At 71.0% G+C, this 115,343-nt stretch carries 87 protein-coding genes, 2 tRNA genes and 2 pseudogenes (2 of these 91 only partly in view); 46 read left to right on the top strand and 45 right to left on the bottom strand.

Annotated elements, in window-relative coordinates:
• On the bottom strand, positions 1 to 1,329 hold the 5' portion of the coding sequence (locus tag AC0VY3_RS07255) for a polymorphic toxin-type HINT domain-containing protein (RefSeq protein WP_475549237.1). Its footprint begins 2,601 nt before the window's first position; only the first 1,329 of its 3,930 coding nucleotides appear in the window; it begins with the start codon at positions 1,327 to 1,329; its stop codon lies beyond the left edge, outside the window.
• 538 nt (positions 1,330 to 1,867) lie between these two features.
• Between AC0VY3_RS07255 and AC0VY3_RS07250 the strand changes: the two genes are divergently transcribed.
• The 6 genes from AC0VY3_RS07250 to AC0VY3_RS07225 all read left to right on the top strand — a co-directional run bounded on the left by AC0VY3_RS07250 (position 1,868) and on the right by AC0VY3_RS07225 (position 10,803).
• Positions 1,868 to 4,114: an FG-GAP-like repeat-containing protein gene (locus AC0VY3_RS07250; RefSeq protein ID WP_475549236.1), complete on the top strand. Its 2,247-nt coding sequence runs from the start codon at positions 1,868 to 1,870 to the stop codon at positions 4,112 to 4,114.
• A gap of 79 nt (positions 4,115 to 4,193) precedes the next feature.
• Entirely contained in the window at positions 4,194 to 4,796 is a 603-nt protein-coding gene (locus AC0VY3_RS07245) for an acyltransferase (protein WP_475549235.1), read from the top strand.
• A gap of 90 nt (positions 4,797 to 4,886) precedes the next feature.
• A complete protein-coding gene (locus AC0VY3_RS07240) occupies positions 4,887 to 6,098 on the top strand; it encodes an acyltransferase family protein (protein ID WP_475549234.1) in 1,212 nt (403 codons plus the stop codon).
• Entirely contained in the window at positions 6,095 to 7,198 is a 1,104-nt protein-coding gene (gene wecB / locus AC0VY3_RS07235; RefSeq protein ID WP_475549233.1) for a non-hydrolyzing UDP-N-acetylglucosamine 2-epimerase, read from the top strand. The genes AC0VY3_RS07240 and wecB overlap by 4 nt, the downstream gene beginning before the upstream one ends.
• A 165-nt stretch (positions 7,199 to 7,363) precedes the next feature.
• Positions 7,364 to 8,686 (top strand): glycosyltransferase, encoded by a 1,323-nt coding sequence (locus tag AC0VY3_RS07230; protein WP_475549232.1) that lies wholly within the window; start codon positions 7,364 to 7,366, stop codon positions 8,684 to 8,686.
• Positions 8,683 to 10,803 (top strand): glycosyltransferase, encoded by a 2,121-nt coding sequence (locus AC0VY3_RS07225; protein WP_475549231.1) that lies wholly within the window; start codon positions 8,683 to 8,685, stop codon positions 10,801 to 10,803. Before AC0VY3_RS07230 ends, AC0VY3_RS07225 begins: the two co-directional genes overlap by 4 nt.
• 72 nt (positions 10,804 to 10,875) lie before the next feature.
• Here the strand turns inward: AC0VY3_RS07225 and galE are convergent, their stop codons facing one another.
• From galE to AC0VY3_RS07130, 19 genes are all read right to left on the bottom strand, one after another.
• Positions 10,876 to 11,853 (bottom strand): UDP-glucose 4-epimerase GalE, encoded by a 978-nt coding sequence (galE, locus tag AC0VY3_RS07220; protein WP_475549230.1) that lies wholly within the window; start codon positions 11,851 to 11,853, stop codon positions 10,876 to 10,878.
• Between the two features lie 2 nt (positions 11,854 to 11,855).
• Entirely contained in the window at positions 11,856 to 13,142 is a 1,287-nt protein-coding gene (locus AC0VY3_RS07215) for a nucleotide sugar dehydrogenase (protein ID WP_475549229.1), read from the bottom strand.
• A 4-nt stretch (positions 13,143 to 13,146) separates the two neighbouring features.
• A complete protein-coding gene (locus AC0VY3_RS07210; protein WP_103512734.1) occupies positions 13,147 to 14,760 on the bottom strand; it encodes a glycosyltransferase family 2 protein in 1,614 nt (537 codons plus the stop codon).
• Positions 14,757 to 15,788 carry a Gfo/Idh/MocA family protein gene (locus tag AC0VY3_RS07205; RefSeq protein WP_103512735.1) on the bottom strand — a complete coding sequence of 344 codons (1,032 nt, stop codon included), beginning with the start codon at positions 15,786 to 15,788 and terminating at the stop codon, positions 14,757 to 14,759. The genes AC0VY3_RS07210 and AC0VY3_RS07205 overlap by 4 nt, the downstream gene beginning before the upstream one ends.
• The gene (locus AC0VY3_RS07200) at positions 15,785 to 16,903 is read right to left on the bottom strand and encodes a DegT/DnrJ/EryC1/StrS family aminotransferase (protein WP_103512736.1); all 1,119 of its coding nucleotides are present in this window, start codon (positions 16,901 to 16,903) and stop codon (positions 15,785 to 15,787) included. Before AC0VY3_RS07200 ends, AC0VY3_RS07205 begins: the two co-directional genes overlap by 4 nt.
• Before the next feature lie 335 nt (positions 16,904 to 17,238).
• Complete coding sequence (locus tag AC0VY3_RS07195) at positions 17,239 to 21,480, bottom strand: Rne/Rng family ribonuclease (RefSeq protein ID WP_475549228.1); 4,242 nt, start codon at positions 21,478 to 21,480, stop codon at positions 17,239 to 17,241.
• A gap of 228 nt (positions 21,481 to 21,708) precedes the next feature.
• A complete protein-coding gene (locus tag AC0VY3_RS07190) occupies positions 21,709 to 22,491 on the bottom strand; it encodes a TIGR03936 family radical SAM-associated protein (RefSeq protein ID WP_475549227.1) in 783 nt (260 codons plus the stop codon).
• 123 nt (positions 22,492 to 22,614) lie between these two features.
• Positions 22,615 to 23,775, bottom strand: coding sequence for a hypothetical protein (locus tag AC0VY3_RS07185; RefSeq protein ID WP_475549226.1), 1,161 nt, complete (start codon positions 23,773 to 23,775; stop codon positions 22,615 to 22,617).
• Between the two features lie 75 nt (positions 23,776 to 23,850).
• Positions 23,851 to 25,779, bottom strand: a complete 1,929-nt coding sequence (locus AC0VY3_RS07180; RefSeq protein ID WP_103513153.1) for a TIGR03960 family B12-binding radical SAM protein — start codon at positions 25,777 to 25,779, stop codon at positions 23,851 to 23,853.
• A 52-nt stretch (positions 25,780 to 25,831) separates the two neighbouring features.
• A complete protein-coding gene (locus AC0VY3_RS07175) occupies positions 25,832 to 27,358 on the bottom strand; it encodes a CYTH and CHAD domain-containing protein (RefSeq protein WP_103513154.1) in 1,527 nt (508 codons plus the stop codon).
• Between the two features lie 30 nt (positions 27,359 to 27,388).
• Positions 27,389 to 28,582 (bottom strand): rod shape-determining protein RodA, encoded by a 1,194-nt coding sequence (gene rodA, locus AC0VY3_RS07170; protein ID WP_103513155.1) that lies wholly within the window; start codon positions 28,580 to 28,582, stop codon positions 27,389 to 27,391.
• On the bottom strand, positions 28,582 to 30,804 hold the full coding sequence (mrdA, locus tag AC0VY3_RS07165; protein WP_103513156.1) for a penicillin-binding protein 2: 2,223 nt from the start codon (positions 30,802 to 30,804) through the stop codon (positions 28,582 to 28,584). Before mrdA ends, rodA begins: the two co-directional genes overlap by 1 nt.
• Before the next feature lie 99 nt (positions 30,805 to 30,903).
• On the bottom strand, positions 30,904 to 31,569 hold the full coding sequence (gene mreD / locus AC0VY3_RS07160; protein ID WP_103513157.1) for a rod shape-determining protein MreD: 666 nt from the start codon (positions 31,567 to 31,569) through the stop codon (positions 30,904 to 30,906).
• Positions 31,570 to 31,580: 11 nt separating this feature from the next.
• Complete coding sequence (gene mreC / locus AC0VY3_RS07155; protein ID WP_218527533.1) at positions 31,581 to 32,630, bottom strand: rod shape-determining protein MreC; 1,050 nt, start codon at positions 32,628 to 32,630, stop codon at positions 31,581 to 31,583.
• Between the two features lie 345 nt (positions 32,631 to 32,975).
• Positions 32,976 to 33,995 carry a rod shape-determining protein gene (locus tag AC0VY3_RS07150; protein WP_007448937.1) on the bottom strand — a complete coding sequence of 340 codons (1,020 nt, stop codon included), beginning with the start codon at positions 33,993 to 33,995 and terminating at the stop codon, positions 32,976 to 32,978.
• 288 nt (positions 33,996 to 34,283) lie between these two features.
• Positions 34,284 to 34,697 carry a nucleoside-diphosphate kinase gene (gene ndk / locus AC0VY3_RS07145; RefSeq protein ID WP_030077767.1) on the bottom strand — a complete coding sequence of 138 codons (414 nt, stop codon included), beginning with the start codon at positions 34,695 to 34,697 and terminating at the stop codon, positions 34,284 to 34,286.
• A gap of 181 nt (positions 34,698 to 34,878) precedes the next feature.
• A complete protein-coding gene (locus AC0VY3_RS07140) occupies positions 34,879 to 35,232 on the bottom strand; it encodes a DUF4233 domain-containing protein (protein WP_475549225.1) in 354 nt (117 codons plus the stop codon).
• Between the two features lie 3 nt (positions 35,233 to 35,235).
• Positions 35,236 to 36,759 (bottom strand): bifunctional tetrahydrofolate synthase/dihydrofolate synthase, encoded by a 1,524-nt coding sequence (gene folC / locus AC0VY3_RS07135; protein ID WP_164612802.1) that lies wholly within the window; start codon positions 36,757 to 36,759, stop codon positions 35,236 to 35,238.
• Between the two features lie 136 nt (positions 36,760 to 36,895).
• Positions 36,896 to 39,517: a valine--tRNA ligase gene (locus AC0VY3_RS07130; RefSeq protein WP_103513161.1), complete on the bottom strand. Its 2,622-nt coding sequence runs from the start codon at positions 39,515 to 39,517 to the stop codon at positions 36,896 to 36,898.
• Positions 39,518 to 39,655: 138 nt separating this feature from the next.
• Between AC0VY3_RS07130 and AC0VY3_RS07125 the strand changes: the two genes are divergently transcribed.
• Positions 39,656 to 40,666, top strand: coding sequence for a hypothetical protein (locus AC0VY3_RS07125; RefSeq protein WP_475549224.1), 1,011 nt, complete (start codon positions 39,656 to 39,658; stop codon positions 40,664 to 40,666).
• A gap of 72 nt (positions 40,667 to 40,738) precedes the next feature.
• Here AC0VY3_RS07125 and clpX read toward each other — a convergent pair whose 3' ends face one another.
• The 5 genes from clpX to AC0VY3_RS07100 all read right to left on the bottom strand — a co-directional run bounded on the left by clpX (position 40,739) and on the right by AC0VY3_RS07100 (position 45,456).
• Positions 40,739 to 42,037 carry an ATP-dependent Clp protease ATP-binding subunit ClpX gene (gene clpX / locus AC0VY3_RS07120; protein ID WP_103513163.1) on the bottom strand — a complete coding sequence of 433 codons (1,299 nt, stop codon included), beginning with the start codon at positions 42,035 to 42,037 and terminating at the stop codon, positions 40,739 to 40,741.
• Positions 42,038 to 42,193: 156 nt separating this feature from the next.
• Complete coding sequence (locus AC0VY3_RS07115) at positions 42,194 to 42,877, bottom strand: ATP-dependent Clp protease proteolytic subunit (protein ID WP_030077756.1); 684 nt, start codon at positions 42,875 to 42,877, stop codon at positions 42,194 to 42,196.
• A gap of 82 nt (positions 42,878 to 42,959) precedes the next feature.
• Complete coding sequence (locus AC0VY3_RS07110; protein ID WP_030077754.1) at positions 42,960 to 43,565, bottom strand: ATP-dependent Clp protease proteolytic subunit; 606 nt, start codon at positions 43,563 to 43,565, stop codon at positions 42,960 to 42,962.
• A gap of 266 nt (positions 43,566 to 43,831) precedes the next feature.
• On the bottom strand, positions 43,832 to 45,229 hold the full coding sequence (gene tig, locus AC0VY3_RS07105) for a trigger factor (RefSeq protein ID WP_242743071.1): 1,398 nt from the start codon (positions 45,227 to 45,229) through the stop codon (positions 43,832 to 43,834).
• Positions 45,230 to 45,379: 150 nt separating this feature from the next.
• Positions 45,380 to 45,456 (bottom strand) — tRNA-Pro (locus AC0VY3_RS07100).
• A gap of 189 nt (positions 45,457 to 45,645) precedes the next feature.
• Between AC0VY3_RS07100 and AC0VY3_RS07095 the strand changes: the two genes are divergently transcribed.
• A tRNA-Gly gene (locus AC0VY3_RS07095) sits at positions 45,646 to 45,719 on the top strand.
• An 82-nt stretch (positions 45,720 to 45,801) separates the two neighbouring features.
• Here the strand turns inward: AC0VY3_RS07095 and AC0VY3_RS07090 are convergent.
• The gene (locus AC0VY3_RS07090; RefSeq protein ID WP_018959195.1) at positions 45,802 to 45,978 is read right to left on the bottom strand and encodes a hypothetical protein; all 177 of its coding nucleotides are present in this window, start codon (positions 45,976 to 45,978) and stop codon (positions 45,802 to 45,804) included.
• 531 nt (positions 45,979 to 46,509) lie between these two features.
• Between AC0VY3_RS07090 and AC0VY3_RS07085 the strand changes: the two genes are divergently transcribed.
• Complete coding sequence (locus AC0VY3_RS07085; RefSeq protein ID WP_475549223.1) at positions 46,510 to 47,688, top strand: acyltransferase family protein; 1,179 nt, start codon at positions 46,510 to 46,512, stop codon at positions 47,686 to 47,688.
• 98 nt (positions 47,689 to 47,786) lie between these two features.
• On the opposite strand, the gene AC0VY3_RS07080 is transcribed toward AC0VY3_RS07085, so the two are convergent.
• Complete coding sequence (locus AC0VY3_RS07080) at positions 47,787 to 48,287, bottom strand: HD domain-containing protein (RefSeq protein WP_475549222.1); 501 nt, start codon at positions 48,285 to 48,287, stop codon at positions 47,787 to 47,789.
• Between the two features lie 282 nt (positions 48,288 to 48,569).
• Between AC0VY3_RS07080 and AC0VY3_RS07075 the strand changes: the two genes are divergently transcribed.
• The gene (locus AC0VY3_RS07075) at positions 48,570 to 49,754 is read left to right on the top strand and encodes a cation:proton antiporter (protein WP_103513167.1); all 1,185 of its coding nucleotides are present in this window, start codon (positions 48,570 to 48,572) and stop codon (positions 49,752 to 49,754) included.
• Positions 49,755 to 49,966: 212 nt separating this feature from the next.
• Positions 49,967 to 51,391 carry an eCIS core domain-containing protein gene (locus AC0VY3_RS07070; protein ID WP_103513168.1) on the top strand — a complete coding sequence of 475 codons (1,425 nt, stop codon included), beginning with the start codon at positions 49,967 to 49,969 and terminating at the stop codon, positions 51,389 to 51,391.
• 24 nt (positions 51,392 to 51,415) lie between these two features.
• Here the strand turns inward: AC0VY3_RS07070 and AC0VY3_RS07065 are convergent, their stop codons facing one another.
• From AC0VY3_RS07065 to AC0VY3_RS07055, 3 genes are all read right to left on the bottom strand, one after another.
• A complete protein-coding gene (locus AC0VY3_RS07065) occupies positions 51,416 to 52,510 on the bottom strand; it encodes a PP2C family protein-serine/threonine phosphatase (RefSeq protein WP_374935544.1) in 1,095 nt (364 codons plus the stop codon).
• A gap of 203 nt (positions 52,511 to 52,713) precedes the next feature.
• On the bottom strand, positions 52,714 to 53,538 hold the full coding sequence (locus AC0VY3_RS07060) for an Fpg/Nei family DNA glycosylase (RefSeq protein WP_103513170.1): 825 nt from the start codon (positions 53,536 to 53,538) through the stop codon (positions 52,714 to 52,716).
• A gap of 93 nt (positions 53,539 to 53,631) precedes the next feature.
• Entirely contained in the window at positions 53,632 to 54,120 is a 489-nt protein-coding gene (locus AC0VY3_RS07055; RefSeq protein WP_030077742.1) for a ribose-5-phosphate isomerase, read from the bottom strand.
• A gap of 275 nt (positions 54,121 to 54,395) precedes the next feature.
• Here AC0VY3_RS07055 and AC0VY3_RS07050 point away from each other — a divergent pair, with 275 nt between their 5' ends.
• Positions 54,396 to 55,829 carry an amino acid permease gene (locus AC0VY3_RS07050; protein WP_103513171.1) on the top strand — a complete coding sequence of 478 codons (1,434 nt, stop codon included), beginning with the start codon at positions 54,396 to 54,398 and terminating at the stop codon, positions 55,827 to 55,829.
• 85 nt (positions 55,830 to 55,914) lie between these two features.
• The gene (locus AC0VY3_RS07045) at positions 55,915 to 56,088 is read left to right on the top strand and encodes a hypothetical protein (protein WP_181011151.1); all 174 of its coding nucleotides are present in this window, start codon (positions 55,915 to 55,917) and stop codon (positions 56,086 to 56,088) included.
• A 7-nt stretch (positions 56,089 to 56,095) separates the two neighbouring features.
• Here the strand turns inward: AC0VY3_RS07045 and AC0VY3_RS07040 are convergent, their stop codons facing one another.
• Positions 56,096 to 56,689, bottom strand: a complete 594-nt coding sequence (locus AC0VY3_RS07040) for a biotin transporter BioY (protein ID WP_103513172.1) — start codon at positions 56,687 to 56,689, stop codon at positions 56,096 to 56,098.
• Between the two features lie 284 nt (positions 56,690 to 56,973).
• Here AC0VY3_RS07040 and AC0VY3_RS07035 point away from each other — a divergent pair, with 284 nt between their 5' ends.
• The 3 genes from AC0VY3_RS07035 (at position 56,974) to AC0VY3_RS07025 (ending at position 61,311) form a co-directional block, all read left to right on the top strand.
• Positions 56,974 to 58,419, top strand: a complete 1,446-nt coding sequence (locus AC0VY3_RS07035) for an amino acid permease (RefSeq protein ID WP_103513173.1) — start codon at positions 56,974 to 56,976, stop codon at positions 58,417 to 58,419.
• 121 nt (positions 58,420 to 58,540) lie between these two features.
• Positions 58,541 to 59,986 (top strand): amino acid permease, encoded by a 1,446-nt coding sequence (locus AC0VY3_RS07030; RefSeq protein ID WP_103513174.1) that lies wholly within the window; start codon positions 58,541 to 58,543, stop codon positions 59,984 to 59,986.
• Positions 59,987 to 60,231: 245 nt separating this feature from the next.
• Positions 60,232 to 61,311 carry a glycerophosphodiester phosphodiesterase family protein gene (locus AC0VY3_RS07025; protein WP_103513175.1) on the top strand — a complete coding sequence of 360 codons (1,080 nt, stop codon included), beginning with the start codon at positions 60,232 to 60,234 and terminating at the stop codon, positions 61,309 to 61,311.
• 124 nt (positions 61,312 to 61,435) lie between these two features.
• On the opposite strand, the gene tkt is transcribed toward AC0VY3_RS07025, so the two are convergent.
• Positions 61,436 to 63,694 (bottom strand): transketolase, encoded by a 2,259-nt coding sequence (gene tkt, locus AC0VY3_RS07020; RefSeq protein WP_475549221.1) that lies wholly within the window; start codon positions 63,692 to 63,694, stop codon positions 61,436 to 61,438.
• 249 nt (positions 63,695 to 63,943) lie between these two features.
• Between tkt and AC0VY3_RS07015 the strand changes: the two genes are divergently transcribed.
• The 8 genes and pseudogenes from AC0VY3_RS07015 to AC0VY3_RS06980 all read left to right on the top strand — a co-directional run.
• Entirely contained in the window at positions 63,944 to 64,585 is a 642-nt protein-coding gene (locus AC0VY3_RS07015) for a superoxide dismutase (protein WP_006124434.1), read from the top strand.
• A gap of 169 nt (positions 64,586 to 64,754) precedes the next feature.
• Positions 64,755 to 65,099, top strand: coding sequence for a metalloregulator ArsR/SmtB family transcription factor (locus tag AC0VY3_RS07010; RefSeq protein ID WP_103513177.1), 345 nt, complete (start codon positions 64,755 to 64,757; stop codon positions 65,097 to 65,099).
• The gene (locus AC0VY3_RS07005; RefSeq protein ID WP_475549220.1) at positions 65,096 to 65,896 is read left to right on the top strand and encodes a DUF2071 domain-containing protein; all 801 of its coding nucleotides are present in this window, start codon (positions 65,096 to 65,098) and stop codon (positions 65,894 to 65,896) included. The genes AC0VY3_RS07010 and AC0VY3_RS07005 overlap by 4 nt, the downstream gene beginning before the upstream one ends.
• A 4-nt stretch (positions 65,897 to 65,900) precedes the next feature.
• Entirely contained in the window at positions 65,901 to 66,566 is a 666-nt protein-coding gene (locus AC0VY3_RS07000; protein ID WP_103513178.1) for a CatB-related O-acetyltransferase, read from the top strand.
• Positions 66,567 to 66,593: 27 nt separating this feature from the next.
• Entirely contained in the window at positions 66,594 to 67,115 is a 522-nt protein-coding gene (locus AC0VY3_RS06995; RefSeq protein ID WP_103513179.1) for a hypothetical protein, read from the top strand.
• Positions 67,116 to 67,208: 93 nt separating this feature from the next.
• A pseudogene (locus tag AC0VY3_RS06990) lies at positions 67,209 to 67,312 on the top strand (GNAT family N-acetyltransferase); the annotation flags it as partial.
• A gap of 114 nt (positions 67,313 to 67,426) precedes the next feature.
• Positions 67,427 to 68,332: a MerR family transcriptional regulator gene (locus tag AC0VY3_RS06985; protein WP_103513193.1), complete on the top strand. Its 906-nt coding sequence runs from the start codon at positions 67,427 to 67,429 to the stop codon at positions 68,330 to 68,332.
• Between the two features lie 145 nt (positions 68,333 to 68,477).
• Positions 68,478 to 68,678, top strand: a pseudogene (locus AC0VY3_RS06980) (SDR family NAD(P)-dependent oxidoreductase); the annotation flags it as partial.
• Positions 68,679 to 68,704: 26 nt separating this feature from the next.
• On the opposite strand, the gene AC0VY3_RS06975 reads toward AC0VY3_RS06980, so the two are convergent.
• Positions 68,705 to 69,325, bottom strand: a complete 621-nt coding sequence (locus tag AC0VY3_RS06975; RefSeq protein WP_103513180.1) for a helix-turn-helix domain-containing protein — start codon at positions 69,323 to 69,325, stop codon at positions 68,705 to 68,707.
• Positions 69,326 to 69,663: 338 nt separating this feature from the next.
• Here AC0VY3_RS06975 and AC0VY3_RS06970 point away from each other — a divergent pair, with 338 nt between their 5' ends.
• Complete coding sequence (locus AC0VY3_RS06970; RefSeq protein WP_103513181.1) at positions 69,664 to 71,112, top strand: NCS2 family permease; 1,449 nt, start codon at positions 69,664 to 69,666, stop codon at positions 71,110 to 71,112.
• 106 nt (positions 71,113 to 71,218) lie between these two features.
• On the opposite strand, the gene AC0VY3_RS06965 is transcribed toward AC0VY3_RS06970, so the two are convergent.
• The 3 genes from AC0VY3_RS06965 to AC0VY3_RS06955 form a co-directional block, all read right to left on the bottom strand.
• The gene (locus tag AC0VY3_RS06965) at positions 71,219 to 71,566 is read right to left on the bottom strand and encodes a VOC family protein (protein ID WP_103513182.1); all 348 of its coding nucleotides are present in this window, start codon (positions 71,564 to 71,566) and stop codon (positions 71,219 to 71,221) included.
• 66 nt (positions 71,567 to 71,632) lie between these two features.
• The gene (locus AC0VY3_RS06960; RefSeq protein WP_103513183.1) at positions 71,633 to 72,085 is read right to left on the bottom strand and encodes a GNAT family N-acetyltransferase; all 453 of its coding nucleotides are present in this window, start codon (positions 72,083 to 72,085) and stop codon (positions 71,633 to 71,635) included.
• Between the two features lie 89 nt (positions 72,086 to 72,174).
• A complete protein-coding gene (locus tag AC0VY3_RS06955; RefSeq protein WP_030077705.1) occupies positions 72,175 to 72,825 on the bottom strand; it encodes a mycothiol-dependent nitroreductase Rv2466c family protein in 651 nt (216 codons plus the stop codon).
• Between the two features lie 161 nt (positions 72,826 to 72,986).
• Here AC0VY3_RS06955 and pepN (AC0VY3_RS06950) point away from each other — a divergent pair, with 161 nt between their 5' ends.
• The 4 genes from pepN (AC0VY3_RS06950) to AC0VY3_RS06935 all read left to right on the top strand — a co-directional run bounded on the left by pepN (AC0VY3_RS06950) (position 72,987) and on the right by AC0VY3_RS06935 (position 81,758).
• Positions 72,987 to 75,593, top strand: a complete 2,607-nt coding sequence (gene pepN / locus AC0VY3_RS06950) for an aminopeptidase N (RefSeq protein WP_103513184.1) — start codon at positions 72,987 to 72,989, stop codon at positions 75,591 to 75,593.
• Between the two features lie 212 nt (positions 75,594 to 75,805).
• Positions 75,806 to 76,891 carry a hypothetical protein gene (locus AC0VY3_RS06945; protein ID WP_475549219.1) on the top strand — a complete coding sequence of 362 codons (1,086 nt, stop codon included), beginning with the start codon at positions 75,806 to 75,808 and terminating at the stop codon, positions 76,889 to 76,891.
• Between the two features lie 274 nt (positions 76,892 to 77,165).
• Complete coding sequence (locus tag AC0VY3_RS06940) at positions 77,166 to 80,474, top strand: S8 family serine peptidase (RefSeq protein WP_475549218.1); 3,309 nt, start codon at positions 77,166 to 77,168, stop codon at positions 80,472 to 80,474.
• A 255-nt stretch (positions 80,475 to 80,729) separates the two neighbouring features.
• Positions 80,730 to 81,758: an aspartate-semialdehyde dehydrogenase gene (locus AC0VY3_RS06935; protein ID WP_103513186.1), complete on the top strand. Its 1,029-nt coding sequence runs from the start codon at positions 80,730 to 80,732 to the stop codon at positions 81,756 to 81,758.
• 78 nt (positions 81,759 to 81,836) lie between these two features.
• Here the strand turns inward: AC0VY3_RS06935 and AC0VY3_RS06930 are convergent, their stop codons facing one another.
• Positions 81,837 to 82,184: a type II toxin-antitoxin system PemK/MazF family toxin gene (locus AC0VY3_RS06930; protein WP_103513187.1), complete on the bottom strand. Its 348-nt coding sequence runs from the start codon at positions 82,182 to 82,184 to the stop codon at positions 81,837 to 81,839.
• Positions 82,177 to 82,401: a ribbon-helix-helix domain-containing protein gene (locus tag AC0VY3_RS06925; protein ID WP_103513188.1), complete on the bottom strand. Its 225-nt coding sequence runs from the start codon at positions 82,399 to 82,401 to the stop codon at positions 82,177 to 82,179. The genes AC0VY3_RS06930 and AC0VY3_RS06925 overlap by 8 nt, the downstream gene beginning before the upstream one ends.
• Before the next feature lie 104 nt (positions 82,402 to 82,505).
• Here AC0VY3_RS06925 and pepN (AC0VY3_RS06920) point away from each other — a divergent pair, with 104 nt between their 5' ends.
• Both pepN (AC0VY3_RS06920) and AC0VY3_RS06915 read left to right on the top strand, forming a co-directional pair.
• A complete protein-coding gene (gene pepN / locus AC0VY3_RS06920; RefSeq protein ID WP_475549217.1) occupies positions 82,506 to 85,082 on the top strand; it encodes an aminopeptidase N in 2,577 nt (858 codons plus the stop codon).
• A 207-nt stretch (positions 85,083 to 85,289) separates the two neighbouring features.
• Positions 85,290 to 85,823: a hypothetical protein gene (locus AC0VY3_RS06915; RefSeq protein WP_103513190.1), complete on the top strand. Its 534-nt coding sequence runs from the start codon at positions 85,290 to 85,292 to the stop codon at positions 85,821 to 85,823.
• 106 nt (positions 85,824 to 85,929) lie between these two features.
• Here the strand turns inward: AC0VY3_RS06915 and alc are convergent, their stop codons facing one another.
• The 5 genes from alc to AC0VY3_RS06890 form a co-directional block, all read right to left on the bottom strand.
• On the bottom strand, positions 85,930 to 87,084 hold the full coding sequence (gene alc / locus AC0VY3_RS06910) for an allantoicase (protein ID WP_475549216.1): 1,155 nt from the start codon (positions 87,082 to 87,084) through the stop codon (positions 85,930 to 85,932).
• Between the two features lie 65 nt (positions 87,085 to 87,149).
• Positions 87,150 to 88,058: a LysR substrate-binding domain-containing protein gene (locus AC0VY3_RS06905; protein WP_103513192.1), complete on the bottom strand. Its 909-nt coding sequence runs from the start codon at positions 88,056 to 88,058 to the stop codon at positions 87,150 to 87,152.
• Between the two features lie 116 nt (positions 88,059 to 88,174).
• Positions 88,175 to 88,405 (bottom strand): hypothetical protein, encoded by a 231-nt coding sequence (locus tag AC0VY3_RS06900; protein ID WP_432023646.1) that lies wholly within the window; start codon positions 88,403 to 88,405, stop codon positions 88,175 to 88,177.
• A gap of 20 nt (positions 88,406 to 88,425) precedes the next feature.
• Positions 88,426 to 90,699 (bottom strand): 4-alpha-glucanotransferase, encoded by a 2,274-nt coding sequence (malQ, locus tag AC0VY3_RS06895; protein WP_475549215.1) that lies wholly within the window; start codon positions 90,697 to 90,699, stop codon positions 88,426 to 88,428.
• On the bottom strand, positions 90,700 to 91,011 hold the full coding sequence (locus AC0VY3_RS06890; RefSeq protein WP_103507002.1) for a hypothetical protein: 312 nt from the start codon (positions 91,009 to 91,011) through the stop codon (positions 90,700 to 90,702). It abuts the gene before it with no gap.
• A 356-nt stretch (positions 91,012 to 91,367) separates the two neighbouring features.
• On the opposite strand from AC0VY3_RS06890, the gene AC0VY3_RS06885 reads away from it, so the two are divergent.
• The gene (locus tag AC0VY3_RS06885; protein WP_242743047.1) at positions 91,368 to 94,358 is read left to right on the top strand and encodes a beta-N-acetylglucosaminidase domain-containing protein; all 2,991 of its coding nucleotides are present in this window, start codon (positions 91,368 to 91,370) and stop codon (positions 94,356 to 94,358) included.
• 47 nt (positions 94,359 to 94,405) lie between these two features.
• On the opposite strand, the gene AC0VY3_RS06880 is transcribed toward AC0VY3_RS06885, so the two are convergent.
• Positions 94,406 to 94,942, bottom strand: a complete 537-nt coding sequence (locus AC0VY3_RS06880) for an HNH endonuclease (RefSeq protein WP_003969129.1) — start codon at positions 94,940 to 94,942, stop codon at positions 94,406 to 94,408.
• Positions 94,943 to 95,256: 314 nt separating this feature from the next.
• On the opposite strand from AC0VY3_RS06880, the gene AC0VY3_RS06875 reads away from it, so the two are divergent.
• The 14 genes from AC0VY3_RS06875 to AC0VY3_RS06810 all read left to right on the top strand — a co-directional run bounded on the left by AC0VY3_RS06875 (position 95,257) and on the right by AC0VY3_RS06810 (position 114,693).
• On the top strand, positions 95,257 to 96,324 hold the full coding sequence (locus AC0VY3_RS06875; protein WP_475549214.1) for a mechanosensitive ion channel family protein: 1,068 nt from the start codon (positions 95,257 to 95,259) through the stop codon (positions 96,322 to 96,324).
• 223 nt (positions 96,325 to 96,547) lie between these two features.
• Positions 96,548 to 97,771: an ROK family transcriptional regulator gene (locus AC0VY3_RS06870; protein ID WP_103507262.1), complete on the top strand. Its 1,224-nt coding sequence runs from the start codon at positions 96,548 to 96,550 to the stop codon at positions 97,769 to 97,771.
• Positions 97,772 to 97,829: 58 nt separating this feature from the next.
• A complete protein-coding gene (locus AC0VY3_RS06865) occupies positions 97,830 to 99,161 on the top strand; it encodes an ABC transporter substrate-binding protein (RefSeq protein ID WP_475549213.1) in 1,332 nt (443 codons plus the stop codon).
• A 6-nt stretch (positions 99,162 to 99,167) separates the two neighbouring features.
• Complete coding sequence (locus AC0VY3_RS06860) at positions 99,168 to 100,109, top strand: carbohydrate ABC transporter permease (RefSeq protein ID WP_103507260.1); 942 nt, start codon at positions 99,168 to 99,170, stop codon at positions 100,107 to 100,109.
• Between the two features lie 3 nt (positions 100,110 to 100,112).
• Positions 100,113 to 101,024 (top strand): carbohydrate ABC transporter permease, encoded by a 912-nt coding sequence (locus AC0VY3_RS06855; RefSeq protein ID WP_103507259.1) that lies wholly within the window; start codon positions 100,113 to 100,115, stop codon positions 101,022 to 101,024.
• 1 nt (position 101,025) lies between these two features.
• The gene (locus AC0VY3_RS06850) at positions 101,026 to 102,291 is read left to right on the top strand and encodes a 6-phospho-beta-glucosidase (protein WP_475549212.1); all 1,266 of its coding nucleotides are present in this window, start codon (positions 101,026 to 101,028) and stop codon (positions 102,289 to 102,291) included.
• Positions 102,282 to 103,256: an N-acetylglucosamine kinase gene (locus AC0VY3_RS06845; protein ID WP_103507257.1), complete on the top strand. Its 975-nt coding sequence runs from the start codon at positions 102,282 to 102,284 to the stop codon at positions 103,254 to 103,256. Before AC0VY3_RS06850 ends, AC0VY3_RS06845 begins: the two co-directional genes overlap by 10 nt.
• Positions 103,257 to 103,546: 290 nt before the next feature.
• The gene (locus tag AC0VY3_RS06840; RefSeq protein ID WP_103507256.1) at positions 103,547 to 104,935 is read left to right on the top strand and encodes a hypothetical protein; all 1,389 of its coding nucleotides are present in this window, start codon (positions 103,547 to 103,549) and stop codon (positions 104,933 to 104,935) included.
• A gap of 11 nt (positions 104,936 to 104,946) precedes the next feature.
• Complete coding sequence (locus AC0VY3_RS06835) at positions 104,947 to 105,984, top strand: glutamate ABC transporter substrate-binding protein (RefSeq protein WP_103507255.1); 1,038 nt, start codon at positions 104,947 to 104,949, stop codon at positions 105,982 to 105,984.
• A gap of 105 nt (positions 105,985 to 106,089) precedes the next feature.
• The gene (locus tag AC0VY3_RS06830) at positions 106,090 to 107,451 is read left to right on the top strand and encodes a hypothetical protein (RefSeq protein ID WP_103507254.1); all 1,362 of its coding nucleotides are present in this window, start codon (positions 106,090 to 106,092) and stop codon (positions 107,449 to 107,451) included.
• Positions 107,448 to 110,348: a serine/threonine-protein kinase gene (locus AC0VY3_RS06825; protein WP_475549211.1), complete on the top strand. Its 2,901-nt coding sequence runs from the start codon at positions 107,448 to 107,450 to the stop codon at positions 110,346 to 110,348. The genes AC0VY3_RS06830 and AC0VY3_RS06825 overlap by 4 nt, the downstream gene beginning before the upstream one ends.
• A 2-nt stretch (positions 110,349 to 110,350) precedes the next feature.
• Positions 110,351 to 111,814 carry a protein phosphatase 2C domain-containing protein gene (locus tag AC0VY3_RS06820; protein ID WP_475549210.1) on the top strand — a complete coding sequence of 488 codons (1,464 nt, stop codon included), beginning with the start codon at positions 110,351 to 110,353 and terminating at the stop codon, positions 111,812 to 111,814.
• Positions 111,815 to 111,833: 19 nt separating this feature from the next.
• Positions 111,834 to 113,195: a vWA domain-containing protein gene (locus tag AC0VY3_RS06815; RefSeq protein WP_103508804.1), complete on the top strand. Its 1,362-nt coding sequence runs from the start codon at positions 111,834 to 111,836 to the stop codon at positions 113,193 to 113,195.
• A gap of 97 nt (positions 113,196 to 113,292) precedes the next feature.
• Entirely contained in the window at positions 113,293 to 114,693 is a 1,401-nt protein-coding gene (locus AC0VY3_RS06810) for an FHA domain-containing protein (protein ID WP_475549209.1), read from the top strand.
• A 37-nt stretch (positions 114,694 to 114,730) separates the two neighbouring features.
• On the opposite strand, the gene AC0VY3_RS06805 is transcribed toward AC0VY3_RS06810, so the two are convergent.
• Positions 114,731 to 115,343: the 3' portion of a methyltransferase domain-containing protein gene (locus tag AC0VY3_RS06805; RefSeq protein ID WP_475549208.1), read on the bottom strand. The gene runs 455 nt beyond the window's last position; only the last 613 of its 1,068 coding nucleotides appear in the window; the start codon falls outside the window, past its right edge; the stop codon is at positions 114,731 to 114,733.

The following is a 115,343-nucleotide window of genomic DNA, read 5'->3' as shown; positions in this document are numbered from 1 at the left end:
GGAGCGTGCGAAGTCGCGGGCCTCGGTGGCGGCGTCAATGGCATCGTTCGCGTGTTTCTGCGCTGCGACGGAGGCCCGTCTGGCTTCAGCGGCGTGGCGTTCGGCCGCGGCGGCTGCGGCCTTGGCCTGGTCGGCGCTGGCTCCGGCCTCGGCCGCATGGCCTGCTGCGGCTCTCGAACTCGCTGCGGCCGCGTTCATGTCGTCGATGGCCCCGAGTGACGCGTTCAGCGCGTCCCGGGCCGCCCTTGCCGTCTGGAGCATCGAGTCGAGGGTGTCGGCGATCTTCTCGGCGTCACCGGCGGCCTTCAGCGCGTTGGCGGCCGCTTCCTCGTTGACCTTGCCCGATGCCGCGTGGGCCCACGCCGTGCTGGCGGCCTGGGAGGCGCGCTGAGCGGCGGCGGAGGCGTTGGCCGCTGCGGAGATCGCGGTCTGTGCGGCAGCGTTGGCCGCGCGGGCCGCCGAGATGGCGGCCTTCGCCGCGTCCGCGGCACGGCGGGACGCCTCCGCCGCCCTGCGAGCGGCGTCCTCGGCCTTGTCCGCGTCATCCTTCGCGGCCTCGGTCGCCTCCGCCGCCTTCTCGGCTTCCTTCTTCGCCAACCGGGCTGCGTTCTTGGCCTTCTTGACCTGTGCTTCCGCGCTGGTCTTGGCCTTGGCGGCAGCTGCCGCGGCGTCGTTGATCTGGCTTGCCAGGTCGCTGACGCTGGCGTGTTCCTGGTCCTGGGCGCGAGTGATGTACTGCCCGTAGGCGAGGAAGTCTCGCACCTCGCTGATGCCCGCGTTCAGCGCGGCGGAGGCGGCCCGCTTGGTGGCAGGGCCCCCCGCCATCTCGATCTGCGCCACACGGACACGGGCGTCGTCGTCGCGGCGCTTGTACTGACCTTCGTTCAGGAAGGCGCGGACGTCATCGATGGTTCCGTTCAGCGCCGCGTCGCCGGCTTCGCGTACGCCTGTTCCGCCGGCTTCGGTGGCCCGGGCAGCGGCCACCCGCTGATCGTCCTCCAGCGGCCGCTTCCAGCCGTCCTTCATGAACGCGGCCAGCTGCTCCGGAGTCCCTTCGAGGGCGGCGGTCGCGGCCTCGCTCACCCCCGGTCCGGCTTCGGTGACGAGCGTGAGTGCGGCCTCCCGCAAATCAAGCTCCTCCGCCACCTTCTGGCCGGCCTCCAGAAAGCCGCGGACCTTCGTATCACTGCCCGTCAAGGCCTCTTCCGCGGCGGCCTTGACTGCCGGGCCGGAAGACTTCCACGCCTCCAGCACCTGGGCCCGCTCGGAGAGCGGGGGTATAGGCAGCTCATCGGCGCCGGCGGGCGCCGCCGAGATGAGAGTGGCCACAAGAGCGAGGGGCAGGAGCCCACGGGCCGGCCTGCCAAGCAACCGGAATCCCCTCCCTGTGCTCCGCTCAGGGCCTGAAAAATGACGCACTGATTCGAACCTTCTCCCCATAGGGACCGAATCGCCCACAGTCGCAACTCCCAGCTGTGGCGCTTTTCGGTCAAGCGCACCAAAAAGGGTCTGTCACCTTCTAATTTCGGCCTCCCCAGGCTGAAATGCGACAGACCCACCCAAGCCCGCAAACTTGGCACGACTTAGTTGTGAACTTCTTGTGCAAGATATGCTCAAACAGCACACAGATGCGCCCGTATCGTGGAACGTAATCCAACCGTGACAGCGGTCGTATCGCCTGTCCGTAGAACTTCCGGGCGGTGCCGCCGGGCCCAGGACCTGCGGCTATATTGATCCGGCGGCCTCCCCAGGCGAACGCGACCGCCTTCCCTCTCGGGCACGGTCACCCGATTCGGTTGAACCCTCTAGCGCTCACAGAGCGGGGTTCGTCTTGGAAAGCGAAACATCAGTGCGCATACGCAGATCGATGGCGCTGACAGCCATGGCTATAGCTGTCTCCGCAGGAACATCCACCCCCCAGGCCGCAGCAGCCGATGAGACACCGGTAGCTGCCGTCCTTCCCTATGCCGTCGAGGACGGCGCATACCCCTATCGCGCCGACATGCTCGAACTGACCGGCGCAGACCTGATCGCCGGCGACGGCAATATCATCTACACCCCGTGCTCGGAGCCCCACCAGATCAAGGTGTGGGCGCGGAACTTGAAATCCAGCGAGTCCAGGATCTGCTTCGTGTCCGCCGGCACCGGCTACCTGAGCGTCAACATCCCCCGTGCCTACCGCATCGAGACAATCGATCGAGACATCAAAGCAAGCGTCTCGATCGAGGGCACCACCGAAAACCTGACTGTTCCTCGTGACACGGCCAAGGGCTTCGGCGAGGCCGACATGACCGATCCCAAGCAGGCTGTCCTGCTGGAGATGCGCGTCACCGGAACGGGCACACTGGCGACCCCACCGCCCTCCGGAGACACCACGCACGCGTTCGCCGGCAAGCTCCGCATCGGGGAAACCCGCTCGTGCACCGCGGTCCTCGTCGACTCGCGCTGGGCGATAACCGCCAAGAGTTGCTTCGCCGACAACCCCGCCGAAAGCATCAACATCGTCGCGGGTGCTCCGAAGGACAAGACGACCATCACGCTTGGCCAGGCCGACCTGAACTCCGCCGGGACCCACACCAGCAGCATCTCTCACGTGATTCCCCGGCCGGACCGGGACCTCGCACTGGTGCAACTGGACCAGCCCGCCGGCAACGTTACGCCCGTCACGATCTCCAGCACGGCATCGGCTCCCGGCGAGGAACTCACCGTCGCCGGCTACGGCCGCACCATCGACGCATGGGCACCGACCAATCTGCACACCGCTGCCGTCGTCGCCGGCGCGACTTCGGCGACCAATGTCGAACTCACGGCGAAGTCCCCGGCAGAATCGACGGTATGCAAGGGCGACGCAGGCGCACCCGCACTCCGTACCGAGAACGGCGAGCCGGTCCTCGTGGCCATCGGAAGTCAGTCCCACCAGGGCGGATGCCTCGGCGAGACCGACTCCGAGGCCCGGACCGACGCGGTGGGCGTACGTGCTGACGACCTCACCGGCTGGGTGTCCCAGATCCGCAAGCTGCCTCAGGGCCCGCAGGTGGCGTCCGGGGACTTCAATGGGGACGGGAAGGTGGACATCGCCGCCTTCTACGACAACGGCACCGGCGCGGACGGGAAGAAGTTGTCTTCGCTCTTCGCGTTCTACAGCAACGGCACCGGCTTCGCCGAGCCCAAGAAGGTCTGGGCCAGCACCGGATCCTTCAACGGCGCCGCGAGCAAGCTGACCTCCGGGGACTACAACGGGGACGGCAAGGACGACCTCGCCGTCCTCTACAACTCCGGCCAGGCAGCAGACGGCAAGTACGTCACCACCGTGTTCACGTACACCAGCAACGGGACCGGCTTCGCCGCACCCAAGCAGACCTGGGCCAGCTCGGGTTCCTTCGACTGGAGCAAGAGCAAGCCCGTCTCCGGCGACTACAACGGAGACGGCAAGGACGACCTCGCCGTCTTCTACAACGGCGGCCAGGCCAACGACGGCAAGTACGTCTCCCTAGCCTTCACCTTCACCAGCACCGGCACTGACTTCAACAACCCCATCACCTCCTGGACCAGCACCGGATCCTTCAACTGGGACAAGAGCAAGCCCGTCTCAGGTGATTACAACGGAGACGGCAAGGACGACCTCGCCGTCTTCTACAACGGCGGCCAGGCCAACGACGGCAAACACGTCTCGCTCGCTTTCAGGTTCACGAGCAACGGTTCTGCCTTCAACAACCCCACCACCTCCTGGACCAGCACCGGATCCTTCAACTGGGACAAGAGCAAGCCCGTCTCAGGTGATTACAACGGAGACGGCAAGGACGACCTCGCCGTCCTCTACAACTCCGGCCAGGCAGCAGACGGCAAGCACGTCTCCACCCTCTTCACCTTCACCAGCAATGGCACCGGCTTCGCCGCACCCAAGCAGACCTGGGCCAGCACCGGCTCGTTCAACTGGAACGTGAGCCTGCCGACCTCGGGTGACTACAACAAGGACGGCAAGGACGATCTCGGCGTCCTCTACGAAGGCAGGACAACCGTCGACGCCAAACGCCTCGACTCCCTGTTCACCTTCACCAGCACCGCCACCGGCACCAAGGCGCCCGTGCTCCACTGGACCGGCAGCAACGACTGACCGACCGGTCCCGCACGCAGGGCGGTGGGCAGGACACCCTTATGCTTTCCGGGCGCATCAGCTCTCCGAAAGGCATGCCGTGAACTACAGGGTCCAGCCCACCGCCCAGGTCGACGAGACCGCCGAGATCGGGGCCGGTTCCAGCGTCTGGGAGCTGGCGCAGATCCGTGAGGGAGCCAGGCTCGGCGAGGGCTGTGTCGTCGGCCGTGGGGCGTACGTCGGTACCGGTGTGCGCATCGGCGACAACGTGAAGCTGCAGAACTACGCCCTCGTGTACGAGCCCGCCGAGCTCGGCGACGGCGTCTTCGTCGGCCCCGCCGTCGTCCTCACCAACGACCACAACCCCCGCTCGGTCGACCCGGACGGCAAGCAGAAGCGCGGCGGCGACTGGGAGGCCGTCGGCGTCAAGGTCGCCGAGGGCGCCTCGCTCGGCGCCCGCTCGGTCTGCGTCGCGCCGGTCCGTGTCGGCCGGTGGGCGATGGTCGCGGCCGGCGCCGTGGTCACCAAGGACGTCCCGGATTTCGCCCTGGTCGTCGGTGTGCCGGCCCGGCAGATCGGCTGGGTCGGCCGCAGCGGCGTCCGGCTGGTCGAGCGCGCGGGCGAGCCGGGGGTGTGGGAGTGCCCGCAGAGCGGTTCCCTGTACGAGGAGAAGGACACGCTCCTCACCGAGCGGACCGTCTGACGCCATGTCCGACCATCGATACTCCACCGTCGCGGACGTGACGGCCCTGCCCGAGTGGTTCATATGTCCGCGCAGAAGAGGATGACACTCATGGCGGGGGCCCCCGCGCCGAAGGCCGCCGAGCACTCGCGGCTGGACTCTCTCACCGGGCTGCGCTTCTGGGCGGCGCTGGCCGTGGTCCTGTATCACCTGTCCCGGCAGGCCGGCCAGCTTCCGTGGATCAGTGACGTGACCTGGTACGGAAGGAGCGGGGTCACCTTCTTCTTCGTCCTGTCGGGCTTCGTGCTGGCGTGGACGTACGACGGCAAGACCGTGCCCGCGGTCGTCTTCCTCTGGCGTCGGTTCGCCCGGATCTGGCCGCTGCTGGCCGCTTCGGTCCTGGCCTCCGTGGCCGTCTGGCATGCGCTGGGCACCGACTTCTCGCTCCGCGGGACCGCCGCGACGCTGGGCCTCGTGAATGCCTGGGTGCCGGATCACTCCTATCTCTCGGGCGGAAACCCCGCCGCCTGGTCGCTGAGCGACGAGGCCTGGTTCTATCTGCTCTTTCCGCTCCTGTTGGCATGGCCCCTGATGCGGAGCTCCCGGGGGCGGATCATCGTCGCCGTCACCGTGTGCGCGGCCTCGCTGGGTGCCTGGCTGGGCGGCGCCCTGATCACGGATTCGCTGATGCGGGTGTGGGCGCTCGACTACTTCCCGCCGACCCGGACGCTTCAGTTCGTCCTCGGGGTCGCCGCCGGGCTCGCGGTGAAACGGGGCTGGCGCCCGGCGGGCGGCCTGCCCGTAGCCGTCCTGGCGGTCCTGGCCTGGCACCTGGTGCTGATCCCTTGGTCCCACGCCGTGCCGGACAGCCTGTGGTACAGCCCGTACAGCGCGTCCCAGCTGCTGTCCGCGCCGATCTTCGCGCTGCTGGTCGCGGCTGCTGCGGCGGCGGACCTGGAAGGCCGCCGGACCACTCTCGCCGGACCCGCCATGGTCAGGCTCGGGCAGTGGTCCTTCGCCTGGTACCTCTTCCACGAGATCGTGCTGAGAGCCCTGGCCGGCGTGTACGGCAAGCCGGTGGGCCGGCTCGAGACGGCCGGCTTCTGGGCCGCCACGCTGCTGCTGAGCCTGGCGGTGGCCGCCATTGCTTACCATTGCGTGGAACATCCGCTCGAACGCCTGCTTCGCCGTCGAGGCCCGGGCGGATCCGCCCGCTCCCGAGCGGTACACGCCGTGACGCAGGAGCCCGGTACGTACCCGCCGGGCGCGCACACCCATTCCTCACCTCAACGTCAAGCGATTCAGAAGAAGAGCGTGCAATGAAAGTCATCAGCATCGTCGGTGCTCGCCCCCAGTTGGTGAAACTGGCTGCTGTCGCCGCGGCATTCGCCGGGACCGATCACCAGCACGTCATCGTCCACACCGGACAGCACTACGACGCGGACCTTTCGGACGTCTTCTTCGAAGGTCTCGGCATCCCTGACCCCGACGTGCACCTCGGCGTCGGTTCCGGAAGCCACGGTGTGCAGACCGGATCGGTGCTCTCCGCGCTCGACCCGGTCCTGGAAGCGGAGAAGCCCGACTGGGTCCTGGTCTACGGCGACACGAACTCGACGATCGCCGGAGCCCTTTCAGCGGTCAAGCAGCACCTTCCGGTGGCTCACCTCGAAGCGGGTCTGCGATCGTTCAACCGCCGCATGCCCGAAGAGCACAACCGGGTCCTGACCGACCACTGCGCCGATCTGCTGCTCGCGCCGACGGAGGAGGCCGTACGTCACCTCGCGGCCGAGGGGCTGTCCGAGCGCACGGAGTTGGCGGGCGACGTCATGGTCGACATCTGCCTCCGCATCCGGGACGCCGTGCGCGCCGGCGAGCACGCGGCTCCGGCCCTGCCCGAGGGCATCGACCCCTCGCAGCCGTTCCTGCTGGCCACGCTGCACCGCCCGGACAACACGGACGACCCGGCCCGGCTGTCCGCGATCATCGACGCCCTCGCGGGCCTGCCCGTGCCCGTCGCGCTGCTCGCCCACCCGCGCCTCGTGGCGCGCGCCGAGGCCCATGGCATCGAGCTGGCCAGGGGCGCCATCCACGTCGGGCGGCCGCTGCCCTACGCGGGCCTCATCGCCGCCGTCCTCGCCTCGTCGGGCGTGGTCACCGACTCGGGAGGCCTCCAGAAGGAAGCCTTCCTCCTGGAGCGGATCACCACGACCATCCGTCCCGAGACCGAGTGGGTGGAAACCGTCCACACCGGTTGGAACGTCTTGGTACCCGACCCGCACGAGATGGACCCGGCGCAGTGGGCCGCCACCGTCTCCCGCCCTGTGCCCACGAGTGACTCCGGCACGCCGTACGGCGACGGACACGCCGCGGAAAACGTCGTCCGGATCATGGAAGAGTGGAAAGGGGGCAGCCGGTCCGCGTGACATGCGCAGCGCCACGTTTGGCGCTAATAGGCATATGTCACCGTGCTAGCGTCACCATTTATGTCAGTTTCTCCCAGGTCTGGGCTGCCCGCGAAAGGCACGCGACCTCATGTGATCTATTTCGCCATCGGTTTTCCACCAGCAGCGAAAAGCTGTGCCTACCGCATGCGCGAAACCGCGAACCAGTTCATCAACGTGGGCTGGGACGTCACCGTCGTCACCATCGCCCAGGATTCGTGGGAACTGGACTCCGGCATCGACCTCACCCTGCTGGAGCAGGTCGACCCGCGCGTAAAAGTCGTCGAGCTGCCGCTCTCGCGCGAAGACCTGGAGACGGACATCCGTCTCTTCGACGAGGCGCGGGCTCTCAGCCCTGCAAAGTGGGTCACGGAACTGCGCAAGCGCCAGGCCAAGACCTTCCCCGAGGCCAGCTTCGGTGAGTGGCGCGAGACCCTGGAACAGGCGGCGCTGGACATCCACCAGGAGCATCCCGCGAACCTCCTGGTCGCCAGCTGTGTGCCGTACGTGAACCTGGCCGCAGCCTGGAAGCTGTGGGAAGAGGAGCGCGTTCCGTACGCCGTCGACTTCCGCGACGGCTGGTCCATCGACGTCATCGACGGCACGGAGGCCTTCTCCCGCGACTCGGAACTGGGTCGCTGGGAGCAGAAGATCCTGGACCACGCGGTTTCGCTGTGGGTGGTCAACGACCCGATCGCGGAGCACTACCGCACCCGCTACCCGGACTTCGCCGACCGCGTGCGTGTCGTGCGTAACGGCTACGACGCGGACAGTTCGCCGGGCCACTCCCACAAGCCGGACCTCGATGCCGGTCTCACCTTCGGCTACCTCGGCACGGTGAACTTCACCGCGACGCACCTCGAAACGGTGCTGGACGCCTGGCGCGCGGCGCGCGAGCAGGAACCGTTGCTCGCCAACGCCCGTTTCGAGGTCCGCGGCCACATCGGCAACGGCGCGGGCCGCGGAGCAACACGCCACGCCGAGATACTGAAGGAGGCGGAGGCGGATGGAGTCCACTTCGGCGGACCCGCTTCCAAGGCCGAGGTCGCCGAGATCTATGCGCGCTGGGACGCCATGGTTCTCATCCTCATCGGAGGCCGCTTCGTGACCTCCGGCAAGGTCTACGAGTACATGGCCACGGGACTGCCGATCGTCTCCGCCCATGTCGTGGAGCACGACGCGTCGAACGTGCTGCGGGGCCACCCGCTGTGGACGGGAGCGGTGGGACTCGACGTCGAGGCCATGACCGACGCGTTCATCCGCGCCGCCCACCTGGCGGTCGACACGAGCGATGAGGCCCATGCCGAGGCGATGGCCCACGCCGACCAGTACACACGGGAGTCGCTGATGACCGTGGCGGTGCGCGAGTTGGTGGACCGTCTGGCCGCCGACACGTCCGAGCCCGTCGGCGTCAAGGGCACGACCGCCCTCCCCGAGAAGTCGATCGTCACCGGAGGACCCGCGTCGTGACCGACGTCCTGTTCATTGCCAGCAAGAGACCCGCGCTGGGCCTCTTCACCGACTCCCTGGTGAAGTTCCGGGAACGCGGCGCCAAGGTGTACCTCGCCGGCACCTTCAAGGTGACCTCGGCCGCCGAAGAGCTCACCGGCGCCGGGCTGGACGGGCTCCACCAGCTGCCGCGCAACCTCAACACGCGCAGCTCCGCCATGCGCCGCAAGGCCAGGAAGTCCCCGGCGGGCATGCGTGTGTGGCTGCAGTCGCAGCGGGATCGCTGGCTGCGTCAGCAGGCCCGCACGGCCCATGTGATCGTGGCCCTGGACCCGGGCGCCGTCTACACCGTCTGGCGGCTCGCCCAGTACAACACCACGGCCGAGGCGCACTTCGGTCTCGCTCCGGCGCTCAGGGCCGTCGACCGGATCTCGTCCGAGCCACCCCGTCCCACAACGCTGCCCCCGGTCGGCGCCGTGGCCCGCGACGTACGGCGCTCCATCAGCGGCCTTCCCGCCGCGGCGATGCGGACCGCCACCGCGCGCCCCGTCATGCGCTCCACCGTGGGAGCCCGGCTCTGGCGTTCGGCCGTGACCGTCCCCGGTATGCCGGGGACCGTCCGGGCCTCGGCCTCGCGCTACGTGGCCGAGGGCATGGAGGAAGCGGGGCGGATCAGCGGTGCGGCCATAGCGCTCAGTGCCGCGGCCGAGAAGATCCCCGACCCCGCGCTCAAGGCCCAGCTGCTCCACGAGAGCGCCATGACCGAGGTCTCCAAGGGCATCAGCCCGCGTGATCTCGGCAAGGCGGTCGACGGACACCTCGCCCACGCCGACGACCAGTTCGCCAAGGGCGATTACGCGTCGGCGTCGGTGGCCCTGTACCGGGCGCTCTCCCTCGACTTCCACCGCGTCCTGCACATCGACCAGCTCAGCTCACCGCTGGCCAAGGACGCGGAGGGCTTTGTCGCGCCGCTCCAGAAGTCCCCGGCCTACCGTGCTGTCGCACGGCCCCGCGGCAGGAAGACGCCGCCGAAGAGCCCGCCGTCCGACCGGCCGATGCGGCTGCTGGTGACCACCAGCACCAATGCCAACTTCCTCCAGCACATCCTCACCCGGTACGAGGACCATCCCGGTGTCGAACTGCGGTTCCTGGACCTCGCCGCACACAAGCCGTTCAAGAAGATCTCCTGGGCCGCGCCCCAGATGCTGGAGGACCGGCTGTCCGGCGGCACATCGGAGTACCAGGACGACGTGGAACGGCTGATGCGGCCGCACCTCGACTGGGCGGACACGGTGTTCGTCGACTGGTCGGTGGGCCCGGCCGCCATGCTGACCACGATCGATCCCGGTGACACCAGGATCGTCGTGCGGCTGCACAGCTACGAGGCGTTCACCCGCTGGCCGCACATGACCGACTTCTCGCGGGTGGACGATCTCGTCTTCGTGGCCCCGCATGTGAAGGATCTGGTGACGTCGCTGGTGCCTCAGCTGCGCGAGGCGTCAGCACCTCGGATGCACGTCCTGGACAACGCGATGGAGCTCAAGGGCTTCCTCCGTCCCAAGTCGGCCGACGCGCGCTTCAACCTCGGTCTGATCGGGATCAGCCAGGTCGCCAAGGACCCGCGGTGGGCCGTGGACGTGCTCAACCGGGTGCGCGAGCACGACGATCGCTACCGGCTTCTCCTCGTCGGCAACGAGATGAATCCGAAGACGAGCAAGGCCACCGCCGACTACCTGACGCAGCTGCGGCGCGAGCTGAAGCCGCTGGAGGAGTCCGGCGCCGTCGTACGCCTCGGCGCCATCGACGACGTACCGGCCGCGCTCACCGACGTCGGGGTCATCCTCAGCTCGTCGGTGCGTGAGGGATGCCATGTGGGTCTGATGGAAGGGGCTGCCAGCGCGGCGGTGCCGGTCGTCCGCGACTGGCCGTTCTACGCCGGAAAGCCGCACAGCGCCCGCACGCTCTACCCACAGGGCTGGGTCGTGGACTCGCCGGAGAAGGCCGCGAAGCGCATCCTCGAGGTCACGGCGACCGAGGAGTCCTGGCGTGAGGCCTGCGAGCAGGCTTCCGCGCACGCGGTGGGGACCTGGGACTGGTCCGTCGTCCAGAAGCGCTTCGACGACCTGTTCCTGGGCTGACCCCGGCTCGATACGGCGGAGGGCCCGCACCCTGGTGGGTGCGGGCCCTCCGCCGTATCGGTGCGACGCCGGTCAGACGAGCGCTCCGGGGTGCCGCAGCCGCCACCCCGCCCAGGCCGACTCGACCATGGTCCGAATGCCGTACCGGGCCGACCAGTCCAGCTCCGCGGCGATGGCGTCCACGGAGGCGACCACCCGGGCCGGGTCACCGGGGCGGCGGGCCCCGGCGACCGGGGGCAGGCCGGTGCGGCCGGTGACGTCGAGGATGATGTCGATCATCTCGGCGACGGAGGAGCCCTCGCCCCGGCCGATGTTCAGGACCAGTTCGGCGGACGGGTCCCGGGCCAGCCGGCGGGCCGCGGCGACGTGGGCGGAGGCGATGTCCTCCACATGGACGTAATCGCGGACGCAGGTGCCGTCCGGGGTCGGGTAGTCGTCGCCGAAGATCCGGGGGGCCTCGTCGGCCTCCAGGCGTTCGAAGACCATCGGGACCAGGTTGAAGACGCCTTCGTCGGCCAGCTCCGCCGAAGCGGCTCCGGCGACGTTGAAGTAGCGCAGCGATGCGGTGGCCATGCCGTGCGCCCGGCCGGCCGCGGTCACCAGCCATTCGCCCGCCAGCTTGGTCTCGCCGTACGGGCTGAGCGGCAGGCAGGGGGTCTCCTCGGTGACCAGGCCGACGTCGGGCATGCCGTAGACCGCCGCCGATGAGGAGAACAGGAAGCGCCGGACACCGGCCCCGGCGGCGGCCTCCAGCAGGGTGCGCAGGCCGTCGACGTTCTCTCGGTAGTAGTAGAGCGGTCGTTCGACGGACTCCGCGACCTGCTTCTTGCCCGCGATGTGCACGATGCCGGTCACCGCGTGCTCGGCCAGCACCCGGTCGAGGAGCTCCCGGTCCAGGACCGAGCCCACGACGAGCGGGACGCCCTCGGGAAGGCGTTCCGCCCGTCCGGTGCTGAGGTCGTCGAGGACGACGAGGCGCTCCTCGCCCGCCATCTCCGCGACCACGTGGGACCCGATGTAGCCGGCCCCACCGGTGATCAGCCAGGTCATCGTCAGCCGCCGATGACGACGCGACGTACGCCCGCCCAGTTGGCCGGGTCCGTGGTGCGGCGGCCGTCGACCAGGACGCGGACGTCCGGGAGGTCGGCGGCGGACAGCTCGCGGTACTCGGCGTGGTCGGCCTGGAGGATCGCCGCGGTGACGGCCTGGTGGCCGTCGTGCGGGACGAGGCCGAGGGCGGTCAGTTCCTCGGGGGTGTACATCGGGTCCGAGACGAACGGCACCGCGCCGCGCGCCTTCAGGGCCTCGACGACACCGAAGACTCCGGAGAACGCGGTCTCCTTGACACCGCCCCGGTAGGCCGCGCCCAGCACCAGGACCCCGGCGCCGTCCAGGTCGCCGTAGGCGGCGGCCAGCAGGTCGACCGCGTACGAGGGCATCGCGGCGTTGGCCTCGCGGGCCGAGCGCACGACGGTGGCCTCCGGGTCGTTCCACAGGTACATCCGGGGGTAGATCGGGATGCAGTGGCCGCCGACGGCGATGCCGGGCTGGTGGATGTGGCTGTAGGGCTGGCTGTTGCAGGCCTCGATGACCTTCTTGACGTCGATGTCGTGTCGGTCGGCGAACCGGGCGAACTGGTTGGCCAGACCGATGTTGACGTCGCGGTAGGTGGTCTCGGCGAGCTTCGCCAGCTCGGAGGCCTCCGCCGTGCCGAGGTTCCAGACGCTGTTGGGGCGGGGCAGGTCCTCGCGCTCGTCGAAGTCGAGGACGGCCTCGTAGAAGGCGACGCCGCGCTCGGCGGACGCCTCGTCGATGCCGCCGACGAGCTTGGGGTAGCGGCGCAGGTCGGCGAAGACCCGGCCGGTGAGGACCCGCTCCGGGGAGAAGACCAGGTGGAAGTCCTCGCCGGGGGTCAGGCCCGAGCCCTCGGCGAGCATCGGCGCCCAGCGGGTACGGGTGGTGCCGACGGGCAGCGTGGTCTCGTAGCTGACCAGGGTGCCGGGCTTGAGGCCTGCCGCGATGGCCTTGGTGGCGGCGTCCATCCAGCCGAAGTCGGGGGTGCCCTCGGCGTCCACGAAGAGCGGGACGACGACCACGACGGCGTCGGACGCGGCGACCGCGGCCGTGGTGTCCGTGGTGGCGGAGAGCAGGCCGGCGCCGACGGTCTCCTTGAGCAGACGGTCGAGGTCGTGCTCACCGGGGAACGGCTCGGTGGCCGCGTTGACGAGTTCGACGACCTTCTCGTTGACGTCCGCGCCGATGACCTTGTGGCCCTTGGCGGCGAACTGCACGGCGAGCGGAAGTCCGATCTTGCCGAGCGCGACTACACAGATATTCATCGGGTTACTTCCTCTTCGACCTGGACAGCGTGCGGCGCAGCCGTGCGCCCACGCCGGACTTCGGTTCCCGCAGCGGGGCCGTCGTGATCACGAGCCGGCCCTTGGTGTTGGTGTTCGCCGCCACCCGGTGGGGGTCGGTGGTCCCCCAGCGGCGTGCCAGCGGCATCGGCTGCCCTTCGGTGCGGACCGGGATCTCGTACGTGGAGCCCGCCACGTCCACGTAGAGGCGGACGCCCCTCTTGGCGCGGGCGGGGGCGAGCGGGATACGGGCGGTCAGCAGGGTGCCGCCGTCCCCGGCCGGCTCGGTGGTGAGCGTGCCGACGCGCTGCGGGCGTACGGCGTCCTTCGGGAGCTTGCGCGCGCCGGCCTTGTCCGCGCTCTGCGGCATGGCGCCCTGGGCCAGGGCGACGACGGCCGTCGAGGTGTCGCCGGTGATGCCGACGCGCAGGTTCACGACGCCGGTCAGGTCCGTGCCGTGCTGCTCCCAGCCGGCCGACTCCAGTCGCGTACCGGTGGAGAGGCGGCCCGCGACCGTCTCGCCGAGCACCTCGTAGTACCGGTCGCCGAGGCCGACGGCCGGGTCCCGGAATCCGGGGTAGGCGGCGAAGGCGCGGTCGCCCTCCAGCAGGAAGGGCGGCGCTCCGTGCTCGGTCTCGTCCGCGATGGCGCGGGTGAGCTCCTGGACGGCGCCGCTGCGGGCGAGGCCGAAGCGCACCCGGCGCTTGACCCCGGTGCCGTCGCGCAGGCCGTCGGTGAAGTAGGCGTCCACCAGTTCGCCGACGCCTTCGCACACCTGGCGGCGGGTGTCGAGGTCGAGCGCGGGGAAGTCCTTCTGCAGGAGCTTGGTCAGCTCCCAGTCGAAGTGGCGCTTGAACACGGCGTCGCGCCGCGGGCCCGCCGGGATCAGGGCCGCCGTGTGCTCCATGATCCGCTGGACGCAGCGGAGCCGGGCCAGGTGGTTCGCCCGGTAGGTGATGTTGCTCGCGTCGCCGCGCTTGACCGCGTAGTAGCAGGTGTAGTCGGAGAGCACGGAGATCTTCCGGGCCCGGACGCACGCCTCGATGGTGAACGGCTGGTCGCTGCCGACCGGCATGTCCTCGGGGAAGCGGAGCCCGTGCTTCTCGACCAGTTCCCGGCGGAAGAGCTTGGTGTTGGCCAGGGTGAAGGGCAACTCGGAGTCGTCGAGGGTGACGTCGCGGTTGCCGGTGTACAGCTTCTGATGGACGTAACGCCCGTTCGTGCCGACCATCTTGCCGACGACCACGTCGGACTCGTGGGCGTCGGCGTGGCCGACCATCCGCTCCAGCGCCTCTTCGCCCAGGTGGTCGTCCGAGCCGATGAAGTAGACGTAACGGCCGGTCGCCAGGTCGAGGGCGCGGTTGCTCGGAGCGGCCGGGCCGCCCGAGTTGGGCTGGTGGACGACGGTGAAGACGTCGGGGTACAGCTGGGCGAAGCGGTCGAGTTCCTTGCCGCTGTCGTCGGTCGAACCGTCGTCGACCGCCACGACCTGGAGCCGCTCGTGGCCGATGCTCTGGCCGACGAGCGAGTCGAGACACTCGGTGAGGTACGGCATCGTGTTGTAGACGGCCACGACCACCGTGACGTCGGGTGTGGTCACCTTCTCGGCTCCTGCTCCTGCTCCTGGCCCCGGTCCGCCGGGATCAGGACCGTGGTGCCGCTGGTGGCGGACTCCAGCACGGAGGCGGCCACCTCGACCGTACGCAGCCCCTGGCGCAGCGTGCAGATGTCGGCGGGCTTGCCCTGCACCGCGTCGCGGAACAGTTCGTGTTCGACGAGGAGCGGCTCGCGCTTGGGGATGGCGTAGCGGATCATGTCGCCCTCGGAGACCCCGCGGAAGGCGCGCAGCGCCTCCCACTCGGTGGTGACCGCGGCGTTGGAGTGGAAGGTGAGGTCGGCGGTGAGGGTGTCGGCGATGAAGCAGCCGCGTTCGCCGGTGACCGAGGTGAACCGCTCCTTGAGCGGGCTCAGCCAGTTGACCAGGTGGTTGACCATCGTGCCGTCGGACAGCTGGCCCACGGCGGAGACCATGTCCTCGTGCGGACGGCCCGACTTGGAGACGGTGTGGGCGGCGATCGAGGTGTACGTCCGGCCCGTGACCCAGCCCGTCAGGTCGATGTCGTGGGTGGCCAGGTCCTTGACCACGCCGACGTCGGCGATCCGGTGCGGGAAGGGGCCCTGGCGGCGGGTGACGACCTGGTAGACGTCGCCCAGCTCGCCGGCCTCCAGGCGGGCGCGGAGCGAGAGCAGGGCCGGGTTGCAGCGCTCGATGTGACCGACGCCGGCCACCAGGCCGCGCGACTCGAAGGCGTCGACGAGGCGGCGGGCGCCCTCGACGGTGTCGGCGAGCGGCTTCTCGACCAGGGCGCTGATCCCGGCGTCGGCGAGCTGGAGGCCGACCTCCTCGTGCAGCGCGGTCGGGCAGGCCACGACGGCGTAGTCGATGCCGAGGGCGATGAGCTCCTCGACGGTGGCGAGGACGGGGGCGCCCTGAGCCCAGCCGTTCTTGTCGCCCATCGGGTCGACGACGCCGACCAGTTCGACGCCCTCCAGGCCCGCGAGAACGCGGGCGTGGTGGCGGCCCATGGAGCCGAGGCCGATGAGCCCGGCCTTGAGCGCGGCGCTCACAGGTTCTCCCCCAGCGCGTTCACGGCGGCGGCGATCCGCGCCAGGTCGCCCTCGGTGAGCGAGGGGTGGACGGGCAGCGAGACGACCTCGGCGGCGGCCCGCTCGGTCTCGGGCAGGTCCCAGGTGCGGCCGGCCTTCTGGTCCGGCTCCCAGTAGGGCTTGAGCCGGTGGATCGGCGTCGGGTAGTAGACCGCGTTGCCGATGCCCGCCTCGGTGAGCTTCGCCATCGCGGCGTCCCGGTCGCCGCTGATCCGCACGGTGTACTGGTGGTAGACGTGCCGGGCGCCCTCGGCCACCGGCGGCGTGGTGACGGCCGGGGCGGTGATGTGGGCGTCGAGGTACGCGGCGTTGGCGCGGCGCTGCTCGGTCCAGCCCTCGACCTTGCCGAGCTGTACGCGGCCGACGGCGGCGGACACGTCGGTCATCCGCATGTTGGCGCCGACGATCTCGTTGGCGTACCGCTGCTCCATGCCCTGGTTGCGCAGCAGGCGCAGGGTGCGGGCCAGTTCGGCGTCGGCCGTGGTGACCATGCCGCCTTCGAGCGAGTGCATGTTCTTGGTCGGGTAGAAGCTGAAGGTGCCGCCCGCGCCGAACGCGCCGACGGGGGTGCCGTTCAGGGCCGCGGCGTGGGCCTGGCAGGCGTCCTCGACCACGGCGAGCCCGTGCTTCTCGGCGATGGGCATGAGCTTGTCCATCGCGGCGGGGTGGCCGTAGAGGTGCACCGGCATGATCGCGGCGGTGCGCGGGGTGATGGCGGCTTCGACCGCCGCCGGGTCGAGGCCGAAGCTGCCCGGCTCGATGTCGGCGAACACGACGTCGGCGCCGACGAGGCGGACCGCGTTCGCGGAGGCGGCGAAGGAGAAGGACGGGACGATCACCTCGTCGCCGGGGCCGATGCCGAGCGCGAGCAGCAGCAGGTGAAGGGCCGAGGTGCCCGAGTTGACGGCGACACAGTGCCGGTCGTCGACCAGGCGCGAGAAGCCTTCCTCGAAAGCGGCGACTTCCGGGCCCTGCACGACGCGACCGCTGCGCAGCACGCGTACGGCGGCCTCGATCTCATCTTCCCCGATGACCGGGCGGGCAGCGGGAATCGGCTGCTCGTTGATGCTCGTCATGAACGTCCTCCTTGAACACCGCAAGAGCTCGTACCAGGCAGAGCTCCGAGGTGCGGGACGTCTTACCGAGGTCGCGCGTAAACCCCACCGGCGCGATGCCGACGCCCTGCCGAGGAATCCGGCCCGGTCGGTATCGCCGCCGGGCCTTGTCACCAACCGTAGTTTTCGTCAAGAACGCTCACACGCATGGCAACCGCCGTCACATTATCAGGGATTTCTCGGTCCATTTCGGGCTCGTTAACCAGCCCTTGCATCAGTTCTGAAACAAAGCAGGTGTCCCGCCCCGATGTGCTCGGAGCGGGACACCTGAAGATGAACAACCGGTTACGGATTCATCAGTTCGCCGGCGAATCGCTCTCCGCGGAGGGCGCGGAAGCCGTTACGGACGGCGACGACTGCTCGGCGGCGACGGTCTTCTTCGTCGTCTTCTTCGCGGCCGTCTTCGCCGTCGTCTTCTTGGCGGCGGTCTTCTTCGCGACGGTCTTCTTGGCGGCCGCCTTCTTTACTGGGGCCTTCTTGGCGGCGGCCTTGCGGGCCGTCTTCTTCGCGGGGGCCGGCTCGGCGGATTCGGAGTCCGGCGTACCGGATTCCGGCGCCTTGGTTTCGGGCTCCTCGGCCTTGGCCTCGGGCGCCGAGGCGACCACGACGATCTCCGCCTCGTCCGACCCGGTGGGCGAGCCCGCCGGAGCGGTGACCTTACGGGTCACCCGGCGCCGGGCACGCGGCGGGGCGGCCACCGGGGCCTCGGCCTCGGGTGCCTTCTCCGCCGGGGCCTCGGGGGCCGGGGTCTCGGCGGCGGGCGCCTCGACGACCGGGTCCTCGGCCGCGACCGGGTCCGTGGTGGGCTCGGCCGGCCGGGCCGGCTCCGCGGCCTCGGCCTGCTTCGGCGAACCCGCCGGGGCGGTCGCCTTACGGGTGGCCCGGCGGCGCGTGCGGCCCTGGGGCGCGGCCTCGGCCGGAGCCTCGGGTGCCTCGGGGGTCTCCGTGACCTCCACGACCTCGGTGACCTCCACGGCCTCCGCGGCCGGGGCCTCGGCGGGCGTGTCGACGACCGGCTCGGGCCGGGTCTCGACGACGGGTGCCTCGGCCTTCGGGGCCCCGGCCGGGGCCGACGCCTTGCGGGAGGCCCGACGGCGGCCACGGCGCGTGGCTGCCGCCTCCGCCTCGGCGGGGCTGCCGTAGAACTCCTCGTCGGCGGTGACCTCGGGCTCCACGGCCACCGGGGCGGCGACCTCGGCGGCCAGCTCGGCCTCGGTCTCGGCGGGCTCGGCAGCGTGCTCGTCGTGACCGTGCTCGTGGCCGTGCTCGTGGTCCTGGCCAGCGCCGCCGCGGCCGCGCTTCTTGGACTTCTTGCCACCGCCGCCACCGCCGCCGACGGACGTCGGCTGCTCCATGTGGACGATGACGCCGCGGCCGTTGCAGTGGACGCAGGTCTCGGAGAAGGACTCCAGCAGACCCTGGCCCACCCGCTTGCGGGTCATCTGGACCAGGCCCAGCGAGGTGACCTCGGCAACCTGGTGCTTGGTGCGGTCGCGGCCCAGGCACTCCAGGAGCCGCCGCAGCACCAGGTCCCGGTTGGACTCCAGCACCATGTCGATGAAGTCGACGACGACGATGCCGCCGAGGTCGCGCAGCCGCAGCTGGCGCACGATCTCCTCGGCCGCCTCCAGGTTGTTCCTGGTGACGGTCTCCTCCAGGTTGCCGCCCTGGCCGGTGAACTTGCCGGTGTTGACGTCGACGACGACCATCGCCTCGGTCTTGTCGATCACCAGCGAACCGCCGCTGGGCAGGTAGACCTTGCGGTCCAGCGCCTTCATCAGCTGCTCGTCGATGCGGTACGTCGCGAAGACGTCGACCTCGGAGGTCCAGCGCGAGAGCCGCTCGGTGAGGTCGGGCGCGACGTGCGAGACATAGCCGTGGATGGTCTCCCACGCCTCGTCGCCGCTGACGATGACCTTGGAGAAGTCCTCGTTGAAGATGTCGCGGACGACCCGGACGGTCATGTCCGGCTCGCCGTAGAGCAGCGTCGGCGCGTTGGAGCCGCTGGTGCCCTTCGCCTTCTTCTGGATCTCCTCCCACTGGCCCTGGAGCCGCTCGACGTCACGGCGCAGCTCGTCCTCGCTCGCGCCCTCGGCTGCGGTGCGCACGATGACGCCCGCGTCCTCGGGGACGATCTTCTTGAGGATCGTCTTCAGGCGGGAGCGCTCGGTGTCGGGCAGCTTGCGGCTGATCCCGGTCATCGAGCCCTCGGGCACGTAGACGAGGTAGCGGCCGGGCAGCGAGACCTGGCTGGTGAGGCGGGCGCCCTTGTGTCCGATCGGGTCCTTGGTCACCTGGACCAGGACCGACTGGCCGGACTTGAGCGCGGTCTCGATGCGGCGCGGCCCGTGGGCCATGCCGAGCGCTTCGAAGTTGACCTCACCGGCGTACAGGACGGCGTTGCGGCCCTTGCCGATGTCGACGAACGCAGCCTCCATGGAGGGCAGGACGTTCTGCACCTTGCCCAGGTAGACGTTGCCGACGTAGCTGGTGGCCTGCTCCTTGTTGACGTAGTGCTCGACGAGCACGTTGTCCTCGAGGACGCCGATCTGGGTGCGCTCGCCGCTCTGGCGGACGACCATCACGCGCTCGACGGCCTCGCGGCGCGCCAGGAACTCCGCCTCGGTGATGATCGGGACGCGGCGGCGGCCCTGCTCGCGGCCCTCGCGGCGGCGCTGCTTCTTCGCCTCCATACGGGTCGAGCCCTTGATGGACTGGACCTCGTCGAATCCGGTGCCCGGCTCGCGCTCCTCCTTCTTGCGGGGCTCGCGCACCTTGACGACCGTACGCTCCGGGTCGTCGGCGGTACCGTGCTCGGCCTCGGCGGCGGCGTCACCGCTGCGGCGGCGACGACGGCGACGGCGACGGCTGCTGCTCGAACCGGAGGACGCGGAGTCGTCGTCCTCGTCGCTCTCCTCGGCGGCGTCCTGGGTCCGGCCACGGTCCGGCTCGTCCTCGGAGCGGGGCTCCTCGGCGCGGGACGGCGCGGGCGCGTCCTCGGTGTTCTGCTCGTCGTCCGTGTCGCCGGCCTCACCACGGCGGCGGCGACGGCCACCACGACGGCGACGGCGCGAGGGGCGGTCGCCGTACTCGTCGGTGTCCTCGCCCTCGTGCTCGTCCGCCTCGGCCTCGGGGGCCTCGTCGGCGGGCGTCTCCACCGGGGCGGCGGCGACGGCCTGCTCGGCCGCCTCGGCCTCACCACGGCGGCGGCGACGGCGGCGCGAGCCGCCCTGCGGCGCGGCCTCGGCGGGCGCGGGGGCCTGCTCGACCTCGGCGGTCTGCTGCTCCTCGGCCTCGTCGACCTCGTCGTACGCGGCGGAGGAACCGGCTGCCGCAGCGGCGGCAGCCGCCGTCTCGGGGGTCTGGAACATCGGCTCGGCGAAGACCGGGGCCTGGAAGACGGCGACGGCGGGGCGCGTCGCGCGCCGGCCCTTGCGGGTCGGCTCCTCGGTCTTCGCGGTGAACTCGGGGCGGCCTGCGGCGGTGGCGCGGCGGCGCTGACGTCCGCGCGGGGCGGCCTCCTCGACCTCGTCCGCCTCGGCGGCGAGCTCCTCGGCGACGGCGGCGGGCAGGCTCTCGCCGGCCCCGGCGGCCTCGACGGCGGTCTCCACGGGCTCGGCCGCCTGCGGCGTACCGGCGGGCGCGGACGCCTTGCGGGAGGCGCGGCGGCGGGTGCGCGGCGCGGGGGTCTCCTCCGCCGCCTCCGCCTCGGCGGCGGGCGCCTCGGCGACCGGCGCCGGCTCGGTCACCGGCTCGGCGACGGGCGCGGCGGCCTGCGGCGCGCCGGCCGGGGCCGAAGCGCGGCGGCGGGTACGGCCGCGCGGGGCCTCGGCGGGCTCCGGCTCGACGACGGCGGCGGGCTCGGCGGCCTGGACGGGCTCGGCCGCCACGGCGGGCTCGGCCACGACGGCCTCGGCGGCGGCCGGGGCGCCCGCGGGCGCGGTGGCCTTGCGGGAGGCGCGACGGCGGCGGGGCGCGGGGGTCTCGTCGGGGGTCTCCACGGCGACCACGGTCTCCTCCTCGTCCTCGACGGCCTCGGGGGCGACGTCGGCGACGGACTCGGCCGGGGTCTCGACGACCGGGGCGGGGGTCTCGGCGGCCTCCGGCGCACCGGCCGGGGCGGTCGCCTTGCGGACCGCGCGGCGGCGGGTGCGCGGCGCGGGTGCGGCGGGCTCCTCCTCGGCGGCGGCCGGCTCGGGGGCCTCGGCGGCCGGGGTGGGCTCGACGACCACCGGGGCGGGCTCGGCGGCCGGCTCCGGCGCGCCGGCGGGCGCGGTGGCCTTACGCACGGCGCGGCGGCGCGTACGGGCGGGCGGGGCGGTCTCGGCGACCGTCTCGCCGGGCGTGTCGTCCGCGGCCGGAGCGGCGGACCCGTCGGCCGGTATGGCCGGCGTGATGTCCTCGGTGGCGGCCACGGCGCCGCCGGGCGGGCCCGCCGGGCGGGAAGCGGCGCGGCGCCTGCGGCGCGGCGGCAGCTTGTCGCCGGGGGTGTTCTCGTCGTTGTTCCCGGTCGTGCCGGGTTCGTTCGGCTGAGGCATGCGGGCGGTTCTCCCGTCGTGCTCCCGGGCGCCGCGTCTGATTCCGGTCCGGCTCGGTCCGCAGTGGTGCGATACCGCCGTCCGGGGCGCGGGCGCCGCACGGGAACTGATGTCTGGCTCGCCGGTTCCGTATGCGGTGTGCGTACGGCCTGGCGAAAGTCTTGTGGGTCAGTGCGCGGCCCGACCCAGGTGGCTCCCGGGTCGGAGGGCTGCGCTACAACGACCGCCTTACGCGGAACCTGCACCTTCCGGCGCCGTCGCGACGGCTGCCCCGGCGACCGCGGTATGTGCGGTCGGGGCGGCCTCGCGGTCGGGCGCGAGCGGGTCGGTCACCGTGCCGGACTCCTCGTCGAAGAGCCCCTGCGCCAGCCTCGTCACCGCGGCGGGGACGGGCGGCGCCAGGTCGGCCACAGCTCGGAGACCGGACAGGACGTCGTCGGGTCGCACGGCAGGTGTCACGTGCCGAACAACCAGGCGCAGTATCGCACAGGGCCGCTCGCCCGGCCTATCGGCCGGATCGTCGACGACCCGCAGGTCGGCGACGGCGGCACGGGCGTCGAACGTCCGGATGCCGTTCTTGGCCTTGCGCTGGACCTCCACGGTCTCGGCGTCGTCGAAGACGGCCACGGCCGCGCGGAGCTCCTCGGGGTCGACGCCGTCCAGCCGCAGCTCCCAGACGGAGGCGGTGAGCCGTTCGGCGAGGCCCGAGGTGCGGGCCTCCACCGCGTCGACGATGTCGAGGCCGGCCGGCATCGACGCGTCGAGCAGTCCGCGCAGGACCTCGGGGTCCCGCGTCTCGGTGAGGGCGATCTCCAGGAACTCCGCCTCGCTGCCCGTGCCGGTGGGTGCGGCATTGGCGTAGGAGACCTTGGGGTGGGGCGTGAAGCCCGCCGAATACGCCATCGGCACCTCGGAGCGGCGCAGTGCCCGCTCGAAGGCACGCTGGAAGTCTCGGTGGCTGGTGAACCGGAGGCGGCCGCGCTTGGTGTAGCGCAGACGGATGCGCTGCACTGCCGGTGCGGGCGGCGGGCCTTCGGGCTGTCGCTTGCCCAGTGGTTCTTCTCCTCGGTGCGGGGCGGGCGCGGTGGCGCGCCGCCCACGAAATACGGGTGGCCCCCGGGGTGCCGCTCCGGCTCACACCCGCTTGACGAATTTCTCGTCGAGCGGGGCGCTCTCGGTTGCCTGCGCCGCGCTGGGGACTGTCGTTGTACTACCCAGAGTACGCGCAGGGATCCCCCGCGGTTCCCGGGACCGTGCGCCGTCCGTGGAGCCGACCAGCGCCCGCCAGGCGTCGCGGCTGGCCTGGCGCACGGTTTCCCGGGCGGTCGCGAGGGCCGCGCGGGCGGCCCGGCCGGCCTCGGCGGCGGCGCGCCGGGCCGGGGCCCACACGGAGTCGCGCACGAAGTGGCCGACGGGGGTGCACACGGTGCGGTACACCCAGGAGACCGGTGCGCCGATCAGCTGCCACGCGAGCCAGGCGAGGGCCCGTCCGACGGCCCGGGAGATGAACCCGGCGATCCGCCAGGCGACCTCGAACGCGGCGGCGATCTCGCGGCCGACCGGGGTGAGGATCCGGCGGTACGTCCAGGCGAGGGGCGCGACGAGCAGCGTCATCACCAGCCAGGCGACCGCGAGGCCGAGACCACGTCCGGTGGCCGCGATCCCCCGCCAGACCTGTGCCAGGACCCAGGCGATGCCCTGCCACAGCGTGCCCAGAACCCAGGCCGTGCCCTGCCACAGCGTGCTCAGGGCCCAGGCCGTGCCGAGGCCGATCGGTGTGAGGACGGCTCCGTACAGCCACGTCACCGGGGCGACCAGGCCGTAGCGCACCACGGGAACGATCACGTAGCGCCACAGCCCTGCGACCGGCAGGACGAGGAGCGTGGTGAGCAGCCAGGTCAGGCCGGTTCCGAGACCCCGTGCCGCCGGGGCCAGCAGGGCGGTGCCGAGCCATCGCAGGCCGTGGCCCAGCGGGGTGAGAACCGAGGTGTACAGCCACTTCAGCGGAAGCAGCACCAGAACGCCGATCAGCGTCCCCACCAACCAGCCGATGCCACCGAACAGCATCTCCAGGCCTCGCCCCAGCGCCGCGATCAGCGCCGTGAGCGCCCGTCCGAGCGGGGGCAGCACGACCCGGTCCACGGTGTGCCAGGTGGCGGCCAGGACGTCCCAGGCCATGCGGACGGGCAGCACCACCACCAGGACCACGATCCGTACCGGGATCCTGATCACCCTGGTCAGAACGCCTTCGCCGTGCTCGTAACCCTGGGGCGCCTGGTGCTTGCCGTAGTCCATGTCTTCGAGGACGCGTCAGGCCCGGTCCGGGGTTGCCGGACCGGGCCTGACGATCGTGCGGAGACGCGCTGCCTGCTACTTTTTCACGACGCTGAGCGGCAGGAGCTTCTTGCCGGTCGGGCCGATCTGGATGTCCAGGTCGAGCTGCGGGCAGACGCCGCAGTCGAAGCAGGGGGTCCAGCGGCAGTCCTCGACCTCGGTCTCGTCGAGCGCGTCCTGCCAGTCCTCCCAGAGCCAGTCCTTGTCCAGGCCGGAGTCGAGGTGGTCCCAGGGCAGGACCTCTTCGTACGTGCGCTCGCGGGTGGTGTACCAGTCGACGTCGACGCCGAAATCGGGCAGCGTCTTCTCGGCGCAGTTCATCCAGAGGTCGTAGCTGAAGTGCTCGCGCCAGCCGTCGAAGCGGCCGCCCGACTCGTAGACCGCGCGGATGACGGAGCCGACACGGCGGTCGCCGCGCGAGAGCAGGCCCTCGACGATGCCGGGCTTGCCGTCGTGGTAGCGGAAACCGATGGAGCGGCCGTACTTCTTGTCACCGCGGATCTTGTCCCGGAGCTTCTTCAGCCGGGCGTCGGTGTCCTCGGCGCTGAGCTGCGGGGCCCACTGGAAGGGGGTGTGCGGCTTGGGGACGAACCCGCCGATGGAAACGGTGCAGCGGATGTCGTTCTGGCCGGAGACCTCGCGGCCCTTGGCGATGACGTTGACCGCCATGTCGCCGATCTGCAGGACGTCCTCGTCGGTCTCGGTGGGCAGGCCGCACATGAAGTACAGCTTCACCTGACGCCAGCCGTTGCCGTAGGCGGTGGCGACCGTGCGGATCAGGTCCTCCTCCGAGACCATCTTGTTGATGACCTTGCGCATGCGCTCGGAGCCGCCCTCGGGGGCGAAGGTGAGACCGGAGCGGCGCCCGTTGCGGGTCAGCTCGTTGGCCAGGTCCACGTTGAACGCGTCGACGCGGGTGGAGGGCAGCGAGAGGCCGATCTTGTCGTCGGTGTAGCGGTCGGCGAGGCCCTTGGCGATGTCGCCGATCTCGCTGTGGTCGGCGGAGGAGAGCGAGAGCAGGCCGACCTCCTCGAAGCCGGTGGCCTTGAGACCCTTCTCGACCATCTCGCCGATGCCGGTGATGCTTCGCTCCCGCACGGGGCGCGTGATCATGCCGGCCTGGCAGAAACGGCAGCCGCGGGTGCAGCCGCGGAAGATCTCCACCGACATCCGCTCGTGCACGGTCTCCGCGAGCGGGACGAGGGGCTGCTTGGGGTAGGGCCACTCGTCGAGGTCCATCACTGTGTGCTTGGAGACCCGCCACGGCACGCCGGACCGGTTGGGCACGACACGGCCGATGCGGCCGTCGGGGAGGTACTCGACGTCGTAGAAGCGCGGGACGTAGACGCCGCCGGTCTTCGAGAGCCGGAAGAGCACCTCGTCGCGGCCGCCGGGGCGGCCCTCGGCCTTCCAGGCGCGGATGATCTCGGTGATCTCCAGGACGGCCTGCTCGCCGTCGCCGACGACCGCGCAGTCGATGAAGTCCGCGATCGGCTCGGGGTTGAACGCGGCGTGGCCGCCCGCGAGGACGATCGGGTGGTCCACCGTGCGGTCCTTGGACTCCAGCGGGATGCCCGCGAGGTCCAGGGCGGTGAGCATGTTGGTGTAGCCGAGCTCGGTGGAGAAGCTCAGCCCGAAGACGTCGAACGCGCCGACGGGGCGGTGGCTGTCCACGGTGAACTGGGGCACGTTGTGCTCGCGCATCAGCTCTTCGAGGTCCGGCCAGACGCTGTACGTGCGCTCGGCGAGGACGCCCTCGCGCTCGTTCAGTACCTCGTAGAGGATCATGACGCCCTGGTTGGGGAGCCCGACCTCGTAGGCGTCGGGGTACATCAGGGTCCAGCGGACGTCACAGCTGTCCCAGTCCTTGACGGTGGAGTTCAGCTCACCGCCGACGTACTGGATGGGCTTCTGCACATGCGGGAGCAGAGCTTCGAGCTGTGGGAAGACCGATGCGGCAGACATCTCGCGAACCTTCGTGAGCCGGCAGGGGTGACCATCCAGCGTACCCCGCGTCTCAGTGCTTCAGATCCGCCCGCAGCCCGGGGTCCGACGCGCGGGCCCAGACCTCGGGCAGCTCGCGCTCCCGGGCCTCGGCGGTGGCCTCCTCCTGCCCGTACAGAAGTCCCCAGGTGAACGCGGTCTCGCCCGCCGCGTGCGACTGGATCGCGAGGGTGCGCAGGGCCTCGCGGGCGACGACGCTGTCCTGATGGTCGCCGAGGACGGTCTGCACGGCCTTCACCCTCTTGGCGAACCGCTTGGCGGGCTTGCCGAGCGCGGGCCGGGCCGACTCGCCCGCGTACCGGGCGCGCTTGGCGGCCTTGCGGGCCTCGTGCATCGCGGTGTCGCGCTCGGGTCCCGGCGGGTGCTCCAGGGCATGGTCCATGCGGCGCGCGAGCTTCTCGTAGTCCTTGAGCACCGCCCGGGGCAGGGCCTTCTCCGGTGCCCGGCGCGCGGCGGGGCGCAGCGGCGGGTCGGCGCTCAGCGCGTCGAGGGCGTCCAGGAGGTCCAGATACCGCTTCCCGTCGAGTACGTCGATGATCCTGCGGCGCGAACCGGTGCGGCGGGCGGCCGACCAGGCGCGGAGGCGGCCGCGCACCGGGCCGAGGGTCAGGGTGGCGGGCAGTGCCTCGACACGGGCGCCGAGGCGTTCGTCCAGGACCTCCTGGTCACGGTCGAGGCCCAGTTCGGCGGCGAGCCACTTGAGCTCGGCGCCGAGCGGGTCGGTGACCGCGCGGTCGAGGAGCTTGCGGTGGGTCTTGAAGGTGCTGCGCAGCCGGCGGGTGGCGACGCGCATCTTGTGCACGGAGTCGGGAAGGCCGCGGCGGACGGCGGGGTCGAGGTCGACGATCGTGCGGATCTGCTTGCGTACGTAGGCGAGGACGTGGTCGCCCGCGGTGTGCGGCGCGTTCCTCTTCCGCTTGCTCCCGTCCCGTACGGGTGTCGTCTCCGCCAGCGCCCGGGCGAGCTTGGACGCGGAGTGCGCGGGGAGGATCCCGGCCTTGCGCAGCCGCTTCCCGACGGCGTCCAGGACGGCGGGGTCGCCGTCGTCGGCCAGCTCGACCTCGATCTCGGTCCAGGCCGCCGTGGTGCCGCTCCCCTCCCCCGCGAGCCGCTCGGCGCGCACCCGGTCGACGCTGACCTCGGCGAGGAGGGTGCCGTCGGCGGCGGTGAGGTGGTGGACGTCGCGGGCGGAGCGCAGCCGGACGACGGGGGCGAGCTCGGCGTGGCGGACGCGGGAGCGGAGCAGGGCGGCCAGCGGGCGCGGCAGGGTGTCGGCGAGGGGTTCGTGGAGCTCGTCCCGGATGCCGGTGGCGACGGGGAACTTCAGGTGCCAGCCCTCGTCGGCCCCGCCGGTCCTGCGGCGGAGCGTGAGGGCGTCGGCGGCGAGGCGGAGGTCCGCGGTGTCGTAGTAGACGGCGTCCAGCTCGGTCAGGCCGCGGTGGACGCTCCGGTCGACCCCTGCCGCCCGGGTCAGGTCGGGCAGCCGGGTGTCGTCGGTGGCTTCGTACTTCCGCTCGATCTCGCGTTTGGTGTCCGCCATGTACGGACACCTACCCGCGAGCGCCCGGGTTCAGGCAGACAGGGGCCGTTGCACCCGGATCGACTGGAGCAGTCCGATCGCCACCCAGACGGCGAACATCGAGGATCCTCCGTAGGAGACGAAGGGCAGCGGCAGCCCGGCGACCGGCATGATGCCGAGCGTCATGCCGATGTTCTCGAAGGACTGGAAGGCGAACCAGGCGATGATCCCGGCGGCGACGACCGTGCCGTACAGCTCGGTGGTCTCGCGGGCGATCCGGCAGGCGCGCCACAGGACGACGCCCAGGAGCAGGATGATCAGGCCCGCGCCGAGGAAGCCCAGCTCCTCACCGGCGACGGTGAAGACGAAGTCGGTCTGCTGCTCGGGCACGAACTGACCGGTGGTCTGGGTGCCTTCGAAGAGTCCGGTGCCGGTGAGCCCGCCGGAGCCGATCGCGATACGGGCCTGGTTGGTGTTGTAGCCGACGCCCGCCGGGTCGAGTGCGGGGTTGGCGAAGGCGGCGAAGCGGGCGATCTGGTAGTCGTCGAGCAGACCGAGCTGCCAGATGGCGACGGCCCCGCCCGCGCCCGCGCCGATGAGGCCGAAGACCCAGCGGTTGGAGGCGCCGGAGGCCAGCAGGACGCCGAGGACGATGACGGCCATGACCATCACCGAGCCGAGGTCGGGCATGAGCATGACGATGGCCATCGGGATCGCCGCGAGGCCCAGGGCCTTGGCGACGGTGCGGTGGTCCGGGTGGGCCTGGTCGCCCGCGTCGACGCGGGCCGCCAGCAGCATCGCCATCACCAGAATGATGGTGATCTTGGTGAACTCGGAGGGCTGGATCGAGAAGCCGGCCGGGAGCTTGATCCAGGCGTGGGCGCCGTTGACGGTGGTGCCGAGCGGGGTGAGGACCGCGAGGACCAGCAGCACCGAGATGCCGTACAGGACCGGGACGGCCCCGCGCAGGGTGCGGTGGCCGAGCCAGATCGTGCCGATCATCAGGGCGAGGCCGATGCCGGTGTTGAGGGCGTGCCGCAGCAGGAAGAAGTACGGGTCGCCCTGGGTGAGATGGTCGCGGTTGCGGGTCGCGGACCACACGAGCAGCGAGCCGAGGAACGAGAGCGCGAGCGCGGCCCCGAGCAGCGGCCAGTCCAGCCGCCGGGCGAGGGAGTCACGCGCCGTCAGCTTGGCCCAGGGGCCCTCGTCGGGGCCGTACCGGGAGACGGAGAATCCACCTGCCATTACGGCTGCCTCCCCGTCGACGCCGGTGACCCGGTGAGTCCGGGCTGGCCTCCGGGCGGCAGGGGCAACTGGGGTTCCTGTCCTCCCGGCTGCTCCTCGGGCGTGACCGGAGTGGGGTCGTAGGGCTTGACCTTCGGCGCGTAGATCGAGCCGTCGGGCTGGATCTTCGGCAGCGCCTTCTGGGGCTTCGGCAGCAAGGCCCTCTCTTTGTCCTGGTTGCCCTCGGCGTCGAGGCCGTAGAGCGCGTCGTAGATCTTGCGGACGGCGGGCCCGGAGGAGCCGGAGCCGGTGCCGCCCTGGGAGATCGTCATGACGATCGTGTAGTCGTCGGTGTAGGTCGCGAACCAGCCGGTGGTCTGCTTGCCGTACACCTGGGCGGTGCCGGTCTTGGCGCGCATCGGGATCTTGTCCTGCGGCCAGCCGCCGAACCGCCAGGCGGCGGTGCCGCCCGGCTCGACCACCGAGCGGAGCCCCTTGTCGAGGTCCTTGATGGTCTGGGCGTTGACCGGGAGCTTCCCGCTGACCTTGGGCTTGATCTCCTGGACGGTCTTGCCGTCGGGGCTGATCACGGCCTTGCCGACGGTGGGCTCGTGGAGGGTGCCGCCGTTGCTGATGGCGGCGTAGGCGGTGGCCATCTGGATCGGCGTGACGAGTACGTCGCCCTGGCCGATCGAGTAGTTGATGCTGTCGTAGGCCTTGAGCTGGTTGCCTTCGAGGCAGCTCTCGTACGCGATCTGCTGGACGTAGGTGCCGCCCTTCTTGCCCTCCTTGCACCAGGCGTCCTTGTTCGCCTCCCAGAAGTCCTGCTTCCACTTGCGGTCCGGGATGCGGCCCTTGACCTCGTTGGGCAGGTCGATACCGGTCTCGGCGCCGAGCCCGAAGTCACGGGCGGTCGTGTAGAACCAGTTCTTGGCGTCCTTCTTGGGCTTTATGCCGCCGTCCTTCACCCACTCCTCGTGGCCGAGGCGGTAGAAGACGGTGTTGCAGGAGTACTTGAGCGCGTCGCCGAGGGTGATGGGGCCGTGGCCCTGGGACTCGAAGTTGGCGAAGGTCTGGTTGCCCAGGCTGTAGCTGCTGCTGCACTGGTAGAGGTCGTCGAAGGCGTGGCCGGCGCGCACGGCGGCGCTGGCGGAGACCACCTTGAAGATCGAGCCGGCGGGGGCCTGGCCCTGGATGCCCCGGTTGAGCAGCGGGTAGTTGGACTTCTTGCTGGTGAGCTTGGCGTACTGCTTGCCGGAGATGCCGCCGACCCAGGCGTTGGGGTCGTAGTCGGGCTGGGAGGCCATCGCCACGACCCGGCCGGTCTTCGACTCCATGACGACGACGGCCCCGGAGTCGGCCTCGTACTTCCGGCCGGTGATCTTGTCGGTCTCGCCCCGGACCCGCTTCATCGCGGCGGCGAGCTCGTATTCGGCGACCGCCTGGACGCGGGCGTCGAGGCTGGTGACGAGGGTGGAGCCGGACACCGCCGGGTCGTTCTCCGCCTCGCCCATGACGCGGCCGAGGTTGTCGACCTCGTATCGGGTGACGCCCGCCTTGCCGCGCAGCTCCTTGTCGTACGTGCGCTCAAGACCCGAGCGGCCGACCTGGTCGGAGCGCAGATAGGGCGACGGGCCGTCCTGCGCCTGCTGGATCTCGTCGTCGGTGACGGGCGAGAGGTAGCCGAGGACCTGTGCGGTCTTCGCCTTGCCGGGCGCGGTGTAGCGGCGTACGGCGGTGGGTTCGGCGGTGATGCCGGGGAAGTCCTCGGCGCGCTCGCGGATCTGGAGGGCCTGCTGGGTGGTGGCCTCGTCGGTGACCGGGATCGGCTGGTAGGGCGATCCGTTCCAGCAGGGCTGGGGGGTCTTGGAGTCGCAGAGGCGGACCTTGTCGCGGACGTCCTGGACCTTCATGTCCAGCACGTCGGCGAGCCGGGTGAGGACGCCGACGCCGTCGTCCTTCATCTTCAGCAGCTCGGTGCGGCTGGCGGAGACGACGAGGCGGGTCTCGTTGTCGGCGAGCGGTACGCCGCGGGCGTCGAGGATCGAGCCGCGCACGGCGGGCTGGACGACCTGCTGCACCCCGTTGCCCGCGGCCTCGGCGGTGTACTCGTCGCCGTTGCGGATCTGGAGGTACCAGAGGCGGCCGCCGAGGGTGAGCAGCAGCGAGAAGACGAGAACCTGGATGACGATGAGCCGGATCTGGACCCGCTGGGTCCGCCCGGTCTCGGGAATGTTGCTCACTGGGTGCCCCCGGTGGTGGTCCGGCTGGGGGTACGGGGGCCGCCCCCCGGGAGATACCGCCTCACTGGGTGCCCCCGGCGTCCTCGGTCGCGTACGGCTTCACAGTCGCTTGACCCCCTTGATCCTGCCCGCGCGGGCGGCCCGGTTGCGGGCGGCCTTGACGCGCAGGCCGCCGCGCTGGTTGCCGATCCGCAGCCCGGTGCCCGAGGAGAGCCAGCCGGCGGCGACGTCGCTGCCACCGGAGGAGGCCTCGGCGATCGGGTCGTTCTCGGTACGTCTGGCCAGGGCCATGATGAGCGGCACGGTGAACGGCGCCAGCAGCAGGTCGTAGATCGCGGCCGTGAACAGCAGGCTGCCCAGGCCGACATGGCGGGCGGCGGTGTCGCCGACGAGCGCGCCGACGCCCGCGTACAGCAGGGTCGAGCCGATCGCGGCGGCGACGACCACGGCCATCGGGGCGAAGGCCGACTTCAGCTGCCCGTTCTCCGGCCGGGCCAGACCCGCGAGGTAGCCGATGACGCAGAGCACCAGGGCGTAGCGCCCGGCGGCGTGGTCGGCGGGCGGGGCGAGGTCCGCGAGGAGGCCGGCGCCGAAGCCGATGAGGGAGCCGCTGACGGGCCCGTACACGAAGGCGAGTCCGAGGACGGTGAGGAGCAGCAGGTCCGGGACGGCGCCGGGGAGCTGGAGGCGGGCGAGGACGGAGACCTGGATGACCAGGGCGACGACGACCAGGGCGGTGGAGAGCAGAGTCCGGTTGATGCGCATGGGGATCAGCTCTACTCCTGGTCGTTGGCCGCGTTGTCGGGTTGGGCGTTGCCCTGCTGGTCGCCTGCCGCGTCACCGGCGGCGTCGCCGCCCGGTTGTTCGTTGATGTTGCCGACGACCTTGCCGGAGCCGTCCACCAGATCGCCGTTGGGCTGGACGGTGACGGTGACCGTGGGGGTCGGCTTCGGCTTCGCCTTGGCGGGCCGCTTGGGCAGGACCGTGTCGCGCGGGTCCTCGCGGGGGGCCTGGACGACGACGCCGACGATGTCGAGCTTGGTGAACCCGACGTACGGCTTCACGTAGACGGTCCGGGTCAGTTCGCCGCCGGAGGGGTCGACGCGGACGACCTCGCCGACCGGGACGCCGGGCACGAAGGGCTTGTCCTTGCTGGAGCCGAAGGTGACGAGCCGGTCGCCGGCCTTCACCTTCGCCTTGCCGTTGAGGAACTGCACCGACAGCGGGCGCGAGCCCTGGCCGGTGGCGAAGCCGAGCTCGTCGGTCTTCTCCATCCGGGTGCCGACGGTGAAGTCGGGGTCGTTGGCGAGCAGGACCGTCGCGGTGCTGGGCCCGACGGTGGTGACCCGCCCGACCAGCCCCTCCCCGTTGAGGACGGTCATGTCGCGGCGGATGCCGTCGTCGGCACCGGCGTCGATGGTGACCGTCCAGGAGAAGCCCTGGGCCGCTCCTATGGCGATGACCTCGGCGCCCTTGATGCCGTACTGTCCGGCGCCCGCGTTCTTCAGCATGGCGTCGAGCTGACGGACCCGGCTGTTGGTGCGGTCGTCGCTGCCGAGCTTGGCCTTCAGCGCGGCGTTCTCCTGCTCCAGGGTGGAGATCCGGTCATGCCGGTTGCCGGAGTCCCGGACGGCCCCTATGGCGTTGCCCACCGGGTCGACCGCTGCCGCTACGCCGTTCTCGACCGGCCCGAAGACGGTGGCCGCGGCCTGCCGCGCGCCGTCGACCGGTGACTCCTCGCCGCCTCGGATATCGACCGTGATCAGGGCGAATGCGATGGCGATCAAGAGCACCAGGAGCAGCCGGCTCTCTCGTGTGTCCCTCACGTGCGGCGGCCGTGCCTTCCTCGTCGGAATGTTCGTGCCTGTGTAGGTGTCGCTGTCCGTACACCGATACGTCTGTCGCCAGGTATCGATACGTGTACAGCCACGATCTATATCAACGATCCGGCGGGCGGAGCCGCAGCGTCCGCGGTCCGCGCGCCGGATCGGGTGATGCTCTGCGCGGTCCAGGGCGTGTCCGGCGGATCAGGACCGGATAGGCCGCGGCGTCTGGTGCGGTGCATCGCAAGGCGCTGGAACGTCCTCATCGCGGAGCGATTCGGGCGTTTCGAACGCCGCGAGGTGCCGTGCCAGGCGTTGCGGACCCGGTCAAGATCCGCCGGACACACCCTAGCGCCGGGGCTGGGCGTCCAGCACCTGCTGGAGCGCCTCGAACTCCTCGACGCACTTGCCGGAGCCGAGCGCCACCGAGTCCAGCGGGTCCTCGGCGATGTGGATCGGCATGCCCGTCTCGTGGCGCAGCCGCTCGTCCAGACCGCGCAGCAGCGCGCCGCCGCCGGTGAGGACGATGCCGCGGTCCATGACGTCGCCGGACAGCTCGGGCGGGCACTTGTCGAGCGTCGTCTTCACGGCGTCGACGATCGCGTTGACCGGTTCCTCGATGGCCTTGCGGACCTCGGCGGCCGAGATGACGACCGTCTTGGGCAGCCCGGAGACCAGGTCGCGGCCACGGATCTCGGTGTGCTCGTCCTTCTCCAGGTCGAACGCCGAACCGATGGTGATCTTGATCTGTTCGGCGGTCCGCTCACCGAGAAGGAGCGAGTACTCCTTCTTGATGTGCTGGATGATCGCGTTGTCCAGCTCGTCACCGGCGGTGCGGATCGACTGGGCGGTGACGATTCCGCCGAGCGAGATCACCGCGACCTCGGTGGTGCCGCCGCCGATGTCGACGACCATGTTCCCGGTGGCTTCGTGGACCGGGAGGCCGGAGCCGATGGCGGCGGCCATGGGCTCCTCGATGATGTGCACCTGGCGCGCGCCGGCCTGCGTGGACGCCTCGATGACGGCGCGGCGCTCGACCCCGGTGATACCGGAGGGCACGCACACGACGACCCGGGGGCGGGCGAGATAGCGACGCTTGTGGATCTTGAGGATGAAGTAGCGGAGCATCCGCTCGGTGATCTCGAAGTCGGCGATCACGCCGTCCTTCAGCGGTCGCACGGCAACGATGTTGCCCGGCGTGCGCCCGATCATCTTCTTGGCCTCGGAGCCGACCGCCAGAATTCCGCCGGTGTTGGTGTTGATGGCCACGACGGACGGCTCGTTCAGGACGATGCCGCGCCCCCTGACGTACACCAGCGTGTTGGCAGTCCCGAGGTCGATAGCCATGTCACGGCCGATGAACGACATTGAGTTCCCCTTGTTCCCCATGAGGATGCGTCGGGCCTTCCCAGGTAGCGAAGATGGCTTGTTCTGGTAGGCGAGGTTGGCGCTGCGGGCGTGGAAGCTTCCATCGTAGTGCCGTATGCACGGACACAGCGCGAGGGTCCTGCGCCATTGTGAGCGGAACGGGTGGCCGTCCTACCCATGGTGACGTTACGTCGGAGGGATGCGTTCCCGCGATCCCAAACCCTATGCCGAGGGGCGACCGAATTACTTCGGTCGCCCCAGGCATACAGCGCTGTTTGGCCGATCGGGTCAGGAAAGTCCCGGAAAGAAAAGCTTCAGTTCTCGCTCCGCGGACTCCTCGGAGTCCGAGGCGTGGATGAGGTTCTCACGGGTGATCGTGCCGAAGTCACCACGGATCGACCCGGGCGCGGCGGCGATCGGGTCGGTGGGGCCGGCCAGGGTGCGGATGCCCTCGATGACCCGCTCACCTTCGGCCACCAGGGCGACGACGGGACCGGAGGCCATGAACTCCATGAGCGGCTCGTAGAACGGGCGGCCCTTGTGCTCGCCGTAGTGCTGCTCAAGCGTCTCGTGGTCCAGGGTGCGCAGCTCCAGCGCGGTGATCCGCCAGTCGGCCTTGCGCTCGATGCGGCCGACGATCTCGCCGATCAGGCCACGGCGGACGGCGTCGGGCTTGAGCAGGACGAGAGTGCGCTGAGTCATGTACGGCTCCTTGCAAGGCCAGGCATACGGGTGCGGTGAGGGCGAGATTACAGGGGTACGGAGACGGGTCTGCGCCCGGGTTCACCCAGGGTCACCTTCGGGCCCAGGATTTCCGGGGTCCGAAGCCGGGCCGCGCGTGTCGGGCGGGCCCCGGCGTGATCGGGCCGGGAGGCTCCGGGCCTCAGGCCGCGGCCCCGCCGGCTTCCTGCCGGGCTGCCCAGTCGGCCTTGGCCTCGTCGATCTTGCGGCCGTAGTGGATCGAGGCCCACCACAGTCCGCCGAAGGCGAGGCCCAGGATGAACATCATCGGGACCACGAACCCGCTGAGGACCAGCGCGACCTGGAGCGCCCAGCCCAGCTGGACGCCGCCGGGCCGGGTGATCATTCCGCACAGCAGCACGGACAGGGCCATGCCGACGCCGCACACCGTCCAGACCAGAGCCATGGAGGCGTCGTCCAGCTTCATCGCGACGAGACCGGCGAAGCCGATCACGAAGAACTCGCCGATCAGCGTCGAGGCGCAGAGCGTCCGCATGTCTCAGCCCCTCCCCAGCAGCAGCCGGGCTTCGCCGACCGTGATCACGGAGCCGGTCACCAGCACCCCGGCGCCCGCGTACTCGTCGTCCTCCTCGGCCAGCGTGATCGCCGCCTCCAGCGCGTCGTCGAGCCGCGGCTCGACCTGCACCCGGTCGTCGCCGAAGACCTCGACGGCGATGGCGGCCAGCTCGTCCGCGTCCATCGCGCGCGGGGTGGAGTTCTGCGTGACGACGATCTCGGCGAAGATCGGCTCGAAGGCTTCCAGGAGCCCGCGCACGTCCTTGTCGCCGCTGGTGCCGACCACGCCGATCAGCCGGGAGAAGCTGAACGCCTCGGAGATGCCGTCGGAGGCCGCCTTGGCGCCGGCCGGGTTGTGCGCGGCGTCCAGCACGACGGTCGGGCTGGAGCGCACGACCTCCAGCCGGCCCGGCGAGAGCACCGAGGCGAACGCCTTGCGGATCGCGTCGATGTCGAGGGAGCGGGCCTGCTCGGCGCCGATGCCGAAGAACGCCTCGACGGCGGAGAGCGCGACGGCGGCGTTGTGCGCCTGGTGGGCCCCGTACAGCGGAAGGAAGATGTCCTCGTATTCGCCGCCGAGTCCGCGCAGCGTCAGCAGCTGTCCGCCGACCGCGATCTCGCGCGAGGTGACGCCGAACTCCATGCCCTCGCGGGCCACGGTGGCGTCCACCTCGACGGCCTTCTTCAGCATCACCTGTGCGGCGTCCACCGGCTGCTGCGCCAGGATGACCGTGGCGCCCGGCTTGATGACGCCGGCCTTCTCCCCGGCGATCTCGGCCGGCGTGGTGCCGAGGCGGTCGGTGTGGTCCAGCGAGATCGGGGTGACGACCGCGACCGTGGAGTCGATGACGTTCGTGGCGTCCCAGGTGCCGCCCATGCCGACCTCGACGACCGCCACATCGACGGGCGCGTCGGCGAAGGCCGCGTACGCCATGCCGGTGAGGACCTCGAAGAAGGAGAGCCGGTAGGGCTGCTGGGCGTCGACCATCTCGACGTACGGCTTGATGTCCTCGTACGTCTCGATGAACCGCTCGGCCTCGATCGGCGAGCCGTCGAGGCTGATCCGCTCGGTGATCGACTGGACGTGCGGGGAGGTGTAGCGGCCGGTGCGCAGCTCGAAGGCGTTGAGCAGGGCCTCGATCATGCGGGCCGTGCTGGTCTTGCCGTTGGTGCCGGTGATGTGGATGGAGGGGTAGGCGCGCTGCGGCTCGCCGAGGACGTCCATCAGCGCGGCGATCCGGGTGACGGACGGCTCCAGCTTGGTCTCGCCCCAGCGTCCGGCGAGCTCCTGCTCCACCGCGCGCAGCGCCTTGTCGGTCTCGGGATCGGCCGGGCGGGCCGGGACCGCTTCGCCCTGCGGGTGGCCCGAGTGGGTGCGCAGTGTGCGGCTCCCGGCCTCGATCACCGCCAGGTCGGGGTCGCGCTGGGTCGCCTCGTCGACGATCTCCTCGAAGGTGTCGTCGGGATCGGACGCGTCGTGCCGGTCTGAAGGGCGGGGCTCACTCACGGGCCCCAGTCTACGGATGGGCACCGACAACGCACGCAGCGCCCGGCACACCGCCGGCGGGCGGGGCCCGGAGGGAGTACGGCGAAGCCCCCGCGGCCCCGGTCGGTCGGGGTGCGGGGGCTTCGTGCTCAGCTGATCAGGCCTGCGGGAGGCCCGCCAGCTGGGCGCCGATCCGCTCGATGTCGGCCTCGGCCTTGGCGAGCCGGCCGCGGATCTTGTCGACCACGTTGTCCGGGGCCTTGGCCAGGAAGGCCTCGTTGCCGAGCTTCCCGGTGGCCTGGGCCTTCTCCTTCTGCGCGGCCTCCAGGTCCTTCGTGAGGCGCTTGCGCTCGGCCGCCACGTCGATCGTGCCGGAGAGGTCCAGGGCGACGGTGGCCCCGGCGACCGGGAGGGACGCGGTGGCCTGGAAGCCGTCCCCGGCGGGCTGGAGCCGCAGGAGCTGGCGGATGGCCGCCTCGTGCGGGGCGAGCTCCGTGCCGGTCAGGGTCAGCTCGGCCGGGACCTTCTGGCCGGGCTGGAGACCCTGGTCGTTGCGGAAGCGTCGGACCTCGGTGACGACCTGCTGGACCAGCTCGATCTCCTTCTCGGCCGCGTCGTCGCGGAAGCCGGAGTCGCCCGGCCACTCGGCGATGACGATCGACTCACGCCCGGTGAGCGCGGTCCACAGCGCCTCCGTGACGAACGGAACGATCGGGTGCAGCAGCCGGAGCATCACGTCCAGGACCTCGCCGAGGACCCGGCCCGAGACCTCGGCCGGGCGGCCGCCCGCGAAGAACGTGGTCTTGGACAGCTCGACGTACCAGTCGAAGACCTCGTCCCACGCGAAGTGGCGCAGCGACTCACTGATCTTGGCGAACTGGAAGTCGTCGTAGAAAGCGTCGACGTCGGCGACCGTCTTGTTCAGACGGGACAGGATCCAGCGGTCGGTGACCGACATCTCCTCGACCGGGGGCAGTTCGCCCTCGATCGTCGCGCCGTTCATCAGGGCGAAGCGGGTGGCGTTCCAGATCTTGTTGGAGAACTTCGCCGAACCCTGGACCCACTCCTCGCCGATGGGCACGTCGGTGCCGGGGTTGGCGCCGCGCGCGAGGGTGAAGCGCAGGGCGTCGGAGCCGTACTTGTCCATCCAGTCCAGCGGGTTGACGACGTTGCCGAAGGACTTCGACATCTTCTTGCCGTGCTCGTCGCGGACCATGCCGTGCAGGACGATGGTGGAGAACGGCGGGACGCCGTCGTTGACGTACAGGCCGAACATCATCATCCGGGCGACCCAGAAGAAGAGGATGTCGTAGCCGGTGACCAGGACGGAGTTCGGATAGAACTTCGCGAGGCTGTCGGTCCGTTCGGGCCAGCCGAGGGTGGAGAACGGCCACAGGCCGGAGGAGAACCAGGTGTCCAGGACATCGCTGTCCTGAGTCCAGCCCTCGCCGGTGGGCGCCGTCTCGTCGGGTCCGACGCAGACGACCTCGCCGTTCGGGCCGTACCAGACGGGGATGCGGTGGCCCCACCAGAGCTGGCGCGAGATCGTCCAGTCGTGGAGGTTGTCGACCCAGTCGAAGTAGCGCTTCTCCATCTCCTGCGGGTGGATCTTGACGCTGCCGTCGCGGACCGCGTCACCGGCGGCCTTGGCGAGCGGGGCGACCTTGACCCACCACTGGAGGGAGAGGCGCGGCTCGATGGTGGTCTTGCAGCGCGAGCAGTGCCCGACGGAGTGGACGTAGGGCCGCTTCTCGGCGACGATCCGGCCCTCGGCACGGAGGGCGGCGACGATGGCGGAACGGGCCTCCAGCCGGTCCAGGCCCTGGAAGGGGCCGGGGACGGTGATGACGGCGCGCTCGTCCAGGACCGTGAGGAACGGCAGGTCGTGGCGCTTGCCGATCTCGAAGTCGTTCGGGTCGTGGGCCGGGGTCACCTTGACCGCGCCGGTGCCGAACTCCGGGTCGACGTGGTGGTCGGCGACGACGGGGATGGTGCGGTCGGTGAGCGGCAGGCTGATCTGCTTGCCGACCAGGTGCTTGTAGCGCTCGTCGTCGGGGTGGACGGCGACGGCCGTGTCACCGAGCATCGTCTCGGCACGGGTGGTGGCGACGACGATGGTCTCGTCCCCGTCCCCGTACGTCATGGAGACGAGCTCGCCGTCGTCCTCCTGGTACTCGACCTCGATGTCGGAGATCGCGGTGAGACAGCGGGGGCACCAGTTGATGATGCGCTCGGCGCGGTAGATGAGCCCGTCGTCGTACATCTGCTTGAAGACGGTCTGGACGGCCTTGGACAGGCCCTCGTCCATGGTGAAGCGCTCACGGGACCAGGCGACGCCCTCGCCGAGGCGGCGCATCTGGCCGGAGATCTGGCCGCCGGACTCGTTCTTCCACTGCCAGACGCGCTCGACGAAGGCCTCGCGGCCCAGGTCGTGGCGGGACTTGCCCTCCTTGCCGAGCTCGCGCTCGACGACGTTCTGGGTGGCGATGCCGGCGTGGTCCATGCCCGGCTGGTAGAGCGCCTCGTAGCCCTGCATCCGCTTCCGGCGGACGAGGGCGTCGATCAGGGTGTGCTCGAAGGCATGGCCGAGGTGGAGGGATCCGGTGACGTTCGGCGGCGGGATGACGATGCTGTACGGCGGCTTCTCGCTGTGCTCGTCGGCCTCGAAGTAACCGCGCTCCACCCAGCGCTCGTACAGCTTCCCCTCTACATCGGCCGGCGCGTACTGGGTCGGCAGTTCGGGGTTGCTGGCTGGCTGCTGCGATGAGTTCTCGGTCACGGGAGACAGTTTAGGGCCGTCACAGCTCTGCACTGAAACGGATTGGTTCAGTAACGGTGTCGGGCCCGATCCCCCATGTCAGGACGGCTTCCGTCAGGATGTCCGCAACGCATAAGGAAATCTGGAGGGGACACCGCAATGAGCTACAACCAGCCGGGCCCGTACGGTGGGCAGCCGCCGCAGGGCCAGCCCGGACCGTACGGACAGCAGCCCGGGCCGTACGGCGGCCAGCCGCCGCAGGGCCCCCCGCAGGGCCAGCCCGGTTACGGTTACCCGCAGCAGGCCCCCCAGGGCGTCCCGCCGCAGCAGCCGAACCCGTACGGCCAGCCCCAGCAGCCGCAGCAGGGCTACGGCTACCCGCAGGCCCAGCAGCCGGGCCCGTACGGCCAGCAGCCGCCCGCACCGCCGTACGGCGGCCAGCCTCCGTACGGAGCCCAGCCGCAGCAGCCGAAGAAGAAGACCGGGCTGATCATCGGTGTCTCCGTGGTGGCGCTGGCGGTCATCGCGGGCGGGGTGTACCTCCTGACCTCCGGCGGCAGCAGCGATGTGGCGGACTCCACCAAGGGGTACAAGCTGACGCCCCCGGCCTCCGTGGAGGACTACACGAAGGACGCTTCCAAGCCCGCGGCATCCGGCCCGGTCACCGGCGAGGACAAGACCGAGGCCGAGGCCATGGGGGTCAAGGACGCCAACAAGGCGGGCGCCCAGTACAAGGCCGGCACCAAGGACAACCCCCTCGCCCAGAAGCTCCTCATCTTCGAGGGCGTCTGGGGTGAGGTCTCGGACCCGGCGAAGACGCTCGACAACGCCTTCTCCAAGGCCGAGAAGAACATGACGAAGGACACCAACAACAGTGGCGCCAAGGCCACTCTGGTGGGCAGCCCCAAGGAGTTCAAGCCGGACGGGTTCGACGGCGCCCTGATGAAGTGCCAGGACCTCAAGATGGACACCAGCCAGGGCAGTTCCGGCAGCGCCGCCAAGGGGCCGAAGGAGTTCACCATGCCGGTCTGCATCTGGGCCGACTACAGCACGGTCGGCATCGTCGCCGGTCTCGACGTCGCCTCGGCGCTGACGGAGAAGTCCGTGCCGCAGGAGGACGTGGCCGACCTCGCCGCCAAGCTCTACAACACCTCCCGCACCAAGATCTGACCGATCGACGCCGAAGGGGCGCCCGCCGGTCATCCGGTGGGCGCCCCTTCGGCGTACGCAAGTCGTCTGCGGCTACGCGGACTTCTCGTGCCGGCCGCCGTCGTTCTTGCCGATCGTGCGCGGCTCGCGCGGGACCAGCGTCGGGTTGACGTTGTCGCGGACGACGTCCGCGGTGATGACGACGCGGGCGACGTCCTTGCGGGACGGGACCTCGTACATCACGGACTGGAGGACTTCCTCCATGATCGCCCGCAGACCGCGCGCGCCGGTCTGGCGCAGGATCGCCTGGTCGGCGATGGCCTCCAGCGCCTCCCGCTCGAAGTCCAGCTCCACACCGTCCAGTTCGAAGAGGCGCTGGTACTGCTTGACCAGGGCGTTGCGCGGCTCGATGAGGATCTGGAGCAGGGCCTCGCGGTCCAGGTTGTGGACCGAGGTCAGCACGGGGAGACGGCCGATGAACTCGGGGATCATCCCGAACTTCACCAGGTCCTCCGGCATGACCTCCTGGAACTGGTCGCTCGCCTGGATCTCCAGCTTGGAGCGGATCGTGGCGCCGAAGCCGATGCCCTTGGCGCCGGCCCGGGACTCGATGATCTTCTCCAGGCCGGAGAACGCGCCGCCCACGATGAACAGCACGTTCGTCGTGTCGATCTGGATGAACTCCTGGTGGGGGTGCTTGCGTCCGCCCTGCGGCGGGACGGAGGCGGTGGTGCCCTCCAGGATCTTCAGCAGGGCCTGCTGCACGCCCTCGCCGGAGACATCGCGGGTGATCGACGGGTTCTCGCTCTTACGGGCGACCTTGTCGATCTCGTCGATGTAGATGATCCCGGTCTCGGCCTTCTTGACGTCGTAGTCCGCCGCCTGGATCAGCTTGAGCAGGATGTTCTCGACGTCCTCACCGACATAGCCGGCCTCCGTCAGCGCCGTCGCGTCCGCGATGGCGAACGGGACGTTGAGCATGCGGGCCAGCGTCTGCGCGAGGAGCGTCTTGCCGGAACCCGTGGGGCCCAGCAGGAGGATGTTCGACTTGGCGAGCTCGATCGCGTCCTCACGACCCGCGCCGCCGCCGTTCTCCCCGGCCTGGACCCGCTTGTAGTGGTTGTACACCGCGACCGAGAGGGCCTTCTTCGCGGGCTCCTGCCCGACGACGTACCCCTCCAGGAACTCGTAGATCTCGCGAGGCTTGGGAAGCTCTTCCCAGCGCACCTCGCTCGTCTCCGCGAGCTCCTCCTCGATGATCTCGTTGCAGAGATCGATGCACTCGTCGCAGATGTACACACCGGGTCCCGCGATGAGCTTCTTCACCTGCTTCTGGCTCTTTCCGCAGAACGAGCACTTGAGCAGGTCGCCGCCATCACCGATGCGTGCCACGAGGTGCTTCCCCTTCGCCTGGGAGACGCCTGGTTCAGCGGCTCCTGGTGCCTCTATCCGACGGTACCTTGCCTGGGCCCCCGTTCGGGCCCCCCTTGGCACTGTTCACACGGCCGTGGTCGCGCAAACGGAATGTGCCAAGGGGAAAGACCGACGTCAGAGCGATGCGCCCGCGGTGGTCTTGCGGGTGCTAACGATCTGGTCGACCAGACCGTACGCCAGAGCGTCCTCGGCCGTGAGGATCTTGTCGCGCTCGATGTCCTCGCTGATCTTCTCCAGCGGGGTCGTCGAGTGCCGGGCCAGCATCTCCTCCAGCTGGGTCCGCATACGGAGGATCTCGTTGGCCGCGATCTCCAGGTCGGAGAGCTGCTCACGGCCCGTCTGCGAGGACGGCTGGTGGATGAGCACCCGGGCGTGCGGGAGCGCCATGCGCTTGCCCGGGGTGCCCGCGGCGAGCAGGACGGCGGCGGCGGAGGCCGCCTGGCCCATGCAGACCGTCTGGATGTCCGGCTTCACGAACTGCATCGTGTCGTAGATCGCGGTGAGCGCGGTGAACGAGCCGCCGGGGCTGTTGATGTAGATCGAGATGTCGCGGTCGGGGTCCATCGACTCCAGGCACAGCAGCTGCGCCATGACGTCGTTCGCCGAGGCGTCGTCGATCTGGACGCCCAGGAAGATCACGCGCTCCTCGAAGAGCTTCGCGTACGGGTCGTACTCGCGCACCCCCTGCGAGGTGCGCTCCACGAAGCGCGGGACGACGTAGCGGTTGTCCACCTGCGGGCCGGTGTAGAGGCCGCTCGCGGAGGCGCCGGTGTAGTTGTTCATGTGGGTCTTCACCATCCTGGTGGCGTTCTGGGGCTGGAGGTCTCGGCGTACGAGAGGGGCGTGCGGGAGTGGTGCCGACGGTCCGGTGCGGACCGGATCAGGCACCGGTGCCGCCGCCGCCCGGGATGCCCGACGCGAACGTGATGATCTCGTCGATGAGGCCGTACTCCTTGGCCTCCTCCGCCGTGTACCAGCGGTCGCGGTCGCCGTCACGGATGATCGTCTCGACGGTCTGGCCGGAGTGACGGGCGGTGATCTCCGCCATCCGCGTCTTGGTGCGGAGCAGGTACTCGGCCTGGATCTTGATGTCCGAGGCCGTGCCGCCGATGCCGGCCGAACCCTGGTGCATGAGGATGTCGGTGTTCGGGAGCGCGAAGCGCTTGCCCGCGGCGCCACCGGTGAGCAGGAACTGGCCCATGGAGGCGGCCATGCCCATGCCGATGGTGACGACGTCGTTGGGGATGTACTGCATGGTGTCGTAGACCGCCATGCCGGCCGTCACCGAACCACCGGGGCTGTTGATGTAGAGGTAGATGTCCTTGTCCGGATCAGCGGCAAGGAGGAGAAGCTGTGCGGTGATCTTGTTGGCGATGTCATCGTCGACCTGCTGACCGAGGAAGATGATGCGCTCGCCGAGCAGTCGGCTGTAGACCTGGTCACCGAGGCCTCCACCGAGGGACGGCTCTCCGGCGGCGTAGGGCATCAGATTCGTCACGTATCCACCTGCTCGTCTCTGACGGCTCCGGCCGTCTCAGCGTCTTCGTACCGGGCGGGTGAAGTCACTGCCCCACCCTTCCTCTTCATGGACCCTAACGCGCAGGTGGGACAACGCCATCCCGCTTCCGCAACTGTTCGCTGGGAGCGCAAGGTCCGCAGTGGGCACAAGGGTTCCGGGGCCGTACGGCCCTACGACGACGGGCCCCGAACACAGGAAGCGTTCGGGGCCCGTCGACCGGATCAGGGCGAGGCTCAGGCCTCGTTCTTCTCCTCGGCCTTGTCGTCCGCCTTGTCCTCGGTGGCGGCCTCGGCCGTCTCCGTGGTCTCGGCGGTGTCCTCGTCGTCCTCCAGGTCGACGACCTCACCGTTGGTGTCGACGACCTTGGCGGCCTCGACGACGACGGCGAGCGCCTTGCCGCGGGCGACCTCGCCGACGAGCATCGGCACCTGGCCACCCTCGACGACGGCCTGGGCGAACTGGTCGGGGCTCATGCCGGAGGAGGCAGCACGCCGCATGAGGTGCTCGGTGAGCTCCTCCTGGTTGACGTTCAGCTTCTCCTTGTTGACGAGCTCGTCCAGGATGAACTGGGTCTTGATGCCCTTGACGGCCTGCTCGGAGGTCTCGTTCTCGAACTCCTCCAGGGTCTTGCCCTGGATCTCGAGGTACTTCTCGAGGTCGAGACCCATCTGGCCGAGCTGGTGGTGCTCCAGGTTGTGCTTGCGGGTCTGGACCTCGTCCGCGAGCAGCTTCTCCGGGATCGGGACCTCGGCGAGCTTCAGCAGCTCCTCCAGGACCCGCTCCTGGGCCTGGGTGGCCTGGTCGTACTGCTTGGTGGTCTCCAGGCGCTTGCGGCTGTCGGCCTTCAGCTCCTCCAGCGTGTCGAACTCGCTGGCCATCTGGGCGAAGTCGTCGTCCAGCTCGGGGAGCTCACGGGCGGCGACGGCGGTGACCTTGACGGTGACCTCCGCGTCCTTGCCCTCGGCGGAGCCGCCCTTCAGCTGCGAGGCGAAGGTGGCCTCGCCACCGGCCTCCAGGCCGGTCACGGCCTCGTCGATGCCGTCGAGGAGCTCGCCGGAACCGATGGTGTACGAGACACCGTCGGCCACGCCGTCCTCCAGGACCTCGCCGTCGACCTTGGCCTGCAGGTCGATGGTGACGACGTCGCCGTCGGCGGCGGCGCGCTCGACCGGGTTGGTGGCGGCGAAGCGCTCACGGAGCTGCTCCACGGCCTTCTCGACCTCTTCGTCGGTGACCTCGAGGGCGTCGACGGTGACCTCGATGCCGGAGTAGTCCGGGATCTCGATCTCGGGGCGTACGTCAACCTCGGCGGTGAAGGCCAGCAGCTCGCCGTCCTTCAGCTCGGTGATGTCGACCTCGGGCTGGCCGAGGACGTTCAGCTCACCCTCGTTGACCGCCTCGGTGTAGAACTTCGGGAGGGCGTCGTTGACGGCCTCCTCCAGCACCGCACCGCGGCCGAACCGCTGGTCGATGACCCGGGCGGGGATCTTGCCCTTGCGGAAGCCCTTCACCGTGACCTGCTGGTTGATCTTCTTGTACGCCGCGTCGAGGCTGTCCTTGAGCTCCTCGAAGGGCACCTCGATGCTGAGCCGAACCCGAGTCGGGTTCAGGGTCTCCACGGCGCTCTTCACGGTTCGGTCTCCTTGGTGGCTGACTTCTTGGGGTTCTGCTGGGCCGCCGAGTGGCGGCTTCGCGGACCGAGCCCGGTACATCAGACACACGGGCACGCATTTTGCATAGTAACGGCAAGGGGGAGGACTCCCACAATGCGATCTTGCTGGTGGTCGGGGTGGCCGGATTCGAACCGACGACCTTCCGCTCCCAAAGCGGACGCGCTACCAAGCTGCGCCACACCCCGTCGGTGCGACACGTAGGGTACATGCACGGGAGCAGCGGGTCCGCCGCTTTACGAAGCGGCGTCAGGGGTCGGGTCCGGGTCCGGTCCCGCGTCGGATCCGGCGGCCGGCACAACGGGTGTGCGGGCACCGCCGCCGACCCGCTACGATGCTCTTCGTGCCGCGGTCCACGGACCTGCGGTGCGACGCTTGCGGGCGTAGCTCAATGGTAGAGCCCTAGTCTTCCAAACTAGCTACGCGGGTTCGATTCCCGTCGCCCGCTCCACGCAGTCGAGGGCCGGGCCGGAGGATGATCCTCCGGCCCGGCCCTCGTGCGTTGCGGGCCCCGGACGCCGTGGCGGCGGGCCTCAGAAGCTGATCTGGTTGATGGTGTCGGCTATCGAGTTCATGAACCTGTTGATCGACGGGGCCATGCCGGTCGATGCCAGGAAGAAGCCGAAGAGCACGGCGACGATCGCGGGACCGGCCTTGATGGAGCCGCCACGGATCATTACCACCAGGATGACCGCGAACAGCAGCACCATAGACAGTGAAATAGCCACGTCTGATCACACCCTCGGTCGGTCCGCCTTGCCGGCCCGGAAGCGTGCACCACCGCGCGCCCCGTCGGGTCCATCGTGCCACCAACTCCCCCGTGGTTGCTGCCGGGTGACGGAACGGACTGACGGGATCCCGCCATCCTTCACGGGTCGGCGCCGTCGCGAGGACGACCACCGGACGGCGCTCGCACCGCACCCCGTGCGCGGGTGGCGCGCGGGGTGCGCCCGGCGCTCGCGCCGTCCTCGCGCCCCCTGTGCGTCGGCTGTGAAATCCCCGCGGCCGAATATCCACCGCAGCGATCTTTTCCGCATCCCCACACTTAATTCACAGTCAATTGACAGCGTGGATGTGACGTAATTCACTCCGGTCAACAGCCCGGCGATATGCCCCATTTAAGCCGGACCAAGCGTGTCATAGCGGGCGGTGTTCGACGGTTTCACATTCGAATAGAGGGGAACACGCGATATCTTCCCGCAGTTTTACGCGAGGCAATCGACCGGTCTAAGGTGCCTGAGATGTTCCAAGCTCCGAGCGTATTTCAGAGGGCCCCGCTGCCCCCGGCGACCCGGGAGTCGACCCGGGAGTCGGAGCCCAGACACGAGCAGACGCTCACCGCCACGGCACCCCGGCCCAGCACCGGGCCCGGTGCGCCGGAGGCCGCCGCTCCGGCGTCCGCGGCGGCACGGAAGCGCGACCCCTACTTCGACAATGTGAAGTATCTGGCCATTGTTCTCGTCGCGGTGGCGCACGCCTGGGAACCCGTGATGGACGGCAGTCGCGCCACCCGGGCGCTGTACATGATCGTGTACACGTTCCACATGCCGGCCTTCATCCTCATCTCCGGCTATTTCTCGCGGTCGTTCGACATGACGCCGTCCAAGGTGAAGCGGCTGATCACCGGCGTCGCGGTGCCGTACGTGCTGTTCGAGACGGCCTATTCGCTCTTCAAGCGGTACGCGGACGATTCGCCCGACATGGCGATCAGCCTTCTCGACCCGTTCTTCCTGACCTGGTTCCTGATCGCCCTGTTCATCTGGCGGGTGACCACGCCGATCTGGCGCACGCTGCGCCATCCGCTGCCGGTGGCGCTCGCCATCGCCATGCTCGCCTCCGTCTCCCCCGACATCGGCGACGACCTCGATCTCCAGCGGGTCCTGCAGTTCCTGCCGTTCTTCGTGCTCGGTCTGCTGCTGAAGCCCGAGCACTTCCAGCTGGTCAGGCGGCGTGAGATGCGGCTGCTGTCGGTGCCGCTGTTCGCGGGCGCGCTGCTCTTCGCGTACTGGATCGCCCCGCACATGCAGCTCGGCTGGCTCTACCGGGCCAACAGCGCGCAGGAGATGGGCGCCCCGTGGTGGTCGGGCGCGGTGATGACGCTCGCGATGTTCGGCTGCGCCCTGGCCCTGACGATCGCTTTCCTGGCCTGGGTGCCCGGCCGGGCCAGGTGGTTCACGGTGCTCGGCGCCGGAACGATCTGCGGCTACCTGCTGCACGGATTCCTGATCAAGGGGGCCGAGTACGCGGGGCTGTTCGACCGCTACACCTGGCTCTCCGACCCGGTCGGGCTGGTCGTCGTCTCGCTCGCGGCGGCGGCGGCGGTGACCTTGATGTGCACCCCGCTGGTGGGCCGCGCCCTGAAGTGGGCCACCGAGCCGGACCTGGCGTGGGCGTTCCGCAAGGACCCCGCGAAGCGCTGAGCCCCGGCGGGCCGGCCGTTCACGGACCCGGCCGCCGCTCCTCGTCCCGCCCTTTCCGCCCTTCCCCCTGATCCACCCGTGGCCGCGCCGCGGGTGGATCAGCGCGTTCCCGGGTTGGCCTGATTCTTTCGGTCCGAGGGTGATTCATCGCCGCCCAGCCCCAACAGGCCGCGCACCTGCGCATACTTCGCCGCCAGCCGGGTACGCGTCGCCTCGTCCAGGACCGCGAGGCGGGCGGGATCCGCGTTGTGCGCGAGGTCGGCCTCCTTGATGAGCAGCGCGCCCGGGGTGGCCAGGATCCGCGCGGTGTACGAGGACAGCTCCTCGCCCGGCCGCTTGGTCACCGCCAGGACCATGTCCTTCACCTCCTGCGGCAGCGCAGCCTCGGCCAGCCACCGGGCGGAGAGCGCGTCGTCCTCGACCGCGTCGTGCAGCCAGGCCGCCGCGATCTGCCCGTCGTCGCCGCCCCGTACCCGTACACCTTCGGCCACCGCCGCCAGGTGTTCCCCGTACGGGCGGCCCGCCTTGTCGGTCTGGAGCGCGTGGGCCTCGCGGGCGATGGCCTCCACCTCGGCGAGGCTCAGATCGTGTTCCGTCATGGGCCGACTTTACGACCGCGCCCGGGACGACGTTCGAGGCCGCGTCCGGGGCCTTTCGTGAACTCACTTCATGCGTACGGCTGCTGGCGCGGCGCCCGACAGGACACCCGCACGGCACCCATACGGGACTAACGGACAAAAATTGACAATACGACGGGTTCACAGTTGCAGTGTCAATCGTTCGGTAAACTAATTACTGATGGATTCTTGATGCCCCCTTGACTCGCTCTTGACCGACCCCGAAGGATCAGGCTCATCGGACACGCAGACACCCTCCTTGCCATGGGCGGCGCCTTCCTGGCCGCTGCCTTCCTCGCCCGCCTCGGCGGCCGTATCGGGCTGCCGACGATCCCCCTGTTCATCCTGGCCGGAATCCTCCTCGGCCCGCACACCCCCGGATACACGCTCCTCTCCAACCCGCACGATCTGGAGATGCTCTCCGCGCTGGGACTCGTCCTCCTGCTCTTCTACTTGGGGCTCGAGTTCCACATGGACGACCTCAAGACGGGTGGCCGGAAGATGGCCATCGCGGGCGGGACGTATCTGGTCCTGAATGTGGGCGCCGGGCTCGGCTTCGGCTTCGCGCTGGGCTGGGGCACCTCGGAGGCGCTGGTCCTCGCCGGTGTCCTCGGTATCTCCTCGTCCGCGATCGTCACCAAGATCCTGGTGGACCTCGGGCGCATCGGTAATCCGGAGACCCGGCCGATCCTCGGCATCATCGTCGTCGAGGACATCTTCCTCGCCCTTTACCTCGCCGCGCTCCAGCCGATCCTGTCCGGTGCGGACAGCCTCTCGTCCGCGCTGATCGACGGCGGCAAGGCCTTCGGCTTCCTGCTGCTGCTCGCGCTGGCGGCCCGGTTCGGCACGAGGCTCATCGGCAAGCTCATGAACACCAAGGACGACGAGCTGCTGGTCATCTCGTTCCTCGGCATGGCCGTCTTCGTCGCCGGTGTCTCCGAGATGTTCGGCGTCGCCGACGCGATCGGCGCGTTCATGGTCGGTCTGATGCTCGGCTCCACCTCGTCGGGCGACCGCATCCTCAAACTGGTCCACCCGCTGCGGGACGCGTTCGGCGCCATCTTCTTCTTCGCCTTCGGTCTCTCCATCGACCCCGGCGACCTGCCGAGCGTGCTGTGGCCGGTGCTGGCGGCCGTGGCGCTGACGCTCGCCATGAACGTCGCGGCCGGTCTGGCCGCGGCGAAGGTGTACTCCTTCGGCGCGCAGGCCACGTCCAACATCGCCACGACGCTCGTCGCCCGCGGTGAGTTCGCGCTCATCCTGGCCACGATGGCGGCGGCCGCCGGACTGGACGAGCGACTCTCGCCGTTCATCGCCGGTTACGTCCTCCTGCTCGCCGTCCTCGCACCCCTGGCCGCCGGACGCTCGCACTGGCTGGCCCGCATCCTGCCGGGCGGCCGCAAGAAGAACGACCACCAGGACCAGGAGCAGATACCGGTCTCGGTCTGAACGACGGCGGAACGGAGAGGCGCCCGATACCCGGATTCCGGGTGGCGGGCGCCTCTCCGCCGTCCGGCGCACAGACGTCCGGCGCACAGACGTCCGGAGTACAGACCGCCCTGTCCGCCCGGCCGGTCAACTGTGCCCTCGGGTACCTGGAACCCCGGCCGTGCCTCGGCTATGCAGGAAAGGTTCAGCTTCTCGGCAGCGAAGAGGTTTCCATGCACCGTCAGGATGGTCCCGCGAAGACCGGCGCGGAGAGCAGGTCCGCCCCGGTCGTCCGCAAATCCGAGGCCGCGGGCGGAGTCCCGCCGACCGGGCTCCTCGCCCTCCAGGGCAGTGTCGGGAACGCGGCCGTCGTGCAGATGATGCGGAGCGCGGACCGCCCGCCCCTCCACGACCAGGACCACGAGCACGGCGACGGCTGCGGCCAAGGCCGGGCGGACCAGGCCCCCGTGCAGCGCTCGGCGGTCCACGAGGTGCTGCGCGGCGCCGGCCGGCCCCTGGACTCCGCCACCCGTACCGACATGGAATCCCGGCTCGGCGCCGACTTCTCCGACGTACGCGTCCACAACAACGCCGCCGCCAAGGCCTCCGCCGCCGAGATCGGCGCCCGCGCCTACACCTCCGGCAGCCATGTCGTCATCGGCAACGGCGGCGCGGACAAGCACACCCTCGCCCATGAACTCACCCACGTCATCCAGCAGCGCCAGGGCCGGGTCGCGGGCACCGACAACGGCCAGGGCCTGCGGGTCTCCGACCCGTCCGACCGATTCGAGCGCGAGGCCGAGGCCAACGCCCGCCGGGTGATGTCGGGCCCGGTCGCCGCCGGGCCCGATGTGCAACGGGCGGTCTCCACCCGGAACCCCGGGTCCGCCGCACCGGCCGTGCAGCGGACCGTGCAGGACCGGCTCACCGATGCCTACTGGGCCGAGCAGGCGAGCGGCAAGAAGGCCGTGAAGGCGCCGGCCAAGGCGTCCGGCGGCCGCAAGGGCGACGAGATCCTCCAGGTGGTGGGACCCGGTCTGATCGAGGAGCTGGCCGCGTTGTGCGCCGGCAAGTCCGAGGAGGAACTGAACGCGATGGGGCGGCTCGAACTGTTCCGGACGATGGACGAGAGCGAAGCCGCGGACATCGAGGCCTGGTGGGCAGGGCACGGCGATTCGACCGCGAAGCTGAACGACATGAACCAGTGGATTCTCGACCACAAGGACGAGCCGAAGGCTTCGGCCGCATTCAACAAGCAGTTCGGCGAGACGAAGAAGACGGCGGCCCCGGGCACCGAGCCGAAGGACGGCACCCTGCCGATCGGCTACCACCTCGGCGACGAGGAGCAGGCCCGCTCCTACCTCGACCCCAAGCGTCCCGGGGAGCAGGCGCTGATGAAGTTCGTCCTCCGGCCCGGCGCGCACGAGCTGCTGTTCTCGCCCCAGTACATGGCGGTGGACGGAAACGCCCCGAAGCGCACGCCCCAGTCCCTCCGGAACATCCACGGAGGCATGCCGCAGGCCAAGAAGGGCGAAGGGCTGCTCGACGGCTACGTCGGGATCAAGCAGGAGAACCGGGGGGACTTCAGCGTGGCGGTGAGCAGCAAGTGGTCGAAGCTGCTGTTCCAGATATTCGTGGAGCGCATCGAGCGGGCCTGATCCGACGGCTTGCCCTGGGCAACCCTATGCACGGCGGGAGAGCAGCAGCAGGGCACGGTCGTCGTTGACGTCCTTGGCGCAGGCCTCGATCAGATGCCAGGCCGCGCCCTCGAAGCCGGTGGAGACATAGCGGTCGGCCTCGCCCGTCAGCCGGTCGATGCCCTCGGCGATGTCCCGGTCGGAGGCCTCGACCAGTCCGTCGGTGAACAGCATGAGGACGTCGCCGGGTGCGAGTGAGCCCTTCACCGCGTCGAACTCGGCCCCGTCGTAGACGCCGAGCAGCGGGCCCTCGCCGGACTTCTCCTCCCACTGCCCGCTGCCGGCGTGCAGTTGGAGGGCGGGCGGGTGGCCCGCGGAGAAGATCTCGTAGTCGCCCGATTCCAGGTCCAGCACCAGATGGATCGAGGTGGCGAAGCCCTCGTCCCAGTCCTGGCGCAGCAGATAGCCGTTGGCGGCCGGCAGGAAGGCGTGCGAGGGCAGCGAGCCGAGCAGCCCGCCGAAGGCGCCGGACAGCAGCAGGGCCCGGGAGCCGGCGTCCATGCCCTTGCCGGACACATCGGTGAGGACGGCCTCCAGGGTGCGGCCCCCGTGGGTGCGGGCCGCGACGACGAAGTCGCCGGAGAACGACTGGCCGCCGGCCGGGCGCAGGGCCATCTCGCGGTGCCAGCCCTGGGGCAGCCGGGGCAGGGAGCTCTGGACCCGGATGCGTTCGCGCAGGTCGAAGAGCATGGTGCCGCCGCGCCGCCAGGGCACGCCGACCCGGGCCCGGAACTGAGCGAGGATCAGCCCGAAGAACCCGCAGGCGGCGACCACCAGCACGGTGCCCGGGGTGACCCGGGCGGGGCCGTCGAGATACGGGCCGAGGGTGAGCGCCTCCACGATCAGCGCGCCGGCGGCCGTCGCGTACAGGCCCAGCAGGCTGGCCGGGCGCAGCAGGAGGCCGCCCGCCACGATGGGCAGGGCGAGGGCGGCCGGATCGATCCAGACCGGGCTGACGACGGTGGCGAAGGTGATGGCCGGAATCGTCAGCAGCAGACCGGCCAGGGCGATCCAGTCGGAGCCGTCGCCGCGGAAGTAGTCGACCCCGGATTTACGCAGGCCGATGCGGACCCGGTGCATCTTTCTGCGCCACCGGGCCCAGAAGTCGTCTACTCCTCCGCTACGGGCCACTGCCGGGACTTTATCCACCCGGACGTGTCCGGTGCAGGGGGACCCCGGTGACAATGCGCTCGAAATGGGGTCGTCCGTGCACCGGAGCCCTGTTCCGCGTGGCATATGACACGGTTCCGGCGGGGCTCGGCCGCCGGAGGCCGCCACCGGGCTCAGCCGCCGGACGGGCCCGGGGGCTGGCAGCGGGGGCACCAGAAGAGGTTGCGGGCGACCAGGTCCGCGGTGCGGATCTCCGTACCGCAGATGTGGCAGGGCAGGTTCGCGCGGCGGTAGACGTAGACCTCGCCGCCGTGGTCGTCCTTGCGGGGCGGGCGGCCCATGACCTCGGGGAGGTGCTCGGGGCGGACGGTGTCGATGCGGTTGTTGCGGACGCCCTCGCGCATCAGTTCGGCCAGGTCCGCCCAGATCGTGTCCCACTGGGCGCGGCTGAGGTCCCGGCCGGCGCGGTACGGGTCGATGCCGTGGCGGAAGAGGACCTCGGCGCGGTAGACGTTGCCGACGCCCGCGATGACCTTCTGGTCCATCAGCAGGGCGGCGATGGTGGTGCGGCTGCGGGAGATCCGCCGCCAGGCGCGCTCCCCGTCCTCGTCGCCGCGCAGCGGGTCGGGGCCCAGGCGCTCGTGTATCGCGCGCTTCTCGGGCTCGGTGATCAGGGCGCAGGCGGTGGGGCCGCGCAGATCGGCGTGGTGGGCCGCGTTGACCAGCCGGAGGCGGACGGTGTCGGTGGGCGGCGGGGGCGGGGCGGCGCCGAAGCCGAGCTTGCCGAAGAGGCCGAGGTGGATGTGGACCCAGCCGGTGTCGCCGAAGCCGAGGAAGAGGTGCTTGCCGTGGGCGTCGGTGGCGGTGAGGGTGTGCCCGTCGAGGAGGGCCGCGCTGTCGGAGAACTTGCCCTGCGGACTGCTCACCCGTACCGGGGTGCCCGCGAACCGTTCGGTGTGGTCGTCGGCGAGGCGGCGGATGGTGTGTCCCTCGGGCACGGCGGGGCTCCTGTGGAAGGGCGGGCGGTGACACGGCCGTGCCGCCGGGTCCGGGACCCGGCGGCACGGGAAGGCGTGGTGCGGGAGGGCCGGTCAGCCCTGCTGCGGGTGGTGGGCGGGGATCGGGGGGAGCTCGCCGGTGTTCTCGTACGCCGAGAGCATCTCGATGCGGCGCGTGTGGCGCTCCTCGTTCGAGTACGGCGTGGAGAGGAAGATCTCGACGAACTTCGTGGACTCCTCGACCGTGTGCATCCGGCCGCCGATCGCGACGACGTTGGCGTCGTTGTGCTCGCGGCCGAGGGCGGCGGTCTGCTCGCTCCAGGCCAGTGCGGCGCGGACGCCCTTGACCTTGTTGGCGGCGATCTGCTCGCCGTTGCCGGAGCCGCCGATCACGATGCCGAGGCTGTCCGGGTCGGCGGCCGTCTTCTCGGCGGCCCGCAGGCAGAACGGCGGGTAGTCGTCCTGGGCGTCGTAGATGTGGGGGCCGCAGTCGACGGCCTCATGGCCGTGGGCGCCGAGCCACTCGACGAGGTGGTTCTTGAGTTCGTAGCCGGCATGGTCGGATCCGAGGTACACGCGCATGGTGCGAAGTGTGGCACGAACTCGGCGGGGCAACCGTCACGGGGCGGTCGCCGGCGGACGGAAGGCCCGATTCGATGATTCGCAGGTCTGGGCCCGGTTTTGTGTGGCGAACGCCACTCGGGCAATGATCTGGCAAACGATCCGAATGAGGGGGTTCCCCTTCCGCCTTGTATCGAGCTTGAATGCGTGGCCTTGTCTTCGCGTTCACCCCACGGGCACCACCCACGGCGGAGCAGGGCACACCCTCATGCTCGAAAACGTAAGGAATCCCCCCAATGACGTCGCAGACGACGCTGGCGAAGCCGGGCCAGGATCCCGGTGAGCCGGACCGGCCGGACTCGTCGGGCGGGCTTCAGGCCGGCCTGAAGAACCGCCACCTTTCGATGATCGCGATCGGCGGTGTGATCGGCGCCGGACTCTTCGTGGGTTCCAGCGCGGGCATCGCGGCCGCGGGCCCGGCGATTCTGCTGTCGTACGCGATGGTCGGCCTGATGGTCGTCCTCGTCATGCGGATGCTCGGCGAGATGGCCGCCGCCCGGCCCAGCTCCGGTTCCTTCTCCGCCTACGCCGACCAGGCGCTGGGCCGTTGGGCCGGTTTCTCCATCGGCTGGCTCTACTGGTTCTTCTGGGTCGTGGTGCTCGCCGTCGAGGCCACGGCCGGCGCGAAGATCCTGGAGAGCTGGATCCCGGGTGTCCCGCAGTGGGCCTGGGCACTGATCGTGATGGTCGTGCTGACCGCCACCAACCTGGTGTCGGTGGGCAGTTACGGCGAGTTCGAGTTCTGGTTCGCCGGGATCAAGGTCGTGGCGATCGGCGCGTTCGTGGTCGTCGGCTTCCTCGCGGTCTTCGGGCTGCTGCCCGGTTCGGACAACCCCGGGTCGGGTCTGGCCCATCTGACGGACACCGGCGGGTTCTTCCCCGAAGGGCCGGGCGCGATCCTGACCGGTGTGCTGATGGTCGTCTTCTCGTTCATGGGCAGCGAGATCGTGACGCTGGCCGCCGGTGAGTCGTCGGACCCGCAGCGGGCCGTCTCGAAGGCCACCAACAGCGTGATCTGGCGTATCGCCGTCTTCTACCTCGGCTCGATCTTCGTGGTGCTGACCCTGCTGCCGTGGAACGACCCGTCGATCCTGGAGAAGGGCAGCTATGTCGCCGCCCTCGACTCGATCGGGATCCCGCAGGCCGGCAACGTCATGGACTTCATCGTGCTGACGGCCGTGCTGTCCTGCCTCAACTCCGGTCTGTACACGGCCTCCCGGATGGCGTTCTCGCTCGGCGAGCGGGGTGACGCGCCGAAGTCCTTCGCCAAGGTCAACCGGCGCGGTGTGCCGCAGGCGGCGATCCTGTCCTCGGTCGTCTTCGGCTTCGTGGCGGTGTTCTTCAACTACCAGTGGCCCGACACGGTGTTCCAGTTCCTGCTGAACTCCTCCGGCGCGGTCGCGCTCTTCGTGTGGCTGGTCATCTGTTTCACCCAGCTGCGGATGCGCGGGATCATCCTGCGCGAGACCCCCGGCAAGCTGGTCGTACGGATGTGGCTCTTCCCCTACCTCACCTGGGCGACGATCGCGATGATCTCCTTCGTCCTGGTCTACATGCTGACCGACGACGCCGCGCGCGAGCAGGTCGTGCTGTCGTTGCTGGTCGCGGCGCTGGTGGTGGGCATCTCGCTGTTCCGGGAGATGCGCGGCCGCAAGGCGGTCGCCAAGTGATCCATACCTGACGGAGGCTGTCAGGTGTCCCGGGGAGGCTCCTCTGCGCACCGCCCACCACGCGAGCGAAGGAGAGCCTCCCCGCATGGTTTCCGCATCCTCCGGCCCCGCCACCTTCCGGACCGGCTTCCCGGTCCGGCCCGACCGGCTGATCGAGGCCCGTACCGCCGACGGCGTACGGGAAACGGCGAAGAGGCTCGCCGGTCTGGTCTCCCAGTACGATCCGGCGGGCCTCTTCGGAGGGCCCTACGAGGGCTGAGGGCTGGTCAGCCGCGGTGGCCCAGCAGCTTCCAGGTGGTCGGCAGGACACCCATGGCCAGTGCCGCCTTGAGGGCGTCGCCGATCAGGAACGGGGTCAGGCCGGCCGCGACGGCCGCGCTCAGCGACATCCCGGTGGACAGCGCGAGGTAGGGCACGCCGATGGCGTAGATGATCGCGGAGCCGAGCACCATCGTGCCGGCGGTGCGCAGCATCGAGCGGTCGCCGCCGCGCCGGGCGAGGGCGCCGACGACGGTGGCGGCCAGCAGCATGCCGAAGACATAGCCGAGCGACGGCATGCTCCAGCCCGAGCTGGCCTCGGCGAACCACGGCATGCCGGCCATGCCGACGAGCGCGTACAGCGCGAGCGAGAGGAAGCCGCGGCGGGCGCCCAGCGCGGTGCCGATGAGGAGCGCGGCGAAGGTCTGGCCGGTGACCGGGACCGGGGAGCCGGGGACCGGGACGGCGATCTGGGCCGCGATGCCGGTCAGGGCGGCGCCGCCGAGGACGAGGGCCGCGTCCACGGCGTAGCGGTGCCGGGCGGCGGGCAGCAGGTCGGCGAGGACCGCTCCGGAGCGGACGGGGGCGGCAGCAGTGCTCATCGGGACTCCGCGGGTGAGGGCAGGTGGGCCGGGCGGCCCCCGGCGGTCGGGGTGGGGTCGGGCTCCGCCGACGTTAGCCCACGAGTGAACGCTCGATCACCATCAGCCGCCCACAAAGCGGCGGTTGAAGGGTTGGTGGGATTCACACAAAGCCTGCGGCGCAATCACGTTCCCGCGTGACGCTCGTCACGGAGGTGGGGAGGGTGGGGTCCGTTTTGGCGGGAGAGGGACAGCGGCCTCAGACTGTAGGTTCCCCATAAATGATCCGAGAGTGAACCGCACCCATGCACGAGGCTCCCCCCACCCCTGTCGCGCCCCCCGCGCCTCCCGCCGAGCCGCTGGCGCACGGGCTCAAGCAGCGCCATCTGACGATGCTGGGGCTCGGCGGGGTGATCGGGGCCGGGCTGTTCGTCGGCTCGGGCGCCGGGATCGCGGTGGCGGGTCCCGCGATCGTCGTCTCGTATCTGATCGCGGGGGCGCTCGCGATGCTGGTGATGCGGATGCTGGGCGAGATGTCGTCCGCGATGCCCGCCTCCGGTTCGTTCTCCGTGCACGCCGAGCGGGCGCTCGGACGGTGGGCGGGGTTCAGCGTCGGCTGGCTGTACTGGTTCCTGCTGGTGGTGGTGCTCGCCGTGGAGGCGACGGCGGCCGCGCAGATCGCCCATGGCTGGGTGCCGGGTGTCGAACCGTGGGCGTGGGTGCTGCTGTTCATGGTGGTCTTCACCGCGGCGAACCTGACGGCGGTGAAGAACTTCGGCGAGTTCGAGTTCTGGTTCGCCTCCTTGAAGGTCGGCGCGATCGTCGTCTTCCTGGTGCTCGGACTGCTGGCGGTCGTCGGATGGCTCCCGGACACGGACCCGGTGGGCATGACGAACCTGACCGGCCAGGGCGGCTTCCTGCCGAACGGCTGGAGCGGGGTCGTCTCCGGGGTGCTGACCGTGGTGTTCGCCTTCGGCGGTCTGGAGGTCGTCACCATCGCCGCCGCCGAGACGGACGACCCGGCGCGCGCGGTGGGGCGGGCGGTGCGCAGCGCGGTGGTGCGCATCCTCTTCTTCTACGTCGGCTCGATGCTGGTGATCGTGACCGTGCTGCCGTGGACCGCGCAGCAGGCCGGGCTGAGCCCGTATGTGAAGGTGCTGGACGCGATCGGGGTGCCGTCGGCCGGGCAGATCATGAACATCGTGGTGTTCGTGGCGCTGCTCTCCGCGCTCAACGCCAATCTGTACGGCTCCTCCCGCATGATCTTCTCGCTGGCGGAGCGCGGGGAGGCCCCGCGCGGACTGCTGAAGGTGTCGTCCCCCGGAGCGGGGGCGGAGGGCGGGGTGCCGCGGCGGGCGGTGCTGGCGTCGGTGGCCTTCGGCTTCGTCTCCGTCCTGCTCAATCTGCTGTGGCCGGACACCGTGTTCCTCTACCTGCTCAACTCGGTCGGCGCGGTGCTGCTGTTCGTGTGGGCGCTGATCGCCGCCTCCCAACTGCGGCTGCGCGCCCGGCTGGAGCGGGAGGCCCCCGAGGCGCTCACGCTGCGGATGTGGTGGTTCCCGTATCTGACGTGGGTGACGCTGGCCGGGCTGCTCGGGGTGCTGCTGCTGATGCTGACCGACGAGGCGGCGCGGCCGCAGGTGCTGTGGTCGGCCGGGGCGACGGCGCTGGTGCTGCTGGTGGCGGTGGGGCGTCAGCGCCGGGAGCGGCGGACGGGACCGTCGGGGAGTACCGACGCCACCCTCCGGTAGGCGGGTGTGCACCTTGTGTGAGCCTGGTGACCGTATAGCGGACACCCGTTCCGTGTGAGCGGTGCTGATGCTCAGACTGTGGGCTCGTCCCCTTGTCTCGGCTACCGAACAGAGCTCGTCCATGCCCCGGACCTCCGCGTCTCCCCCCACCGCAGACTCCGCGGCCCCCGCAGGGCCCTCGGCGGACTCCGCGCTCACCCACGGCCTCAAGCAGCGCCACCTCTCGATGATCGCCCTCGGCGGGGTGATCGGCGCCGGTCTCTTCGTCGGCTCGGGCGCCGGGATCGCCGCCGCCGGACCCTCGATCATCGTCGCGTACGCGATCTCCGGGCTGCTCGTCATGATGGTGATGCGCATGCTCGGCGAGATGTCGGCCGCCAATCCGGCGTCCGGCTCCTTCTCCGTGCACGCCGAGCGGGCGATCGGCCCGTGGGCCGGGTTCACGGCGGGCTGGTCCTTCTGGTTCCTGCTCTGCGTCGCCGTGGGCCTGGAGGGCATCGGGGCCGCGCAGATCGTCAGCGGCTGGCTGCCGGGGACACCGGAGTGGGCCTGGGTCGCGCTGTTCATGGTGATCTTCCTGGGCACCAACCTGGCCGCCGTGAAGAACTTCGGTGAGTTCGAGTTCTGGTTCGCCGCGCTCAAGGTCATCGCGATCACGCTGTTCCTGGTGCTCGGCCTGCTGGCGATCCTCGGCGTGCTGCCGGACACGGACGCGCCCGGCCTGTCCAACCTCACGGGCGACGGAGGCTTCCTGCCCCAGGGCACGGACGGCTTCATCATCGGACTCCTCGCCTCCGTCTTCGCGTACGGCGGTCTGGAGACCGTCACCATCGCGGCGGCCGAGTCCGAGAACCCGGTGCAGGGCGTCGCGAAGGCGGTCCGTACGGCGATGTGGCGCATCGCGGTCTTCTACATCGGCTCGATGGCGGTCATCGTCACGCTGGTGCCCTGGGACGACCCGAAGGTCGCCGAGGTCGGCCCCTTCTACGCCATGCTCGACCACCTGGGCATCGGCAGCGCCGCGCAGATCATGAACGTGGTCATCCTCATCGCGCTGCTCTCCGCGATGAACGCCAACATCTACGGCGCTTCCCGCATGGCCCGGTCGCTGGTCGCCCGGGGCCAGGGCCCGGCCGTGCTCGGCCGGATCTCGTCCGGGGTGCCGCGCAACGCCGTGCTGTTCTCCTCGGTGTTCGGGTTCCTGTGCGTGCTGCTCAGCTACTGGCGGCCGGACGACGTCTTCCCCTGGCTGCTGAACATGATCGGCGCGGTGATCCTGGTGGTGTGGATCTTCATCGCCGCCTCCCAGCTGATCCTGCGCGGCCGCACGGAGCGCGAGGCTCCGGAGAGGCTGGTCGTGCGGATGTGGTTCTTCCCCGTCGGCACGATCGTCGCCCTGGCGGCCATGGTGGGCATCTTCCTGCTGATGCTGCGCCAGCCGGACACCCGTGACCAGCTGCTGGCCACCGGAGCGCTGACGGTGGTGCTGATCGCTATCGGCCTCGTACGGCAGCGGCGGCGGGCCGACGACGCCGGTACGGCCGGGATCCCGGCCCAGCGGAAGTAGCTCCCGCACAGCCGTACGGCAGCGCACGGCCATCCGGCAGCGGTTCCCGCACGGCCTCTACGAACGCCGGGCTCCTCCTCGTACGATCGGGGCGGAGCCCGGCGTTTCGGCGTTCGGCGTTCCGGTGTGTGGTTCCGGCGCTGCGTGCACCCGTGGCCAACAGGACATCGCGGGGCCGGGCACCGTACGCCGGGCCGTCATCCGCCCTCGCTTCCGTGGTGGCTCCATCCACACGAGGAGCCGTCATGTCCGTTGCCCCCAGGCGTCGTTCGATCCTCCTGGCCACCGCCGCCGTCACCGCGGCGGCCACCGCCCCGGCCGTCGCCTCCTCCTCCACCGCCGCCGCCGAGCGTCGCCCGCAGCGGCCCACCTGGCCCCTGGTCATCGGGCATCGCGGGGCGGCGGGCTGGCGGCCCGAGCACACCGCCGACGCGTACACCTATGCCGTGCGGGCCGGGGCCGACTGGATCGAGCCGGACCTCGTACCGACGAAGGACCATGTGCTGGTCGTGCGGCACGAGAACGAGATCGGCGGGACGACGGACGTGGCCGGCCGCCCGGAGTTCGCGGACCGCCGCACCACGAAGACGGTCGACGGCAAGGCGGTGACCGGCTGGTTCACCGAGGACTTCACGCTGCGCGAGCTGCGGACGCTGCGGACGGTGGAGCGGCTTCCGCTGGTCCGCGACCGCAACACGGTCTTCGACGGGCGGGGCCGGGTGATGACGTTCCAGGAGGTCGTGGACCTGGCCCGGCGGCTGTCGCGGGAGTCGGGCCGGCGGATCGCGGTGTTCCCGGAGACGAAGCACCCGACGTACTTCCGCTCGATCGGGCTGCCGCTGGAGGAGGAGTTGATCCGGGTGATCCGCCGCAACCGGCTGACCGCCCGGGACTGCGTCGTCCAGTCCTTCGAGCCCACGAGCCTGCGCCGGGTGGCCGCCGCGCGCCTCGGGCTCCCGCTGTGGCAGGCGCTGGGCACCAGCGGCGGCCCGTACGGGCACGAGCTCACCTACCGGGACATGATGACCCCGGCCGGCCTGCGCGAGATCGCCTCGTACGCGGAGTGGATCGGCCCGGACAAGTCCTCGGTCGTCCCGCCGAACACCCTGCTGGCGGACGCCCACGCGGCGGGCCTGAAGGTCGGCGCGTACACCTTCCGGGCGGAGAACCGGTACCTCCCGGCCACGTACCGCCGGGGCACCGACGCCAACGCCTTCGGTGACGCGTTCGCGGAGTACGCCTTCCACTACGGGCAGGGCGTGGACGCGGTGGTGACGGACTTCCCGGACATCGCGGTGCAGGCCAGGGACGATCTGCGGGGGTAGCAGGGGTGGCTCGTCGCCGGGCGGGCCCGGCCGACGTCGCCGGCGCCACTCCCGGTCGGGGGCCTGGGAGGACCTGTCGTCGAACTGCCGTCTGCCGGGCGACGACGGCAGTTCGACGACAGTCCTAGCCCACGTCCCCGGTGCCGCCCTCGGCCGGCGCCGCGCCGGGCCGTTCCCCGCCGGGCCGGACGGGACCGGCCGCGGCGCGGATGCTCTCCCGCGCGGCCTCCGCGACCGCCCGGGGCGTGATGCCGAACTCCTCGTACAGGCGCTCGTAGGCGGCGGACGCGCCGAAGTGCTCCAGGCCGACCATGCGCCCCGCGTCCCCCACCACATCCCGCCAGCCCTGGGTGACGGCCGCCTCGACGCTCACCCGGGCCCGGACGGCGGGCGGCAGGACCTCGTCCTGGTAGGCGTACGGCTGCTCGGCGAACCACTCGCGGCAGGGCAGCGAGACCACCCGCGCGTCGACCCCGTCGGCGGCCAGCAACGCCCGTGCCTCCAGGGCGATATGGACCTCGGAGCCGGTGCCGATGAGGATGACGTCGGGCGTCCCGCCGCGACGGTCGGCGAGCACGTAGCCGCCCCGGGCGGCCCCTTCGGCGGAGGCGTACGCACCGTCGCCCCCGCCGCGCTCCAGGACGGGCAACGGCTGCCGGGTCAGGGCGAGGCCGGCGGGCCGGTCGTGGTGTTCCAGGACGGTGCGCCAGCAGACGGAGGTCTCGTTCGCGTCGGCGGGCCTTACGACGTCGAGGCCGGGAATCGCGCGGAGTGCGGCCAGTTGCTCGACGGGCTGGTGGGTGGGGCCGTCCTCGCCGAGTCCGATGGAGTCATGGGTCCAGACGTAGGTGACCGGCAGCTTCATCAGGGCGGCGAGGCGGACGGCCGGGCGCATGTAGTCGCTGAAGATCAGGAACGTACCGCCGTAGGGCCGGGTGAGGCTCTGGAGCGCGATGCCGTTGAGGATCGCGCCCATGGCGTGCTCGCGGATGCCGAAGTGGAGCGTGCGGCCGTAGGGGTCGCCGGGAAACTCGCCGGTCTGCTTGCGCTCCGGTACGAAGGACGGCTCGCCCTCCATGGTGGTGTTGTTGCTCCCCGCGAGGTCGGCCGAGCCGCCCCACAGTTCGGGCAGCACGGGGGCCAGCGCGGTGAGCACATCGCCGGAGGCCTTGCGGGTGGCGATGCCCTTGGGGTCGGCGCCGAAGACGGGCAGGCTCTCGGCCCAGCCCTCCGGAAGCCGCTGTTCCCGCAGCCGGTCGAGGAGTGCGGCGCGCTCGGGGTGGGCGGCGCGCCACACCTGGTAGCGGGGCTCCCAGGCGCGGTGGGCCGCGGCCCCGCGCTCGACGACCGCACGGGCGTGCTCCAGTACGTCGTCCTCGACGGTGAAGTCGGCGTCCGGGTCGAAGCCGAGCAGCTTCTTGGTGGCGGCGACCTCGTCGTCGCCGAGCGCGGAGCCGTGGGCCTTGCCGGTGTTCTGCTTGGTGGGCGCGGGCCAGCCGATGATCGTGCGCAGGACGATCAGTGAGGGCCGGCCGCGCTCGCTCTTCGCGGCCTCGACGGCGGCGAGCAGGGCGTCGACGTCCTCGACGTAGTCGCCGGTCCGGGTGAAGTCGACCGTCTGGACGTGCCAGTCGTACGCGGCGTAGCGGGCGGCGACGTCCTCGCTGAAGGAGATGTCGGTGTCGTCCTCGATGGAGATGTGGTTGGAGTCGTAGAAGACGATCAGGTTTCCGAGCTCCTGATGCCCCGCCAGCGAACTGGCCTCGGACGTCACGCCCTCCATCAGGTCGCCGTCGGAGGCGACGACGTACACATGGTGATCGAAGGGGCTGGTGCCGGCGGGCGCGTCGGGGTCGAGGAGGCCGCGCTCGCGCCGGGCCGCCATGGCCATGCCGACGGCGGAGGCGAGCCCCTGCCCGAGCGGCCCGGTGGTGATCTCGACGCCCCGGGTGTGGCGGTACTCGGGGTGGCCGGGGGTGGTGGAGCCCCAGGTGCGCAGCGCCTTCAGGTCGTCCAGCTCCATCCCGTACCCGCTCAGGTAGAGCTGGATGTAGAGGGTGAGGCTGGAGTGGCCGCAGGAGAGCACGAAGCGGTCCCGGCCGAGCCACCGGTCGTCGGCCGGGTCGTGCCGCATCACCTGTTGGAACAGCAGATACGCCAGCGGGGCCAGGCTCATCGCGGTGCCCGGGTGGCCGTGGCCCGCCTTCTGCACGGCGTCGGCCGCCAGCGCACGCACGGTGTCGACGGCGCGGACGTCGAGCGGCCCCCAGCCGGCCGCGTCCGCGAGGGGCGGGGCGAGTCGCGGATCGCGGCCACGGGCATCGCGACCGCCTTCGGCATCGGTCGGGCCGTTCGGGCCGTTCGGCGCTTCGGTGGGTGCCATCGAGTCCTCCTGATCGGTGGGGCCGTCGAAGGAGCAAATCACTTCTTCGGGGCAAAACGGAGGAGGAACGGCGGCACAGGTCCAGGACCTGTCGTCAAGCTGCCGTCGTCGCCCGGCAGGCGGCAGCTTGACGACAGGTCCTAGGCCGAAGGGCTGATCACTTCGGAACACTCCTGCTGTTAGCCTGCTTCTGCACATAGATTGCAATAACAACTGGACGGCATTCCCAGCAGTCGGAGGGCTCGCATCATGGCCACGTACACGCTCCCGGAACTCCCGTACGACTACGCGGCGCTCGAACCGGTCATCAATCCGCAGATCATCGAGCTGCACCACGACAAGCACCACGCCGCATACGTCAAGGGCGCGAACGACACCCTGGAGCAGCTGGAAGAGGCCCGCGACAAGGAGGCCTGGGGCGCGATCAACGGCCTTCAGAAGAACCTCGCGTTCCACCTCTCCGGCCACATCCTGCACTCGATCTACTGGCACAACATGACCGGCGACGGCGGCGGCGAGCCCCTCGCGGCGGACGGCGTGGGCGACCTCGCCGACGCGATCACCGAGTCCTTCGGCTCCTACGCGGGCTTCAAGTCCCAGCTGACGAAGGCCGCCGCCACCACCCAGGGTTCCGGCTGGGGCGTGCTCGCGTACGAGCCCGTGAGCGGCAAGCTGATCGTCGAGCAGGTCTACGACCACCAGGGCAACGTCGGCCAGGGCTCGGTCCCGATCCTGGTCTTCGACGCCTGGGAGCACGCCTTCTACCTGCAGTACAAGAACCAGAAGGTGGACTTCATCGAGGCGATGTGGCAGGTCGTCAACTGGCAGGACGTGGCGAAGCGTTACGCCGCGGCCAAGGAGCGCGTGGACGTGCTGCTGCTCGCCCCCTGACCCGATGTGACGTGACGCCGGCGCACCACAGACGTCCTGCCTCGTGATCGTCTTCTCAACCTTCACCACGGCAGGCGGATGAAAGAAGAGCCCCCGCGAGGACGTGACTCGCGGGGGCTCTTCCATGGCGACCATTTAGCTGTTTAGCTCATGTGCTAAACATGCATCCATGGAATCACGCGCCCTTCCGGCCGACGAAGAAGCGAGCGCCTTCCGCGCGCTCGCCGACCCCACCCGCCGTCAGATCCTGGAGGATCTGCGCGACGGAGAGCTGGCCGCCGGGGAGATCGCGAGCCGGTTCTCGATCAGCGCCCCGTCCATCTCGCGCCATCTGGGCGTTCTCAAGGGCGCCGGGCTCGTCACCGAGCGCCGGGACGCCAACCGCATCCTCTACTCGCTGGCCGAGGAACGGCTCGCCCTGTGCGTGGGCCGTTTCCTCAGCACGGTCTGCCCCGAGCAGATCGTGCTGCGCAACACCAAGTGGCGCTCCGCAACGGAAGGCGACGCCTCATGATCAGGTCCCGGCTCTCCAGCGTCATCGAACGCCGCCTCCTGATGAACTACCGGGTCGACCCGTACATCGCGGCGGCCCTGCTGCCCGCGCCGCTGCGCCCCCAGTTGGTGCGCGGCCAGGCGGTGGCCGGCATCTGTCTGCTCCGGATCGGCGGCGTCCGCCCCGGCTGGGCCCCGGCCGTGACCGGTCTGACCAGCGAGAACGCGGCGCACCGGATCTCCGTCGAGTGGGACGGGCCGGACGGCGTCGAGCGCGGCGTCTACATCCCGCGCCGCGACACCGCCTCCCGCGTCAACGCCTTCGCGGGCGGCCGGATCTACCCGGGCGAGCACGGCCGCGCGGACTTCACGGTGCGGGAGGAGGCCGACTCCGTACGGGTGGCCTTCGCGACCCGGGACGGCGAGGTGGCGGTCGACGCGACCGTGGAGCCGGCCGGGGAACTGCACGGCAGCGGGCTGTTCGCGGACCTGGCGGAGGCGTCGGAGTTCTTCCGCCTCGGCAGCCGGGGCCTCTCCCCCAACGCCGTGGGCACGCACCTGGATGTCCTCGAACTGTCCACGGACGCCTGGAAGGTGACGGCGGGCCGGCCCCGAACCGTACGCTCCTCGTTCTTCGAGGACCTGGACCGTTTCCCGCCGGGCAGCGCGGTGCTGGACAGCGCGCTGGTGATGCGGGGCGTGGCGGCGGACTGGTCGCAGGGGGAGCCGTTCCGGCTGGGGTGCGGGGCGGGGCCGGGGCCGGGGCCGGGGCCGGGGCGGAAAATACCGGCGGTTCGGCGGGCCCGGATGCCACGATGACGTCATGAGTTCTGCCCCCGCCCCCGCGCCCGTCCCGGCGGACCCGACCGTCCTGCACCCGATGCCCGGCCAGCCGCGCGTGGTGCAGCTGAAGCCGCTGGTCACCTCGCCGCTGGTGGAGGTCGGCGACTACGCGTACTACGACGACCCCGAGCACGCCACGGAGTTCGAGACCCGGAACGTGCTCTACCACTACGGCCCGGAGCGCCTGGTGATCGGGAAGTTCTGCGCGCTGGGTACCGGGGTGCGGTTCATCATGAACGGCTCCAACCACCGTATGGACGGCCCGTCCACCTTCCCGTTCCCGACCCTCGGCGGCTCCTGGGCCGACCACTTCGACCTGCTCACGGACCTCCCCAACCGGGGCGACACCGTGATCGGCAACGACGTCTGGATCGGCTACGAGGCGGTGATCATGCCGGGCGTCCGCATCGGGCACGGCGCGATCGTCAGCTCGCGGTCGGTGGTCGTCTCGGACGTCCCGGACTACGGCATCGTCGGCGGCAACCCGGCGCGCCTGATCCGTACCCGGTACGAGGAGACGGACATCGCGCGCCTGCTGGCGGTGGCCTGGTGGGACTGGCCGGCGGAGCACCTGACGCGCCACATCCGTACGGTGATGTCGGGCACGGTGGCGGAGCTGGAGGCGGCGGCGCCAAAGGCGGAATAGGGCGGGCCGCTGTCTAGGCTGACAGGCGTGCGGAACGAGCTCACCCACGAGGGCAACACCTCCATCAACTTCCGGAACTACAGGTTCCAGGATGCGAGGTCGGCCGCCTTCCGGTGGGTCGACGTCAAGCGGCTGCGGTTCGCCGCGGCGCCGGCCGACGATACGGAGCTGCTCACCGCGCTCATCGGGCATGAGCAGTTCCGGGACGACCACGCGGGCGGCGGAGTGCAGGCGGACGGGCTCCGGCACGGCCCGTACGGGGTGGAAGCGGTGACTCCGGACGCGTACGGAAGCGTCGGCCGGGAGGAGAGCGACCTCGTCCTGCGGGAGTGGGCGAACCAGTTCGAGGACGTGCCCGCCGATCTGGCAACGGATCTGCGGCGAGAGGTGTTCGGCCGGCTGGCCGCAGCCGAGCGCATCTACTACCTGAGCGAGCTCGACGGTGAGGCGGTCCACGACTGGGGCGGTGTGCACAGCGACTTCCACGAGTCCGTGCTCATCGACCGGTCGGCAGGGCGGTTGACCCTGCTCGTCGCGGCCGACGACTGAAGCGCGGCGCCACGTCGCCCCAGGGCCGCACCAGTCCGAGCGTGAGGTACGAGGCGGCCTCGGCGACCGCACCGATCAGCAGCACGGAACGACGCGGAGACCGCCCGGTTGTACGCCGGGACCGCGAATCCGCACCGCTCCTACGATCTCTACGAGAGCGTGGGGTCCGGCGTCGGAACGAGTACGTCCGCTACCGGAGCCGATCGGAGGCTGACGGGGATGCCCGGGGCGGCGTGCCGGGAGTTGCACCTTCCGTAGCGGTATGTGGTCCGGTGGTCTCCTGCCCCGCCCCACCGAGAGAGGCCCTTCTCATGCATGTGTCCTTCGTACCGCCACGCCGGGTCAAGATCGGTGACGCGGCGGCCTTCGTCGGCACCACACCGCGGGCGATCCGTCACTACCACGAGATCGGCCTGCTCCCCGAGCCCGAGCGAGGCAGCGACGACCGCCGCCGCTACGGGTACGAGGACATGATCCGGCTCCTGTGGATCCGCAGGACGGCCGACGCCGGAATCGCCCTGGACGACATCCGCGACGCCTTCGCCGACCCGGCTTCCGCCGGTGCCGACAGCGACGACGGCATCGCGGGCATCCTGGAACGGCTGGAGGAAGCCCTCGTCGCCCAGGAAGCGGAACTGCGGCGGCAGCGAACCGCCGTGCAGCGCATGCGCACCGAAGGCAGCAGGACGGGCCTGCTCTCCGACTTCGTCACCGATCGCCTCAAGGGCCTGCCCGAGGGCTCCCTGCGCCAGGCGGACCTGGACAGCCTGCTGGTCACCGAGCGGATCTTCGGCCCGCTCGGTGCGGCCGTCCAGGCCGGCCGTTTCATCGCCCTGGCCACCCACCCGGATCTGCGGGAGGAGTCCGACCGCGTCGACGCCGCCGAGGAAGCACTCGACGACACGGTCGCCGTCGATGACCCCCGCGTGGCCCAGGTGGCCGCCGAACGGCACGCCTTCGAAAAGACACTGCACGCTGTCATCGAGGATTCCGGCCTGGCGGAGGACGACGACGCGCTCTTCGACGCCTGGGACGCGCTGCACCCCGCTACCGCCGATGAGGACGAACCCGAGGCCGGGCAAGGCTCCGGCGGGCGGCACGAGTCCATGAGCGCATACGAAGCCATCGGCAGGATGCCCTACGACTTCTCCCCCGCCCGCCTGCGCTGCATGGAACTGGCGGGAGAACTCGCCGCCCACGAGCCACCCGCTTCCTGACACCAAGGCGATTGGCCGACAACGTCCCTCATAGTCATGGTTCCTGACGTTCCGACGGAAGCGGCACCCGCGTCTCACCGACGCCGCCTACGCTGACTCGTTCCCGGGTCCGACCAGGGGCCGGGGTGTCGCGAGGGGAGAAGCGATCGCGGGGGAACTGAACGGCAGGACCGCGCTGGTGACGGGTGGCTCGCGAGGGATCGGGCGGGCGGTCGCTCTGCGGCTCGCCGGGGAAGGGGCGTTGGTCGCGGTCCACTACGGCGGGAACGAAGCGGCCGCCGCCGAGACCGTGGCGCGGATCGCCGAGGCCGGTGGGCGGGCGTTCGCGGTGGGGCCCTGTTCGGGAATGCCGCCACGCCGGTCGTGCGGAGCCTAGGACGACCCCGGCAGCCGGGACCAGAAGTGGTCGACGATGTTCTCGACGTAGCGGCGGCCGTCCTCGCCCGACGCGGTGGTGCCGCCCGCCCGGCTCAGGGTGGCCGTCATGAGTGCCTGGTAGTCCTGTTGCATGGCGGCCAACGGGGCCTTCAGGTCACGGCGGTCCATGGAGATGAGCTTGGCGATGGCACGGATGTGCGCCTGCCAGCGGGTGGAGACCGCCTCGGCGAGGAGGCGGGCCAGCTCCTCCTCCAGCCTGGTGATGGCGATGAAGTCGCGTGGGGGCAGGGCGAGGACCTCGCCCAGCCTGACGGACTGCCGTTTGTCGCCGTCCCACTGACCGGCTTCCTCCATGGCCAGGTACGCGCCGTGGGAGAGGCCGGTGGCGCGGGCGACCTCCTCGGCCGAGATGCCGCGCGCGATGCGGTGTTCGAGCAGGGTGCGCGGCCGCCCCATGAGCTCACTGGGCTGACACCACAACGCGGCCGCGAGAGCGGTGAGTTCGGTCGCGTCCGGCACATGGGTCCCGCGTTCCCAAGCGACCACGTGCTCGGGGCTGACGTGTGTGGTGCCGAAGGACGCGCGCATGCCGTAGGCGACGTGGCCGGGCGCCATCCCGAGCTTCTCGCGCAAGGCGCGCGCTGCCCGCGCGTTGAAGGGGAGTGGTGGGTGCACATACGGAGCGTAGGGGAGCTGTCACCGACACTTCCATGCCCACTGTCGGCTGCCTGCCGGTTTGACGGAAAAGGTCGCCACCGATTCCGTAGGAAGCCACAGGGCCGAAAAGGTACCAACTGCGCGCTCTACGCGGGTAGTTGCGCTCCTGTCGCCGCCGCGTATGATCCGCTCGCAAGGTGCCGCAATGTTGCGTTCGCACAGTGCCTGCCGTTCCTGTCGGGCAGCACCGGCGCCATCTCTTCCCTTCATCATTCGCAGGTCCAGGAGATCCAGCCATGCACTCCAGCACGACCAGCCCGCCGCCCGACGCCAAGCCCGCCGGATCAGGGGGCGCCGTCGACCGGTTCTTCCGCATAAGCGAACGCGGTTCGACCTACATCCGGGAGATACGCGGCGGATTCGCCACGTTCTTCACGATGGCATACATCCTCGTGCTCAACCCGATCATCCTCGGCGGAGCCGAGGACAAGTACGGCGAGCAGCTGGACAACGTGCAGTTGGTCACCGCCACCGCCCTGGTCGCCGCGGTGATGACGCTCATCATGGGTGTGGGCGGCAATCTGCCGCTGGCCCTGGCCGCGGGTCTGGGCATCAACGCCGTCGTCGCCTTCCAGATCGCTCCGCTGATGAGCTGGGAAGACGCGATGGGGCTCATCGTGCTCGAAGGGCTGCTGATCTGCGTCCTGGTGATGACCGGGCTGCGCGAGGCGATCATGCACGCCATCCCGCAACCCCTCAAGCAGGCGATCAGCGTCGGCATCGGCCTGTTCATCGCCTTCATCGGCTTCGTGGACGCCGGCTTCGTCACCCGTATCCCCGATGCCGCGAACTCCACCGTGCCCGTCCAGCTCGGCACCGGCACGCTCAGCGGCTGGCCGATGCTCGTCTTCTGCCTCGGTGTGCTCCTGACGATCGTCCTGGTCGCCCGGAAGGTGAAGGGCGCGATCCTCATCAGCATCGTCCTGATGACCGCCGTCGCCATCGTCATCAACGAGATCGCCGACATCAAGGCCTGGGGCCTGACCTCGCCGTCGGTTCCCAGCAACCCCGTCGCCGCGCCCGACTTCGGGCTGCTGTGGCACTTCGATCTGTTCGGCTCGTTCGGTCAGGTCAGCGTTCTGACCGTCGTCCTGCTCATCTTCACCCTCATCCTGTCCGACTTCTTCGACACGATGGGCACCGTCGTGGGCGTCACGGCGGAGGCCGGTCTCCTCGACGAGCGGGGCCAGGTGCCCGGTCTCGGCCGCGTCCTGCTCATCGACGGTGCCGCCGCCGTCGCCGGTGGCGCCATGTCCTCGTCGTCGGCCACCACCTACATCGAGTCCGCCGCGGGGGTCGGTGAAGGAGCCCGTACCGGCTTCGCCAACATGATCACCGGCGGACTGTTCGCCCTCGCCCTCTTCCTCACGCCCGTCCTGACGATCGTGCCGATGCAGGCGGCGGCACCGGCCCTCGTCGTGGTCGGGTTCCTGATGATGACCCAGGTCAAGCACATCGACTGGGACCGCTACGAGGTCGCCATCCCGGCCTTCCTCACCATCGTCGTCATGCCGTTCACCTACTCCATCACCAACGGCATCGGCGCCGGGTTCGTCGCCTACGTGGTCATCAAGGCGTGCCTGGGCAAGGCCCGCGAGGTCCACTGGCTGCTGTGGGGCACCGCGGTGCTCTTCCTCGTCTACTTCCTCATCGACCCGCTGGAGCAGGTGCTCGGCATCAAGTAGGGCGGTATCAAGCAGCGCGTTCCGGGGAGCGGTGGACCCCGGGATCCATGGCCCCGGGGCCGGCCGGCCCCGGGGCCCACTGCTGCCCGCGTCCGTGGCTCCCGGGTCAGTGGCTGCCCGCGTCGGCGAGGCAGAACTCGTTGCCCTCAGGGTCCTTGAGGACGGTCCAGGACATCCCCTGCATCGACTGCTCGCCGACCACGGTCGCGCCCAGCTTCGCCAGCCGCTCCACGTCGGCCGGGCGGTCGGGCGAGGCGAAGTCGACATGCACCCGGTTCTTGCCGGGCTTGGGTTCGGGCACCCGCTGGAAGCCGAGCACCAGCGGGGTGGCCGCGAGGACGACGAACGCGTCGTAGTCCTGGACCTCTTCGACGCCGAGCGCCTCGGCCCACCAGGCGGCCAGGGCCTGCGGGTCGGCGCAGTCGATCGTGATCATCTCCGGTGAGATTCGCATGCTCCCACCGTACGAGCCACCACTGACAACGGCCGGGAACCCGGCCCGCCGGGGCCCCGGGCACCCTCAGACCAGCGCGACCTCCAGCAGCGGCAGCTCACGGCCCGGGATGGAGCCGGACGGGGCGGCGCCGATCCGGACCGCGCCCATGGACCGGTAGAACGGTTCCGCGTTCGGGTCGGAGTCGATGGTGATGTGCGTGAAGCCCAGGCGGCGGGCCTCGCCCATGGTGTGGGTGAACAGGCTTCGCCCGACGCCTCGGCCGATGGTGTCCGGTTCGACGAACATCATGCCGAGCGCGCCCCTCGGTGGCTCGCCGTCCACCGTGGTGAAGCCCAGGATCCGGCCGCCCTCGTCGGCCACCAGTGTCCGCCGGGCCGCCACCTCCGCGGGGCGCATCGTCAGCTCCGCGCGGCAGGCGGCCAGGAACTCCGCGTCGTACTCCCAGTGGCCCTTCGACCGCAGGGCCAGCTCCGTCAGTGCGGCGGCCTCGGCCGCCTCGCCCGCGCGTATCCGCATGGGAGCATTGTGCCCCGCGTGCACGGATACGCGCGGGGCACGGAACAACCGACGCCGGCCGAAGACCGGGCCCCGCGTGGTTGTCCGCGTCAGTCGAAGATCGGGCCCTGCGTGCGCGTCCGCTTGATCTCGTAGAAACCCGGGATCGAGGCGACCAGCAGCGTGCCGTCCCACAGCTTCGCCGCCTCCTCGCCCTTGGGCGCGGGGGTGACGACCGGGCCGAAGAAGGCGACCTGCTCGCCGTCCGCGCCGGGGACCGCGATGACCGGGGTGCCGACCTCCTGGCCGACCTTGTCGATGCCCTCCTTGTGGGAGGCGCGCAGCTCGGTGTCGTAGGTGTCCTTGTCGGCGTACTCCACGAGGTCCTCGGGCAGGCCCACGTCCTTGAGCGCGGCGGCCACGGCCTCGCGGGTGGGGCCCTCGCCGTTGTTGTGGAAGCGGGTGCCGAGCGCGGTGTAGAGGGGGCCGACGACCTCGTCGCCGTGCAGCTGCCGGGCGGCGACGACGACCCGGACCGGGCCCCAGGCCTTGTTCTCCAGGAGGTCGCGGTACTCCTCCGGCAGTTCGTCCAGCTTGTCCTCGTTCAGGACGGCGAGGCTCATCACGTGCCAGCGGACCTCGACGTCGCGGACCTTCTCCACTTCCAGCATCCAGCGCGAGGTCATCCACGCCCAGGGGCAGAGCGGGTCGAACCAGAAGTCGACCGGGGTCTTGCCGTTGGCCGGGGTGTTCTCGGACATGTCTCTCCTCAGAGGGCTGTTCCACAGAAGGGCGTGTGCCACCTTCGGGCGAGAACATCTCCGGAAGGCCTCTTCATTCCCTGCCTGCCGTCGCCGCGAGGCGCATGCAAGGATCAATAGGTTCGAACACGACACATGACGCGCGTCACGAAGGAGTGCCCGTGCCCGGTGAAAACCTGTCCCGCGACGAGGCCCAGAAGAGGGCCGAGCTGCTGACCGTCGACGGTTACGAGGTCGACCTCGACCTGCGGTCCGCCGTCGGCGAGCCCGAGAGGGCCGACGGGGACGACGGGGACGGCCGCCCGCGGACGTTCCGTTCGCTCACCACGATCCGGTTCCGCTCCGCCCGGGCCGGCGCCTCGACCTTCGCCGACCTGGTGGCGCCGGGTGTGGACGCGGTGACCCTGAACGGTGAGCCCCTCGACCCGGCCGTCGTGTTCGACGGCACGCGGGTGGCGCTGGACGGGCTCGTCGAGGGCGAGAACGTGCTCGTGGTCGACGCCCGCTGCGCGTACAGCCGGACCGGCGAGGGCATGCACCGCTTCGTCGACCCGGAGGACGGCGAGGTCTATCTCTACACGCAGTACGAGCCGGCCGACGCCCGCCGTGTCTTCGCCAATTTCGAACAGCCCGACCTGAAGGCCCCCTACCGCTTCCGGGTGACCGCGCCGGCGGACTGGCGGGTCTGGTCCAACGGGGCCGAGGAGTCGCACGAGGACGGGGTGTGGACCTTCGCCGAGACCAAGCCGATCTCCACGTACATCACCGCCGTCGTCGCCGGTCCGTACCACTACGTGAGTGATCACTACACCCGTACGTTCGACGACGGCTCCACCCTGGAGATCCCGCTCGGCGCGATGTGCCGCAAGGGGCTCGCCAAGCACTTCGACGCGGACGACGTCTTCCTGATCACCAAGCAGGGCCTGGACTTCTTCCACGACAACTTCGACTACCCGTACCCCTTCGGGAAGTACGACCAGGCGTTCGTGCCCGAGTACAACCTCGGGGCCATGGAGAACCCGGGCATGGTCACCTTCCGCGAGGAGTACATCTACCGCGGCAAGGTCACCACGGCGGCCTACGAGCGGCGGGCCAACGTCATCCTGCACGAGATGGCGCACATGTGGTTCGGCGACCTCGTCACCATGGAGTGGTGGGACGACCTGTGGCTGAAGGAGTCCTTCGCGGACTTCATGGGCGCCTTCTCGATGGTCGAGGCGACCCGCTTCACCAACGGCTGGATCACCTTCGCCAACCAGCGCAAGGCCTGGGCCTACCGCGCCGACCAGCTGCCCTCGACGCACCCCATCACGGCCGACATCCGTGACCTGGAGGACGCCAAGCTGAACTTCGACGGGATCACGTACGCCAAGGGCGCCTCCGTCCTGAAGCAGCTCGTGGCGTACGTGGGGCGCGAGGCGTTCCTCGAAGGCGCCCGGCGCTACTTCAAGCAGCATGCCTACGGGAACACCCGGCTCGGGGACCTGCTGTCCGTGCTCGCCGAGACCTCCGGGCGGGACATGACCGCCTGGTCGCGCTCCTGGCTCCAGACGGCGGGCGTCAATGTGCTCACCCCGGTGCCCACGTACGACGCGGCGGGCACGCTCACCGAGCTGGCCGTCGTCCAGGAGGCCGCCGCCTCGCACCCGGAGCTGCGCCCGCACCGTGTCGCGGTCGGCCTGTACCGGCGTACGCCGGAGGGCGAGCTGACGCGTTACGCGCGCGCCGAGGTGGACGTGGCCGGCGAGCGGACCGTGGTGGACGCGCTGGCCGGGTCCGAGCGGCCCGATCTGATCCTGGTCAACGACGACGACCTCACCTACTGCAAGGTCCGCTTCGACGAGCGGTCGTTGGCCACGCTCCGCGACCACCTGGGCGAGATCACGGACCCGCTGGCCCGTGCGCTGTGCTGGTCGGCGCTGTGGAACCTGACCCGGGACGCGCTGCTGCCGGCCCGCGACTTCGCCGCGCTGGTGCTGGCGTTCGCCGGGCGGGAGAGCGACATCGGCGTGCTCCAGATGCTGCACGCCTGGACGGAGTCGGCGCTGGTCCACTACGCGGCGCCCGACTGGCGTGAGGAGGGCGGCCGGGCGCTGGCCGAGGGTGCGCTGCGCGAGCTGCGGACCGCGGAGCCGGGCAGCCAGCACCAGTTGACCTGGGCCCGCTTCTTCGCGGCGGTCGCCTCGTCCGACGAGGACTTCCAGCTGCTCGGCGGGCTGCTGGACGGCACGGCACGGGTCGACGGTCTCGACGTCGACCAGGAGCTGCGCTGGTCCTTCCTCTCCCCGCTGGCCTCGCACGGGGTGGCGAACGAGGCGGTGATCGACGCCGAACTGGCCCGCGACGACACGGCCACCGGCAAGCGCCATCACGTACGGTGCCTCGCCTCGCGGCCGTCCGAAGCGGTCAAGGCGCAGGCGTGGGCGGCGGTCGTGGAGTCGGACAAGCTGTCCAACGCGCTGGTCGGGGCGACGATCACCGGCTTCGGGCAGCCCTCCCAGCGGGAGCTGCTCGCGCCGTACGCGCCCCGCTACTTCGAGGTGATCGAGCGGATCTGGGCGGAACGGTCCATCCAGATCGGCATGAACGTGGTGCGCGGGATGTTCCCCGGGCTCCAGGACAGCCCCGAGACCCTCGCGGCGACCGACGCCTGGCTGACCGAGCACGAGGACGCGGCCCCGGCGCTGCGGCGGCTGGTGCTGGAGGCCCGCGACGATCTCGCGCGGGCGCTGCGCGGCCAGGAGTGCGACCGGTCCTCGGCGGCGTGAGCAGGAGGGAATGAGGGGGCGCTCGGGCGGGGCGTGCGTGCGGCGCGAAAGCGGCGCTCGTACACCCGCCCGAGATGCCCTGCCCCCGATTCCCGGCGCGACGGCCCTTTTCGGTTGTCGAACGTCCGTACTTTAGGACGGCGTTGTCCGGGAATGTCAACGGGCGTGTAACAGGGGTTAGGGCACCCTCCCCGGGCGGGAAACCCCGGGACATGACCCAGAAGAACACCCCGCTCTCCCCCGGCCTCTCCGCTCTCGCCCCGCTCTCCCGGCTCCCCCTCCACTCCGGGGACGTCATGCAGCGTGTCCTGTCCGCCGCGCAGTTGAGGGCGCGGGGCGTGTCCGCCGCGCAGACGTCCGCGCAGTGTCTGCCCGGCGGCCCCTGGCAGCATCTGCTGCCGGGGGTCTATCTGCTGCACCCGGGTCCGCCCACCGGACAGGAGCGGCTGCACGGAGCGCTGTTGTACGCGGGGCGTCCGCCGGTCTCCGCGCGGCGCGCGCCGGCGGAGCCTTCGGACGCGGGGTACGGCGAGGCGATGGTCACCGGGATCGCGGCGCTCGCGCTGTACGGCTTCGCCACCGCCGGTGACCTGGGGGCGCTGCACCGGATCGATGTGCTGGTCCCCCGCACCCGGCGGCTGCGGTCCACCCGGTTCGTGGAGGTGCAGCGGACCGCCTCGATGCCGAGCGCGGCGCGGGTGGGCGAGGTACCCGTCGCCCCGGTGGAGCGGGCCCTGGCGGACGCGGTGGCGGGCACGGACGACGCGGCGGACGTCCGGCGGCTGCTGACCGAGGCGGTGCGCGGCGGGCATTGCGAACCGGCTTCCGTGGTACGGGAGTTGAGCGAGGCGAAGCTGCTGGGACGGCCCGCCGTGGTGGGCGCGGTCGACGCGCTGCTGGCCGAGGGGCGGACGGTGGCGGAGGCGCGGCTGTACACGATGGTGCGCGAGCACGGGCTGCCGGAGCCGGTGTGGAACGTGGAGCTGCGGCAGCCGGGCGGGCCGGGGCTCGGCGGGGTCGACGCCTACTGGCCCGACCAGGCGGTGGCGGTGGAGCTGGACACCCGGGCGCCCCGGTACGGCGCGCCCGGCCGGAGGGGCCGGACCGAGGAGGACCCGCAGTGGTCCGCGTACGCCGCGAAGCGCGAGCATCTGGAACGGCTCGGGATCACGGTCGTCCACCTCACGCCGAGGAAGCTGCGCGAGGCGGTGGACCAGCAGGCGACGGTCGTACGGACGGCGCTGATGGCGGCGGCCGACCGGGAGCCGGCCGCGTACGTGATGGTGCTGCCGCGCTGAGCGGGCAGGCCGGGCGGGAAGCGGGAGGCGGGCGGCGGACAGGCATCGCGAGCGCGGGCCCTCGACGGCCTCTGGTCCGGACCACCACCCCGCACCGGGCGCCACCTGCGTACTGTTTGGCCACTTTCCTCCCTCGTGGCATATCGCGCCCCATGGCGGATCTATGCCATGTCCCTGACTCGTCTCCGTCAACTCTCCACAAACCCCTGTCATTTACGACAGGCTGAGCGGTCATCCGGTACCGAATTCCGGACTCTCTCTTTCAATTACAGGGATGCTGATGACCAAGGAATCCCCCAGCTCCATACCCGGGGCGAGACGCGCGGCTCGTATCGCGGCCGCTGCCGGTCTGGCGGCGGCACTCGCCGCCTCCGGCGCCGCACCGGCCTTCGCCGTCGACGACCCGGCTCCGGCACCCGTCAAACCGGCCGCCACCAGCGACCGGGGCGACAAGCTCGGCAAGGCCGACGCCGATCTCCTGGCGAAGGCCGAGGCCAAGGGCGAGAAGAACGTCACCATGATGGTCGCCACCACCCCCGGGGCGACCGAGCAGGTCAGCAAGCAGTTGGACGCCGTCGAGGGCTCCGTGCTCGGCCAGACCTACGACAAGCTCGGCTACGTCCGTGCGACGGTCCCGACGAAGCGCGCCGAGTCCACCATCAAGGCGGCCTCGAAGCTCTCCTCCGTCCTCGGCATCGATCTCAAGCAGGAGATCAAGCTGGACGACCCGACGCCCAAGGGCGACCGGGCCGCCGGAGCGAAGCAGCTGAAGGCCAAGGGCAGTTACGCGGCACCGAACAAGAAGACCCCGGCGAAGAACCCGTACAACCCGTCCTTCGAGACGGGCGCGGTCGACTTCGTCGCGAAGCACCCGAAGGCCGACGGCCGTGGGATCACGATCGGCATCCTGGACTCCGGCGTCGACCTCGGCCACCCGGCCCTGAGGAAGACCACCACCGGCGAGCGCAAGATCGTCGACTGGGTGACCGCCACCGACCCGGTGAGCGACGGCGACGGCACCTGGCTGCGGATGACCGAGTCCGTCACCGGCCCGACGTTCGCGTCCGGCGGGAAGACCTACTCGGCCCCGGCGGGCAGCTACAAGTTCGCCACCTTCGCCGAGGCGGCCACCACCGGTGGCGACATGGCGGGCGACCTCAACCGCGACGGTGACACCACCGACGTCTGGGGCGTGCTGTACGACCCGGTCACCGGCACCACGCGGGTCGACCTGAACAACAACGCGGACTTCTCCGACGACAAGGTCCTCAAGCCGTACAAGGAGAAGTTCCAGGTCTCCTACTTCGGTGAGGACGACCCGCGGACCCCCGTCGTCGAGCGGATCCCGTTCGTCGTCGAGACCCGCAAGGGTGTCACCTACAACGCGGCCGGCGCCAAGGCCGACTTCGTCAACATCGGTGTCATCGAGGGCTCGCACGGCACGCACGTCGCGGGCATCACCGCGGCCAACGGGCTGTTCGGCGGCAAGATGAACGGTGCCGCCCCCGGTGCCAAGATCGTCTCCTCGCGTGCCTGCACCTGGTCCGGCGGCTGCACCAACATCGCGCTGACCGAGGGCATGATCGACCTCGTCGTCAACCGCGGCGTCGACATCGTCAACATGTCGATCGGCGGCCTGCCGCCGCTGAACGACGGCAACAACGCGCGCGCCGAGCTGTACAAGCGGCTCATCGACATCTACGGCGTGCAGCTGGTCATCTCGGCCGGCAACAGCGGCCCGGGTCTCAACACCATCGGCGACCCGTCCGTAGCCGACCACGTGATCTCGGTGGGCGCGTCGATCTCCAAGGAGACGTGGGCGGCCAACTACGGCTCCAACGTCACCAAGAAGTACGACATGCTGCCCTTCTCCTCACGCGGTCCGCGTGAGGACGGCGGCTTCACGCCGGTCATCTCGGCTCCGGGTGCGTCCATCAACACCACCCAGACCTGGGCGCCGGGCGGTCCGGTCAAGGAGGCGGGTTACGACCTGCCGGCCGGCTACTCCATGCTCCAGGGCACCTCGATGTCCTCCCCGCAGGTGGCGGGCGCCGCGGCGCTGCTGCTGTCGAAGGCGAAGCAGAAGGACATCGAGCTTCCCCCGGTCGACCTGCGCACCGCGCTGACCAGCACCGCGAGCCACATCAAGGATGTGCCCGCGCATGTCCAGGGCTCCGGTCTGATCGACATCGTCAAGGCGTGGAAGCAGATCGCCAAGCAGGGCAAGCCCGCGCACGAGTTCTCGGTGAAGGCCCCGGTCGACACCGCGATCGACTTCGCGCTCAAGGACCCGGGCTTCGGCACCGGCCTCTACGACCGCGAGGGCGGCCTGAAGGTCGGCGAGACCAAGGTCTACGACGTCGTCGTCACCCGGACCACCGGCCCGGACCGCAACGTCCAGCACAAGCTGACGTGGAAGAACAACGACGGCACCTTCTCGCTGAGCAGCCCCCAGTACGTCTCGCTCCCGCTCGACACGCCGGTCAAGCTCAAGGTCAGGGCGAAGGCGAAGACCGCCGGGGTGCACAGCGCGATCCTGCGGCTCGACGACAAGAAGACCTCCGGCGTCGACCACCAGATCATGACCACGGTCGTCATCGCCCACGAGCTCCAGCAGCCCGGTTACGCCTTCAAGTCGTCCGGCTCGGTGCAGCGCAACGGCACCACGTCGTACTTCGTCAACGTGCCGGAGGGCGCGAAGAACCTCGAGGTCGCCATCAGCGCACTGCGCTCGGGCAGCCAGACCCGGTTCATCGCCCTGCACCCGTACGGGACGCCGGTCGACCCGACGTCCACGATCAACTGCTACCCGAACTACGAGAACCCGGCCAACACCTGCCGCCCGGACGTGCGTTCCTACAAGGACCCGCAGCCCGGCGTGTGGGAGATCGAGGTCGAGGCGCGGCGCACGTCGCCGCTGCTGGACAACCCGTTCAAGCTGGACGTCTCCCTGCTCGGTGTCTCCTTCGACCCGGCGGTGCAGACCATCGCCGAGGCTAAGGTCGGCACTCCGGCCCCGGTGAGCTGGACGGTCACCAACGGCGCCGCCGCCCTCCAGGGCAAGCTCCAGGGCGGCTCGCTGGGCTCGGCCAAGGTGGACAAGCCGTCGATCTCCACGGGCCAGACCCGTGAGACCACGGTCACCATCGGCGCGGGTGTCGAGAAGCTCGACATCGCCATCGGAGGCACCTCGGACGCCAACGCGGACATCGACCTGTACGTCTTCCGGGGCGCCACGCAGGTCGGCAGCTCGACCACCTCCGGTTCCGAGGAGTCGGTCAGCCTGGTCAAGCCCGCCGCGGGCACGTACACGGTCGTCGTCGACGGCTACTCGGTCCCGGCCGGTTCCACCGCGTACGACTACCGCGACGTGTTCTACGCACCGTCGCTCGGCACGATCAAGGTCGACGCCGGCAAGGCCGTGAACCTGGCCAACGGTGCGTCGGCCCAGGTCGGCGCCGAGGTCGTGGTCGCCGGAGCGGCCCCCGAGGGCCGTCAGTTCTTCGGCGAGGTCCAGGTGGTCAACGCGCGCGGCACCGCCGCGGGCACCGGCAGCGTCGTGATCGAGAAGGTCACGCCGTAACGGATCCCACCGGCAGGACGGCGGGGCGGGCGCTCTCACGAGCACCCGCCCCGCTGTACGTGTTCCTCGTCACAGACCGCGTACGCCGCCGCAGATGTTTCCCCACGCGGGCACGGGCATCGCAGAATCTGCGGTCCTCGCACGAGGAGTCCGCAGGTCGGACAATGGATTGGACAAGGCGGGCCGGGACATACGCATCATGGAGCGGCATACGGACCGCACAGACGCACAGGTGTACAGAACAGAGGAGTCCTCGTGAAGGTCGGAATCGTCGGCGCCACCGGTCAGGTCGGCACAGTCATGCTCAGGATCCTGGCCGACCGCAACTTCCCGGTCGACGAGCTGCGGCTGTTCGCCTCCGCCCGGTCCGCGGGCTCCACGATCGGCTTCAAGGGCTCCGCCGTCACCGTCGAGGACGCCTCCACGGCCGACTACACCGGCCTGGACATCGTGCTGTTCTCCGCCGGCGGCGCGACCTCGAAGGCGCTGGCCGAGAAGGTCGCCGGGCAGGGCGCCGTGGTGATCGACAACTCCTCCGCCTGGCGCAAGGACCCCGAGGTCCCGCTCGTCGTCTCCGAGGTCAACCCGCACGCGGCGAAGGTCCGCCCCAAGGGCATCATCGCCAACCCGAACTGCACGACGATGGCCGCGATGCCCGTGCTACGCCCGCTGCACGACGAGGCCGGTCTCGAAGCGCTGACCGTCGCCACCTATCAGGCCGTCTCCGGCTCCGGGCTCGCCGGGGTCTCCGAGCTGCACGGCCAGGCGGCCAAGGTCGTCGCCGACGCCGAGAAGCTGGTCCACGACGGCGAGGCCGTGGACTTCCCCGAGCCGGCCGTCTACAAGCGTCCGATCGCCTTCAACGTGCTGCCGCTGGCGGGCTCGATCGTGGACGACGGCTCGTTCGAGACGGACGAGGAGCAGAAGCTCCGCAACGAGTCCCGCAAGATCCTGGAGATCCCGGAGCTGAAGGTCTCCGGCACCTGCGTCCGGGTCCCGGTCTTCTCCGGCCACTCGCTCCAGATCAACGCCCGCTTCGCCCGCCCGATCGGCGTCGAGCGCGCCTATGAGCTGCTGAAGGACGCCGAGGGCGTCGAGCTGTCCGAGATCCCGACCCCGCTCCAGGCGGCCGGCAAGGACGCCAGTTACGTCGGCCGCATCCGGGTCGACGAGACCGTGGACAACGGCCTCGCGCTGTTCGTCTCCAACGACAACCTCCGCAAGGGCGCGGCGCTGAACGCCGTGCAGATCGCGGAGCTGGTGGCGGCCGAGCTGAAGGGCTGACCAGCCGCGTCACGCGTACGCGTACGGCAAGGGGCGGCCACCGGAGTGCACCGGTGGCCTCCCCTTCGCGTGTGCGGGTCAGAGCGCGAGGTGTCGGCGCAGGGCCCTGTCGATCTCCGCCATGCGCTGGTGGGGCACCTCACCGATGCGCTTCAGGATCCGCCCGGGGGAGACCGCCCGGATCTGTTCGCACTGGACCTTGGAGTTCTGCGGGAGATGGCTCTCCTCCGCGGCCAGAAGGACCTGGAAGCTGAGGATCCGCGAGGTGTTCGAGGTCAGGGGCACCACGGCGACGACGCCCCTGCCGGACACCTCGGCCGACCGGTTGGCGGCGTTGTTGGAGACGATCACCGCCGGACGCACCTTGTTGGCTTCACTCCCCCGCGCGGGCTCCAGGTCCACGAGGTGGATGTCACCCCTACGCATCCGTGAGCCCGTCGGCCACCGTGCGGTCCCAGAGAGCGGCGTCCTCACTCGCGTCCCACTCCTGGAACGCCTCGGCGTACTCCGCCTCCAGGCCTGCGGTACGCAGCAACTCGATGGCGGCGTGTATGACGGCGGACCGGGAATCGGCGTCGGTCTTCGCCGCGTACTCGTCGACGAAGGCGACATCCTCCTGGGGTAGGCTCACACTGATCTTCATACCAAAGATGCTACCACCGGTAGGACAGAAGGCGCTACCCGTCGTCCGGCGGGGGCGAACGTGGAAGGATGATCCGAAACGTCACCATCAAAGGAGATGACCGCGTGCCTGGCACGAATCTGACCCGCGAAGAGGCACAGGAGCGGGCGCGCCTGCTGACCGTGGACGCGTACGAGATCGATCTCGACCTCTCCGGAGCGCAGGAGGGCGGCACCTACCGGTCCGTGACCACCGTGCGCTTCGACTGCGCGGAGGCGGGTGCGGAGTCCTTCATCGACCTGGTCGCCCCGGCCGTCCACGACGTGGTGCTGAACGGCAAGGACCTGGACGTGGCCGCCGTGTTCCGCGACGCGCGGATCGCCCTGCCGCATCTGCGCGAAGGCGCCAACGAGCTGAAGGTCGTCGCCGACTGCTCGTACACCAACACCGGTGAGGGCCTGCACCGGTTCGTCGACCCGGTCGACGAGCAGGCCTATCTGTACACGCAGTTCGAGGTCCCGGACGCCCGCCGCGTCTTCGCCTCGTTCGAGCAGCCGGACCTGAAGGCGACGTTCCGGTTCACCGTGAAGGCCCCCTCCGGCTGGACGGTCATCTCGAACGCGCCGACGCCGGAGCCGAAGGACGACGTCTGGGCCTTCGAGCCGACGCCGCGCATCTCCACGTACATCACGGCGCTCATCGTCGGCCCGTACCACTCGGTGCACAGCTCCTACGAGAAGGACGGCCAGTCCGTCCCGCTCGGCATCTACTGCCGCCCGTCGCTGGCGGAGTACCTGGACGCGGACGAGATCTTCGCCGTCACCCGGCAGGGCTTCGAGTGGTTCCAGGAGAAGTTCGACTACGCGTACCCGTTCGCCAAGTACGACCAGCTCTTCGTCCCGGAGTTCAACGCGGGCGCGATGGAGAACGCGGGCGCGGTCACCATCCGCGACCAGTACGTCTTCCGCTCCAAGGTGACGGACGCGGCGTACGAGGTGCGGGCCGAGACGATCCTGCACGAGCTGGCCCACATGTGGTTCGGCGACCTCGTCACGATGGAGTGGTGGAACGACCTCTGGCTGAACGAGTCGTTCGCCACCTACACCTCGATCGCCTGCCAGGCCGACGCGGCGGGCTCGAAGTGGCCGCACTCCTGGACCACGTTCGCCAACTCCATGAAGACCTGGGCGTACCGGCAGGACCAGCTGCCCTCCACGCACCCGATCATGGCGGACATCAGCGACCTGGACGACGTGCTCGTCAACTTCGACGGGATCACGTACGCCAAGGGCGCCTCCGTGCTGAAGCAGCTCGTGGCGTACGTCGGCAAGGACGCGTTCTTCCAGGGCGTGCAGGCGTACTTCAAGGCGCACGCCTTCGGCAACACCCGCCTGTCCGACCTGCTGGGCGCGCTGGAGAAGACCTCCGGCCGCGATCTGAAGACCTGGTCGAAGGCGTGGCTGGAGACGGCGGGCATCAACACCCTCCGCCCGGAGATCGAGACCGACGCGAACGGCGTCGTCACCTCGTTCACCGTGCTCCAGGAGGCCCCCGCGCTGCCCGCCGGCGCGAAGGGCGAGCCGACGCTGCGCCCGCACCGCATCGCCATCGGCGCCTACGACCTCGACGCCGACGGCAAGCTGGTCCGCACCGACCGGATCGAGCTGGACGTCGACGGCGAGCGCACCGACGTTCCCGCCCTGGTGGGCAGGGCCCGTCCGGCGGTCGTCCTGCTCAACGACGACGACCTGTCGTACGCCAAGGTCCGCCTCGACACCGAGTCGCTGCGGGTCGTCACCGAGCACCTGGGCGACTTCACCGAGTCGCTGCCGCGCGCCCTGAGCTGGGCCTCGGCCTGGGACATGACACGCGACGGCGAGCTGGCGACCCGCGACTACCTCTCGCTGGTGCTCTCCGGCATCGGCAAGGAGTCGGACATCGGCGTCGTCCAGTCGCTGCACCGCCAGGTGAAGCTGGCGCTGGACCTGTACGCCGCGCCGGAGACCCGTGAGGGCGCGCTCAACCAGTGGACCGACGCGACGCTGGCGCACCTGCGCACGGCGGAGCCGGGCAGCGACCACCAGCTGGCCTGGGCCCGCGCCTTCGCGGCCACGGCCCGCAACCCGCAGCAGCTGGACCTGCTCCAGTCGCTGCTGGACGGCACGGAGGCGATCGAGGGCCTGGCCGTCGACACCGAGCTGCGGTGGGCGTTCGTGCAGCGGCTGGCGGCGGCCGGTCTGCTGGACGAGGAGGAGATCGCCGCCGAGTACGAGCGCGACAAGACCGCGGCGGGCGAGCGCCACGCGGCCTCCGCGCGGGCGGCCCAGCCGTCCGAGGAGGCCAAGGCCCGGGCGTGGGCCTCGGTCGTGGACTCCGGCGAGCTGCCGAACTCGCTCCAGGAAGCGGTCATCAGCGGCTTCGTCCAGACGGACCAGCGTGAGCTGCTGGCCCCGTACACGGAGAAGTACTTCGCCTCGGTGAAGGGCATCTCCGACTCGCGCAGCCACGAGATGGCCCAGCAGATCATCGTGGGCCTCTACCCGTCCCTCCAGGTCTCGCAGGAGACACTGGACGCCACGGACGCCTGGCTGGCCTCGGCCGAGCCGAGCGCGGCCCTGCGCCGGCTGATGTCGGAGTCGCGGTCCGGTGTGGAGCGCGCTCTGAAGGCCCAGGCGGCGGACGCGGCGGCGGCCACCGCGTAACACGGCGTACGGCCCCGGGGGCGCCCTCTTCGCTGCGGCGGAGGGGGCGCCCTTTTCGGGTCAGCGGGCGGGCCGGCCCGTACGGCTCCAGCTTCCGGCCCCGCCGTCGCGCGTTCGGCGGCCGTGCGCGCGCGCCGTGATCTCCCGTGGCCTACGGTCCGAAGGGTCGTCGCATGATGCTTCGGACGCAGGCCACGGGAGGGTCCCATGCCCGGCTTCGCCGCCGTGCCGGTCGCGCTGGCCCTGTGCGCGGGGCTGGTGACGGGCCCCGCCGCGCCGGTGACCGGACGCCCGGACTGCCGGTCCGGTCCGGCGGGCTGCTACGACCTCTACACGTACGGGTACAGCCTGGGGCTGCATCCGTTCACCGGGCCGGACGCCGTACGGCGGCAGCTGACCGACCACTTCTGGCTGTTCCCGGTCAGCGGCGGCTGTGCGGGGCGGATCCGGGCGGGGGCGCGCTGCGAGCTGCTGGGCGGCAATCCGGTCGAGGTGGAGTACATCGGGAACGACTTCTTCCAGATCAACACGCTGCCGGGGCACCAGCTGGGCCGGGGCATGCACATCCGCTTCGCGTTCTCGCGGACCCTCGGCTTCCACACGATGACGGTCCGGGCCTGGCAGGACCGGCCCACCGACTGCACGGGCGAGGTCCTCTGCAACGGGGTGAACCGGGTGTTCGCGTGGGTGACCTGGCGGGTGCTGGCCAAGACGCTGCACGTCACGGCGTACGCCGCCTGAGCCGCCGGTTCCGCTGGAAACCGCCCGGCGGGCGGGCGCAGGAGCGCAGCCGTCCGCCGGGCGGGAACTGGGGGCCGGAGGTCAGGTCCGGGGGGCGGTTACGGGGTTACGCGCCCGACTCCTCGTAGCGGCGGGTCAGTTCGGCGGTGCCGGACTCCGTGAGGGTGCCGTGCAGCCGCATCCGGGCCACGCCGCCGTCGGGGAAGGCGTCGAGGCGGACGTGGGTGACGACGGCCTGGGCGCGCAGCACGAAGCGGTGCGGGGTGTCGGGCTGGAGGCGGGTGCGCGGGATGATCTCGAACCACTCGCCGGTGTCGCCGTTGCGGCCCTGGAGGGCGATCCAGCCGGCGGAGTTGCCCTTGAGGTAGGCGGTGTCGATCTCGATCGCGCGGACCGCGCCCTGGGCGGGAAGGCGGAAGCGGACCCAGTCGTTGGTGTCGCGGACCCGGCGGCGGCGGTTCTCCCAGCCGTCGTCCATCTTGCGGGAGGTGCCCGGCAGGATGATCTGGGTGGGCGAGGAGTAGAAGCGGTCGGAGGCGTCCTCGTACGTACCGCCGTTGAGGACCGAGATCAGGTCGATCGTGCCGAGCGCGGCGAGCCAGGCCGGGTCCGGGACGACCTCGCCGTGCACGCGGAGGCGGGCGATGCCGCCGTCGGGGTGCTGGCAGAGGCGCAGGTGGGTGTAGCGGCGGCCGCCGGTGATCTCGAAGGCGTTGGCGGCGTGGCCGCGCACGGGGGTGGGCGGAAGGATCTCCTCCCACTTCACGTCGTCGGCGAGCAGGGCCTCGGGGCTCGGGGCGCCTTCGACTGCGGTGGCCTGCACCGATACGCGCTGCGGGTAGTTGCCGCGGAAGTGGGCGGTGTCCACGATCAGGCCGCGGACGATGCCGGGCGCGCCGAGGCGGACGATGGCCCAGTCGTGGTCCTCGGGGGCCGGGAAGGGGTGGCCGGCGTCCGCGCCGCGGCGGCGGCGGGTCTCCCAGCCGTCCATGATCTTGCCCTTGTGCCCGAAGTGCTCGGGGTCGAAGACGGCGCGCTCACGGATCAGCAGGTTCTCGCGCTCGGCGAAGAACTCGTCGTTGGCGGCGATCACGCCCGCGCCGAGGCGGCGGCCGGCGAGGTCGACCAGCTCGGTGAAGGAGAGGTCCCCGGCTTCGCGGTAGTCGGCGTACGGGTCGCCGCCGCCGTAGGGCGCGGCGTCATTGGCGTGGGGGTCGGTGTCGGTGTCCTGGAATGTGGTCTCGCTCGCGTCGAAGGTCATGGCTCCTACCTTCGCGCCACCGCACCCATCAGGTCCATCGAAAGTTTTCGCAGATATCGTTCAGCTCAGCTGAACGATCGGGCGGCTTCGGTGAGCGCCGCGAGCACCCGTGCCACCGCCGGACCGCTCTCCGCCCCGTGCCGGACCGCCGCCACCACATGGCGGCGCGGCCGGTCCGCCTCCAGCACCCGCATCACCACGCCCTCGCGGCGCTCCCGGGCGGCCATCCGCGGCACCAGCGCCACGCCCATGCCCGCCTCGACCAGGGCGAGGATCGCGGTCCAGCCGGCGGCGCTGTGGGCCTGCTCGGGAACGAAGCCGGCCGCCTCGCAGGCGGCGGTGGTGATCTCGGACCAGGGCCCGGAGCCGCCGAAGATCCAGCGGTCGGCGGCCAGGTCCGCGAGGCGCAGGGCGGGCGCGGCGGCCAGCGGGTGGTCGGCGGGGAGCGCCACGTCCAGCGGGTCGGCGAGCAGCGGGAAGAGGCTGAAGCGGGGGTCGCGGGCGGTGGGCGCGTGGGCGGCCAGCGACAGGGCCAGGTCCACCTCGCCCGCGGTGAGCAGTTCGTACGCCTGGGCGGCCTCGGCCTCCCGTACGCGTACGTCGGGCCCCGGGCGGTCCTCGGCGCGCAGCAGCCGGACGGCGGGGACGACGAGGGCGGGCACGGCGGTGGAGAACGCGGCGACCCTGACCTCGCCGGCCTCGCCGCGGAGATAGCCGGTCAGTTCCGCCTCCGCCCGCTCCAGCTGGGCGAAGACCGCCTCGGCGTGGCGCAGGACGAGGTGGGCGGCGTCCGTGAGGCGGACCCGGCGGCCCTGGGCCTCCAGGAGGTCCACCCCGAGCTGCTTGGCCAGGTTGGTGAGCTGCTGGGAGACCGCGGAGGGGGTCATCAGGAGCGCCTCGGCGGTCGCCGTGACCGTGCCCCGGTCGCGCAGGGTGCGCAGGATGCGGAGCTTCTTGACGTCCCACTCGGTCATGGGCGCAACCTACCGGCCCGGCGCGGGCGGGCCCGTCCTGGTCCGCACGCACGGGTGCGCCGCGCGGTGGTTCTCACCGGCGGCGCACCTGTCGGGCTTGTCGTGCGTGTGCGGGATCAGACCTGCTTCTTGGACTTGTCCAGGACCATGACCAGGCCCGTGATCACCACGAACAGGGCGATGGGCGCGACCACGTAGAGACCGATGGTCTCGATCGCGCTCAGGCGCGGAGCCGGGTCGTCACCGTCGTCGGGCGTGAGCGCGAGCGCCGGGGCCGACATGAGCAGCATCATCAGCGTCGTCCCGGCCGCAACGACGCCGGCGCGCATAGCGTTCTTCTTGTCCACGGTGCCAACGTAGCGAACGCCTAAGGACGGCGCTCGCCCGGGGGTGCCGTATGAGGCTTTCGGGGCCTGAGGACCTCCATCAGCGCGTGCAGCCGGGGCGAGGCGGCGATCTCCTCCAGGGTGACCGGATGGCCCTCGGCGTCGGCGATCGGGAGCCGCCAGTTGGGGTACTGGTCCCAGGTGCCCGGGAGATTCTGCGGGCGGCGGTCGCCGACGGTGTCGGGGAGCCAGACGCCGGTCATCCGGGCGGGGGTGCGGAGCAGGAAGCGGTGGACGGCCCGGACGGCGGCCTCCTCGTCGCCGTCGCCCTCGGGGAGCATCCGCAGCCGGGCGAGGAGGGCCAGCCACTCGGCGGTGTCGGTGGCGTCCTCGGTCAGCTCGTCCTCCAGGGAGCGGGTGAGCAGGCCGAGGCGATGGCGCAGCGTCACATGATCGCCGGTCAGCCGGGCGGCGGTGGAGGGCAGATCGTGGGTGGTGGCGGTGGCCAGACAGTCGCGGCGCCACTTCTCCGGGGCGAGCGGGCGGCCGCCGCCGGCCCAGTCACGCTCGAACCAGAGCACCGAGGTGCCGAGCACACCGCGCCGCGCCAGCACCTCGCGGACGCCGGGCTCGACGGTGCCGAGGTCCTCGCCGACGACGGCGGCCCCGGCCCGGTGGGCCTCCAGGGCGAGGACGGCGAGCATCGCCTCGGCGTCGTACGCGACATAGGTGCCGTCGGTGGGCGGGCGGCCCTCGGGCACCCACCAGAGCCGGAACAGACCCATGACGTGGTCGATGCGCAGGGCCCCGGCCCGGGCCAGCAGCCCGCGGAGCAGGCCGCGGTAGGCGGCGTAACCGGTGGCGGCGAGGACGTCGGGGCGCCAGGGCGGCAGGCCCCAGTCCTGGCCGCGCGCGTTGAAGGCGTCGGGGGGCGCGCCGACGGACATGCTGTGGGCGAAGGCGTCCTGCTGGGCCCAGGTGTCGGCGCCGGCCGGATGCACGCCGACGGCGAGGTCGTGGACGATCCCGATACTCATCCCGGCGTCCTCGGCGGACCGCTGGGCGGCGGCGAGCTGGGTGGCGGTCAGCCAGGCGAGGCGGCAGTGGAAGTCGACCCGGTCCAGCAGCTCGGACCGGGCGCGGGCGGTTCCCGGGGATCGGGGGTCGCGCAGGGCCTCGGGCCAGGTGTGCCAGTCGGGGCCGTGCACCTCGGCGAGCGCGCACCACAGGGCGTGGTCCTCCAGCGCCGGGCCCTGCTCGGCCAGGAAGTCGCAGTAGGCGGCGCGGCGGCCGGGCGTGAGGGGCACCTCGACGACCAGCTCCAGGGCCTGGCGCTTCAGCTCCCACACGGCGTCGCGGTCGATCAGCGCGCCCTTGTTCAGCACGGCCTCGCTGAGGGCCGCGGCGTCCTGCCGGAGGTCGTCCAGGGTGGCCCGGTCGCGGACGTGGCCGTATTCGGGGATCGACTCGACGTGCAGATGGACCGGGTCGGGGAAGCGGCGCGAGGAGGGGCGGTACGGGGACGGGTCGGTGGGCCTTCCCGGAACGGCCGCGTGCAAGGGGTTGACCTGGACGAACCCGGAGCCGATGGTGCGCCCGGCCCAGCCGGCGAGGTCGGCCAGGTCGCCGAGGTCGCCCATGCCCCAGGAGCGGGCGGAGAGCAGGGAGTAGAGCTGGACCAGGAAGCCGTGCGACCGCTCGGGCGGCTGCGGGACGCGGGCCGGGGCGGCGATGAGGGTGGCCGTGGCCCGGCGGTGGTCCGGCGTACGGACGTGGATGCGGTGGACACCGTGGGGCGGCGGAATCCACCAGGCGGGCGCGGAGGCGGAGGCGCCCGGGGCCGCGGGGGGCGTGGCGGAAGCGGAACCGCTGCCTCCCTGAGGCGCGGCGGGCGCGGCGGGCTCAGCGGAAGCGGAAGCGCCGCCTCCCGGAGCCGTCACGGGCGGCCGCGTCACCGGGGCGGCGGGGGCCGCCGCCCGGGACCGCATGCTCAGCGGGGCGGGCGGGCGGCCCGAGAGGTGTCCCGGGGCCTCGGTCGGCTCCGGCTCGACCGTGACGGTCGAGCCGGGGGGCAGCCCGGCTAGGGCGGGCGGCAGGGGCTCGCCGGCCCAGACCACCACGGTCGGCGGCAGGAGGCGCGAGCGGGACTCCGCGGCGACGAGGCACTTCCGTACGTCCGCCGGAGTGCCGGCGTCGACGCCCAGCGCGGCGAGCACGGCGATGACCGTGTCGTCGGGGACGGACACCGTGACATCCGGCGACGGGGAGTAGGAGGTGGCGACACCGTGCAGTGCGGCGAGCCGGGACAAGCCCATTCAGACTCCTGGGAACTCCAAGCCCCCTGCGGTGCCGGGTGCGGTCGGCTCGCTGGTCAGAGGGGCGACGGAAGCGAGCGGAGGCTCGCTCGTGAGAGGGGTGGCATCGGCGAGCGGAGGCTCGCTGGTCAGTGGCGCGGAATCGGCGAACGAGGATTCACCGAGCAGGAGGGAGACATCGGCGAGCGGCGGACCGCTGATCAGGTGGGCGACATCGGCAAGGGGAAGTTCGCTGGTCAGCGGGGCGGATTCGGGCTGGGCGGGGACCTGTTTGGAAAGGGCGGAGAGGAGAAGCTGCGCGGCAGCGGGCATGGTGGCCTCCTGGCCATGGAGAACAGGACACAGCAGGCCTACCCAGGCCTCGCCGCGGCAGACGTGGACGTGATGCAGGCGTTATGACAACGAGCCCAACGTGCTCTGGGTCACATTCCGTTCCCTCGACTGCCACCTATGGACCGTTTTCAGCCACTCCCGTCCGCCACACCAGCCCCACCGGGCCCGAAGGTGCCGCCATTCCCGGCAAATACGACACAACGGCCACGCGCATTGACACCCTCGCGCGCGGGTGGTGGGCTCGGACCCCGCCGGGGGTCCACCGGCTGCGGGCCGAGGCGGTCGACACGGCGTTCCCGTGCCGGCAGTGGGTACGTACGGAAGGGAAGTGCGACGTGCGGATCGGGCGCAGAAGGCAGGCGACGGCCGTGGCCGCCGCCGTGATCGGCGGACTCATCGGATCCGTCTCCGTCGCTCCGGCCGCGACGGCCGCCCCCGCCGATCCCGGCCGCCCCGTGGCCGGCACGGCCGACCGCGCCGACAGCGCGCGCCCGCCGTCCGTCTGGCCCCGGCCGCAGAGCATGAAGACCACCGGGCCCGCCGTGGAGCTGGGCTCCGAGGCCACCCTCGTCGCCGCGCCGGGCTCCGATCAGTACGCCGTCGAGCAGGCCCGCTCGCTGCTGCGCGCAGCGGGCGTCACGACGCTGCACGAGAGCCTGCCCGGCGGCGGGCCCGTGGTCCGCCTCGGCGGCACGGGGGCCGGTGAGGCGCTACGGGCGCTGCGCGCTCCCGACCGGGCCGATCTGCCGTCGGGCGGCTACCGGATCGCGGTCGGCCGGGTCGCCGGACGCGCCACCGTCGCGCTGGACGGGCTCGGTGGCGACGGCCTCTTCCACGCCGTCCAGACCCTGCGGCAGCTGGTCACCGGCGGCACGGTGGCCGGCGTGACCGTACGGGACTGGCCGGGAACCGCCGTACGCGGCATGGCCGAAGGCTTTTACGGACAGCCGTGGACCCGTGAGGAGCGGCTCGCCCAGATCTCCTTCATGGGCCGCACCAAGCAGAACCGCTATCTCTACGCGGCGGGCGACGACCCCTTCCGGCTGGCGCGCTGGCGCGAGCCGTACCCGGCCGACAAGCGGGCCGACTTCCGGGCGCTGGCCGAGCGGGCGCGCGCCGAGCACGTCACGCTCGGCTGGGCGCTCTCGCCCGGTCAGGCGATGTGCATGGCCTCGGACCAGGACGTCAGGGCGCTGACCAGGAAGGTCGACGCGATGTGGGCGCTGGGCGTCCGGGTCTTCCAGCTCCAGTTCCAGGACGTCAGCTACAGCGAGTGGCACTGCGACCTGGACTCCGAGACCTTCGGCAGCGGCCCGAAGGCGGCGGCCCGCGCCCAGGCCCGGGTCGCGGGCGCCCTCGCCCGGCATCTGGAGGAGCGGCACCCGGACGCGGCCCCGCTGTCCGTGCTGCCGACGGAGTTCTACCAGGACGGGGCCACGGACTACCGCACCGCGCTGGCGGCCGAGCTGGACGACCGGGTGCAGGTGGCCTGGACCGGTGTCGGGGTGGTGCCGAAGAAGATCACCGGCGGTGAACTGGCCGGGGCCCGCGCCGCGTTCCGCCATCCGCTGGTGACGATGGACAACTACCCGGTCAACGACTACGCCCAGGACCGCATCTTCCTCGGCCCGTACACCGGCCGGGACCCCGCGGTGGCGAGCGGTTCGGCCGCGCTGCTGGCCAATGCGATGGAGCAGCCGTCCGCCTCCCGGATCCCGCTGTTCACCGCCGCCGACTTCGCCTGGAACCCGAAGGGATACGACCCCGCCGCGTCCTGGCGGGCGGCGATCGACGATCTGGCGAGCGGGGACGCGGGGGCCCGGGACGCGCTGCTGGCGCTGGCCGGGAACAGCGCGGGCTCGGTGCTCGGCGCGGAGGAGTCCGCCTACCTCCAGCCCCTGTTCGACGCCTTCTGGAACTCCCGCGCCGACGCCTCACGCCGCGACCGGGCGGCGGCCGAGCTGCGCGCGGCGTTCTCCGTGATGCGGCAGGCCCCCGAGCGGCTGAAGACCCCCGCGGAGGGCCGGCTGACCGACGAGGTGCGGCCCTGGACCGAGCAGCTGGCCCGCTACGGCCGGGCCGGTGAGCTCGTGGTGGACCTGCTCCAGGCCCAGGCCGCCGGGGACGGCGCCGCCGCCTGGCGCACCGAGCTGGCCCTGGAGCCGCTGCGCGAGGAGATCAGGGCGAGCCGGGCCACGGTCGGCAAGGGCGTGCTGGACCCGTTCCTGGACAGGGCGGCGAAGGTGGCCGCCGGGTGGAACGGCGCCGACCGCGCCTCGGGCCGGGTCACGAAGGACGCCCACAGCTATACGGTCCGGCTGGACCGGACCCGCCCGGTGGAGGCCGTCACGGCGCTCGCCGAGCCCGGGACCGCCCTCGGCGGCGCGGTCGTGGAGGCCCATGTGCCCGGCGAGGGCTGGCGGGCCCTGGGCCGGCTCTCGCCGAGCGGCTGGACCCAGACCGCCGCGAAGGGGCTGCGGGCGGACGCCGTACGGGTCACCGTGCCGGAGGCCGCCCGGAGCGCCCCGCCCTCGTATCTGAGCCCCACCCTGCCCCCGGCCCCCGCCCTCGTGACGTCCACCCCGCAGGTGCGCGCCCTGGTGCCGTGGTTCGGCGACGAGCCCGCCGCCACGCTCGACCTGACGCACGGCGAGACGGACGCGGAGATCGGCGGCGAGCCCCAGCGGGTCGCGGCGCGGCTGGCCGGGCGGCGTCCGGTCGAGGTGAAGGGCAAGCTCACCGCGAAGGCCCCGGAGGGCATCGAGGTGCGAGTCCCGAAGCAGACGACCGTGCCGCGCGGATCGCGTACGGAGGTGCCCGTGGACATCACCGTCCCGGCGGACACCCCGGCGGGCGAGTACGAGGTGCCGCTGACCTTCGGCGGCCAGGAGTCCACGCTGACCGTGCGGGCCTTCCCGCGGACCGGCGGCCCGGATCTGGCGCGTACGGCGAAGGCCTCGTCGTCCGGCGACGAGACCCCGGACTTCCCGGCCGCGGCGGCCTCCGACGGCGATCCGGAGACCCGGTGGTCCTCGCCGGTGGAGGACGGCGCCTGGTGGCAGACCGAGCTGCCGAAGCCGGTGCGGCTGGGCCAGGTCGTGCTGAGCTGGCAGGACGCGTACGCCTCCCGCTACCGCATACAGGTCTCCGCCGACGGCCGCACCTGGCGCACCGCCGCGACCGTGGCGGAGGGCCGGGGCGGGCGCGAGTCGGTCCGGATGGACGAGAAGGACGCCCGGTTCATCCGGGTGCAGGGCGAGGGCCGGGCGACCCAGTACGGCTATTCGCTCTGGTCGGTGGAGGCGTACGCGGTCGCGGACGACTGAGCGGTGACGCGGGCCCGGGAACGACGAAGGCCCGGTGACAGCAGGTCCTAGGCGGACACGCCGTCGATCCGGGCCATCACGTCGTCCGCGCCGAACGGTTGCAAGTACGGCAGCCAGCGCGGGTCGCGGTGTCCGGTCCCGATGATCCGCCAGGCCAGGCCGGTCGGCGGGGCGGGCTGATGGCGCAGCCGCCAGCCGAGCTCGGGCAGATGGCGGTCGGCCTTGACGTGGTTGCAGCGGCGGCAGGCCGCCACCACGTTGTCCCAGGCGTGCTGCCCGCCCCGGCTGCGCGGGATGACGTGGTCGACGCTGGTCGCGGCGGCCCCGCAGTACATGCAGCGCCCGCCGTCCCGGGCGAACAGCGCCCGCCTCGTCAGGGGAACGGGCCCCCGGTAGGGGACCCGGACGAAGCGCTTGAGCCGGACCACGCTGGGAGCGGGCACGGCACGGGTGGCACTGTGCAGGAAGGAGCCGGACTCCTCCAGGCAGATGGCCTTGTTTTCCAGGACGAGGACGAGCGCGCGGCGGAGCGGTACGACGCCGAGCGGCTCGTACGACGCGTTGAGAACCAGGACGTGCGGCACGGTGGATGCCTCCTTGTACGCCGGCGGCGCGTGGCTCGCGCCGGGACGATCCGATCTCAGTCTCTCCTCATGCCTGGTCAAAGCGCCACCACGTACGGGTAACGGGCCGGGAGGATTTTTCTCACCCCGGGCCCCGCGCTCCGTTCCGCGGTGCCGGACGCCAGCCTCACCAGGGCGGCCTCCCGCGCTGTGCGATCGGCCACAGCGGAGGTGTTCCCGGTGAGACCTGTCTCTCCTCGCGCGACGGCAACGATCCACTCCCCCGGCTTCGTTACTGTTGTCGACCAGCCGTCGTCCCCGTGGAGGTCCCTCTCGTGTCCCTGTCCGCCCTCTTGGCCGCAGCCCCGTCTCCCGAGCCGGGGGGCTCGCTGGACGAAGCCGCCGAACACGCCGGGAACGCCGCGGGCTGGGTCGAGGAGAACTGGTCCACCTGGCTCAGCACCGGGTTGCGGATCCTGCTGATCGTGGCGGTCGCGATCACGCTGCGTTATCTGATCCGGCGCGCCCTGACCAACCTCATAGAGCGGATGAACCGCAGCGCCCAGGCGGTGGAGGGCACCGCGCTCGGCGGGCTGCTGGTGAACGCCGAGCGCAGACGCCAGCGCTCGGAGGCGATCGGCTCGGTGCTGCGCTCGGTGGCCTCGTTCGTGATCATGGGCACGGCCGCCCTGATGGTCCTGGGCGCCTTCAAGATCAACCTGGCGCCCCTGCTCGCCTCCGCCGGTGTCGCGGGCGTGGCGCTCGGTTTCGGCGCCCGCAACCTGGTCACGGACTTCCTCTCCGGCGTCTTCATGATCCTGGAGGACCAGTACGGGGTCGGGGACAGCATCGACGCGGGGGTGGCCTCCGGCGAGGTCATCGAGGTGGGGCTGCGCGTCACCAAGCTGCGCGGCGAGAACGGCGCGATCTGGTACGTCCGCAACGGCGAGGTGAAGCGGATCGGCAACCTCAGCCAGGGCTGGTCCACGGCCGGGGTCGACGTCACGGTACGCCCGACCGAGGACCTGGAGCAGGTCCGCAAGGCGATCACCTCGGCCGCCGAGACGATGACCAAGGAAGAGCCCTGGTCGGAGCAGCTCTGGGGCCCGGTGGAGGTGCTCGGCCTGGACGCGGTCCTGCTGGACTCCATGACGGTCCGGGTCACCGCGAAGACGATGCCGGGCAAGTCGGTGGGTGTGGAGCGCGAGCTGCGCTGGCGCATCAAGCAGGCGCTGGACGACGCGGGCATCCGCATGATCGGCGCGGTCCCGCCCCAGGCGGATGGCGAGTCCTCGGCGGACCCGGCGGCGGGCGTGGCCGCACCGTCGGCGTACGCCTCGGCGACCTCCCCGCAGTCGCTGGCGGCGACCCCGATACCGCCGCCCGCCAATCTGACCAAGTAGGCCCCTTCGCCTTTCCTACGCCCCCGGCCGCCCCCTGGACCCCAGGAAGGCGGCCGGGGGCGTCGTCGTGTCGGGTGTCGCGCCAGGTAACGCTTTGATTGCCGGACAGGGGGCACCCATTGACGCCCCGGTGACCTGCGCCCTACCGTCCTCTCAACCGAATAGGAAACTTTCCTAACAGAGTCACGGACGTGAGTTCCTGACAGAGGGCGGTGCATCCACGATGGCGGGAACCACTCCCGGCCCACCCGGCACACCGGGCACCCCGCGGGTGCTGCGGGCCATGAACGACCGGGCCGCCCTCGATCTGCTGCTGGAGCACGGGCCGCTCTCCCGGACCCGGATCGGGAAGCTGACCGGGCTCTCCAAGCCCACCGCGTCCCAGTTGCTGGCCCGGCTGGAGGCGGCCGGGCTCGTCGTCGCCACCGGGACCAGTGAGGGACGGCCCGGGCCCAACGCGCAGCTCTACACCGTGAACGCGCGGGCCGCCCATGTCGCCGGGCTCGATGTGAACGCGCGGCGCATCGTCGCCGCCGTCGCGGACGTGACCGGGCGGACCGTCGGGCGGTTCGAGCTGGCGACCCCGGGCCGGCGCGCCGACAGTGTGGTGCGGCAGGTCGCCGACGCGCTGGACGGGGCGGCGAAGGACGCCGGGCTGACCCGCGCCGACGTCCACCGGATCGTCATCGGCACCCCGGGCGCCTTCGACCCGGGCACCGGGCGGCTGCGGTACGCCTCGCATCTGCCCGGCTGGCACTCCCCCACCCTGCTGGACGAGCTGGCCGCGTTCCTGCCGATGCCGGTGGAGTACGAGAACGACGTCAACCTCGTCGCCGTGGCCGAGCAGCGCCTCGGCGCGGCCCGCGGCCACGAGGACTTCGTGCTCCTGTGGAACGAGGAGGGCCTCGGCGCCGCCCTCGTCATCAACGGCCGGCTGCACCGCGGCTTCACCGGCGGCGCGGGCGAGGTCGGCTTCCTGCCGGTGCCGGGCACCCCCCTCGTCCGCCAGGTCGTCAGGGCCAACAGCGGCGGCTTCCAGGAGCTGGCGGGCGCCCAGGCGGTGCCCCGGCTCGCGAAGGCGCTGGGCATCGACACCCCGCAGCAGCCGTACGCGAAGGTCGCCGCCGAACTGCTGACCCGGGCGACCGACGCGTACGAGCAGGACGAGGCACTCACCGAACTGCTGCGCCAGTACGCCCAGCGGCTCGCCACCGGGCTCGCCTCCGTCACCGCCGTCCTGGACCCCGGGCTGATCGTGCTCTCCGGCGAAGCGGTCGCGGCGGGCGGCGAGATCCTGCGCTCCCTGATCCAGTCCGAGCTGGCCGAGCTCGCCGCCTCCCGGCCCCGGCTGGTGGTCGGCGAGATCGACCGTGAACCCGTTCTGCGCGGCGCCCTGGAGAGGGCGCTCGCCGATACCCGCGACGAAGTGTTCGACACCTCGCGCTGAACCACCCCTTCCCGCATTCCCCCTCGTCTGCCTCTTCCCTGCCCCTGGGAGTTTTGTCATGCGCACAAGCCGTCTCACCACCACCGCTGTCGCCGTCGCCGCGATATCGGTGCTCGCCACCGCGTGTACCGGCCAGTTTGAGGCCGGCGCCTCCGACGACCCGAACGCGAAGACCACGATCAACTTCTGGCACGGCTGGAGCGCGCCCGCCGAGGTGAAGGCGGTCCAGGACAACATCGACCGGTTCGAGAAGGCCCACCCGAACATCACCGTGAAGGTCTCCGGCAACATCAACGACGACAAGCTCAACCAGGCGCTGCGCGCGGGCGGTTCGAACGGGCCCGACGTGGTCTCCTCCTTCACCACCGCCAATGTCGGCAAGTTCTGCTCGTCCGGAGCCTTCGCCGATCTGAAGCCGTTCATCGAGAAGTCCAAGCTCGATCTGGAGAAGACCTTCCCGAAGGTCCTCCTCGACTACACCCAGTTCGAGGGCAAGCGCTGCGCCCTGCCGCTGCTCACCGACGCCTACGGCCTCTACTACAACAAGGACGCCTTCAAGAAGGCCGGTATCACCGCGCCGCCCAGGACGATGTCGGAACTGGCGAGCGTGGCCGAGAAGCTGACGGTGGAGAAGGGCGACAGCTACGAGCAGCTCGGCTTCATGCCGACCTTCCACGGCTACGAGACCGTCGCCGACCACTACCTGTCCTCCTGGGACCACACGTACTTCGACGAGAACGGCAAGTCCAACATCGCCAAGGACACGGCGTTCGCGGAGATGTTCACGTACCAGAAGAAGCTCGTCGAGCAGCTCGGCGGCTACGACAAGCTGGAGAAGTACCGCGGCACCTTCGGTGACGAGTGGGGCGCCAAACACCCGTTCCACACCGGTCAGGTCGCCATGCAGCTGGACGGCGAATGGCGGCTCGGCATGGCGGAGGACGCAGACGCCGGCTTCGAGATCGGTGTCGCGCCGATGCCCGTCGCCGACGACGAGGCCGACAGCTACGGCAAGGGCTTCCTCTCCGGCACCATCGTGGGCATCGCCCCGGCCAGCAAGAAGCAGAACGCCGCCTGGGAGCTGGTCAAGTTCATGACCAGCGACACGAAGGCGGTCGTCGACTTCGCCAACGGCATCCGCAACGTGCCCTCCACCTTCGAGGCGCTGAAGTCGCCCGACCTGAAGTTCGACCCGCGGTTCAAGACCTTCCTGGACATCGCCCAGCACCCGAAGTCCAACACCCCCGACGGGGCCGTCAACGGATCGACGTACCAGCAGACGATCCAGGACTTCGGCTACCAGTACGAGAAGGGTGCGGTGAAGGACCTCCAGGCCGGTCTGGAGAAGACCGCGCAGCAGATCGACACCGACATCGCCAAGGCCAAGTAGCCCCCGATGACGACGCACACGCTCCGCTCGAAGCGCCGCAGGTCGGCGCTGCGCACGGCGGCCTTCATGTCGCCGTGGCTGATCGGGTTCTCGGTCTTCTTCGCCTACCCGATGGTCTCGACCGTCTACTTCTCCTTCACGCAGTACGACGGTTTCGGGGCGCCGGTCTTCAACGGGCTGACCAACTGGACGTATGTCTTCAGCGACTACCCGATGTTCTGGCCGTCGCTGCGGAACACGCTGTGGCTGGTGCTCGTGATGGTCACCTGCCGGGTCGTCTTCGGACTCGGCGTCGGGATGCTGATCACGAAGATCAAGACGGGTACCGGGGTCTTCCGGACCTTGTTCTATCTGCCCTATCTGGCTCCGCCGGTCGCCGCGACGCTCGCCTTCGTCTTTCTGCTCAACCCCGGTACCGGGCCGGTCAACGCGATCCTCGGGGAGTTCGGGCTGCCGACGCCGGGCTGGTTCAACGACGCCACCTGGTCCAAGCCGGCGCTCACAATGCTCGCGATCTGGGGCATCGGCGATCTGATGGTCATCTTCATGGCCTCGCTGCTGGACGTGCCGGCCGAGCAGTACGAGGCGGCCGAACTGGACGGCGCGTCCGCCTGGCAGAAGTTCCGCTTCGTGACCCTGCCGAACATCTCGCCGATCGTGCTGTTCGCCGTGGTGACGGGCGTCATCCAGGCGATGCAGTACTACACCCAGCCGCTCGTCGCCGGAAAGGTCGCCTCCGGGATCATCGGCGGCTCCGGCCAGTCCTTCGAACCCGGCTATCCCGACAAGTCGACACTGACGCTTCCGCAGCTCGTCTACAACCTGGGCTTCCAGCGCTTCGACTACGGCGCCGCCTGTGTCGTCGCCCTCGTCCTGTTCGCCCTGGCCATGGCCTTCACAGCGCTGCTCATGCGGGGCCGCAACAACCTGATCTCGGCCGGTGACTGAGCCATGACCCATCTCCTCGACAAGACCGCCGCCGTTCCTTCTGCGGCGACGCCTCGCGGCCCGCGCACGCCGGCCGCGCGCACCGCCCGCCGCAAGGCGCTGCTGCACTGGATCGCCGTGCACTCGCTCGGGATCGCCGCCGCGCTCTTCTTCGTGCTGCCGTTCGTCTTCGTGGTGCTGACCTCGCTGATGAGCGACCAGCAGGCGCTGACCCGCGACCTCACCCCGAACACCTGGGAGTGGGGCAACTACGAGCGGGTCTTCAACACCCCGGGCTTTCTGACCTGGTGGCGCAACACCCTGCTGTACGCGGGCGTCGGCACCGTCCTCACCGTGGTGTCGTCGGTCCCGGTGGCGTACGCGCTGGCGAAGTTCCGCTTCCGGGGCCGCAAACTGTCGCTGATGCTCGTCATCTCGATGATGATGCTGCCGCCGCAGGTCGTCATCATCCCGATGTACCTGTTCTGGGCCAAGCAGATGGACCTGTCCGGCACCCTGTGGCCGCTGATCATCCCGATGGCCTTCGGCGACGCGTTCTCCATCTTCCTGCTGCGGCAGTTCCTGCTGACCATTCCGAACGAGTACCTGGACGCCGCCAAGGTCGACGGCTGCGGTGAGTTCCGCACGCTGATGCGGGTCGTCCTGCCGATGGCCAAGCCGGGCATCGCGGCCATCGCCCTCTTCCAGTTCTTCGCCGCCTGGAACGACTACTTCGGACCGCAGATCTACGCCTCCGAGAACCCGGCCGCCTGGACGCTCAGTTACGGCCTCGAATCCTTCAAGGGCGCACACCACACCGACTGGAACCTGACCATGGCCGCGACCGTTCTGGTCATGGCCCCCGTGATAGCCGTCTTCTTCTTTGCCCAGAAGGCATTCGTCGAGGGCGTCACACTGACCGGAGTAAAGGGCTGACATGAAGCTCGCAGTAGTGGGTGGCGGGTCCACCTACACCCCTGAACTGATCGACGGATTCGCCCGGCTGCGGGACACGCTGCCGATCGAGGAGCTGGTGCTCGTCGATCCGGCGGCCGACCGCCTGGAGCTGGTCGGAGGTCTCGCCCGGCGGATCTTCGCCAAGCAGGACCACGCCGGGAAGATCACGACCACCACCGACCTCGACGCGGGCGTCGCCGACGCCGACGCGGTCCTGCTCCAACTGCGCGTCGGCGGACAGGCCGCGCGCAACCAGGACGAGACCTGGCCGCTGGAGTGCGGCTGCGTCGGCCAGGAGACCACCGGCGCCGGCGGCCTCGCCAAGGCGCTGCGCACCGTGCCGGTCGTCCTGGACATCGCCGAGCGGGTCCGCCGCACCAACCCGGACGCCTGGATCATCGACTTCACCAACCCGGTCGGCATCGTCACCCGGGCCCTGCTCCAGGCCGGGCACAAGGCCGTCGGTCTGTGCAACGTGGCGATCGGCTTCCAGCGGAAGTTCGCCCGGCTGCTGGAGGTGGAGCCGGGCCAGGTGCACCTCGACCACGTCGGGCTCAACCATCTGAGCTGGGAGCTGGGCGTACGCCTCGGCGGCCCGGACGGCGAGAACGTCCTGCCCAAGCTGCTCGCCGAGCACGGCGACACCATCGCCGACGACCTCCGCATGGACCGGCGGATCGTGGACCGGCTCGGGGTCGTCCCCTCCTACTACCTGCGCTACTTCTACGCCCACGACGAGGTGGTCAGGGAGCTCGGCACCAAGCCGTCCCGGGCCGCCGAGGTCGCGGCGATGGAGAAGGAACTGCTCGCGATGTACGGCGACCCGGCGCTGGACGAGAAGCCCGAGCTGCTCGCCAAGCGTGGCGGCGCGTTCTACTCCGAGGCGGCCGTGGACCTGGCGGCATCGCTGCTGGGCAACGGCGGTTCCCCGGTCCAGGTGGTCAACACGTACAACAACGGGACGCTGCCGTTCCTCCCGGACGACGCGGTGATCGAGGTCCAGGCCCGGGTCGGGCACGACGGCGCGACGCCGCTGGCCGTCCCGGCGCTGGACCCGCTGCACGCCGGTCTGATCGCCAACGTGACGGCGTACGAGGACCTCGCCCTGGAGGCCGCGCTGCGCGGTGGCCGGGACCGGGTCTTCAAGGCGCTGCTGGCCCACCCGCTGATCGGCCAGTTCGACTACGCCGAGGGCCTCACCGACCGGCTGATCGCGCACAACCGGGAGCACCTGGCGTGGGCGTGAACGTGTCGGTCGTCGCCATCGACGCGGGCAACAGCAAGACCGACGTGGCGCTGATCGGCGAGGACGGCACGGTGCTGGCCACGGCGCGCGGTGGCGGCTTCCAGCCGCCCGTGGTCGGGGTGGAGGCCGCGATCGACGTGCTGGCCGCCGTCCTGGGGCGGGCGGTCGCGGAGCTGCCGGCTCCGCCCGTCCTGTCCGGTCATGTCTCCGCGTGTCTGGCCAACGCCGATCTGCCGGTCGAGGAGGCCGAGTTGGCCGCCGCCCTGGAGGTCCGGGGATGGGGCTCCTCGGTGGAGGTGCGCAACGACACCTTCGCGATTTTGCGCGCCGGGGTGGACGAGCCCCGGGGCGTCGCGGTGGTGTGCGGGGCCGGGATCAACTGCGTGGGCATGACTCCGGACGGGCGGACCGCCCGCTTCCCCGCGATCGGGCGGATATCCGGTGACTGGGGAGGCGGTTCGGGGCTCGCGGAGGAGGCGCTGTGGTTCGCCGCGCGCGCCGAGGACGGGCGCGGTGAGCCGTCCGAGCTGGCCCGTACGCTGCCGGCCCACTTCGGGCTCGACTCGATGTACGGCCTGATCGAGGCGCTGCACCGGGGCGGGATCCCGCTGGAGCGGCGGCACGAGCTGACGCCGGTGCTCTTCGCCACGGCGGCGGGCGGCGACCCGGTGGCCGGCGCGCTGGTGGAGCGGCTGGCCGAGGAGGTGGTGGCGATGGCCTCCGTCGCGCTGAACCGGCTCGGTCTGCTGGAGGAGGAGGTTCCGGTGCTGCTGGGCGGCAGTGTGCTGGCCGCGCGCCATCCGCAGCTGAACGACCGGATCGCCGAACTCCTCGCCGCCCGCGCCCCGAAGGCCGAGGTGCGCGTCGTGTCCGAGCCGCCGGTGCTGGGCGCGGCGCTGCTGGGCCTGGACCGTACGGGCGCGGGGCCGAAGGCCCGTCGGAGGCTGCGCGCGCAGTACACCTGAGGGCCTTCGCGGTTCGCCGTGAGACAGGGAGCGTCCCCCGCGCGATGCGCGTGGGGGACGCTCCTCGTTCGTTCCTCGTACGGGTGAACGCCTGGCGCACGAGGTGCGCGAGGGAACCGATCGGGCTCCTGGAACGTGTACCTGATGGGACGTCCGTTCGCTCAGGTCCGTTCGCTTATGGGGATGTATACGGGCACGTTGCACCGCTTGCCTTGATCGGCCGCGTCCGTCCTGATCGAATGCGGTGACCGGTGAGGGGAACCGCCGTCAGTGACCGAGGGGGAGGTCGAGTGACACACCCGCCGAGCGGCGGCACACAGACGTCGCGTACGCCGGACCCGGTGTCCGTGCCCGTCGGCGTGCCCGCACAGCGCCGCACCACATGGGCCGCGCAGACCGAGCGGCTGCGCGCCGTGGCGACGACCGAGCCCGGCCGGCTCCAGATCATCGGGGCCGTCCTGGCCCTGCTGGTCGTGGCGTTCGGCGCGGTGACGACGCTGGAGATCTCCTCGCGCGCCTCCTCGGCCGACGACGTGGTCAGCCGGAGCCAGCCGCTGAGCGCCGACGCGGCGGACATCTACCGCTTCCTGGCGGACGCGGACACGACGGCGGCCAGTGGGTTCCTCGCGGGCGCGCAGGAGCCCGAGGCCGTGCACGAGCAGTATCGCAAGGACATCGAGGAGGCGGCCCGGCTGCTGGTGAAGGCGTCGGGCAGCACCGACTCCGACAGCACCTCCAGCCATGAGATAGCCACCCTCAACAAGCTGCTCCCGGTCTACACGGGCCTGATCGAGCGCGCCCGCGCCAACAACCGGCAGGGTCTGCCGTTGGGCGGCGCCTATCTCCGGTACGCGAACCAGAAGATGACCGGTGAGATGCTGCCGGCCGCCGAGCGGCTGTACGCGGCGGAGTCGGGCCGGCTGGAGACGGACTCCGCCGACGCCCGGCAGTGGCCGCTCCTCTCGCTCGGCGCGGGGATCGTGGTGCTCGGCGCCCTGGCGTGGATGCAGCGGCGCACCTACCGCCGGACGAACCGGGTGCTGAACCACGGGCTGTTGGCGGCGACGGCCGCCGCCTCGGTGGTGGTGCTCTGGCTGGCGGTGGGGCATGCGGTGGCCCGTGCGGAGCTGCGGTCGGCGATGGTGCACGGTCAGGCGTCCCTGGATGTGCTCAACGACGCCCGGATCAGCTCCCTGAAGGCGCGCGCCAACGAGAACCTCACCCTGGTGGCGCGCGGCGCGGTGCTGACCCCCGACGGCTCCGCCGACCAGTACGAGGCGGACTACACCACGGGGATGAAGGCGTTGAAGGGCCAGTTGGAGCAGGCCGGGGGGCGGGCGGACGACGAGCGCGGGAGCGCGCCGGTGGCCGACGCGACCAAGGGCGTGGCCGAGTGGCAGGTCCGCCACCGCGAGGCCCGGGCCACGGACGACCAGGGCGACTACGACGGCGCCCTGGAGCAGATCATCGGGACCGACAAGTCCACCGGGGAGTCCTTCCAGCAGGTGGACGCCGCGCTGGAGAAGGCGCTCGCCCATGAGCAGGGCGAGTTCACCTCGGCGGCGAAGGACGGGCGCGGGGCCCTGCGGGGTCTGCCGACCGGGGCCGCGGCGCTGGCGGTCCTGGGGGCCGCCGCCGTGATCGTCGGGGTCAACCGCAGGCTCTCGGAGTACCGGTGAGAGGGGCAGCGATGAGCAGGTCGAAGGACCGGCCCGGGCGCCGCGGCCTGCGCGGCTGGGGCGGTGTGACGGGAATGGCGGCGGCCTGCGCGGTCACCGCGGCGCTCACCCTGCTGCCGCTGGCCCACCACGGCGACGGGGCGGCCGGGGGCGGCACCTCGGGCGGCGGGGCGGTGACGGCCGTCCAGACGCGGGCCGAGGAGTGCACCGAGCCGGAGGCGAGCCTGCCCGCTTCGGGCGACGACGGGCCGAACATCGACACGATCAAGCAGCGCGGCAAGCTGATCGCGGGCGTCGACCAGAACAGCTTCCGCTGGGGCTACCGCAATCCGGAGAGCCGTGCGCTCGAAGGGTTCGACATCGACCTGGTGCGGGCCATCGCCAAGGACATCCTGGGCGACCCGAACGCGGTGATCTTCCGTGCGATCCCCACCAACCAGCGCATCGCCGCACTGGAGAGCGACCGGGTCGACGTCGTCGTGCGGACGATGACGATCAACTGCAAGCGTCTGGAGCAGGTCTCCTTCTCCACCGCCTACTTCCAGGCCGGGCAGCAGGTGCTCGCCCCGAAGGATTCGGCGATCACCGGCTACGACTCCTCGCTGAAGGGCAAGCGGGTCTGCTCGGCCGAGGGCTCCACGGCGTACGAGGCGCTGGAGAAGAAGTCCTTCGGGGCGCTCTACAAGGACGACTTCGACGGCACCGAACGCGACCCGGACCTGCTGACCGTGCCCAACCAGCTGGACTGCCTGGTGCGGCTCCAGCTCGGCGAGGTCGACGCGGTCGTCACGGACAACGCCCTGGCGGCCGGTCAGGCGGCGCAGGACCCGGCGGTGGAGCTCAAGGGGGAGGCCCCGTTCACCACGGAGTACTACGGCGTCGCGACGAAGAAGGGCGCGAACGACCTGGTGGCCCGGGTGAACAAGGTCCTCGTGGACTATCGCGCCGGCGGCGCGAACAGCCCCTGGATGACGTCCTACCAGGAGTGGCTGGCGGCCGGACTGCCCGGCATCAAGGGGCCGCCCGCGCCCAAGTACCGCACCGACTGACCCCGGCGCACGGCAGTACGCACCGGTCGCAGCGGGCCGGAGCAGACCGAAGCAACCGATCCCGCCGGGCCCACCGGCCCGGCGGGGAGAGCGGAGAGGTGATCGATGGGCGTCGCGGGATCCTTCCCCAGCTTCGCGGGGAGGCCGCCCGGCCCGGTCATGGACCGGGAGGAGGCGGACCGTGCGCTGGCCCGGCTCGGTGCGGAGCACGAGGCCATCGAGACCTCGCTCCTCGCGCTCCAGGACCATGCCGGCCGCCGGCTCCTGGAGGGCGCCGAGCTGACCGGCCTCACCCGGGAGCGCTGGGCCACGACCGAACAGTCGATCACCCTGCTGTGGGGGTATTTCGACGCGTACGCGGGGGCTCTGTCCGAGGCCCGGGAGATCCGTGCGCGGCGCCGCCATCCGAACCGCGAGGACCTCGTGGCCCTGACCGACCTGCTGCGGGGCGAGGCGGTCACCGTCGCCAACCCGAGTGCCGTGCCGCCGCCTTCGGTCGCGGGCCCGGCCAGGCTCTCCGAGCGGTTCTCGCTCCAGGAGCTGGTCGCCCGGATGAACGAGCTGTACGCCCGGTCCCTGGACATGGTCGTCGCCTCCGACTCCGTCTGGTCGGCGCTGCCCGCCCGGATCGATCTGCTCGCGGCCGAGCTGCACCGGACGCGTTCGCTGGCGCACTCCGTGGGGGTACGGCCCGGTGAGCATCCGGCCGGGGACGATCTGGCGGAGATCACCGAGGAGCTGACCACGCTGCGGGTGCAGGTGATCTCCGACCCGCTGGCGTTCTGGCTGCCGGGTCCGGGCAGTGCCGCGCCCGGCGGCGGCCGCCCGGACACCTCGCGCTACGACCGGGCCGCCCGCGCCCTGGAAGACGTACGGCGGGAGATCGAGGCGGTGCTCGCGGTCCGGCAGGACGCGGAGGCGCGGCTGGTGCGGCTGCGGGACGTGCTCTCGCGGGCCGACCGCACCCTGACGGAGGCCCGGGCGGCGCGCGGTGAGGTGCTGGCGAAGATCGCCGCCTCGGAGGTGCCCGCGGTCAGCGGTCCGCCGACCGCCCTCCAGGAGCGTCTGGCGGCCGCGTCCGACCACCGCAGGCACGCCCAGTGGCACCGGCTCTCGCCGCTGCTGGAGGCGCTGGAGCAGGAGGCCGAGGACGAACTGCTGCGCGCCCGCGAGTCGCTGACCTCGGTGACGGCCCCGCTGGCGGTCCGCGCGGAGCTGCGCGGCCGGCTCGACGCGTACAAGGCGAAGGTGGCCCGGCACGGCCTGGCGGAGGATCCGGTGCTGATCGAGCGGTACGACGCGGCGCGCCGGATGCTGTGGAGCGCGCCGTGCGATCTGCGCGTCGCCGAGCAGGCCGTGCTGCGCTACCAGCACGCGGTCGCCGACATGCTGACGCCGCGCCGGCCCGACGGACCGCAGGACCGGCCGGGCGCGGGCACGGGCGAGCAGCAGGGGGAGACACGATGAGTACGCAGTGCCAGCGCCCCGCGTGCGAGGGGAACTACGAGGACATGGGCGGCGGTGAGCTGTACTGCGACACCTGCGGTCTGGCGCCGGTCGTCTCGCCGACGGGCATGGTCTCCTCACCGCCCACCGGGGTCGCCGGGGGCGGCCGGGCGAGCAGCCGGGACAGCTCCTCGCAGCGCTCGGGCTCCCGCGCCTCCGCCCGGTCCTCGTCCCGTTCGTCGACCTCGCGCCGTTCGGTCTCGGGCCGGCTGTCGCGCTCGCTGTCCGGCGCGTCCGCCTCCCGTTCGGTCTCGGTGCGTTCCTCGGGCTCGACGTCGGCGACCTCGGCCCGGGGCCGGCTCGGCGTCGGCCTGGTGGAGGTCCCGGACGTGCCGCGGCCCGACCCGCGCACGGCGGTGATGGAGAACCCGGAGGTGCCGGAGCGAAAGCGGTTCTGCTCCCGTTCGGACTGCGGGGCTCCGGTGGGCCGTTCGCGCGGTGAGCGGGAGGGCCGCACCGAGGGGTTCTGCACCAAGTGCGGTCACCCGTACTCCTTCGTGCCGAAGCTGACCGGCGGCGACATCGTGCACGGCCAGTACGAGGTCGTGGGCTGTCTGGCGCACGGCGGTCTCGGCTGGGTGTATCTCGCGGTGGACCGGGCGGTCTCCGACCGCTGGGTGGTCCTCAAGGGCCTGCTGGACACCGGCGACCAGGACGCGATGGCCGCCGCGATCTCCGAGCGCCGCTTCCTCGCCGAGATCGAGCACTCCAACATCGTGCGGATCTACAACTTCGTCGAGCACCTGGACCAGCGGACCGGATCGCTCGACGGCTACATCGTGATGGAGTACGTCGGCGGCAAGGCTCTCAAGGAGATCGCCAACGAGCGCCGCACCCCGGCCGGGAAGCGTGACCCGCTGCCGGTCGAGCAGGCCTGCGCGTACGGGATCGAGGCGCTGGAGGCGCTCGGTCATCTGCACAGCCGCAACCTCCTCTACTGCGACTTCAAGGTCGACAACGCGATCCAGACCGAGGACCAGCTCAAGCTGATCGACATGGGCGCGGTGCGCCGGATGGACGACGACGAGTCGGCGATCTACGGCACGGTCGGCTACCAGGCCCCCGAGGTCGCGGAGGTCGGTCCGTCGGTCGCCTCCGATCTGTACACGGTGGCCCGGACGCTGGCGGTCCTCACCTTCGACTTCCAGGGGTACACGAACGTCTTCGTGGACTCGCTGCCGGACCCGGACACCATCGAGGTGTTCAGCACCTACGAGTCGTTCTACCGGCTGCTGGTGCGGGCCACCGACCCGGACCCGGCCCGGCGGTTCGCCTCCGCCGCGGAGATGGCCGAGCAGCTGACGGGGGTGCTGCGGGAGGTCGTGGCGCTCCAGACGGGCCGGCCCCGCCCGGCCCTGTCGACGCTGTTCGGCGCGGAACTGCGCGTGATCGACACGGAGTTGTTCGCCCGGCAGACGGACGACGTCTCGCAGCTCGGCGACCGGGACACCGGCTCCGGGCGGGGCGGGCTGCTCGGCCGCCGCAAGGGCCGTGGCCGCCCGTCGTCCGGTGTTCCGGGCCAGGGCGGCACCTGGCAGCCCCACGGCGGTACGGCACCGGCCGCGCCGGGGGCCGTGGCGACCGCGGTGGCCGGGGCGCTTCCGGTGGGCGCTCAGCCGCCCGGTCCGGCAGGCGGCCTACCGGCAGGTCCGGCGGGTTCGGCAGGTCCGGCGGGTTCGGCAGGTCCGGCGGGTCCGGCGGGTCCGGCGGGTGCCGCGCCGCTGGCGGCGCCGCCGACCCATGTCCGGGGCTCCGCGCAGGGCGGCGCGCCGCTCGCGTACGCTCCCCCGGCGCAGGTTCCGGTTCCGGCGCCCCGGGCGGCGGAGCAGGCGCAGGGCGGCCCGGCCGGACCGTATGTCGCGACCGCCCCGTACGGCCCCTTCGGGGCGACCGCCGGAGGTGTCCTGCTCGCCCTGTTCGACACCCGGGCGACCTCGCTGGCGCTGCCGGTCCCCCGGGTCGACGCGATGGACCCCAACGCCGGTTTCCTCGCCGGGCTGATGGCCTCCGCCCCGGCCGAGCTGATCACCGCGCTGCACACGGTGCCGGCCCCCTCGCTGGAGACCCGGCTGCGGGAGCTGCGGGCCCGGCTGGAGATGCGGGAGCTGGATTCGGCCGCGCGTGCGCTGACCACCCTGGAGGGTGAACACGCGGACGACTGGCGGGTCGTCTGGTATCGGGGCGTCACCTCGCTGGTGACCGGCGACCACGAGACCGCCGCGCTCTCCTTCGACGCGGTCTACGACGCGTTCCCCGGGGAGATGGCGCCCAAGCTGGCGCTCGGGATCTGCGCGGAGGTGCTGGGTCAGCTGGACAACGCCGCCGAGTACTACCGCCTGGTGTGGGCGACCGATCCGGGTTTCGTCAGCGCCGCGTTCGGCCTGGCCCGGGTGCAGGTCGCCGCCGGGGAGCGGGCCGCGGCGGCGAGCACCCTGGAGTCGGTGCCGGAGGCCTCGATCCACTACACGGCGGCCCGGGTCGCCGCCGTCCGGGCGCGGCTGCGCGAGCGTTCGCACCGGGAGCCGCTGCTGACCGATCTGACGGCCGCCGGGATCCAGGTGGCGGCGCTGGCCGCCTTCGGTCTGGACCCGGTGCGCCACGAGCAGTTGTCGACCGAGGTACTGGGCAAGGCACTGGACTGGGTACTCTCCGGTAGTCCCGGTGTCCCGGGGCTGGGCGGACCGGCCGCCGGTTCGCCGGACGCACGCAAGCTGCTCGGCGCCGAACTGAACGAGCGGGGACTGCGGTTCGGGCTGGAGCGCTCGTACCGGATGCTCGCCCGGCTCGCGCAGCGGGGCGACGAGAGGATCGAACTGGTGGAGCGGGCCAACCGTTTCCGCCCCCGGACGTGGGTGTGAAGATGTCTCAGAGCCACCAGCAGCCCGCCCTGTCGAAGTGCCCGGGCTGCGCTGAGCCGCCGGCCGCGGGCGACCTGTTCTGCGGGGCGTGCGGCTACGACCTCTCGGCTGTTCCGGCGCGCCCCGACGACCGGCCCACGATGGCGATCACCGTGCCTCCGGCCGCTCCGGCCGCCGGGGCGGTGCAGTGGCCGGCCGCCGCGGAGACCGACAGTTCGGACGTGCCCGCGCCCGTGCACCATCCGGCGGACCTGCCGGGGACGGACTCGGGCGGCAGGCCGCTGGCGGAGCCGGAGCACGGTCAGCCGGTGGCGGAGCAGGGCGAGGCATCCGAGCCGGGCGCGGCGGCCCGGCCGGGCCAGGTGGACGGGCCGGGGCCGGTGGGTGAACAGGCCTCCGGGCCGGGGCCGGTGCGCCACGACGACCGGGCGGTTCCGGGCGACGCGGCGGATTCCGGTGACTTCGCGCTGGCCGCGCCCGATCCCCGTACGGCGGAGCACGCCGCCGCGGCCGCCGCCGCTCCGGCCCCCGGGGCGAAGGTCTGTGTGGCCTGCCGCTCCGGCCGGGTGGACCCCGACGGATACTGCGAGAACTGCGGGCACGCCCAGCCGCGTGAGCGCGACCACATGGAGCAGGAGCTCGACGCGGTGGCCGCCGTCAGCGACCGGGGCCTGCGCCACCACCGCAACGAGGACTCCTTCGCGGTGTCCTCGACCGCGCTGCCCGACGGTTCGCCCGCCGTCGTCGCGATCGTCTGCGACGGCGTCTCCTCGGCGAGCCGGCCCGATGAGGCCTCCGCTGCCGCCGCAAGCGCCGCCAACGAGGCGCTGCTGGAGTCCCTGCCGCGCGGTACGCATCCGCAGCAGGCGATGCACGAGGCGATCGTCGCCGCGTCCGAGGCGGTCAACGCCCTGGCGCAGGAGCCCTCCGGGGCGATGGAGCACGACGCCCACCGCCATCAGAACGCCCCGGCCTGCACCCTGGTCGGCGCGATCGCGGCGGGCGAGCTGCTGATCGTCGGCTGGGTCGGCGACAGCCGGGTCTACTGGGTGCCGGAGGACCGTACCCGGCCGACCGCCCGGCTCACCGAGGACGACTCCTGGGCCGCGCAGATGGTGGCGGCCGGCCTGATGAACGAGGCGGAGGCGTACGCGGACGAACGCGCCCACGCCATCACCGGCTGGCTCGGCGCCGACGCGTACGAACTGGAGCCGCACACCGCCGCGTTCAAGCCGGACCGGCCCGGCCTGGTGGTCGTCTGCACGGACGGCCTGTGGAACTACGCGGAATCCGCCGAGGAGATGGCCGCCGCCGTGCCGGCCGACGCCCAGGAACGACCGCTGCACGCCGCCCAGGTGCTCGTCGGACACGCGCTCGACGGCGGGGGCCACGACAACGTAACAGTGGCACTTCTGCCGTTCGCCGTACGGCCCCAAGGGGCAGGATCGGCCTGCGAAACCGCTTAACCCTCAAGGAGCCGACCAGATGGCCAACTTCTCCAAGTCGAACGTGCCGCAGTTCTCCGTCGAGGTGTACCAGAACGAGTTCCTGCCCGAGGGCGGCCGCGAGGTCAACGCGATCGTCACCGTCACCTCGACCGGTGGCGGCACCACCGGCGGCATACCGCTGGCGGGTGCGGCGCCCTCGCCCGCGTACGGGCCGGGGCAGGCCCCTGACGCGGCCGTGGTGCTGATGGTCGACTGTTCCGGCTCGATGGACTATCCGCCGACGAAGATGCGCAACGCCCGCGACGCGACGGCCGCGGCCATCGACACGCTGCGCGAGGGCACCCGGTTCGCGGTGGTCGCGGGGACGCATGTGGCCAAGGACGTCTATCCGGGCAACGGGCGGCTGGCCGTCGCCGACGCGCAGACGAAGGCCCAGGCCAAGGACGCCCTGCGGAAGCTGAGCGCGGGCGGGGGCACCGCGATCGGCACCTGGCTGCGGCTGGCCGACCGGCTGCTGAACTCCGCGGACGTGTCCATCCGGCACGGCATCCTGCTGACCGACGGCCGCAACGAGCACGAGTCGCCGGAGGATCTGCGCGCGGCCCTGGACTCCTGCGCGGGCCGGTTCACCTGCGACGCCCGCGGGGTGGGCACCGACTGGGAGGTGAAGGAGGTCACCGGCATCGCCGCCGCCCTCCTCGGCACGGCCGACATCGTCGCCGACCCGGCGGGCCTGGCCGCGGACTTCACGCGGATGATGGAGAACGCCATGGGCAAGGAGGTCGCGGACGTGGCGCTGCGGCTCTGGACGCCGGTGGGGGTGGAGATCCGGTTCGTGAAGCAGGTCGCGCCCACCGTCGCGGACCTGACCGGACGGCGCACCGAGGCGGGGCCCCGGGCCGGGGACTATCCGACCGGTTCCTGGGGCGACGAGTCCCGCGACTACCACGTGTGCGTCCAGGTGCCGGAGGCCGGGATCGGCCAGGAGATGCTGGCCGCCCGGGTCTCGCTGATCCTGCCCGACCCTTCGGGCGCGGGCGCCCCGCAGACCTTGTCGCAGGGGCTCGTCCGGGCCGTGTGGACGGACGACATGGTGGCGTCGACCTCGATCAATCCGCAGGTCGCGCACTACACAGGTCAGGCGGAACTGGCACAAGTCATCCAGCAGGGTCTGGACGCACGCAAGTCGGGCGACTTCGACGGCGCGACGGCGAAGCTGGGCCGTGCGGTGCAGCTGGCGTCGGCGTCCGGGAACCAGGACACTGCGAAGCTGCTTTCGAAGGTGGTCGACGTCGTCGATGCCGCGACAGGTACTGTGCGACTGAAGGCGAAGGTCGCGGAAGCGGACGAGATGACCCTCGAAACGCGCTCGACCAAGACCGTTCGCGTCAAGAAGTAGCAGCACACGATCACCACTCGATCACCTCGCGGACATGGTGCCGCGATCGACAGCATGCGGCCTCCGCGGCCGGAAGAGGAGAGGGGGAAGCGCCGACATGCCGACCTGCCCGAACGGACACCAGTCGGGTTCCGAGGACTGGTGCGAGGTCTGCGGACACCGCATGGCCACCGGCGGTGCACCCGCGGGTGCCGTGCCCCCGCCTCCTCCGCCGCCGCCCGCCCCCGGTTACGGCTACCCGCAGCAGGGTTCCGAGGGTGGCGGGCCCACCATGCAGGCGGAGCTCTGCCCGCAGTGCCGTACGCCGCGTGAGGCGATGGCTCCGTTCTGCGAGGAGTGCCGCTGGAACTTCCTCACCAACACGGCGACCTCGTACACCCCGCTGGCCCCGCAGCACGGCACGCCCAGCAGCCCTCCGCCCGGCCTCAACCTGCCGCCCGGATTCCAGGCGCAGAGCCCCGGCGGCCAGGGCGGTCCCGGTGGCCAGGGCGGTCCCGGCGGCCAGCCCGGCCCTGGCGGCCAGGGCGGTCCGCCCGGTGCGCCGCAGCCGCGCGACCCGTTCGACTACCAGGGCTCGCGCCCCTCGCAGATGAACCGCCCCGCCGAGCCGCTCGCTCCCGAGCAGAATGGTCCGCACGGAAACGGCGGTCAGGGCGGGAACGGCGGTCAGGGCGGGCCTCCGCCGTCGTTCCAGCAGCAGGGCCCTCCGCCGCCGCCCTCGTTCCAGCAGCAGGGCCACCAGCCGCCTGCTCAGCAGCAGGCCGCGCCCTCGACGCGCTCGCCGTTCGAGCCGCAGCAGGCCTCGCCCTTCGCGCCGCCGCAGCCGTCGGGGCACACCGGCGGCGGGGACGACTGGATGCTGCCGCCTCCTTCGCAGGCCCAGCCGCCGCGGCCGCCCCAGCAGTTCCAGCAGCCCCCGAGCCCCCACCAGGGCCAGCAGGGTCAGGACCCGGGTCAGGGCTATGACCAGGGCCGGCAGCAGCACGGGCAGGACCAGGGCTATGACCAGGGTCAGCAGCACGGGCAGGACCAGGGCTATGACCAGGGTCAGCAGCACGGTGGGGTGCCCGGCCAGGGCCGGCCCCAGCAGTCCGCCTCCTGGACCGCCGTGATCGCCCCGGACCGCGCGTACTTCCTCGCGATGATGCAGCGCAGCGGCCCCGAGGCGACCGGGCTGAACCTGCCCGCGTACTCCCCGGAGCAGCGGCTTCCGCTCACCGGGAGCCAGGTCACCATCGGGCGCCGCCGGCACAGCACCGGCGAGTCCCCCGACGTCGATCTGTCGGTGCCCCCGGAGGACCCGGGCGTCTCGCACCAGCACGCGGTGCTGGTGCAGCAGCCCGACGGCGGATGGGCGGTCGTCGACCAGAACTCCACCAACGGCACCACGCTGAACGGCGCCGAGGACCCGATCCAGCCCTACGTCCCCGTACCTCTCCAGGACGGCGACCAGGTGCACGTCGGGGCATGGACGACGATCACGGTCCGCCGGGACTGAACACCCACCGCCACCGGCACCATGGCCGCTCGCCGCCTCACCCGGTGGCGAGCGGCCAGGTGTACGGGCCCTGCGGGTCGTCGAGCCAGGCCCACTGCCGCCCCTGGCCGACCGTGATGCCGTACCTCTCCCGCTGCGGGCGCCCCTCGCGCTCCCAGAGCGAGAGGGCCTCGTGCGGATCGAGGGTGCCCGCGGTCAGGGTCAGGAGAAAGCGGAAGAGATCGTCCCCGGCCACCCGGCGCGGCAGTCCGCCGAGATACGGCAGTCCGCCGGGCAGCGGGAGCGCCCCGCGCAGGGGCACGAAGTACGCCGGGGTGTGCAGGAAGTGCCCCTCGGCGCGCGGTCCGTGCGCCGTCGCACGGACCTGGAGCGAGACCAGGCCGGTGGCGAGCGGTGCGAGGATCCGCGCCCCCGGACGGCACTGTTCCGGCCAGCTCTGCGGTACGGACGGCAGGGTGCAGGTCGCGATGATCCGGTCGTACGGGGCGCGCTGCGGGCAGCCCCGGGCCCCGTCGCCGGTGATCACCCTCGGGTGGTATCCGGCCGCCGCGAGGTGGGCGCGGGCCGAATCCGTGATCTCCGGGTCCAGATCGACGCTGGTCACGGCGGCGTCGCCGAGCCGGTGGGCGAGCAGCGCCGCGTTGTAGCCG

This window comes from Streptomyces sp. iso_384 (assembly GCF_056172905.1).
Note: the sequence above shows the minus strand (reverse complement) of the source record. Positions and strands in the feature narration are given on the sequence as shown.

Excerpts from the sequence above, each read along its gene's own strand:
- AC0VY3_RS06945 (WP_475549219.1), top strand. The coding sequence starts at position 75,806 with ATGACCCAGAAGAACACCCCGCTCTCCCCCGGCCTCTCCGCTCTCGCC.
- AC0VY3_RS07230 (WP_475549232.1), top strand. The coding sequence starts at position 7,364 with ATGCGCGAAACCGCGAACCAGTTCATCAACGTGGGCTGGGACGTCACC.
- AC0VY3_RS06865 (WP_475549213.1), top strand. The coding sequence starts at position 97,830 with ATGCGCACAAGCCGTCTCACCACCACCGCTGTCGCCGTCGCCGCGATA.
- AC0VY3_RS07240 (WP_475549234.1), top strand. The coding sequence starts at position 4,887 with ATGGCGGGGGCCCCCGCGCCGAAGGCCGCCGAGCACTCGCGGCTGGAC.
- AC0VY3_RS07175 (WP_103513154.1), bottom strand. The coding sequence starts at position 27,358 with ATGGCGGACACCAAACGCGAGATCGAGCGGAAGTACGAAGCCACCGAC.
- rodA (WP_103513155.1), bottom strand. The coding sequence starts at position 28,582 with ATGGCAGGTGGATTCTCCGTCTCCCGGTACGGCCCCGACGAGGGCCCC.
- AC0VY3_RS07005 (WP_475549220.1), top strand. The coding sequence starts at position 65,096 with ATGATCAGGTCCCGGCTCTCCAGCGTCATCGAACGCCGCCTCCTGATG.
- AC0VY3_RS06830 (WP_103507254.1), top strand. The coding sequence starts at position 106,090 with ATGGGCGTCGCGGGATCCTTCCCCAGCTTCGCGGGGAGGCCGCCCGGC.
- AC0VY3_RS06930 (WP_103513187.1), bottom strand. The coding sequence starts at position 82,184 with ATGCGTAGGGGTGACATCCACCTCGTGGACCTGGAGCCCGCGCGGGGG.
- AC0VY3_RS07025 (WP_103513175.1), top strand. The coding sequence starts at position 60,232 with ATGTCCGTTGCCCCCAGGCGTCGTTCGATCCTCCTGGCCACCGCCGCC.
- AC0VY3_RS07080 (WP_475549222.1), bottom strand. The coding sequence starts at position 48,287 with ATGACGGAACACGATCTGAGCCTCGCCGAGGTGGAGGCCATCGCCCGC.
- malQ (WP_475549215.1), bottom strand. The coding sequence starts at position 90,699 with ATGGGCTTGTCCCGGCTCGCCGCACTGCACGGTGTCGCCACCTCCTAC.
- wecB (WP_475549233.1), top strand. The coding sequence starts at position 6,095 with ATGAAAGTCATCAGCATCGTCGGTGCTCGCCCCCAGTTGGTGAAACTG.
- AC0VY3_RS07140 (WP_475549225.1), bottom strand. The coding sequence starts at position 35,232 with ATGCGGACGCTCTGCGCCTCGACGCTGATCGGCGAGTTCTTCGTGATC.
- AC0VY3_RS06860 (WP_103507260.1), top strand. The coding sequence starts at position 99,168 with ATGACGACGCACACGCTCCGCTCGAAGCGCCGCAGGTCGGCGCTGCGC.
- AC0VY3_RS07040 (WP_103513172.1), bottom strand. The coding sequence starts at position 56,689 with ATGAGCACTGCTGCCGCCCCCGTCCGCTCCGGAGCGGTCCTCGCCGAC.
- AC0VY3_RS07125 (WP_475549224.1), top strand. The coding sequence starts at position 39,656 with ATGAGCTACAACCAGCCGGGCCCGTACGGTGGGCAGCCGCCGCAGGGC.
- AC0VY3_RS07150 (WP_007448937.1), bottom strand. The coding sequence starts at position 33,995 with ATGTCGTTCATCGGCCGTGACATGGCTATCGACCTCGGGACTGCCAAC.
- AC0VY3_RS07045 (WP_181011151.1), top strand. The coding sequence starts at position 55,915 with ATGGTTTCCGCATCCTCCGGCCCCGCCACCTTCCGGACCGGCTTCCCG.
- AC0VY3_RS06970 (WP_103513181.1), top strand. The coding sequence starts at position 69,664 with ATGCACTCCAGCACGACCAGCCCGCCGCCCGACGCCAAGCCCGCCGGA.
- AC0VY3_RS07115 (WP_030077756.1), bottom strand. The coding sequence starts at position 42,877 with ATGGTGAAGACCCACATGAACAACTACACCGGCGCCTCCGCGAGCGGC.
- AC0VY3_RS06850 (WP_475549212.1), top strand. The coding sequence starts at position 101,026 with ATGAAGCTCGCAGTAGTGGGTGGCGGGTCCACCTACACCCCTGAACTG.
- AC0VY3_RS07085 (WP_475549223.1), top strand. The coding sequence starts at position 46,510 with ATGTTCCAAGCTCCGAGCGTATTTCAGAGGGCCCCGCTGCCCCCGGCG.
- AC0VY3_RS07180 (WP_103513153.1), bottom strand. The coding sequence starts at position 25,779 with ATGTCTGCCGCATCGGTCTTCCCACAGCTCGAAGCTCTGCTCCCGCAT.
- AC0VY3_RS07030 (WP_103513174.1), top strand. The coding sequence starts at position 58,541 with ATGCCCCGGACCTCCGCGTCTCCCCCCACCGCAGACTCCGCGGCCCCC.
- AC0VY3_RS07000 (WP_103513178.1), top strand. The coding sequence starts at position 65,901 with ATGAGTTCTGCCCCCGCCCCCGCGCCCGTCCCGGCGGACCCGACCGTC.
- AC0VY3_RS06825 (WP_475549211.1), top strand. The coding sequence starts at position 107,448 with ATGAGTACGCAGTGCCAGCGCCCCGCGTGCGAGGGGAACTACGAGGAC.
- AC0VY3_RS06965 (WP_103513182.1), bottom strand. The coding sequence starts at position 71,566 with ATGCGAATCTCACCGGAGATGATCACGATCGACTGCGCCGACCCGCAG.
- AC0VY3_RS07200 (WP_103512736.1), bottom strand. The coding sequence starts at position 16,903 with ATGACGAGCATCAACGAGCAGCCGATTCCCGCTGCCCGCCCGGTCATC.
- AC0VY3_RS06855 (WP_103507259.1), top strand. The coding sequence starts at position 100,113 with ATGACCCATCTCCTCGACAAGACCGCCGCCGTTCCTTCTGCGGCGACG.
- AC0VY3_RS07035 (WP_103513173.1), top strand. The coding sequence starts at position 56,974 with ATGCACGAGGCTCCCCCCACCCCTGTCGCGCCCCCCGCGCCTCCCGCC.
- AC0VY3_RS07215 (WP_475549229.1), bottom strand. The coding sequence starts at position 13,142 with ATGAATATCTGTGTAGTCGCGCTCGGCAAGATCGGACTTCCGCTCGCC.
- AC0VY3_RS07070 (WP_103513168.1), top strand. The coding sequence starts at position 49,967 with ATGCACCGTCAGGATGGTCCCGCGAAGACCGGCGCGGAGAGCAGGTCC.
- AC0VY3_RS06870 (WP_103507262.1), top strand. The coding sequence starts at position 96,548 with ATGGCGGGAACCACTCCCGGCCCACCCGGCACACCGGGCACCCCGCGG.
- AC0VY3_RS07185 (WP_475549226.1), bottom strand. The coding sequence starts at position 23,775 with ATGGACTACGGCAAGCACCAGGCGCCCCAGGGTTACGAGCACGGCGAA.
- AC0VY3_RS07110 (WP_030077754.1), bottom strand. The coding sequence starts at position 43,565 with ATGCCCTACGCCGCCGGAGAGCCGTCCCTCGGTGGAGGCCTCGGTGAC.
- AC0VY3_RS06835 (WP_103507255.1), top strand. The coding sequence starts at position 104,947 with ATGAGCAGGTCGAAGGACCGGCCCGGGCGCCGCGGCCTGCGCGGCTGG.
- AC0VY3_RS07010 (WP_103513177.1), top strand. The coding sequence starts at position 64,755 with ATGGAATCACGCGCCCTTCCGGCCGACGAAGAAGCGAGCGCCTTCCGC.
- AC0VY3_RS06820 (WP_475549210.1), top strand. The coding sequence starts at position 110,351 with ATGTCTCAGAGCCACCAGCAGCCCGCCCTGTCGAAGTGCCCGGGCTGC.
- AC0VY3_RS06905 (WP_103513192.1), bottom strand. The coding sequence starts at position 88,058 with ATGACCGAGTGGGACGTCAAGAAGCTCCGCATCCTGCGCACCCTGCGC.
- AC0VY3_RS07055 (WP_030077742.1), bottom strand. The coding sequence starts at position 54,120 with ATGCGCGTGTACCTCGGATCCGACCATGCCGGCTACGAACTCAAGAAC.
- AC0VY3_RS07015 (WP_006124434.1), top strand. The coding sequence starts at position 63,944 with ATGGCCACGTACACGCTCCCGGAACTCCCGTACGACTACGCGGCGCTC.
- AC0VY3_RS07195 (WP_475549228.1), bottom strand. The coding sequence starts at position 21,480 with ATGCCTCAGCCGAACGAACCCGGCACGACCGGGAACAACGACGAGAAC.
- AC0VY3_RS07090 (WP_018959195.1), bottom strand. The coding sequence starts at position 45,978 with ATGGTGCTGCTGTTCGCGGTCATCCTGGTGGTAATGATCCGTGGCGGC.
- AC0VY3_RS06960 (WP_103513183.1), bottom strand. The coding sequence starts at position 72,085 with ATGCGGATACGCGCGGGCGAGGCGGCCGAGGCCGCCGCACTGACGGAG.
- AC0VY3_RS07075 (WP_103513167.1), top strand. The coding sequence starts at position 48,570 with ATGGGCGGCGCCTTCCTGGCCGCTGCCTTCCTCGCCCGCCTCGGCGGC.
- AC0VY3_RS06975 (WP_103513180.1), bottom strand. The coding sequence starts at position 69,325 with ATGGCGCCCGGCCACGTCGCCTACGGCATGCGCGCGTCCTTCGGCACC.
- galE (WP_475549230.1), bottom strand. The coding sequence starts at position 11,853 with ATGACCTGGCTGATCACCGGTGGGGCCGGCTACATCGGGTCCCACGTG.
- AC0VY3_RS07250 (WP_475549236.1), top strand. The coding sequence starts at position 1,868 with ATGGCGCTGACAGCCATGGCTATAGCTGTCTCCGCAGGAACATCCACC.
- AC0VY3_RS06890 (WP_103507002.1), bottom strand. The coding sequence starts at position 91,011 with ATGCCCGCTGCCGCGCAGCTTCTCCTCTCCGCCCTTTCCAAACAGGTC.
- tkt (WP_475549221.1), bottom strand. The coding sequence starts at position 63,694 with ATGGCACCCACCGAAGCGCCGAACGGCCCGAACGGCCCGACCGATGCC.
- alc (WP_475549216.1), bottom strand. The coding sequence starts at position 87,084 with ATGACCTTCGACGCGAGCGAGACCACATTCCAGGACACCGACACCGAC.
- AC0VY3_RS06815 (WP_103508804.1), top strand. The coding sequence starts at position 111,834 with ATGGCCAACTTCTCCAAGTCGAACGTGCCGCAGTTCTCCGTCGAGGTG.
- AC0VY3_RS06955 (WP_030077705.1), bottom strand. The coding sequence starts at position 72,825 with ATGTCCGAGAACACCCCGGCCAACGGCAAGACCCCGGTCGACTTCTGG.
- ndk (WP_030077767.1), bottom strand. The coding sequence starts at position 34,697 with ATGACTCAGCGCACTCTCGTCCTGCTCAAGCCCGACGCCGTCCGCCGT.
- AC0VY3_RS07065 (WP_374935544.1), bottom strand. The coding sequence starts at position 52,510 with ATGCACCGGGTCCGCATCGGCCTGCGTAAATCCGGGGTCGACTACTTC.
- AC0VY3_RS06810 (WP_475549209.1), top strand. The coding sequence starts at position 113,293 with ATGCCGACCTGCCCGAACGGACACCAGTCGGGTTCCGAGGACTGGTGC.
- mreD (WP_103513157.1), bottom strand. The coding sequence starts at position 31,569 with ATGCGCATCAACCGGACTCTGCTCTCCACCGCCCTGGTCGTCGTCGCC.
- AC0VY3_RS06940 (WP_475549218.1), top strand. The coding sequence starts at position 77,166 with ATGCTGATGACCAAGGAATCCCCCAGCTCCATACCCGGGGCGAGACGC.
- AC0VY3_RS06915 (WP_103513190.1), top strand. The coding sequence starts at position 85,290 with ATGCCCGGCTTCGCCGCCGTGCCGGTCGCGCTGGCCCTGTGCGCGGGG.
- AC0VY3_RS06925 (WP_103513188.1), bottom strand. The coding sequence starts at position 82,401 with ATGAAGATCAGTGTGAGCCTACCCCAGGAGGATGTCGCCTTCGTCGAC.
- AC0VY3_RS06985 (WP_103513193.1), top strand. The coding sequence starts at position 67,427 with ATGCATGTGTCCTTCGTACCGCCACGCCGGGTCAAGATCGGTGACGCG.
- AC0VY3_RS07050 (WP_103513171.1), top strand. The coding sequence starts at position 54,396 with ATGACGTCGCAGACGACGCTGGCGAAGCCGGGCCAGGATCCCGGTGAG.